Here is a 115,343-nt window from a genome sequence, read left to right on the forward strand (position 1 = left end):
CTCCAGCAGCCACTGGCCAATGTGCACCACGGTCACGTCCATGCCCCGTAGCTTGAGGCCGTTGGCGGCTTCCAGGCCCAGCAGGCCGCCGCCGATCACCACCGCGTGCTGGTGGGTCCTGGCGGCGGCGATCATGGCCTGGGTGTCGGCGATATCGCGGTGGCCGATCACACCCTGCCGGTCCTTGCCGGGGATCGGCGGGGTAAAGGGGGGGGGGGCGGGGGCGGGGGCAGGCGTTTCGGCGGCGGCAAGGGCTTGAGCCTGACGGCGATCGTGCTGATCGTCGGCATCGGCTGGGCCACCGGCCAGGACCCGCTGCAGATTCTCGGGCAATTGCTCGGCCAGAGCAGCCAGACCTCGGCGCCGGCCACCCCCCAGGCGCGCAAGGCACCCCCGGCCAACGATGAGCAGGCAGAGTTCGTGCGCGCCATCCTCGGTGATACCGAAGACACCTGGGGCCAGATCTTCCAGCAGGCCGGCCGCCAGTATCAGGCGCCCAAACTGATTCTGTTCCGGGGCCGGGTCAACTCCGCCTGTGGCGCGGCGACCTCCGCCAGCGGGCCGTTCTACTGCCCGGCCGATCGCCAGGTGTACCTGGACATGGACTTCTTCCGGGAAATGGCCCAGCGCTTTTCCGCCGCCGGCGACTTCGCCCAGGCCTATGTGATCGCCCATGAGGTCGGGCACCACGTGCAGACCCTGCTCGGGGTCTCGGCGAAGATCCAGGCCGCGCGTCAGCAAGGGCGGCAGATGGAGGGCGATGGCGGCTTGCTGGTGCGCCAGGAACTCCAGGCCGATTGCCTGGCCGGGGTCTGGGCCTACCACGCCCAGCAACGCCTGAACTGGCTGGAACCCGGGGATGTGGAAGAAGCCCTGAACGCCGCCAACGCCATTGGCGACGACCGCCTGCAGCAGCAAGGCCAGGGCCGGGTCGTGCCGGACTCCTTCACCCATGGCACCTCGGCGCAACGAGTGCGCTGGTTCAAGACCGGCTTCAGCCAGGGCCAGGTCGGCCAGTGCGATACCTTCGCCGCCAAGAGCCTGTAGATGCGCCGCCTGCTGGCACTCCTGCTGTGCCTGGGCAGCCTGAGCGCCCAGGCCGTGGAACAGGGGGTCAGGGTCATCAGCCCCGGGCGCCTGCCCCTGGAGGGCGGACAACTGGCCCTGGGCCTGAGCCAGGACTGGCAGCAGCCACTGCCCGACGTGCAGCGCGCGCTGATCATCGTTCACGGGCGGCTGCGCAACGCCCAGACTTACCTGCAGAGCGGCGAAAAGGCTGCCGGACAGGCCGGAGAAAGCACCGCGACCCTGGTGATCGCGCCGCAGTTTATTGCCCAGAGCGACGTCGCCCGCCATCGGCTACCGGACACCCTACTGCGCTGGAAAGGCAACGCCTGGATGGCCGGCGAGCCCGCCGCCGGCCCCGTTGCCATCAGCTCCTATGCGGTGCTTGATGCCATCCTCCAGCGCCTGCAGGACCGCACACTGTTTCCTGCCCTGAAGCACGTGGTGATTGCCGGCCATTCCGGAGGCGCCCAGGTGGTGCAGCGTTATGCCCTGACCACCGGCAACCATCCCGAACTGGAAAAAGCCGGGATCGGCCTGCGCTACGTGATCGCCAACCCATCGTCCTACGCCTACTTCGATGCCACGCGGCCGGTGACCTTCAACCCGCTCGACTGCCCAGGCTTCAACGACTGGAAATACGGCCTGAACCGGCTGCCGACCTACGCCGCCAGCCAGTCCCCGGCACAACTCGAACAGGGCTACGTGGCGCGCAACATCATCTACCTGCTGGGCCAGCAGGATATCGACCCCCAGCACCCGGCCCTGGACAAGAGCTGCGCGGCCGAAACCCAGGGCGCCTACCGGCTGATTCGCGGGCACAACTACTTCGACTACCTGATGCGGCGTCACCCGCAAGGCTTGTCACAACGGCTGGTGGAAGTGCCCGGAGTCGGGCATGACGGCGCCAAGATGCTCACCTCGCCTGAGGGGCAGGCGGCGCTGTTCAAATAGAAAGAGGCGCTGTCTGAAATGACGCTTTCGCCGGCAAGACCGCTCCTACGGGACTTGCCGGCGAACAGACCTTGACTCAGACCGCAAGCAGCTCGCGCAGTTGTGCGCAATCCCGGGCATGCCAGTCGGTCAGCTCCGGCCAGGGGTTGTCCGGCAGGTTCACCAGCACCGTGCGCGTCCCCGCGGCGCGCCCGCAGTCCAGGTCGAAGCGGTAGTCACCGACCATGACCATGCGCTGCGGCGCCACGTCCCAGGCCTCGGCCAACTTGAGCAAACCACCGGGGTGTGGCTTGGGCGGAGCCTCATCGCGCCCCAGTACATCCGCCTCGGCAAAGCAGTCCGCCAGGCCGATGGCTTCCAGGGTCACGTGGGCCAGCTCCCGGGCATTGCGCGTGAGGATGCCCAGGCGATAACCGCGTCCAGCCAGTTCCCGCACCAGTTCCACCGCCCCCGGCGCCGGGCGCGAACCCAGGGCCAGGTCACGCTCGTGCTCCAGCAGCCAGGCGTGCTTGGCCGCGGATTCGTCCGCCGGCAAGGCCGCCAGGTGCGTGAGGATGTCGTCCTGCGCCGGAATCGACAGTGCCTCGCGGATCGCCGCGAAATCATGCACGGCGATGGTCAGGGTGCCGTCCATGTCGAACACCCAATGTTTGATCTCTGAAAGACTCATGCCCAATCCTTGCGATGACGGATCAACCCTTCCTGAGTCACCGAGGCTACCAGCTGCCCGGCACGGTTGAACACGCTGCCCCGGGAAAAGCCCCGGGAATTGCCGGCCCAAGGGCTGTCCATGGCGTACAGCAGCCAATCATCGGCCCGCAGGTCGGCGTGGAACCACAGGGCGTGATCAAGGCTGGCGACCTGCATGTCCTTCTGCCACACCGACTTGCCGTGGGGCAGCATCGAGGTGGTCAGCAGGCCGAAGTCCGAGGCGTAGGCCAGCAGGTACTTGTGCAGCGCCGGGATGTCCGCCAGGGCGCCGTCGGCACGGAACCAGACGTACTTCACCGGATCCATCGGCTGCGGGTTGTAAGGGTCCTTCTCGGTCACCGGGCGCACTTCGATGGGCTTGGGGCACAGCAGTTTCTCGCGCATGTGTTCGGGAATCAGGTGCGCGCGCTGGGTGGTGATCTCCAGCTCCGAGGGCAGGTTTTCCGGCCCGACCACCTCGGGCATGCGGCTCTGGTGCTCGAAGCCTTCTTCGTCGTACTGGAAGGAAGCACTGCAAGTGAAGATCGGGTTGCCCTTCTGGATCGCCGTCACCCGCCGGGTGCTGAAGCTGCCGCCGTCGCGCACCCGATCCACCTGGTAGACCACCGGCAAGGCGGCGTCACCGGGGCGCAGGAAGTAGCCGTGCATGGAGTGTACGTGGCGCGCTTCCTCTACCGTCTGACTGGCCGCGGACAGCGACTGGCCGAGCACCTGACCACCAAACAGCTGGCGAAAACCCAGGTCCTGGCTGCGACCGCGAAACAGGTTTTCCTCGATGGCTTCCAGGGTCAACAGATCGACCAGATCATCCAGCACATGACTCATTCAGACTCTCCTCACACAGGGCAACACCGCGCAATCTCGGCTGCGGCGGTGATATCAATTGGGGCCAGGTATCTCGTCGGCACATTCTAAACGTGCGCGCCTGCTATCCATGCAAGGTTTCCAGCCATTGTTCGCGGGTGATGCGGTACAGCACATGCTCGCGCAGCGGGTGGTCGGCGGCGAGTTTCGGGTGGTCGAAATCCTCCTGGGCCGCGTGATGCATGCCAATGGCCTGCATGACCTTCTGCGACGGCAGGTTGTTGCGGGTGGTAAAGGCCACGACCTCGTCCAGGGCCAGGCGGTCGAAGCCGCAACGCAAGGCAGTCCAGGCCGCTTCGCTGGCATACCCCAGCCCCCAGTGTTCCCGGGCCAGGCGCCAGCCGATCTCCACCGCCGGGGTAAAGGGCGCTTCGAAGCCCACCTCAAGCAGCCCGGTAAAGCCGATAAAGGCGCCGCTGTCCTTACGTTCAAGTGCCCAGAGACCAAAGCCATGCTCGGCAAAATGCCCGCGTATCCGCCCGATCAGCGCAGCGCTTTCCAGACGACTCAAGGGCGCGGGAAAGTAACGCATGACCTGCGGATCGGCACACATCGCGGCAAATGCCGGCAAATCATCGTCACGCCACTGACGCAGCAACAGGCGTGCGCTTTCGAGTTGCAGTATTGGCTCCATCAGGGCCCTCCGTTTCCGTGGGTGCAAGTCTACATCGCTGGTAGGATCCTTCACGGGTTCCTCTAAGAAAATGCCATGTCATTGCCACTGATCTATCACGACGACTACAGCCCCGAGTTTCCGCCGGAACACCGCTTCCCCATGGACAAGTTCCGCCTGTTACGCGACCACCTGGTGGACAGCGGCCTGACCCGCGACGCCGACCTGCTGCGCCCCGAACTGTGCCCGGCGGAAATCCTCGCCCTGGCCCACGATCCGGCCTACATCGAACGCTACATGAGCGGCGAGCTGTCCCGGGAAGACCAGCGGCGCCTCGGCCTGCCCTGGAGCGAAGCCCTGGCCCGGCGCACGGTGCGAGCTGTCGGCGGTTCCCTGCTGACGGCCGAAAAGGCGCTGCAGCATGGCCTGGCCTGTCACCTGGCCGGCGGCACCCATCACGCCCACTACGACTACCCGGCGGGGTTCTGCATCTTCAACGACCTGGCGGTGATCAGCCATTACCTGCTGCAAAGCGGGCGCGTGGGGCGAGTGCTGATCTTCGACTGCGACGTGCACCAGGGCGATGGCACCGCGCGGATCCTGCAACATACCCCCGACGCGGTGACCGTCTCGCTGCACTGTGAAAAGAACTTCCCCGCACGCAAGGCCCAGAGCGACTGGGATATCCCGCTGCCCATGGGCATGGGCGACGCCGACTACCTCAAGGTGGTGGACGACACCCTCAATTACCTGCTGCCCCTGTACCAGCCCGATCTGGTGCTGTACGACGCCGGAGTCGACGTGCACCGGGACGATGCCCTGGGGTACCTCAAGCTCACCGATGCCGGTGTGGCCGAGCGCGACGAACGGGTCATGCGCCATTGCCTGGGCCGCGACATTCCGGTGCTCGGCGTGATCGGCGGCGGCTACAGCAAGGACCGCCAGGCCCTGGCCCGGCGCCACGGCATCCTCCATCACAGTGCACAGCGGGTCTGGGAGTCCTCAGGCTGCTACTGAACCCCGGCGGCCTTACCCACATCCGCTGTGGAGCCGCTTGTGGATAACCTGGGAGAAAGCCCCTCCAGCCCTTGCTGTCCGCGGGCTGCGAGTAATCGCCTGTTTTTTGATCAATGCCATCAGACGGTCACAGTGTTGTGGGTCGCTTACCCCCAATCCCTGTGGAGCCGCCTGTGGATAAGCTGCGTGAAACACGCTGCAGCCCGCTATCGGCGAGGCTTGCAGCACGGTGCTGCTTTTTTGATCAGCCGCATCGGGCGCTCGGCATCGCCCCAGCGCTTACCCCCAATCGCTGTGGAACCGCCTGTGGACAACCTGCGTGAAAGTCGCCACAGCCCACGCAATACAAGGCCCGCAGACAATCGACTAGTTTTTGATCAGCTTCATCAGGATGTCATCCTGGTGTGGGTCGCTTACCCCCAATCCCTGTGGAGCCGCCTGTGGACAACCTGCGCGAAAGTCGCGCCAGGCCAGGTAGCACAAGGCCTCCAGCCCAGTGCCTAGTTTTTGATCAGGCATCACCGATTCAGCAAGGCCCCTGCGCCTCGGGTAGAATGCCCGGCCTATTCCCTCAGCCCCGCCCCTGCCATGACTGCATCGCACTCCTCCACGCCCCACCACGTCGCGATCATCGGCGGCGGCCCCGCCGGCCTGATGGCCGCAGAAGTACTGAGCCAGGCCGGCGTTCGGGTCGACCTGTACGACGGCATGCCGTCAGTGGGCAGAAAGTTCCTCCTGGCCGGGGTCGGAGGCATGAACATCACCCACTCCGAAGCCTACCCGGCCTTTCTCTCGCGCTACGCCGAGCGGGCCCCGTACATCGCCCCGCTGCTGCGCGAATTCGGTGCCGAGGCCTTGTGCCAATGGATTCACGGCCTGGGTATCGACACCTTCGTCGGCAGCTCCGGGCGGGTGTTCCCCACCGACATGAAGGCCGCGCCACTGCTGCGCGCCTGGCTCAAGCGCCTGCGCGACGCCGGGGTGGTTATCCACACCCGGCACCGCTGGCTGGGCTGGAATGCCGACGGCAGCCTGCGCATTCAGCATCCCGAGGGCGAACGCACGGTAGAGGTCGATGCCACCCTGCTGGCATTGGGCGGTGGCAGTTGGTCGCGCCTGGGGTCCGATGGTGCCTGGCTGCCCCTGCTGCAACAGCGCGGCGTGCAGGTAGCACCCCTGCAACCAAGCAATTGCGGATTTGAAGTCAGTGCCTGGAGCGAGTTGCTGCGCAGCAAATTCGCCGGAGCGCCGCTGAAGAACGTGGCCATTGGCCTGAATGACGACATCCCCCGGCTGGGCGAATGCGTGATCACCGCCAGCGGCATCGAAGGCAGCCTGATCTATGCCCTGTCGGCGCCGATCCGCGACAGCATCCAGCAGCACGGGCAAGCGACCGTTCATATCGACCTGCTGCCGGGCAAACCCCGAGACAAGGTCCAGGCCGCCCTGGCCAAACCCCGCGGCTCGCGCTCCATGGCCAAGCACCTGCAGAGTCAGTTGGGGATCGAGGGGGTGAAAGCGGGGTTGCTGCGAGAGCTGACGGGCGCCGACACCTTCAACGACCCGGCGCGCCTGGCGGCGGCGATCAAGGCGCTGCCCCTGACGCTGGTGAAGCCCCGCCCACTGGACGAAGCCATCAGCAGCGCCGGCGGCGTGGTCTTCGAAGCGCTGGATGAACGACTGATGCTCAAGCAACTGCCCGGAGTGTTCTGCGCCGGGGAAATGCTCGACTGGGAAGCGCCCACCGGCGGTTATCTGCTGACCGCCTGCTTTGCCAGCGGCCATCGAGCCGGCCGAGGAATGCTCGAATGGCTGAAAAGCAGCGGCAAGCGTTAAGCCACAAGCTTCAAGCCGACCTGAACTTGCCGCTTGCCACTTGAGGCTTGCAACTTGCCGCTTGCAGCTTGCAGCTGCCTTTAGGGTTTGCGCTTGCGCGGTCCGGTGTTGAACGCCGGGACCTTGCGTACCGGTTTCACTGCGGGCGCTTCGGCCACGTCGCCACTGTCCACCCACTTGCCCAGGTTGCGCTTGCCGCCACCGCCGGAGGTTTTCGGTTTCTTGGGCTTCTTCGGCTTCTTCACCACCTGGCCGCTGGCGTCGGTTTCCGGCACTCGGTGCTCGGGCTCGAAATCCTGTTCTTCATGGCGCTTCAAGGTCTGGCGAGTGAGCACCTCGATCGCCGACAGCAGGTTGACCTCGTCGGCGCACACCAGGGAGATCGCCTCGCCGGTGGAACCGGCCCGGCCGGTACGACCGATGCGGTGGATGTAGTCCTCGGCGACGATCGGCAGGTCGAAGTTGACCACCAGCGGCAGGTCTTCGATGTCCAGGCCACGGGCCGCCACGTCGGTGGCCACCAGGATCTGGATCTCGCTGGCCTTGAACCGGTCCAGGGCGCGCTGGCGCGTGGCCTGGGGCTTGTCACCGTGGATGCCGTCGGCGTTCACGCCCTGGCCCTGAAGCTTCTCCACCAGCGCGTCCACGCCGTTGCGGGTCTTGGCGAACACCAGCACCTGCTTCCAGCGGTTCTTGCGCAGCAGATGGCTGAACAGCTCCGGCTTGCGCTTCTTGTCCACCGGCACCACCCATTGCTTGACGGTGTTGGCGGCGACGTTGCGCGGGCTGACCTCGATGCTCAACGGGTCCTTGAGCATCTGCCCGGCCAGCAGGCGGATGGCGTCGGAAAAGGTCGCGGAAAACAGCAGGGTCTGGCGCTTTTTCGGCAGCGCCGCGTAGATGTCCTTGAGCTCCTCGGAGAAGCCCAGGTCAAGCATGCGATCGGCTTCGTCCAGCACCAGGGTCTGCAACTGGCTGAACTTCACCGCGTTCTGCCGGTACAGGTCCAGCAGGCGCCCCGGCGTCGCCACCAGCAGGTCCACGCCTTTGCGCAGCTTCATCATCTGCGGGTTGATGCTGACCCCGCCATACACCGCATAAGTGCGTAGCGGCAGGTGCTCGGCGTACTGGCGCACGCTTTCGTGAACCTGTTCGGCCAGTTCCCGGGTCGGCACCAGGATCAGCGCACGCACCGAATTGCTGTCGACTTTCGGCCCTTCCATGGTCAGCAACTGCAGCAGCGGCAAGGCGAAACCGGCGGTCTTGCCGGTGCCGGTCTGGGCCGCTGCCATCAGATCACGCCCGCCCAGGACCGCCGGGATGGCTTGTGCCTGTACCGGGGTCGGGGTCTGGTAGCCGAGGGTTTCAAGGGCGCGCAGCAAGGGGTCGATCAGGCCAAGAGTGGCGAATGTCATTGGGGGGTACCGTAGGAAAAAGTCAGCACAGAGAGGCAATGGCGCGCAGTTTACCGCACTTTTGAGCGCTTGATTTCCCTGCCGCCGCTTGGCATCGCCGTACATCCACGGCGTCATACATGACCGAAAAGGCCTGGCGGACATGTACAAGCAACAGGTCGATTCATAAGATTCAGCGCGTCGGGACACCTCAATAAGCCAGCCCGGCAGAGCGAGGCTTCTGTTCCTTGAACTACCTGCCGCGGCAAAACAACGATGCTGCCGGCAACCTCAAGGGCTACGCGGCGTATGGCGGTGACAGCCCGATCAGCGCCTGGGGGCTGCTGGCCAAAGGCGAGTTCAGCGCCGACAACGAGGTCAGGTCCGTTGCCCTGAAGCCGGGCGCGCCATCCCGCCAACTGTCGCCATGATCAGCGGTCGCAGCCAGGCCCGCGCCGGTGACCCGGCGCCTAGGACCGGTACGAAAAGCCGCCTGCTCGATGTACGCCCCAAGCGCCCCTGCCTATGATGCCCTCCGCCGGCAAAACTCCTTATCCACCTCCTCAGCGCGGACGCTTCAGCGGTCCTGTCCACCAGGTTTCGCACCGCGCTGAGACCATCAGGAATAGTTATGTCGAGCTTCAGATTGAACGCCTTGTCCCGCGCTACCCGTCTTTGGGGCGCCAGCCTTAGCACGGCCCTGCTCTTGCCACTCAGCGGCATGGCGCAGGCCGACGCCAGCCAACACAGCCCCGATGCGACTCTCGAAGCAAAAGTGACCCAGGGGCACTTCATCAACCTGCAGTTACCCGGTGCCAGGGCGATGCCCCTGAGTGCTGCCGAAGCCGGGAGCGAACAGTTGCAACAGGTCACCGGGATGCGTATCCGCAACCTGATCCCGCGACAGGACGATACCTTCAAGGACCTGCGAGTCATGACCGGACAATTGGAAGGACGCGCCCGCACCCTCAGCGCCCCCGGGGAAATGACCCTGGCCGCGCGCCCCGACGGCAGCTTCATTGCCCTGTTGCCGGACGCCAATGCGATCATTCGCGGCGACGCCAACGGCCAGCAGTCGTTGATCCAACTCGAGCCCGGGATGGCCTTCGACCCGTCGAGCGTCGACTACATTGCCGGTGATGACAGCGAGATGCCGGCCCTGAAGGAGTCGCGCAGCGGCCAGCGCACATTCCAGGTCAACCGCAACATCCAGGGTGAAACCGTGATCGACCTGTTGGCCGGTTTCTCGCAAAAGGCCGCGGACTACATCGGTGACCACGAGGCCTTTGCCCTGGCCCAGGTGGCCTCGGTCAACCGTGCGCTGCAACAGTCCCTGGTCCAGGGCGTGCGCCTGCGCCTGGTGGGCACCCAGGTGGTGGCCCATGACGCTCCCATCACCGTTCCCAGCCTGAACCAGATCCGCAACGTCTTCGCCGAAGGCATGCGTCGCTACAGCCCCGACGTGGTCGCCAGCTTCGTCGTGGGCACCCCCGGCGTGGACACCGCCGTGGGCTGGGGCCACATGCCCGGGCGCTACACCCTCAACGCCATCACGTCGTCCACTGTGTTCCGCCACGAGCTGGGCCACAACATCGGCGGCGGCCACTGCTCCGATGGCAAGAGCTACACCTGGGGCTACAACAACGGCCGGGTCGGCACCATCCTCTGCGGCAACCATGTGGGCTATTTCTCCAACCCGGACGTCAAGGACAGCCGGGGCGTGCCGTTGGGCGATGCGGACACCGCCAACATGGCCCGGGTCTGGCGTGAAAGGGCGGCGCGGATGTCGGCCTACAGCCCTTCCGTCGTGCCCCTGGAAGAGGAACGGAGCACCTCGATCCTCAGCCAGAAGGTCAGCCTGAGCAGCGGCCAGACCCGTTACTTCCCGGTGGATGTTCCCGAAGGCACCCGACGCCTGGTGTTCAGCGTGGTGGACGGCGAGCTCACCGAGAAGGCCGGCCAGGTCCAACTGCTGCTCAAGCGCGGCGCCCAGCCCAGCGGCACCAGCTTCGACTACCGCTCGGTACGCAACCACAACGTATCCCTGGGGGTGAACGACCCGCAGCCGGGACGCTGGTACCTGGCGATCAACACCGACAACCGGGCCACCCAGGATCAGGTGCTTGAAGCTCACGCCTACGGCCTCACCCAGGACACGGCCCAGGGCCGCTACCTGAAGTTCGTCGCCACCTCCGCGGTGGACGGCAAGGACAACGCCAGCGTCGCCGAACTGCTGCTGGTGGATGCCAAGGGCAAGGCCCTGCCTCGCGAAAGCTGGAAGGTCATCTCCACCAGCAGCGCGGTGCCTGGCGCAGCGGTCGGCAACCACGCCATCGACGGCAACCCCAACTCCTACTGGAGCACGGCGGCGGGTGCGCGCTACCCCCACGAAATCCTCATCGACCTGGGGGCCGACAGCCGCTTCTCGCAACTGCACTACCTGCCGCGCCAGGACGGCGGCCTGAGCGGCAACATCAAGGGCTATCAGGTCTATGGCAGCAACAGTGCAAGCGGCGCCTGGACCCTGCTGGCCGATGGCGAATTCAACGCCGACAACGAGGTCAAGGCCACATCCCTCAAGCCGGTGAATGCCGGTGAACCTCCGGTGGCGGTGATCAGCGGCAAGACCGAAGCCAACGCCGGGGACAAGATCGTCCTCGATGCTTCGGCCTCCAGCGATCCCCAGGGCAATGCCCTGAGCTTCGCCTGGGAAGCCTCGCCACGCCTGGACTTCGACTTCGACGGCGCACGCATCAGCTTCACCGCGCCCGAGTTGCAGGCAGACACCCGCTACCGTTTCACCCTGACCCTGAGCAATGGCAAGCAGAGCAGTAGCCGGACCCACGAAGTGCTGATCAAGGGCAAGGCCACCAACGCCAGCTGCAAACCACAGTGGACGGTCACAGGCACTTACCTCGGCAACGATGAGGTGCAGTGGAAGGGGCGTCAGTACCAGGCCCGCTGGTGGACCTCCGGCGCCGAGCCGGGGCTGGCCAGCACCACCGGCCCAGACGGCGCCGGCAAGGTCTGGCGTGACCTGGGCCCCTGCCAGAATGGCGGCGAGAAGCCGGTCGAGCCGCCGGTGGAAGAAGTCAAGCCGCCGGTGGCGGTGATCAGCGGCACCAACCAGGCCAAGCCGGGCGAAACCGTCTACCTCAACGCCTCGGGGTCCAGCGACCCGGCGGGCCTGAAGCTCAGCTACAGCTGGAGCGTCAGCCCCGGCGTCGCCTTCGAGGCGGCTGGCAACCTGATGAAGTTCGTCGCCCCGAGGGTCGCCCAGGACGTGACCTACAACGTCAACCTGACGGTGAACAACGGCAAGCACAGCGCCACCCGCACCCATCAGGTCAAGGTGCTGGCCGAGACACCGGAAACGGTCAAGCCGCCGCTGGCAAACATCGCCGGCACCAGCCAGGCCAAGGGCGGTGAAACGGTGACCCTGGACGCCACGGGCTCCAGCGATCCAGCCGGCCTGGCGCTGAGCTACCGGTGGAGCGTGACGCCCAGCGTCGCCTTCCAGGCCACGGGGTCGAAACTGACCTTCGTTGCGCCCAAGAGCGACAAGGACATCAGCTATCGCTTCACCCTGAACCTGGGCAACGGCACCCACACGGTCAGCCGCGACCACAGCGTGACGGTACTGGCGGACAAGGTGGAAACCCCGGCCGGCTGCCAGGGCGCCTGGAGCCCGCAAGGCACCTACTGGGCCAATGACAAGGTCAGCCACAACGGCCGCTTCTACATCGCTCGCTGGTGGACCAAAGGCAATGAGCCTTCTGCCGCCACTGTCGGTGGCGAAGGCAGCGGCAAGGTCTGGCGCGACGCTGGGGCCTGTAACTGAGGCCAGGCGCGTGACCGCTTGCTCCGCAATCCGGTCACCCTTTCCCGGCTACTTCAGGTAAAAGGGTGGGCGGCGACTGCCATCAGTCGTCGCCCACCCTCTGCCGCTGGACGCCGCTGAATCCTCCAAGGCGCGCCCATCGGCAGAACACTGATGCTCTGCCAATGGAGATCCGAATGCGCAAATTTGCCCTGTCCGCATGGATGCTAGCGGGCCTTTCACTGTGCCTGCCCCAGGTGCATGCCGCCGAACTCATCGGCTTTCGCGAAGTGACGCTGGCCGATGCCAGTCAGCAGCGCTCCCTGCATGTCGCCCTGTGGTACCCCACCACGGCCTCCAGCCCCGCCCTGACCTCGGCTGAAAACCGGATTTTCCAGGGCCTGACCACAATCCAGGACGCCCCGCCCACCGGCAGCGCACACCCGTTGGTGGTGCTGTCCCATGGCTACCGCGGCAACTGGCGCAATCTCAGCTGGCTGATACCCGAGCTGGTCGACCAAGGCTATATAGTCGCGGCCCCCGACCACCCGGGCACCACCACGTTCGACCAGAGCGCCGCAGAAGCGGCAAAGCTCTGGGAGCGTCCGCGCGACCTGAGCCGGGTCATCGACAAACTCACCCGCGATAACACCCTGGCCGGCACGGTCGACCCACAACGCATCGCCGCCATCGGCCATTCTCTGGGCGGCTGGACGGTCACCGCGCTGGCCGGCGCCCGCTACAGCCCGCAACGCTACATCGAGGAATGCCGGCTGCATCCCAATCCGCGCCTTTGCCAAATAGCCCCGGAACTGGGGATCACCGCGCCCAATCAAGGCCCGCTGAGTGCCGATCTGCGGGACCCGCGAATCAAGGCCGTCGTCGCGCTGGACCTGGGGTTCGCCCGTGGCTTTACCCCCGAAAGCTTATCGACGCTGAAGACACCGATCCTGGTCCTGGGGGCCGGGGTGAACATCGCGGACATGCCGGTGGAAGAGGAGTCGGGCTATCTGAACGCCCATCTGGCTTCCCCGCCTTCGCGCTATCAGGTCCTGGCCGATGCCAGCCACTTCAGCTTCATGCAACTGTGCAAGCCGGACGCCGCCGCCCTGCTCAAGGAGCAGGCGCCCGGGGACGAGATCATCTGCCGGGATGGCGATGGCACTGATCGCCAGGCCCTGCACCGGCAGGCGTCACAACTGATCGGCGAATTTCTCCGCCAGAACCTTGTCGGCCAGGCACCAGCCGGCTGATCAGGCCACCTCTTGCTGCGCCGCGGCTTTCGGCTTGCGCCACTGGGGCAGGCCGATCAGCACCACCGCGCTAATGATCACCAGCATGGCCAGGGCCTCTTCAATGCCGATGGTTTCACCGACAAAGACGATCCCCAGCAGCACCGCCACCGCCGGATTGACATAGGCATAGCTGGTGGCCGCGGCCGGCCGCACGTGCTTGAGCAGGTACATGTAGGCGTTGAAGGCGATGATCGAACCGAAGCCGGCCAGATAGGCCAGGGCCAGCCAGCCTTCCAGGGGCGGCATGGCGTCCAGGTGCTCGCCGCTCAAGGTGCTGCCGATCATCAACACCACGCCACCGACGAGCATTTCCGCAGCGCTGGCCATGGCCCCCTGGGGCAGCGGCAGGTGCTTGCTCCACACCGAGCCGAAGGCCCAGGCCGCCGCGGCGAACAACAGCAGCGCGGCGCCCAGCGGGCTCGATTGCAGGTTGGAGCCGAGGTTGAGCATGCCGATGCCAATCATTCCGAGGATGATCCCGGCCCATTCCAAGCGTGTATTGCGCGCGCCCCAGAAGTAGCCGCACAGCAAAGTGAACAAAGGCACCGTGGCCACCGCCAAGGCCGCCACTCCAGAGGTCACCCCGGAGTGTTCGGCCAGCGTCACCGCGCCGTTGCCGCAACTGAGCAGCAACACGCCGATGATCCCGGCGGCCTTCCATTGCGCCCAGGTCGGTGCCGGAACCCCGCGCCAGCGCAGGAAGGCGTACATCAGGCTACCGGCGATGATGAAACGCACACCACCGAGCATCAGCGGCGGCCAGTACTCGACGCCAATGCGGATCACCAGGTAGGTCGACCCCCAGATCACGTACAAGGCGAAAAAAGCGCTGATCAACGGCAAGGAAAAACGGCTTTGGCCGGGCATGGGAGGCAACTCGGAGCAGGCAGGGGGAGCACTATTCTAGAAAGGCGACCTGCTGAACTTAAGTTACAAAACCTGTTTATAAGGGCAGTACACTTTCCAAAGCATGGAGTTCTGCGCTAAATACCGTGCTTTCGAAAGCCGGGCCAATGAGGAGCCTTCCATGGACAAATACGACCGCCTACTCCTGGCCAGCCTGCTGGAAAACGGCCGGGCGAGTTACGCCGAGCTGGCGCGCAAGGTCAACCTCTCGGCGCCGGCGGTGGCCGAGCGCGTCGCCAAGCTGGAGGCCAGCGGCGTGATCACCGGCTATCAGGCCAAGGTCGACATGGCCAAGGTCGGGCTGCCGATCCAGTGCGTGATCGAATTGCGCCTGGCCCAGCATGGCAACCAGAAGAACTACGACGAGTTGATCAAGATCCCCCAGCTCACCGAATGCCATCGGGTGACCGGCGATCCCTGCGTGATCATGCAGGCGGCAGTGGGTTCGATGCCGGAGCTGGAAGAACTGATCAACCGTGTGGCCCAGTTCGGTTTCAGCAAGACCTCCATCGTGCTGTCCAGCGCCATCGAACGGCGGGTGCCCCTGGGACAACTGGAAAGCAACGGCAAATGAAGCCGGCGCCTGGGCTCAGCCCCCGCGCTGACGCTTGAGGTGCTCGGGAACCTTGGCCGCCGGGATCTTCTGCAACTTGCAGAGAAAGTCGTGGGACAGCTCACGCACGCCATGGGTGTGACGCAGCTCGCCCGTCAGATGCGCGACCAGGTTGGCGGCCATTTCCGCGTCGGCCATGGCCCGGTGTGCCTGACCGGTGTGGGGCAGGCCGGCGTACTGGGTCAGGGTGCCCAGCTTGTGGTTGGGGGCTGCCGGCATCAGGCGCCGGGCCAGCAACAGCGAACAGGCAAAATTCTGCAAACGGGTGCGCTTGATCCGCCCCAGTTCGAAATCCCAGAACTTCTGGTCGAACGCCGCGTTGTGGGCCAGCAACGGCGTGGTGCCGACGAACTCGTTGACCTCGTTCATCACCTGCTCCGCCGACGGCGCGCTGCGCAACATGGCGTTGCTGATGCCGGTCAGCTGTTCGATGAAGCCCGGCACCCGCACCCCGGCGTTCATCAGGCTCTGGTAACGCTCGACGATGCGCCCCTGCTCAAGGATCACCACGGCGATTTCCGTGGCCCGGCAACTGCTGCTCGGGGAGATCCCGGTGGTTTCAAAGTCGATGACGGCAATACGTTCCAAACCTGTGCGGCTCCGTATGAAAAATGATCAGCTCTTGAGCAGCAAAGCGCCTTCGATCGGCACATAGCGCGTGGCGGCGCGAATCAGCGAATTGGCGGTCAGACCCGGCACGCCGTAAGCCACGGCGCTGACCCCGTGCTTGTGGATGATGCGTTCGAGCAGCAGGTCGAAGTCGCCGTCGCCGGAGGCCAGCACCACTTCGTCGACCTGAGCGGCGGCGTCCATGATGTCGATGGTGATGCCCACGTCCCAGTCGCCCTTGGCCGAGCCGTCACTGCGTTGAATGTAGGGTTTGAGTTTTACCGTGAAGCCCAGGTTGCGCAGGATCTGCTGGAACTGCTGCTGCTTGCTGTCACCACGATCGATGGCATAGGCATAGGCTTCGACGATCTGCCCCTGCTTGCTGATATCCGCCCACAGCGCCGCGTAGTTGAAGTGACAACCATAAGCCTGGCGAACGGTGTAGTAGAGGTTCTGGACATCGGCGAACACAGCGATTTTTTTCACCGCTAATCCTCATGGCGCAGCAGCGCGGGGGCTGGAACGGGGCTCAAGACCCGAAAAAAGTCGCCCAGTATGCCAGTCACAAGGAATGTTCCGCGAATAATCGGTCCGGGGCAGATGCCTGTCCCGGACCGACGGAGGGTCAGACGAAGGAATCGTCGTCGGAGAAGAACGAACTGTCGTCGTTGTCGTAGTCGGCGTTGCTGAAGCCGCCCTGGTCGTTGCCGCCCCAGGAATCATTGTTGGCCAGACGCTGATCGTCATTGCCCCAGCCGCTGTTGTCGCTGGCCGGCGCCGGTTCTTCCTTGATGACTTCGACGATTTCCTGGGGTTGCTGATTGCTGTGGAACAGGCTGCTGATGCCTTGTGCCAGCATCACCCCGCCCGCGACGCCAGCGGCGGTTTTCAGGGCACCACCGAGGAAACTGCTGCCTGCCGCCGGAGCCTGCTGCGGCGCATAGTTCTGCTGCGGGGCCGCGTAATTGGGCGGTGGCGCGCCAAAGTTCTGTTGTGGCGGTGTGCCAGAGGAAGAGCGCGCCGGTTCACGCCAGCCACCACCGGACGAAGGCGGCGCAGCGTTCTGCACGGGCGCCGGTTGAGGCTCACGGGAACCACCGAAGATGCTCGACAGGAAACCACCGCTGGCCGCCGGGGCCGGAGCGCTGGCCTGGGCCCGGGCCTGTTGCAGCTCGGCCTGCAATTGCTGGATTTGCTGGGTCAGTTGCTGGTTCTGCTCGTTGAGGCTCTTGAGGGCGGCCTCCTGCACCAGAATCGCCTGGGTCATGAAATACCCGGCCCCAGGTTGGCGGGTCAGATGCTCCTTGATCCGCGCCTCGGCCTGGGCATCGCGCGGGGCTGAATCCGTTTCGGCTTGCTGCAACCGTGAAAACAGTCCATCGATCAGGGTTTGCTCTTGGTTGTTCATGGCGACCTCTTTAGATTGCCGGTAGAAATCTGGTCCGCAACTCGGACAGAGCTGCGGTACGCACCAGTTATGGGGCTGGGACGACGACTTTCAATGGTCTTTACCCAAGGTTTACGTTTGCTCCCGGGGGGCCTGCATCGGTTAAAGTGTCAAACCGCTTGGTCAACTGCGATCCCCTTCAATGACTCCGTTAGATGTTCTGCGCGATTCTTTCTATTTCTTCCAGCGTAATCTCGGCCGCATCGCCCAGCTGTGCCTGCCTCTGGTGATTCTCGAGGCGCTGTTGCAACAGGGCGTGAGCAGCGCCCTGGGCGAGAATGCCTTCCCTGGCTCCAGCGTGGTGGTGGGCCTGTTGCTGTATCCCTTGTACACCGGCGCGCTGATCCTGTTTCTCGATGCCCGCACCCGGGGGCAGTCGCCGCGCAATCGCGACCTGTGGGCCATGGCCCTGAGCCTGTGGCCGCGCTTCGCCTTGCTGACCGCGGTCAGCACGCTGTTGATTCTGCTCGGGCTGTCGCTGTATTTCCTGCCGGGGCTGTGGCTGATGGTGGTGCTGGCCTTCGCCGAGTACCTGCTGGTGCTCAAGGGCCTGGCGCCCCTGGCGGCGATCAAGGAAAGCCTGCGCCTGAGCCGCGGGCACTTCCTGCGCATCCTGTTGTGCATCCTGGCGGTCATGGTGCCGTTGTGGCTGCTCAAGGGGGCGAGCGAGGCCGCCTATCCCGAACCGCACAACCCGATCCTGACCCTGGTACTCGACAGCGCCTACAGCTTCCTGCAGCTGTTCACCAGTGTGGTGCTGTTCCGCCTGTTCATGCTCATCAACGAGCAAGCGGACAACCGCTGATCCAGCTTGCGGCAGCTCTGGCTCTTGGGTGACGGCCGTGCACTCGGTTATGCTCCGGCCCATCCTGCAACGCCATAAGCCGAGCCGATGACCCGTCTACTGCGCATCACCCTGTTGAGCCTGCTACTGATCGGCCTGGTGCTGGCCAGCCTGATCTACAGCCTGACCTGGCGCCCTCTGCCTAAGGAAACCCTCGCGGTCAGTTGCAGCGCCCAGGCCGCTCCGCTGGTGCCGGGCCAGGCGCTCAAGGTGATGACCTGGAACCTGCAATACCTGGCCGGCAAGCGCTACGTGTTCTGGAACGATCAGGCCCGGGGCGAGGATGAACGCCCAACCCTGGAAGACATGGCCTTCAGCCTCGACGAGGTGGCCCGGGTGATCCGCGACGAACAGCCGGACCTGGTACTGCTGCAGGAAGTGGACAACGGCGCCAAGGCCAGCGCCTACCAGGATCAGCTCAAGCTGCTGCAGGAGCGGGTCACCGATCTCTATCCCTGCAGCACCCAGGCTTACGACTGGAAGGCCGATTTCGTGCCCTCCCTGCACATTTTTGGCAGCGTCGGCCGGCAACTGGCGACCCTCAGCCGCTACCGCATCGAACACGCCGAACGCCTGCAACTGCCGGTTGCCCCACAGCCGCTCATCAGCCGGCAATTCCAGCCCAAGGACGCCCTGCTCCTGAGCTACCTGCCCCTGAGCGACGGCGGCCAACTGGTGGTGCTCAATACCCACCTGGAACGTGCACAGCGAGTCGACGACACACACCAGAGGCAAGTGACGGCCATTGCCAAGGTGCTGGACAAGCTGGAAAGCCGCGGCACGCCCTGGCTGATTGGCGGCGACTTCAACCTGCTGCCCCTGGGCCAGTACCAACGCCTGAGCGAGTCACAGCGCGCGCCGTACCAGATCGACAGCCCGCTGCACCTGCTGTGGGACAAGTACCCGATGATCCCCAGCAACACCCAGGCCAGCGGCGTCGACCGTGCGCGGTGGCTGACCCACTACCCCAACGACCCGAACCTCGATGGCCCGGATCGTACGGTCGACTACCTGTTCTACAGCCCGCGCCTGAAGCGAGTCGAATCTAGGGTGCGTCAGGACGATACCCTGCGCATCTCCGATCACTTGCCGGTGCTGGCCCGCTTTCTGTTACCGGCCCAGTAAGCCGCGCCCGCTCTCTATTTGCGCGGTTTGACCCGGGCTGTCGCCTCGGCGATCAACGGGTCATCCGGCCAGTAGTGCTTGGGATAACGCCCCTTGAGATCCTTCTTGACCTCGGCATAGGTGCTGCGCCAGAAGTTGGCCAGGTCCTGGGTGACCTGCACCGGACGCCGCGCCGGCGACAACAGGTGCAACTTGACCACCTGGCGCCCACCGGCAATCCGCGGGGTGTCCGACAGACCGAACAGCTCCTGCAGGCGCACGGCCAGAATCGGCGGCTGCTCGCTGTAGTCCAGGCGGATCGAAGACCCCGAAGGCACCGTCAGATGGTGCGGCGCGAGTTCGTCCAGGCGCTGGGGCAGCGGCCAGGGCAGCAGGTTATGAACGATGCTGGCCAGCTCCAGATTGGCAAAATGACTGAGGCGCGACACCTTGCCCAGGTAGGGCTGAAGCCATTGCTCCAGACCTTCGAGCAAGGCGCCATCGCTGACATCCGGCCATTGGCTCTCGCCCTTGTCCGCCAGATCCAGTTGCCGCAACAAGCTCACCCGAGCCTGCCACTGGCGCAACTCCGGGGTCCAGGGCAGCAATTCCAGGCCCTTGCGCCGCACCAGATTGACCAGAGCCTGGCTCCGGGCTGACTCGTCCAGACCGGTCAACGGTTCGCGGCTCAGGACCAGTTCACCGACCTTGCGCTGGCGCTCGGCGCGCAGCACGCCTTCGCGCTCATCCCAGTCCAGTTGGTCGACCGTCCGTACCTGCTCCGCCAGCACGCTATCGAACAGCGCCGGATCGAAATCCGCCGCCAGGTAGATACGTTCTTCACGCTGGCCCTGACGACTGCCCAAATCGGCAATCACCAGCCAGGGCTGTTTCATCAAGTTGTCGGTTTCGCTGAACAGCGCCGCGCGACCATTGGCCAGACGATACTCGGCGCCACCGGGGCGCCGCTGCTGGGCCACGCGGTCGGGATAGGCCAGGGCCAGCAGGGCGCCGAGCCAGCGCGGATGCTCTGGATCGCTGACGGCGGACTCTGCCTGCCCACGCAGGTAGCCGCGGTATTGGCGCGACAGTTGCCGGGCTCGTTGTACGCCGCCCTGAGCACCGCGGGCCGCCCGTTCCTCTCCGGAAAGCAGCACCAGGCGACTGTGCAGATCGGCCCCGCCCCCCCGCAGAATATCCCGTTCACCCAACAGCGCCGCGACATCACAAGCCATCTGCGCCAGCCCCAGGGACTGGCCACGCAACAGCAAGTGGGCAATGCGCGGGTGGGCCGGCAGCTCGGCCATGGCCTGGCCGTGGCGAGTCAGCGTGCCATCGTCGTTGAGCGCTCCCAGGCGCTGCAACAGGTCTTGGGCCTGTGCATAAGCGGCGCTGGGCGGTGCATCCAGCCAAGCCAGCTGGGTCGGCGCCACGCCCCAGCGCGCCAGTTGCAGGGCCAGGCCGGCCAGGTCGGCCTGGAGAATCTCCGCACTGGCATAGGCGGCCAGTTGTTCCTGTTGATCGGCGGACCACAAGCGATAACACACGCCGGGTTCCAGGCGCCCCGCGCGGCCGGCGCGCTGGGTGGCGCTGGCGCGCGAGATGCGCTGGGTGTCGAGGCGGGTCATGCCGCTGCCGGGATCGAAGCGCGGGACCCGGGCCAGCCCCGCGTCCACCACCACCCGTACACCGTTGATGGTCAGGCTGGTTTCGGCAATGTTGGTGGCCAGCACCACTTTGCGCTGGCCCGCCGGTGCCGGGTCGATGGCGGCGCGCTGGGCCGCCAGGTCCAACTCGCCGTGCAAGGGGCACAGCAGGATATCGGCGCGTGGTCCCAGGGCTTCGGCCAGTTGCAGATGGACCCGGCGGATCTCCGCCTGCCCGGGGAGAAACACCAGCAGGCTGCCGCTTTCATCATTGAGGGCTTCCAGGATCGTCTGCACCACTCGCGGCTCGATGAACTCGCCGGGCTGGAATGGCCGGCCCCAGCGCTGGGTCACCGGGAACATGCGCCCTTCACTGCGCAGGATCGGCGCATCGCCCAGCAGCGCGGACAGCCGCTCGCCCTCCAGGGTCGCCGACATCAACAGGATCTTCAGCGGCTGCTGGTCACGGAACAGCTCGCGACCATTGAGACTCAGGGCCAGGGCCAGATCGGCGTCCAGGCTGCGCTCGTGAAATTCGTCGAAGATCAGCAACCCCACCCCTTCCAGGGCCGGGTCGTCCTGCAGGCGACGGGTGAGAATGCCTTCGGTGACCACTTCGATACGGGTGCGCGGGCCGACCTTGCTGTCCAGGCGGATGCGGTAGCCCACGGTTTCCCCGACCTTTTCCCCTAGCTCGCTGGCCAGGCGCTCGGCGGCGGCCCGGGCCGCCAGGCGCCGGGGTTCGAGCATGAGGATGGTCTGTCCTGCCAGCCAGTCCTGATCCAGGAGCGCCAGGGGCACACGGGTGGTCTTGCCGGCCCCGGGCGGGGCTTCCAGCACCGCTTCATGGCGCGCCGCCAGGGCCTCGCGCAGTGCAGGCAAAACTTCATCAATTGGCAAAGAATTCATGCTGGCTCCCAAACAGAGGCGCGAGTATAACGGCGAACTGCCTGGGGTTAATCATGGTCTGAGTGCTGATCGACGAGACTCAACACCCCGCTTCATCCTTCTTTGCTTTCGTGCTTGCTAGGAGATTTCCATGCGTATTCCCCACCGTGTCATTGGCGGCGTTCTGGTGACCACCCTGCTGACCCAACTTACTGCCTGCGGTTCGATCTTCTTTCCTGATCGGCGCGGCCAGATCGACGGCAAGATCGATCCGGTGGTCGTGGTACTGGATGCCGTGGGCCTGCTGTTCTATGTGATCCCGGGACTGATCGCCTTTGGCGTCGACTTCGCCACCGGGGCGATCTACCTCGAGCCCGGCAAGACCGCGCAGATCGCCCCGGAAAAACTCCAGCAGGCCATTGGCGCCGACGGTAAAGTCGACAACCGTAAACTGCAGGCCATTCTGGAAAGCGAACTGGGGGGCCACTTCCCCCTGGATGACCCGCGCCTGATCCAGCACAAGGGCAGCGTGCAGCAACTGGCCCTGTATGGCCTCCAGCCCGCCGCCTGACCACCCGACCCAAGGAACCCGCCGTCGATGATTGGCAACCCGCAACACGCTCGCCTACTGCGCCTGGCCACCCGCGCCTCGGTCACCGTCGCAGGCATCCTGATTGTGACCAAGGCGATCGCCTGGTGGCTTAGCGGCTCGGTGAGCATGCTGGCGGGTCTGACCGACTCGGTGCTCGACGGCTTCACCTCGCTGCTCAACCTGCTGGCGGTGCATTACGCCCTGCGCCCGGCCGATGACGATCATCGCTACGGCCACGGCAAGGCCGAGTCGCTGGCGGGCATGGCCCAGGCGCTGTTCATCGCCGGCAGTGCGGTACTGATTGCCTTTCAGGCGTTCGAGCGCCTGCAACACCCGGAACCGGTAGGCGCGCCCTGGCTGAGCATCGGGGTGATCGGGCTCTCACTGGTGCTGACCGTGGCGCTGCTGATCCTGCAGCATCGGGTGATCCGTGAAACCGGCTCCAACGCGGTTCGGGCCGATTCCCTGCACTACCGCTCCGACCTGCTGCTCAATGGCAGCATCCTCCTGGCCCTGGTACTGGCGGCCTTCGGCTGGCATCAGGTGGATGCCTGGTTCGGCCTGGGGATCGCCGTCTACATTCTCTGGAGCGCGATCCAGATCGCCCGGGAAAGCTTCTCGGTGCTGATGGATGAGGAGCTGCCCGCCGATGTCAGCCAGCACATGCTGGAGCTGGCCTGCGGTGTGCCCGGCGTGCTGGGTGCCCATGACTTGCGCACGCGGATTTCCGGCAGCCACTGGTTCGTCCAACTGCACCTGGAACTGCCTGGCGACCTGAGCCTGTCGGTGGCCCACGCCATCAGCGATCAGGCCGCCGAGGCGATCCACCAGGCCTATCCACGGGCTGAAGTGCTGGTACACGCCGATCCGCAGGAGGTGGTCGAGGCCGCCAGGGCTCAGTAAGTGACCTGATACCCCCGCGAGCTCAGGCAGTTGCCCTGGGCCTGACGGTAGGCCTGCACCACTTCCGGAGCGGGCTGATAGGTTGCGCCGGCCGGATCGAACCCGCTCTGCTGCACTGCCCAGCGATAGCAGTCGTAGCGATCCTGATCGATCTGCTGCGGCGACTGGCCGTTGACCGGGTAAGCCAGAACGTCATAGCCATTGCCAGCCTGCGGCTGATCCGGCGGTGGCACGCCCACGGGCGGTTCGACCACGACATACTGCTGGGTGTCCGCTTCGTAGCTGTAGTAGGCCCCGGCGGCGAGAAACAACAGCGCGCCGCCGATCCAGATTTCCCGCGCGTAATCGGGCAGGTACCCCACTCGGATGCCATAGGGTGGATGCACCACCACATAGCGGGAACCCTGCGGGCGATACCAGTAGCCACCCGAGAAGAAGTAGTCCTGGCCGCGGTACGGCACCCGGTAATTGCGCTCGGGGAAACGGTCGATCACGTAGCCCGGGCGGTACTGCGGCCCTGGCCCCCAACCGTTGCCATGCCCATCGGGACGTCCCGGCCAGCGATGATCATTGGGACGACCATAGTCCGGGCGCGAACCCGGTCCACCGGCCTGCAAGTGCGGGTTGTAGTCGTTGCGCCGGGGAATGTCCTGGTAGTAGCCACGCTGGGGCTCCTGGGTCTGGCGCACGGTATCGGGCCGCCCCTGGATCGGCAGGCTGGGCGCTGGCTGCGGCTGTGGTGGCGCAGGCCGACTTTGCTGATTGGGATCATGCTGGGGACGGTTCTGCCATTGCCCGCCAGGGTTCTGTCCATTGTGTTCGAACTGACGGCTGTTCTCGCCACGAATGATTTCATTCTGCGGACGCTGCTGCGGGGCAGGCTGCGCAGGTTGCGCGCGTTCCGGCGGGTTCTCCGGACGGCCCTGATGGCCTTCCCCTCGACCTTGCGCGGCACGCTCATGCTGCTCGCCGGAAGGGCCTCCCTGCTGTGGCGGTCGTCTTTCGTCTCGCTCATCGGCGAGCACTTGCGCGCTGACGCTCACGCACAACACACCAACACCTGCCAAACGCCAGATGCGCGACTTCATGCTATTCCTCACTGCGGATTGGGGCCTGTAGATAAGACTGATAAAGCCCAGGGCGGTTCTGCTAGAGATTATCAGTCACGAGACTTATTTCGCAGGCAATAAAAAAGGGCGGCCCGTCGGCCGCCCTTTGAGATTTTGTCCGTGCTCGACGCTTTTGACGCCGGCTCACCTCACTCCGTCTTCTGGACAGGGTGTAGCCCGGGGGCCGGCTCAACCCTGTGGGATTGGCGGCCGCGGCAGGCCTGATTCGGCGGGCCGCAGTGGACTCTAGGTCCGGGCAGTGATTCTGGTGATAAGAATAGGCCTGGGCCGACGACAGCGGATTGCGAAGATTGCTTGCAAAAACACCTCTTGCGCAATTTTTAACCCTAGATAGATAATTCAACGCAATACTTATGAGAAAGGCCTGATTGATGAGCAAACTCGACCGCTATGACCTGAGTATTTTGGCGGAATTGCAGCGCGACGCCCGCATCTCCAACCAGGAACTGGCCGAGCGCATCGGCCTGTCGCCCTCGCCGTGTTCGCGCCGGGTCAAGCAGTTGGAGGACGACGGCTACATTTCCCGCCAGGTCGCCTTGCTGGACCGCAAGATGCTCGGCCTGAGCCTCACCGCCTACGTACTGATCGGCATGGACCGGCACACCCCCGAACGCTTCGAGAATTTCGAAGCGGCAATCCGCAGCCTGCCCCAGGTACTGGAATGCAGCCTGGTGACCGGGGTCGATGCCGACTACCAGCTCAAGGTCGTGGTGCCGGACATGGACCACTACCAGAAACTCCTGCTCGGTCACCTGACTCGTATCGACGGCGTCACCAGCGTACGTTCCAGCTTCGTGCTCAACCAGGTACTCAACAGCACCGAGCTGCCCCTGACCCACCTGCGCAATTGACTGGCCAGCTGTCGGAGCCGGCTGGCGAGTGCAGGTATGCGGGCGCATCGCTGGCAAGCCAGCTCCTGCAGCCAGTCCGGCCGGACGCTGTGGCGACATAACGCATGCAGATCAATGCGAGGCCGGCGAGCCTTGGCGTATACTCGCCCGGCATTTTTACCCTGCCTGCACTGGAGATGATCGATGGACCCAGCCGTATTCGAAGAGTGGATGATGACCGGTCTGGTCAGCATCCTGATCATATTCATGGGTTTCATCGTCTGGGACCTGGCCAAGAAGTCCAAGGCCGGGCGCTTCGGCTCCTTTATCCTGTTCTTCGTGCTGGGCCTGGGCGTGGCCGCCTTCATCATCAAGAGCGTGGTGATCGGCCTGATCGAATCCGGAGCCTTATAAGCGCGCCGCGACTTCCTTCCACTGTCCCTGATCCAGGCCATCCAGGGTCCAGTCGCCAATCCTGACCCTTACCAGCCGCAAGGTCGGCAGGCCCACCGCCGCCGTCATGCGGCGTACCTGACGGTTACGCCCTTCACGAATCACCAGTTCCAGCCAACTGGTGGGCACGCTCTTGCGAAAGCGCACCGGCGGGTTGCGCGGCCACAGTTGAGGCTCCTCCAATTGCCGGGCTTGGGCTGGCAGGGTCATGCCATCGTTGAGTTCGACACCGTCACGCAGCCGTTGCAACTGCTCGGCACTGGGCTCGCCTTCGACCTGCACCCAGTAAGTCTTGGCCAGCTTGTGCTTGGGATCAGCAATCCGCGCCTGCAATTGCCCGTCATTGGTCAACAGCAGCAGCCCTTCGCTGTCGCGATCCAGGCGCCCGGCCGGATAGACGCCGGGAACCGCAATGAAGTCCTTGAGCGTCGCCCGGCCTTCGCCATCACTGAACTGGGTCAGGACATCGAAAGGCTTGTTGAACAGGATCAGTTTCGGCTCGGCCGGCGGCGCCTTGGGCACGCGCTTGCTGGAAGAAGGAGAAAACGGCTTGGCGCCTGGGCGACGGGAAGCGGGACGAGGTGCACGGGACATGGCAGCGGGGACATTCAGCGATCAGGACCGACAATGCTAGTGGCCTGATCGCCAAATGACCACGGATTAAACACCTAGCGGAAAGGCGGCTCGTCGAAGCTGCGCAGTTTGCGCGAGTGCAGGGAGTTGAGCTCGCTGCGCATCAGGTCCACGGCTTCGATACCAATCTTCAAGTGCTGGCTGACCGCCCGCTCATAGAAGGCGTTGGCCGCACCGGGCAACTTGATCTCGCTATGCAGGGGCTTGTCCGAAACACACAGCAAGGTGCCGTAAGGCACCCGCAGGCGATAACCCTGGGCAGCGATGGTGCCACTTTCCATATCCACCGCCACTGCCCGGGACAGATTGATGAATGGACGTTCCTCGGCCCAGCGCAGCTCCCAGTTCCGATCGTCGTAGGTCAGCACGGTGCCGGTCCGCAGGCGCTTCTTCAACTGCTCGCCCTTTTCCCCGGTGACATTGGCCGCAGCCTGCTGCAGCGCCAGCTGGACTTCGGCCAAGGCCGGGATCGGGATGTTCGGCGGCACCACGCGGTCCAGAATCCCGTCACGCCGCATATAGGCGTGAGCCAGTACGTAGTCGCCGATCGTCTGCGACTGCCGCAGACCGCCGCAGTGGCCGATCATCAGCCAGCAGTGAGGACGCAGTACCGCCAGGTGGTCGGTGATGTTCTTGGCATTGGACGGGCCGACGCCGATATTCACCAGGGTCACGCCGTGGCCATCGCTGGCTTGCAGGTGATAAGCCGGCATCTGGTAACGGTGCCAGACCACACCGGCAGCGATCGCCGAGGCCTCGCCGTGGTCCATGCCCTTGTCGATGATTACGTTGCCCGGCAGGACCATGCGCACGAAACGCGGGTCGCTGCGCAGTTGCTCCAGGCCATGGACGATGAACTGGTCGACATAGCGATGGTAGTTGGTCAGCAGGATCCACGGCTGCACATGCCGCCAGTCGCTACCGGTGTAGTGCACTAGGCGCCGCAGGGAGAAATCCACCCGCGCGGCATCGAACAGTGCCAGGGGCAGTGGGTGGGTGTTTTCCCAGTCGTAGAGGCCGTCGGCGATACCGTCGGTGGCAGCCGACAGGTCGGTGCTGGGGAATACCCGGGCCAGGGCCGCCGCGGTCACGCCGGAACCGGCCAGTTCGTCGCCCTGCTCCACCACGTAGGGATAGGGAATGTTCTGCTCGCTGACACCCACTTCAACCGTGACGGTAAAGTCGTGCATCAAAGGCACCAGTTGTTCGAGCAGGTAGTTACGGAAGGCCGCGGGATGAGTGACGGTGACGCTGTAGGTGCCCGGCAGTTGCACCTTGGCATAGGCCCGGGTGGTCTGTGGGACTTCACCGTGGCAGTGGTAGGTCAAGCGCAGTTCGGGGTAGCGAAACAGCGCACGCTGCTCGGCATCCGGTTCGACCCGATCCTTGAGGTAACGCTTGAGCGCCTGGCTCAGGGCCGTGGTGGCCCGCTCATGCAAAGCAGCAAGCCGATCCACGGCTTGCTCGGCGGTTTGAACGACAATAAAAGCTTCGGTCACGGTAAGCATCCTGTGTTCTGATCTTGCAGGCGTTTATCTTGCCTGCAACACCGTCCCACGGGAACAGCGGAGTTGCAGGAGCCGGCAAGCCGGTCCTGCAGCGGTTCAGAAGCCTTGGGGGGTGGAGCGGGCGAGGATGGCGGCCACATCCAGCCCGCGGGGCAGCGTGCCATAGACCCGCCCGCCCTGACCGCCCAGGCGGCTGGCGATGAAGGCCTCGCTGACCAGGTCATTCCCCGCCTCCAGCAACAGCTTGGCCTGCAGGCCCAGAGCAATGTCCTCGGTCAGTTGCCGGGCGCGGTATTGAATGTCGGCGGTGTCCCTGAAGCTGTCCTTGAGTGCGACGATATGCGCCGCCAGACGCCGGTCGCCATGTCCCTCTCCCAGCTCGGCAAACAGCGCATCCAGCACGCCGGGCTCTTTCGAGAGCGCCCGCAGCACATCCAGGCACTGCACGTTGCCGGAACCTTCCCAGGTCGAGTTCACCGGCGCTTCACGGTACAGCCGCGGCAGGATGCTGTCCTCGACATAACCGGCACCGCCCATGCACTCGGCGGCCTCGTTGATCATGGCTGGGGCCCGTTTGCAGATCCAGTACTTGCCCACGGCCGTCACCAAGCGGGAGAACTTGGCCTCCTGGGCGTCATCCTGATGGTCTAGGGCCCGCCCCATGCGCAGGCTCAGGGCCAGGGCCGCTTCGCTTTCCAGGGCCAGGTCGGCCAGTACGTTTTGCATCAGCGGCTGTTCGCTGAGCAGGCGTCCGCCCACGCGGCGATGGGCGCAATGATGGCTGGCCTGGGTCAGGGCCTGGCGCATCAGCGAACTGGAACCGACCATGCAATCGAAGCGGGTCATGGCCACCATCTCGATGATGGTGGGCACCCCGCGCCCCTCCTCGCCGATCATCCAGGCCAGAGCGCCGCGAAACTCCACTTCGCTGGAGGCGTTGGACAGGTTACCGAGCTTGTTCTTCAGGCGCTGGATATAGAACTGATTGCGGCTGTCATCCGGGCGATGACGGGGCAGGAGGAAACAGGTCAGGCCCTTGTCGGTCTGGGCCAGGGTCAGGAAGGCATCGCACATCGGTGCCGAGCAGAACCACTTGTGCCCCACCAGCTCATAGGCCTGCCCCGGCCCGGGAGCCCCCACCGGGTAGGCCCGGGTGGTGTTGGCCCGGACATCGGTCCCGCCCTGCTTCTCGGTCATGGCCATGCCGATGGTGAGCCCGGCCTTGTGCTGCATGCCGACGTTGCGCGGGTCGTACTCGGTGGCGAGGATCTTCGGCAGCAATTGCCGGGCAATATCCGGCTGCAGCTTCAGGGCCGGCACGCAGGCGAACGTCATGGTCAGCGGGCAACCGCTGCCGGCTTCGGCCTGACTGTGCAGGTAGGTCATGGCGGCACGCGCCACATGGGCTCCTGCTTGCGGGTGGGTCCAGGGCAGCGAGGTCAGCCCGCCCTCGATGGCCGCCTGCATCAGTTGATGGTAAGCCGGGTGGAACTCCACCAGATCGATGCGATGACCGAAGCGATCGTGACTGGCAAACACCGGCTTGTTCTGATTGGCCAGGAATCCCGCCTCCATCAACGGACCGCCCGCCAGTGCGCCATAGGCATCGACCCGGGACTCGGCCCAACCGGCATCGAAACGCTGCATCCATTGCTGCAACGGCAGATCGATCCGATAGAGATTGGCGCCGTCCAGAGGGGGCGGCTGGTTGGTGACTTCGTGGGTTTCAGCGAACTGGTGGAGGTTCATTGCCGGGCTCCTTCAGGGTGTGCCAAGGCCCCAAGTTAAGCACCGGCACTACCCTGAACAAAGTGGCATAGCCGCCTAAATGTCGGCGCTTTCGCCTTGTTCCACAGAGAGCACGCGCTTGGACAGCAGCAGTTGCAAGGCTTCAAACTTCACCGGCTTGCCAAGACAATCGGCGCCCACTACGGCCGCACAGCCCTCGGTGCCGGGAACACAGGCCAACAGGATAGGCAACTGGGCATAACCGGGCATCGCCTGAGCCTGCAGGCGAAACGCCCCTGACTGCGCAGTGCTGATCTGGCCGTCGATCAGCACCGCGCTGACCGGCTCGCGCCCCAGCAGTTGCAGGGCATCGGTTGGGCTGCCGACCGTGCGGACCCGGTAACCGAGCTTGAGCAACATGCCCCGCAGCACCAGTTGGTCGACGTCATTGTCGTCGATCAGCAGCACGGTGCAGTCCTGGGGCGTGCGCCGATGATTGGCTGCCGGCAGCCGGGCAATCGGTTCCTGGACCTCAAACTCCACCTGCAAACGGAAGCAGCTGCCCTGCCCGGGCGTGGATTCGTGGGTCAACTGCCCACCCAGCAGTTCCACCAACTGACGGCAGATCGCCAGGCCGATGCCCAATCCGCCATATTCGCGGGTCATGGAACCATCGAGCTGGAAGAAGCGCTGATACAGCATCGCCTCGTCCAGATTGACGAAACCTATGCCGCTGTCGATCACCTCGAAACTCAAGCTGACCCTTTCGACCGAGACGGCCCGGGTCACCACCCGCAAGACCACGCCGCCGGAGTGGGTGAACTTGACGGCGTTATCCAGCAGGCACTCCAGGCAATGGCTGAGCTTGCAGCGATCCCCCTGCAAGCGATCAGGCAATCCCGCACTCAGATCGACTTGAAACAACAGGGATTTGGCCGCCGCGCTGGCGGCGTACTGGGTTTGCAGCGCGCTCAGCAGCGAACGCAAGCTGAAGGGCTGGCGCTGGGCGCTGAGCTTGCCGGCCTGCAGTTCGGTCAGCGTGAGGATGCCGTTGACCATGCGCATCATGTCCCGCGCCGAACCGGCGGCGGTCTGCTGGTACTGCGCAAGCTCCGGATCCAGTTCCAGGGTCTGCATCAACTCCAGCGAACCGATGACACCGTTCATCGGCGTGCGCAGTTCATGGGTCAGGGTGGCCAGGAACTCATCCTTGAGCCGGTTGCTGTGGGCCAGTTGCTGGTTCAGCACCTCAAGCTTCTGCCCTGCCTCCAGCAGAGTCTGCGCCTGCTGTTCACGCATTGCATTGATCCGGTCGGCCAGCGCCAGGGACAGCAACGCCACCTCGATCGCCGAGCCGATCTGGCTGGCGTACATGGTCAGGAACACGTTGGGCAGGTAACCCAGCACCATCAAGGTGTTGACCACCCCACCGAACAGGAAAGCCGACCAGGCGATGATGAAATAGCGCGCCACCCGTAACCCACGCCACCAGGCGACGATTCCCGCGACATAGATCACCACGGTGAACAGCAGCGCCAGGGTAGTGGCCAGGCGCAGGGCCAGGGCATAACTGGTCATCAGCGACAGGGCCATGACCAGCGCACCAAAGCCCATCAGCGCCATCAATATGCGGTCAACCCAGGGACTGTGACCTGAAGTCTGCAAGAAACTGCGGGCGAACTGACTGCCAAACAGCCCCGCAGAACCGATGAAGAACGGCGTCGCGGCATTGGCCCACCAGGGGCTGTTGGGCCAGAAGTACTCCACTGCCGCACCGTTGACCGACAACTGGTAAAGACCGAACGAGGCGATATAGACGATGTAATAGAGGTAGCTGGTGTCGCGCACACTGAGGTAGATGAACAGGTTGTACACCAGCATGCCCAGCAACACCCCGTAGATCAGCCCCAGCACGTAGAGACGCAAGGGCTGGGCTTCAAGGTAGGCGGTGTTCGACCACAGGCTCACCGGCGCCTGGATCGAGCCTTCGCTGGCCAGCCGCAGATAGATCGTCTTGTGCTCATGGGGAGCGAAATTCAGGTTGAACAGGTAGTTGTTCTGGCGAATCTGCCGGCTGTCGAAGGGCAAGGCATCGCCGGTTCGCTCCGCCAGGCGATAGCCGCCGCTTTCGTCGGGGAGGTACAGATCCAGGTGATCCAGGGGCGGATAGGCCAGCTCCAGCAACCAGTTGCGCTGCGCCGCAGGATTGCCCGGGCGGTAATCGAGGTCGATCTTCAGCCAGAACGCCGAACGTGAATAACCGGCATTGAGGGTGTCTTTATCGTGAGGCTTGAAGTGCTCGGCCAATGGCCCCGAGCTGACATCGGCAATGGTCGCTTCACCACCGGCGTCTTCAAGGACCTGCATCACTCGGCCCAGGGGAAGGCGCTGAGTGAACTCGTCGAACTCGGCGGCACCCACCAGCATCGGCAAGCTCAACAGCAACAGCAGCAAATAGCGCATTAAAGACCCGGCGTGGCTTGTCCGGTGATGTCAGGAAGTCCCCCATTTCCCTTGAGCAGACGTATAACCGGCATGACCTGTTATTGGTTTGAATGCACTCTAGCATAGCCGCTGATGGCCAATGAACACCATTGTAAATTTTAGTCTAAAGGCTCTAGATCAAGCCTTTCAGCGCAATACCGCGAGCTAGAGCTGTTGCATCGGTCAAGACGTTCGCGCCCAGCGTGGCGACAATTTCCAGCAGACGCCAGGCGCCGCGAAAAAAAGCGTTTGGTGGTAAGCTCGCCGCCCATGAATATCTACAGCTCTCGCCCCGTTGTCCTCTGTCTCTCCGGCCACGACCCCAGTGGTGGCGCTGGCTTGCAGGCAGATATCGAAGCCCTGCTGGCTCAGGGTTGTCACGCAGCTCCGGCTGTCACCGCCCTGACCGTGCAAGACACGGTCAATGTCAGCGATTTCCGCGTTCTGGATCGCGAGTGGGTACTGGCCCAGGCCAATGCCGTGCTCAACGACTCCACGGTCGCCGCGGTCAAGCTGGGCATGCTCGGCTCACTGGAGATGGTCGACACCGTGGTCGAACTGCTCCAGGCGCACCCGCACCTGCCGCTGGTCTGCGATCCGGTGCTGCGCGCCGGCGGCGGTGGCCGGCTGGGCAAGGATGAAGTCGGCTACGCCATGCGCGAACGCCTCCTGCCCCTGGCCACCATTGCCACCCCCAACCTCCCTGAAGCTCGAATTCTTGCGGAACTGCCCGAAGGCAGCGCCGACCAATGCGCCGAAAAACTCCTGCCGTTCGTCAAGCACCTGCTGATCACCGGCGGCCATGGCGATGAACACGAAGTGCATAATCGCCTATACAGCCGCGACGGCCTGCGCGAAACCTACACCTGCCAGCGTCTGCCGGGCAGCTATCACGGCTCCGGCTGCACCCTGGCCAGCGCCCTGGCCGGACGCCTGGCACAAGGCGAACACTTGGCAAGCGCCGTGAAATCGGCCCTTGATTACACCTGGCGCACCCTGCGCGACGCCGAACAACTGGGTCGCGGCCAATTCGTCCCACGTCGCTTGCCGTTGGATTTCTGCTCGTAATGTCATGAGGCCCGCTCGATGAAACTACGTGGTCTGTACGCCATCACCGACAGCCAGCTGTTGGCCGGCAAGTTTCTGAAGTACGTGGAAGCGGCGCTGGAAGGCGGCGTCACCCTGTTGCAGTACCGCGATAAAAGCGACGATCAGGCCCGCCGCCTGCGGGAAGCCGAAACCCTGCTGACCCTGTGCGAGCGCTACAAGACCCGTTTGATCATCAACGATGACGCCGAACTGGCCGCGCGCATTGGTGCCGGCGTGCACCTGGGCCAGACCGACGGCCCACTGACGCCGGCCCGGGCCCTGCTGGGTCGCCAGGCGATCATCGGCTCTACCTGCCACGACCAATTGTCACTGGCCGAGCAGGCCGCCAAGGAAGGCGCCAGCTATGTCGCCTTCGGCCGCTTTTTCAATTCCACCACCAAACCCGGCGCGCCCACGGCCAGCCTGGAGTTGCTGGATCAGGCCCGGGCCTGCCTGCACCTGCCGATCTGCGTGATCGGCGGCATCACCCTGGATAACGCTGCGCCGCTGGTGAACCACGGCGCCGACCTGCTGGCAGTGGTCCACGGTCTGTTCGGCGCCGATAGCGCCGAAGAAGTGACCCGTCGCGCCCGCGCCTTCAATGCCCTATTCAACAGCTGACTTTTTGAGAGCCCGCTCATGTCCCGTTCCGAAACCCTGTTCGCCAATGCTCAGAAACACATCCCCGGCGGCGTCAACTCGCCCGTTCGCGCCTTCAAGAGCGTGGGCGGCACCCCGCTGTTCTTCAAACACGCGGAAGGCGCCTACGTCACCGACGAAGACGACAAGCGCTATGTCGATTATGTCGGCTCCTGGGGCCCGATGATCCTTGGCCACAGTCATCCGGACGTACTGGATGCGGTGCGCAAGCAGCTGGAACACGGCCTGTCCTACGGCGCACCGACCGCCATGGAAACCGAAATGGCCGATCTGGTGTGCTCCATCGTGCCGTCCATGGAAATGGTGCGCATGGTCAGCTCCGGCACCGAAGCCACCATGAGCGCCATTCGCCTGGCCCGGGGCTTTACCGGCCGCGACAGCATCATCAAGTTCGAGGGCTGCTACCACGGCCACTCCGACAGCCTGCTGGTCAAGGCCGGTTCCGGCGCCCTGACCCAAGGCGTTCCCAGCTCGGCCGGAGTACCGGCGGCCTTCGCCAAACACACCCTGACGCTGCCCTTCAACGACATCGCCGCCGTGGAGCAAATGCTTGCTGAAGTCGGCCAGGAAGTGGCCTGCATCATCGTCGAGCCAGTGGCCGGCAACATGAACTGCGTACCGCCGGCACCCGGCTTCCTCGAAGGCCTGCGCCGCCTCTGCGACCAGCACGGCGTGGTGCTGATTTTCGACGAAGTGATGACCGGCTTCCGCGTCGCCCTCGGCGGTGCCCAGGCTCACTACGGCGTGACACCGGACCTGTCGACCTTCGGCAAGATCATCGGCGGCGGCATGCCGGTGGGCTGCTTCGGCGGCAAGCGCAAGATCATGGAGCACATCGCGCCCCTGGGCCCGGTCTACCAGGCCGGCACGCTGTCCGGCAACCCGCTGGCCATGGCCGCTGGCCTGACCACCCTGCGCCTGATCAGTCGCCCGGGCTTCCATGCCGAACTGAGCGACTACACCAGCCGCCTGCTCGAAGGCTTGCAACAACGCGCGGATGCCGCGGGCATTCCGTTCGTCACCACCCAAGCCGGCGGCATGTTTGGCCTGTACTTCAGCGGCGCCGATGACATCGTCACCTTCGACGACGTGATGGCCAGCGACGCCAACCTGTTCAAGCGCTTCTTCCACCTGATGCTGGAAGGCGGCGTGTACCTGGCGCCGAGTGCCTTCGAGGCAGGTTTCACCTCGATCGCCCACGGCGAAGCCGAGTTGCAACTGACCCTGGATGCCGCCGAACGCGCATTTGCCGCCTTGAAATAAGTGCAAGCGGGCTGGCGTGGTGATCAACCGCGCCAGCGGGAGGCTTTACTCGAACTTTCCCTGCCAAGGGGACAAATGCCCAGCAAGGCGACGGATATCGCGGCCACGCAGCAGAAAAACGAGTAAAGACTTTGTAAGGTTGGCCCTGCTTATTTCATAATGCGCGCTTATTGGACCCCTTGCTGGGTCCGCGCGCCCCTCAGAGGTAAGTCGATTCCCATGAACCGCACCGGCCGCGCCCTGACACTGGGCTGCCTGTTGCTCCTTCAGCCCCTGCTCGCGCACGCACAAGCAGGCGGCAACTCGTTGTTGATCCCGGCGATGGGTCGCTGCACCCTCGATCCCCAGGCACAGGAACAGGCCGAGGCGCTGGCCGCGTGCCAGAAAGCCGCCGATGAAGGCGACGCCGAGGCGCAATACGAGTTGGGTGAGTTCTACTACGAAGGCAAAGGCGCGCCGCGTGACCTCAATCAAGCCCTGAGCTATTTCGAAAAAGCCTCCTTGCAAGGCCACGCTCAGGCGCAATTCAAACTCGGCACCATGTTCTTCCACGGTGAGGGCGTGCCGGCCAACAATGTCCAGGCCTATATCGTGCTGAAGATGGCTGCGGTCAACGGTGCCGAAGACGCGCTGGACACCGCCGATGAAGTCGCCGAGCACATGCAGCGCGACGAGCTGGAAGTCGCGACCCAGGTGCTGGGACAGATTTTCCGCAAATACCTGATGGAACTGCAAAGCGCCGATGGGCGCTCGCCTTTCTCGCCATTGCCGTAAAAGCCTGCATGCCCTTCGCTGGCAAGCCAGCGCCTACCGACACGAACCGGACCCTTGCGAAGAAGTGGCCAGCCAGGCTTATTTTTCGGGCATCGGCATCGGGAACGGCATGACGTTGCTCACACCACGGGCTTCGCTGATCTTCGGCGTGCCCAGGCGCTCCACTTCGTCGATGCGCACAATCGAATGCATCGGCACAAAGCTGCGCACCACGCCTTCGAATTGAGCCTTGAGCTTCTCTTCGCTCGGATCGACGACCACTTGCGTGCGCTCGCCAAAGACGAACTCTTCCACCTCCAGGAAACCCCACAGATCGCTCTGATAGATCTGCTTGGCGTACATTTCGAACACCTGGCCCTGGTTGAGGAAAATCACCTTGTAGATTGGGGCTTCACGTTTGGTCATGGTGGGCGGGCAACACATCGGGGGATAAAAATAGGGCGCGAACTATAGCATAGCTACCCGATGCACAACGCTAGGAACCTGTGGGCATGGCCCCTATAATGCGCGGTTCTTTGAATCACGTGAGACTGAGGTCCATGGCCAAGAAGCTTTACATCGAAACCCACGGTTGCCAGATGAACGAGTACGACAGCTCGCGCATGGTGGACCTCCTGGGTGAACATCAGGCCCTGGAAGTCACCGCACGTGCCGAAGACGCGGATGTCATCCTGCTCAATACCTGCTCGATTCGTGAGCGCGCCCAGGATCGGGTGTACTCCCAGCTGGGTCGCTGGCGCGAGCTGAAACTGGCCAATCCGGAGATGGTGATTGCCGTCGGCGGCTGCGTGGCCAGTCAGGAAGGCGCGGCCATCCGCGATCGCGCGCCCTATGTGGACGTGGTATTCGGCCCGCAGACCCTGCACCGCCTGCCGGAAATGATCGATGCCGCGCGCATCAGCAAGCTGCCGCAAGTGGATGTCTCGTTCCCGGAAATCGAAAAGTTCGACCATCTGCCCGAGCCGCGCATCGACGGCCCCAGTGCCTATGTCTCGGTCATGGAAGGCTGCAGCAAATACTGCACCTTCTGCGTCGTGCCCTACACCCGGGGCGAAGAGGTCAGCCGGCCATTTGACGACGTGATTGCCGAAATCATCCACCTGGCGGAAAACGGCGTGCGCGAAGTCACCCTCTTGGGCCAGAACGTCAATGGCTACCGGGGCCAGACCCATGACGGTCGCCTGGCCGACCTGGCCGAGCTGATCCGCGTAGTTGCCGCGGTGGATGGCATCGAGCGGATTCGCTACACCACCTCGCACCCATTGGAATTCTCCGACAGTTTGATCCAGGCCCACGCCGAAGTGCCGGAACTGGTCAAGCACCTGCACCTGCCCGTGCAATCGGGCTCGGATCGGATTCTGGCGGCGATGAAACGCAATCACACGGCCCTGGAGTACAAGTCCAAGCTGCGCAAACTGCGAGCGGCGGTACCGGGAATCTGCATCAGCTCGGACTTTATCGTCGGTTTTCCTGGCGAGACAGAAAAAGACTTCCAGCAGACCATGAAGTTGATCGAAGACGTCGGTTTCGACTTCTCCTACTCCTTCGTCTACAGCCAGCGCCCGGGCACTCCGGCCGCCGACCTGGCCGACGACACGCCGGAAGCACTGAAGAAGGAGCGCCTGAACGCGCTGCAACACCGCCTGAACCAGCAAGGGTTTGAAATCAGCCGACAAATGGTCGGGTCGACCCAGCGCATCCTGGTGACCGACTATTCCAAGAAAGATCCGGGCGAATTGCAGGGCCGCACCGAGAACAACCGGATCGTCAACTTCCGTTGCGACGATCCCACTCTGATTGGCCAATTCGCCGACGTGCATATCGACTCGGCGCAACCCCACTCACTGCGCGGCTCGCTGTTATCGTAAGAACTGACTTGTGCAGGAGCTGGCTTGTGTAGGAGCTGGCTTGCCAGCGAAAAGACCTTAAGACCGCCTTCGCCGACAAGCCGACTCCTACGAAGAAAGCATCACCGGCCCACGCTCCGCATAAGAGCTTTCGCACCCAGGCCGCTGGCGTTATCCTTGAATCCATCTTAATTGCCGTTGGGCGGCTAAAAAACGACCTTGAACGCACCCATAGAACCTCATCGTTTCATCCTCGAGCCCTTCGAGGCTCGCCGCTTCGCCAATCTGTGCGGGCAATTCGACGAGCATTTGCGCTTGATCGAGCAGCGCCTGACGATCGAGATCCGCAATCGCGGCAATCAGTTCGAACTGATCGGCGAACCCAAGCACACCACCTCCGCGGAAAATCTTCTGCGCCGCCTCTATCGGGAAACCAAGGGAACCGAGCTGTCGCCGGACCTGGTGCACCTGTTCCTTCAGGAGTCCGCTGTGGAAGAGCTGGATAACCCGTCGGTGGCTGACGCCGCCATCGCCCTGCGTACCAAGAAAGGCATGATTCGCCCACGCGGCCTGAATCAGCAACGCTACGTCAAGGAGATCCTGGGCAACGACATCAACTTCGGCATCGGTCCGGCCGGCACCGGCAAGACCTACCTGGCCGTCGCTTGCGCGGTGGACGCCCTGGAACGCGAGCAGGTGCGGCGCATCCTGCTGGTGCGTCCGGCGGTGGAAGCCGGCGAGAAGCTCGGTTTCCTGCCCGGTGACCTGGCGCAAAAAATCGACCCTTACCTGCGCCCACTGTATGACGCGCTGTATGAAATGCTCGGCTTCGAACAAGTGGCCAAGCTGATCGAGCGCCAGGTCATCGAGATCGCGCCCCTGGCCTACATGCGTGGCCGAACCCTGAACAACAGCTTCATCATCCTCGACGAAAGCCAGAACACCACCGTGGAACAAATGAAGATGTTCCTCACCCGGATCGGCTTCGGCTCCACCGCGGTGATCACCGGTGATATCACTCAGGTCGACCTGCCCAAGGGCACCAAGTCCGGCCTGGCCCAGGTGATCAAGGTGCTCCAGGATGTGCCCGGTATCAGCTTCACCCACTTCATGCCCAAGGACGTAGTGCGCCACCCGCTGGTGCAACGCATCGTCGAAGCCTACGAGCGCTTCGAGTTGCGAGCCGACGACGAGGCCGCCAAGGCTTCTGCCGACAGAGGCCAGCGCCACGATGCTTGAGCTCGATCTGCAGCGCGCCAGCCAACAGCCGGCCCCCAGCGACGAACAGTTCCGCCAGTGGTGCGAGCTGGCCCTGCGCCAGCGCACAGCCGACTCGGAAATGACCATCCGCCTGGTGGACGAAGCCGAAGGCCGCGAGCTGAATCACACCTGGCGTCACAAAGATTACGCCACCAATGTGTTGTCATTCCCTGCCGACGTGCCGGATGAGTTGCTGGATATCCCCTTGCTGGGGGATCTGGTGATCTGCATTCCAGTGGTCGAACGCGAGGCTGCCGAACAAGGCAAGGAACTTCAGGCCCACTGGGCCCATCTGGTGATTCACGGCTGCTTGCATCTGTTGGGTTACGACCATATAGATGATGACGAAGCCGAGGAAATGGAAGCACTGGAACGAACGTTGCTTGCAGAACTGGGTCATCCCGACCCGTATGCAGACGACGAAAGCTGATCAACAACCCCCTGTAACAACCAAGGATTCAGAGCAATCGCTATGAGCGAAGATCGATCGAGCAACGGGCAAAAGTCATGGCTGGGCAAACTGACCCAGGCTTTTGCCCATGAGCCGAAAAACCGCCAGGAGCTGCTGGAGCTGCTGCGCGAAGCCCATCAGAACAAATTGCTGGACAGCGAAGCGCTGGCCATCGTCGAAGGCGCCATCCAGGTGGCTGACCTGCAAGTCCGGGACATCATGGTGCCGCGCTCGCAGATGATCAGCATCAAGGCGACCCAGACACCCCGGGAGTTCCTGCCCGCGGTCATCGACTCCGCGCACTCGCGCTACCCGGTGATCGGCGAAAGCCATGACGACGTGATGGGCGTCCTGCTGGCCAAGGACCTGCTGCCGCTGATCCTCAAGGAGAACGGCGACAGCTTCAACATCAAGGACCTGCTGCGCCCGGCGACCTTCGTCCCCGAGTCCAAGCGCCTGAACGTGCTGCTGCGCGAGTTTCGCGCCAATCACAACCACATGGCCATCGTCATCGACGAGTACGGCGGCGTGGCCGGCCTGGTGACCATCGAAGACGTGCTGGAGCAGATCGTCGGCGATATCGAAGACGAGCATGATGTCGAGGAAGACAGCTACATCAAGCCCCTGCCCAGCGGCGACTTCCTGATCAAGGCGCTGACGCCGATCGAGAACTTCAACGAGTTCTTCGACAGCACCTTCTCCGATGACGAATTCGATACCGTCGGCGGACTGGTAATGAGTGCCTTCGGCCACTTGCCAAAACGCAACGAAATCACTGAAATCGGCGCCTATCGCTTCCGCGTGCTCAATGCCGACAGCCGGCGGATTCATCTGCTGCGCCTGACGCCCGTTTCCCGCTAGGGGCCAGGGGCATCAGCTCTCCTGCACACAGAATCGTCGCCCCGAAACCGGAACCCCGGGCTCGGGGCGACGGCTCTCGGGGACAGGCTACTGAGCCGCACGGCGCGATGCCCAGCTAAATCCAACCCACCCATCTCCTCGTGCCCTGCCCGGTGCGAAACAGGAAAGAGCTGATGAAACGCCTCTTGCAGCGCTCAACCCGACCCGGCTGGCCCGGCAACCTGCTGGCCGTGGCAGCCGGCGCCATCACCACCCTGGCGCTGGCACCCTACAACATATGGCCCCTGGCCCTGCTGGCGGTAGGGTTGTTCTATGCCGGCTTGCGAGAACTGACGCCACGCCAGGCCCTGGGCCGGGGCTGGTGCTTCGGCTTCGGCCTGTTCGGCGCCGGTACCAGCTGGATCTACGTCAGCATCCACACCTACGGCGGTGCATCGGCCTTGCTCGCCGGCCTGCTGATGCTGGCTTTCATTGCCGCCATTGCCTGGTTCTTTGCCCTGCCCGCCTGGCTCTGGGCCCGCTGGCTGCGGCGCAATGAAGCACCGCTGGCGGATGCTATGGCTTTCGCTGCCCTGTGGCTGGGCCAAGAGGCGTTTCGCGGCTGGTTCCTCACCGGTTTCCCCTGGCTTTACTCCGGCTACAGCCAGCTCGACGGCCCCCTGGCCGGACTCGCGCCAGTGGGCGGTATCTGGCTGATCTCCTTCTCCCTGGCCCTGACCGCCGCGCTGCTCTACAACCTGCCGCGCCTGATCAAGGCCGGGCGCAAAGGGTTCATTGTTGCCGGACTGCTACTGCTGGCCGCTCCCTGGGCCATCGGCATGGCGCTCAAAGACCATGCCTGGACCAGCCCGTCGGGAGAGCCCATGTCGGTCGCGGCCATCCAGGGCAACATCGAACAAAGCATGAAGTGGGACCCTGCCCAGCTCAACGCCCAACTGGCCCTGTACCGCGACATGAGCTTCAGCAGCAAGCGGGTGGACCTGCTGGTCTGGCCGGAAACCGCGGTTCCGGTGCTCAAGGAATCCGCCGAAGGCTACCTGACGATGATGGGCAACTTTGCCGCAGACCGTCATTCCGCGCTGATTACCGGGGTTCCGGTGCGCCAGCTGGTGCGCCATGAAAAGCGCTACTTCAATGGCATTACCGTGACCGGCGAAGGCGACGGCACCTACCTGAAACAAAAGCTGGTGCCCTTCGGCGAGTACGTGCCCCTGCAGGAAGTGCTGCGCGGCCTGATCGACTTCTTCAACCTGCCGATGTCGGACTTTGCCCGTGGCCCGGCGGACCAGCCGTTGCTGCAAGCCAAGGGCTATCAGATTGCACCGTTCATCTGCTACGAAGTGGTCTATCCCGAGTTCGCCGCCGGTCTTTCGGCACGCAGCGACCTGTTGCTGACCATCAGCAACGACACCTGGTTCGGCACCTCCATCGGCCCCCTGCAACATCTGCAGATGGCACAGATGCGGGCCCTGGAGGCAGGACGCTGGATGATCCGCGCCACCAACAACGGCGTCACCGGGCTGATCGACCCGTTCGGCAAGATCACCGTACAGATTCCACAGTTCGAGCGCGGCATCCTGTATGGCGAAGTGGTGCCCATGCACAATCTGACGCCTTACCTGAAGTGGCGCTCATGGCCGCTGGTGGTGCTCTGCACTCTGCTGTTCGGTTGGGCCCTGCTGGCCAGTCGCATTGCCAAGACCGTGTGAAGCCCTTCCCCGGCCAGCCGGCTCCTGCGTGAGCCGGCGCGCCACTCAGCGATAGAAGAGTCGGTACCCGAGCTGTCCCACCGCCTCGTTAAGCAACTGGCCGCTCTGCCAGATCGACTTGAACTCTGGCATCCAACCGCCCAGCGGACGGGCGTTGTCCACCCCGAGAAAGCCCACCGGAGCCGGCACTACGTCAAATCCAGCGTGCTCGAAACTCCAGACGGCGCGAGGCATGTGCCAGGCCTGGGTCACCACCACCACGCGCCTGATGCCCAAGGGTTGCAAGACTTCGGCGCTGAACTGTGCATTCTCCCAGGTGGTGCGACTGCGACCTTCCTGCCAGCGTACCGTCACGCCAAAGTCATTGAGCAACGACTCGGCCATCAGCGCCGCTTCGGTGGGCGGCGTGCCGTAATGCAAGCCGCCACTGGTCAGCAACGGCAGCCCGGAAGCCTTGGCCAAACGCGCGGCATAGCGCTCACGCTCCAGCCCCACGCCGGTGGGCTGATCAGAACCCCAGGCCGGATCGCCGCGCTCGCGGCCTGAACCCAGGACCACAATCGCATCCGCCTGCTGGGCCAGGCTTGCCCACTGACTCTGGGACAAGGGAGGCAACTGTTCCAACCCGCGAGCCCCCCACTCCACCATCACCGGCAAGCTCATCAGCCAGAAACCGCCCACCCCCAGGACAAAGCAGCAACGCGCCAGCCGCGGACGGGAGTGACGCAGGCACCAGGCGAACAAGAGCAACAGCAAAAGAATGCCGGGCGGCAACAGCAACTGCTTGATGAAATAACGAAAAGGCATCGGGCATCTCCAAAAGATGCCCGAAGCCTAAAGGGCAAAGCCCTGCCACAACAACCAACGCCGAGTACTTTTGCTCATGAACGCCTCGGCTACGACCGCATTCACCCCAGGCGGAGCCCGGGGCCTACTTGCACTGATGTGATCGGACTTTCACCGACTCCTTGACGGGGGCCTGATCCTTCAACCAAATGATCTTGGCTGAACGAGGCATTTCCTGCTGCTGCCGATCACCCGGCATGCTGATCTGCATTTCATGCTGGCTGCGAGCCAGATAGGCCCGGATCAGTTCGAACTCAGCACTGCTCAGCCCCCGCAACTCCAACTCGACAGGCCGCTCATCACGCAGTCGATCCGCAGTCTTCAGTGCATCCAGGGCCAGAGCCAGTCGATTCAGCAGCCTTTCATACACCTCTGGTTCTGTAACTTTTCGCTGCGACTCAAGCATCCGTTCACCTCATCGAAGAATAAGACTCACTCCCCTTTTTGAGCTTAGTCGGACGACCGCAAGCGTCGCGCCGCCGCGACCAACGGCCCGGCCGAGCAATCAAGGTTTCCCTCGGCAGAGTGCGGTCATGTATGCTACGGCGCTTCCTGTAACTCCACTTCCAGCTCCATCGGGCACTGAAAATCGCCGTATTTGGCGTCATCGCTCCCCGTGGTTGCATTGAAGAGGATTAGGCCACCCCTATTCAGTACAAAAGTAGCCATGCACGAACACTATCAGCCCCGTGAAATCGAAGCCGCCGCCCAGTCGTTCTGGGACGAGCAAAAGTCCTTTGAAGTCAGTGAACAGCCAGGCAAGGAAACCTACTATTGCCTATCCATGTTCCCTTACCCCAGCGGCAAGCTACACATGGGGCACGTGCGCAACTACACCATCGGCGACGTGATCTCCCGCTACCAGCGCATGCAAGGCAAGAACGTCCTGCAACCCATGGGTTGGGACGCCTTCGGCATGCCGGCGGAAAACGCCGCGATGAAGAACAACGTGGCTCCCGCCAAGTGGACCTACGAAAACATCGCCTACATGAAGACCCAGCTGCGCAGCCTGGGGTTGGCGGTGGACTGGTCCCGCGAGGTCACCACCTGCAAGCCGGACTACTACCGCTGGGAACAGTGGCTGTTCACCCGCCTGTTCGAAAAAGGCGTGATCTATCGCAAGAACGGCACCGTGAACTGGGACCCGGTCGACCAGACCGTACTGGCCAACGAACAAGTGATCGACGGTCGCGGCTGGCGCTCCGGCGCGCTGATCGAGAAGCGCGAAATCCCGATGTACTACTTCAAGATCACCGCCTACGCGGATGAGCTGCTGGAGAGTCTGGACGAGCTGACCGGCTGGCCCGAGCAGGTCAAGACCATGCAACGCAACTGGATCGGCAAGTCCCGTGGCATGGAAGTGCAGTTCCCCTACGATCAGGCATCGATCGGCGAAACCGGCACCCTGAAGGTGTTCACCACCCGTCCGGACACCCTGATGGGCGCGACCTATGTCGCCGTCGCCGCCGAGCACCCGCTGGCCACCCTGGCCGCACGGAACAACCCCGAGTTGCAGGCATTCATCGCCGAATGCAAAGGCGGCAGCGTCGCCGAAGCGGACATGGCGACCCAGGAGAAAAAAGGCCTGCCCACCTCGCTGTTCGTCGAACACCCGCTGACCGGTGAGAAGCTTCCGGTGTGGGTGGCCAACTACGTGCTGATGCACTACGGCGATGGCGCGGTCATGGCTGTCCCGGCTCACGACGAGCGCGATTTCGAATTCGCCAGCAAGTACGACCTGCCGATCAAGGCCGTGGTACGCACCAGCGCCGGCGATGAAACCCCGGCGCCATGGCAGGACGCTTACGGCGAGCACGGCGAGCTGATCAACTCCGGCGAATTCGACGGCCTGGATTTCCCTGGCGCGTTCGACGCTATCGAAGCGGCCCTGCTGAAGAAAAACCTCGGTCAATCACGCACCCAGTTCCGCCTGCGGGACTGGGGCATCAGCCGCCAGCGCTACTGGGGCTGCCCGATCCCGATCATCCACTGCGACAGCTGCGGCGATGTGCCGGTGCCGGAAGACCAATTGCCGGTCGTGTTGCCGGAAGATGTGGTGCCGGACGGCGCCGGTTCGCCCCTGGCACGCATGCCCGAGTTCTACGAGTGCAGTTGCCCGAAATGCGGCGCACCGGCCAAGCGTGAAACCGACACCATGGACACCTTCGTCGAATCGTCGTGGTACTACGCTCGCTACGCGTCGCCGCACTTTGAAGGCGGCCTGGTGGAAAAATCGGCAGCCGACCACTGGTTGCCGGTGGACCAGTACATCGGCGGTATCGAACACGCCATCCTGCACCTGCTCTACGCGCGTTTCTTCCACAAGCTGATGCGTGACGAAGGCCTGGTGAGCTCCAACGAGCCATTCAAGAACCTGCTGACCCAAGGCATGGTGATCGCCGAGACCTACTACCGTCGTGAAGCCAACGGTGCCTACACCTGGTTCAACCCGGCGGACGTCGAACTCGAGCGCGACAGCAAGGCCAAGGTCATCAGCGCCAAGCTGATCGCTGACGGCCTGCCGGTGGAAATCGGCGGCACCGAGAAAATGGCCAAGTCGAAGAACAACGGCGTCGACCCACAGTCGATGATTGACCAGTTCGGCGCAGACACCTGCCGCCTGTTCATGATGTTCGCCTCGCCACCTGACATGAGCGCCGAATGGTCGGACTCCGGCGTCGAAGGCTCGCACCGTTTCCTCAAGCGCGTCTGGCGTCTGGCTCAGGCACATGTCACACAAGGCCTGCCGGGCAAACTGGACATCGCCAGCCTGAACGACGAGCAGAAAGCCATTCGCCGCTCGATCCACCAAGCCATCAAGCAGGCCAGCCACGACGTGGGCCAGAACCACAAATTCAACACCGCAATCGCCCAGGTGATGACGCTGATGAATGTGCTGGAAAAATCCCCGCAAGCTACCGAGCAGGACCGCGCACTGGTTCAGGAAGGCTTGGAAACCGTAACCTTGCTGTTGGCGCCGATCACCCCGCACATCAGCCACGAACTTTGGAATCGCCTGGGTCACGCCGACCCGGTGATCGACGCAGGCTGGCCGGTATTGGACGAGAGCGCTCTGGTTCAAGACAGCCTGCAACTGGTCATCCAGGTCAACGGCAAATTGCGCGGCCAGATCGAGATGCCAGCCAGCGCCAGCCGTGAAGAAGTCGAAGCCGCGGCTCGCAGCAACGAGAACGTGCTGCGCTTCACCGAAGGCCTGACCATCCGCAAGGTCATCGTGGTGCCGGGCAAACTGGTCAACATCGTCGCCAGCTAATTGGATCAGGCGCCCGATCCGGGATCGGGCGCCGAACAAAACCTCCAGGGCCACGAGGTGGCCCATTTGGTTTCAAGGGGAGCAATACATGATCAAACGTAACCTGCTGGTGATGGGTCTGGCCGTGCTACTGAGCGCCTGTGGCTTCCAGTTGCGCGGAACGGGAACCCATGAGCTGAGCATCAAGGAACTCGACCTGAGCGCCCGGGATGCCTACGGCACCACCGTGAAAATGCTCCAGCAACAGTTGGAAAACAGCGGTGTGCGGGTCCATGCCGGCGCGCCTTACAAACTGGTGCTGCTGAACGAGGAAAACTCCCAGCGCACCCTCAGTTACACAGGCGGTGGCAACTCGGCCGAATACGAGATCGGCACCACGCTCAGGGACGAAATCCTGACCCATGACAACCTGCATCTGCTCGACGACAAACTGGAAGTGCAGAAAGTCTTCGTGCATGACGGCAACAACATCACCGGCTCCGATCAGGAGTCGTCTGAAACACGCAAGGAAATGCGCCGCGACCTGATCCAGCGCATGCTGATCCGCCTGCAATTGCTGACCCCGGACCAGCTTGCTCAACTGCAGGCCACCGCCGAAGCCAAAGCCAAGGCCGAAGCCCAGGCCCTGGAAGCCGCACGCAAAGCTGAGGCGGAAACTCCGCAACAGTCCCCCCTGGAACTGCCGAACCAGTAAGCCCTGTGGGGCGCTCACGCGCCCCCATTGGCCCCCGCCTATGAAACTCGCACCCGCCCAACTCGGCAAACACCTGCAAGGTCCTCTCGCGCCGGTCTACGTGATCAGCGGCGATGATCCCCTACTCTGCCAGGAAGCCGCCGATGCCATCCGCTCTGCCGTACGCCAGCAGGGTTTCGACGAGCGCCAGGTATTCAGTGCCGATGCCAGCTTCGACTGGGGCACCCTGCTGCAAGCCGGGGCCAGCATGTCGCTGTTTGCGGAAAAACGCCTGCTGGAACTGCGCCTGCCCTCGGGCAAGCCCGGAGACAAGGGCGCCGCAGCACTGATCGAATACTGTTCGCGTCCGGCCGAGGACACAGTGCTGCTGATCAGCCTGCCCAAGCTCGATGGCAGCGCACAGAAGACCAAGTGGGGCAAGGCCTTGGTGGAAGGTGCCCAGACCCAGTTCGTCCAGATCTGGCCGGTGGACGCCAACCAGCTTCCACAGTGGATTCGTCAGCGACTGTCCCAGGCCGGGCTGTCCGCTAGCCAGGACGCGGTGGAGCTGATCGCCGCTCGGGTCGAGGGCAATCTGCTGGCCGCCGCCCAGGAAATCGAAAAACTCAAGCTGATGGCCGAAGGTGGACAGATCACCGTCGAAACGGTCCAGGCCGCAGTGGCCGACAGTGCGCGTTTCGATGTGTTCGGGCTAGTGGATGCCGTTCTCAACGGTGAAGCCGCCCACGCCCTGCGCATGCTGGAAGGGTTGCGCGGTGAAGGCGTCGAACCTCCCGTGATTCTCTGGGCCCTGTCCCGAGAACTGCGGCTGCTGGCCAACCTGGCCCTGCAATTCAGCCAGGGCGTGCCATTGGACAAGGTGTTCAGCCAGGCCCGGCCTCCAGTCTGGGACAAACGCAAACCCCTGATGAGCAAGGCTCTGCAACGTTACTCTGCGCAGCGTTGGGGACAATTGCTGCTGGATGCCCAGCGCATCGACGCGCAAATCAAGGGGCAGGCTAGCGGTTCGCCCTGGAGCGGACTGAGCCGCCTGTCGCTGCTCATGGCCGGCCAACGCCTGGCACTGCCGGCCGAGTAAGTACGCCGCTCATCTCCCGCCAGGCCGCTGCATGCCCCGGAATGCTGGACAGCCGCCCCACTCTGGCCGATGATGCGCGCCGCAACCTCTCTACAAACCGCGAGTACAGAACCATGAGCAAGCCATCCAAGCATGGCCCCAACAAGGCCAAATCCATTGTCGCCCAGCCACTGTTCCGCAGCCGTCAGGAACGCCCGGCCAAGGGCAAAGGCAGCTACCGCCGCGAAGCCTTCCAGTCTAAAAGCTGGGAGGCTTCTTACTTTCTGGCCGCCTGAAGCCCTGAACCCCGTCGGCATGATAAGGTCTGCACCTGATAGTTATTCTCTCTGGACCTGTGCATGCCCTTTTGTCTTTCCCGTCGTTGGCACATGCGCCAACTGATCGCTGCCTCCAGCCTCGTTTTGCTCGTCGCCTGCGCGGAACAACCTACCGCCGCCGATGCCCAACCGCTGCCCACCCTCCAGGCAGCCCCCCTCGCCGCACCCGCTACTGCCGCACCACTGACCGCCGACAATCTGGACATCCAGCCCGCCCAGACCTTCGATGAATGGCTGAACGCATTCCGTACCGAAGCCCTGAACGCCGGCATTCGCGCCGACGTCTTCGACCGGGCCTTCGCCGGTATCACCCCGGACATGAGCGTCATCAAGGCTGACCGCAGCCAGCCGGAGTTCACCCGTCCGGTCTGGGAATACCTGGATGGAGCCCTGTCTCCGGTCAGGGTACGCAAGGGCCAGGCCCTGCTGCTCCAGTACAGCGACATCCTGCAACGCATCGAACAGCGCTATGGCGTGGATCGCCAGGCATTGGTAGCGGTCTGGGGCATGGAGAGCAATTTCGGCGACTTCCAGGGCAACAAGTCGGTGATCCGCTCCCTGGCCACCCTGGCTTATGAAGGACGCCGCCCGGCCTTCGCCAACAGCCAGTTGATTGCCGCCTTGCAGATCATCCAGCACGGCGACATCCAGCCAGAGAAGATGCTTGGCTCCTGGGCCGGCGCCATGGGCCAGACCCAGTTCATTCCGACCACCTACAACACCCATGCCGTGGACTTCGACGGCGACGGTCGCCGAGATATCTGGAACAGCCCGGCCGACGCCCTGGCCTCCACAGCCCATTACCTGCAGAGCTCAGGCTGGCAAAAAGGCCAGCCCTGGGGCGTTGAGGTCCAGCTCAAGAGCGGCTTCGACTACGCCTTGGCCGACGCCTCCACCCGCAAGACCGTGGGCGAGTGGCTGAGCCTGGGCATGACAACGAGCAACGGCAAGGCATTGCCATACGGTTCCGAGCAATTGTCCGCCTCATTGCTGTTGCCTGCGGGCTACCGAGGGCCGGCGTTCCTGATTCTGGATAACTTCCGGGCCGTGCTCAAATACAACAACTCATCGTCCTACGCCCTCGCAGTCAATCTGCTGTCCGAACGGTTTGGCGGCGCTGGCCAGATCGACGGCACTTGGCCCAAGGACGATCTGCCCCTGAGCCGCTCCGAACGCATCGAATTGCAGACCCTGCTCAGCACCCACCAATATGAAGCCGGCAACCCCGACGGCATCATCGGCGCCAATACCCGCAAGGCCATTCGCAGTGCCCAACAGGCACTGGGCTGGCCCGCAGATGGCTACCCGACCCACAAATTGCTGGAAAGCCTGCGCAGCCGCTAGATAGGCATTGGCGAAGGAGCTGGCTCCTTCGCACGCGCCTTACTTGAACACCACATCCTGAGCCAGGGTCAATTCCCTGGCCCCTGCATCCAGCTTGACCAGCGCCCCCATCGGCAAGGTCAGGTTCGGATCGCAATGACCACTGCGCCATCCCGCCAGCACCGGAATCCGCAAGGGCTCGAAGACCTGCTTGAGCAACGCGCACAACGCGGTGAAATCCACACCGGCCACATCCCCGACCAAGACCCCGCGCAACCCCTCCAGCTTGCCGGCCAGGCGCAGGTGATTGAGCAAGCGGTCGATGCGGTACAGCGGCTCGTTGACGTCTTCGATAAACAGAATCACGCCGCCGGTGTTGATTTCGTAAGGCGTGCCCAAGGTACTGGCAATCAGTGACAGGTTGCCACCCACCAGCGGCCCTTGGGCGATACCCGGCTCCACCGTGGTCAAGGGAAAAGCTACCGGATGGGGGAGCAGGCTGCCGCTCTTGACCTGTCCTCTGAGCATGTTGAAAAACGCCGCCTCGGTTGGCGCCTGCTTGCCGCCCAGCAGGTCGGCGTTGAGCATGGGTCCGTGAAAGCTGACAAAGCCCGCATAGCGATTGATCGCCAGGTGCAGGGCAGTGATGTCGCTGTAGCCGACAAACGGCTTGGGATTGCGTCGCAACAGCTCGAAGTCGATCTTGTCCAGCAAGCGCGGGCTGCCATAGCCCCCGCGTAAACACACAATGGCGTCGATTTCGCTATCGGCAAAAGCCCCGTGCAAGTCATCGAGACGGACCTGATCACTGCCTGCCAGGTAGCCATCCTGTTGACCTACGCCAGGGAAGATCCGCAGCGTATAGCCCCTGGAACGCATCCATTGGCAGGCTTTTTCGGTATCCAGAGCAGCAGGACCGGCGGGGGCGATAAGGCCAATGACGCCTTCCGCCGCCAATGCCGGCACCGGCAGATGAGCGTGAAGGGCAGCAGTGGGTTGGATGGGCATGCAGATTCTCCCTGTGTGAATTCACCCCAGCACAGTAGCCATGAATGCCACTAAACAGAAGAGGGGAAATCACCCACGGAGAATACAAGGAAGGCGCAGCGCAGAAAGCATGCCAAACAGCGGCAAAATTGCCCGCAAGGCCGGAACCTTGCGGGCGGGGGACATCAGGAAACCAGGCCTTCCTTGGCCAGCTTCGCTTGTTCGTCGGCGTGATACGAGGAACGTACCAGCGGGCCGGAAGCGACGTTCTTGAAGCCCATCTTGTAACCTTCCTCGGCGAACCAGGCGAAGGTGTCCGGGTGCACGAAGCGTTGCACCGGCAGGTGGTTGCGCGACGGCTGCAGGTACTGGCCGAGGGTCAGCATATCGATGTCGTGCTCGCGCATGCGCTTCATGACTTCGATGACTTCATCGTCGGTTTCGCCCAGGCCCAGCATCAAGCCGGACTTGGTCGGTACATGGGGTACCAGTTGCTTGAACTTCTGCAGCAGGGTCAGCGACCACTGGTAGTCCGAGCCTGGACGCGCCGCCTTGTACAGGCGCGGCACGGTTTCCAGGTTGTGATTGAACACATCCGGCGGCGTGGCGGCGGTAATTTCCAGGGCGATGTCCATGCGACCACGATAATCGGGAACCAGGGTTTCCAGCTGAACGTTAGGCGACAGTTTGCGAATCTCGCGAATGCAGTCGGCAAAGTGCTGGGCACCGCCATCACGCAGGTCATCACGGTCTACCGAGGTGATCACCACGTACTTCAGGCGCAGGTCGGCGATGGCCACCGCCAGGTTCATCGGCTCATCGACATCCAACGGTTTTGGACGGCCGTGGCCAACGTCACAGAAGGGGCAGCGACGGGTGCAGATGTCGCCCATGATCATGAAGGTCGCGGTACCGCCGGAGAAACATTCGCCCAGGTTCGGACAGGACGCCTCTTCGCAGACGCTGTGCAGCTTGTGCTTGCGCAGCAACTGCTTGATCCGGTCGACTTCCGGCGAGACTGGAATACGTACGCGAATCCAGTCCGGCTTCTTCGGCAGCTCGGTGGTCGGAATGATCTTCACCGGAATGCGCGCGACCTTTTCCGCACCGCGCAATTTGACGCCGGTTTCAACTTTCGGACGGGCCGCCCGCTCGGATACATCCAGCGTCGGGATCAGGGTTTCAACAGCGTCTTGCGCAGTAGTCATATCAGTCGATTCCGCCCGTTAGGGTCGTCTGCTCAGCATAGTCGAGGTGTTTGACGAGCTGCGCACGCAGCCGGGCACTTACCTCGGCAAATTCAATCGGCCCTGCATGGTCGCTCAGTTGGGTCATCGCCAACCCGGCATAGCCACAGGGGTTAATCCGTCGAAACGGCTGCAAGTCCATGTCCACGTTCAAGGCCAGGCCGTGAAAGGAGCATCCGTGGCGGATACGCAGACCCAGCGAGGCAATTTTCGCCCCGTCGACGTAGACCCCCGGTGCATCGGGCTTGGCCGCCGCCGGCACGCCATAGCTGGCCAGCAACTCCACCAGGCATTGCTCCATGCGGCTGACCAGATCACGCACGCCGAATCCCAGCCTGCGTACATCCAGCAGCAAGTAGGCCACCAACTGGCCTGGGCCGTGATACGTCACCTGCCCGCCGCGGTCGGCCTGCACCACCGGAATATCTCCCGGCAACAGCAGATGCTCGGCCTTGCCCGCCTGACCCTGGGTAAACACCGGAGGATGCTGCACCAGCCAGACTTCGTCCGGTGCGCTGGTGCCGCGTTCATTGGTAAAGCGCTGCATGGCCTGCCAGACCGGTTCGTAGGCCATCAGGCCAAGCTCACGAAAGCCCAGCGTCTGCGGCATCACAGCACCATGTGGACGACACCGGTAGCACGCAGGGCACTATTGATATCACGCAGTTGGTCTTCGCCGGTGGCGGTGATGTGCAGTTGTACCGTGGTGTACTTGCCGTTGCTGCTCTGACGCTCGGCCAGGGACTTGATGTCCAGAGTGGCGTACTTGGCAAGGATCTCGATCACGGTGTCCTTGAAGCCGACAACCGTGTCACCGATCACCTTGATCGGATAGTCATCGACGGGAAATTCAATCTTGTGCGACTTAACGTCAGTGTCTGTCATGGCAGTAACGGCCTCGTAAGCCGGACGACGGACATGGCCCTCGATCCACTTCGGAGCGAGGGCCATGCAGGTCGACAATATCAGTTGAACAAGCCGTAGAAGAATAGGCGGATGCTATCCCACATGCGGCGGAAGATACCACCTTCGTCGACCGCTTCCAGAGCGATCAGGTCGGCGCTGTGCACCACCTTATCGTCCAGCTTCACTTCGACTTTACCAATTACGTCACCCTTGGCGATCGGCGCGACCAGGTGCGGGTTCATGGTCATGCTGGCCGCCAGTTTTTTCAATTGGCCTTTAGGCATGGTCATGGTCAGATCTTCGGCCAGACCGGCCTTGACCTGATGAGTGGTGCCTTTCCAGACCTGGGCCTGGGCCAGCTCGGTGCCCTTCTGGTAGAAGGTCTGGGTTTCGAAGAAGCGGAAGCCATAGGTCAGCAGCTTCTGGGTTTCGGCGGCGCGGGCCTGTTCGCTGTTGGTGCCGAACACCACGGCGATCAGGCGCATGCCATCACGCACAGCAGAAGACACCATGCAGTAGCCAGCCTCGTCAGTGTGGCCGGTTTTCAGACCGTCGACGGTCTTGTCGCGCCACAGCAAGAGGTTGCGGTTGGGCTGCTTGATGCCGTTCCAGAAGAACTCTTTCTGCGAGTAGATGGCGTAGTGGGCCGGGTCTTCGTGGATGATCGCTCGCGCCAGCACCGCCATGTCGTGAGCCGACGAATAGTGCTCAGGATTCGGCAGACCGGTAGGGTTCATGAAGTGGCTGTTGCTCATGCCCAGGTCGGCCGCGGTCTTGTTCATCATGTCGGCAAAGGCGTCTTCGCTGCCGGCAATGTGCTCGGAAACCGCGACGCTGGCGTCGTTACCCGACTGGATGATGATCCCGTGCAGCAGGTCGCTGACGGTGACTTGCGAGCCCACCTTGATGAACATCCGCGAACCGCCGGTACGCCAGGCGTTCTCGCTGACGGTCACCGGATCGTTCTCGCCGATCTGACCGCGACGGATCTCCAGGGTCGCGATGTACGCGGTCATCAGCTTGGTCAGGCTGGCCGGTGGCAGGCGCTGGTCACCATTGTTCTCCACCAGCACGTTACCGCTGCTGGCGTCCATGAGCACATAGGATTTGGCGGCCAGTTGCGGTGGCGACGGCATCGCTTCGACCGCCCAGGCGGCGGGCGTGATGATCAGCGGGACAAGCAGGCACAGGCGTTTGGCAAAGGTGGTGATGTTCATCCGTCTCTCGAAGTTGCTAATGGAAACTTGCCCGGGAGGGCAAAACTATTTCAGACAGCCTTCTAAAGGGCTGTCGCGTGTGCAGTTGTTCACTCACTGACCCTTGCCGGGCTTTTGTTGTTCGTCGAGCCAACAACCAGGGCCCGCCCCCCAATACCGCAAGCGGACCTTCAATCTTCAATTTCCTACTCGGCAGTGACCACGCTGGGCTGCCCAAGGTTGGCCAAGCGCACGCTGTTCTGTGCTTGCTGGGCCTCACCCGGCGTGCCAAATGGCCCCAGGCGGACCCGATGCAGCGTCTGCTGGTTGCGCACGATCGAGCTGATGAACACCGGAGCGCTCACCATGCTGCTCAATTTCGACCGCAACAGCTCGGCAGCGTCCGGGTTCGCGAAGGCGCCCACCTGCAGATACTGCCCGGAGCCTGCTGGAGCGGTGTTCTTCACTTGTACCGGGACCACTGCGGCCGCGTGCTGCTGAGGCGGCGGCGTCCATTGCTCGACAGTGCCGGTCGAGGCGGTGACCACCGGCGCGCTATTTTGCGCCACTTGCGGCTCGTTGAGCATCAACGGCGCCGGACGGCCACGCTGAGCCCACCACTGCTGCGGATCGATGCCCTCGACCTTGACCCGGGCGGTGCCGGTTTCGGCATAACCGAGCTTTTTCGCCGCCGCGTAGGACAGGTCGATGATCCGGTCGGAATAGAACGGACCGCGGTCGTTGACCCGCAGGATCACGCTGCGGTTGTTGTCCAGATTGGTGACCTTGACGTAGCTGGGCAATGGCAGGGTCTTGTGTGCGGCACTCATGCCATACAGGTCATAGACCTCGCCATTGGCAGTGTTCTGGCCATGGAACTTGGTGCCGTACCAGGAGGCCGTGCCGGAAGCCACGTAGTTCTTCGACTCCTGGATGGGGAAGTAGGTCTTGCCCAGCACCGTGTACGGATTGGCCTTGTAAGGGCCGGTATGCAGGGTCGGGGTCGCATCGGGGATCCGCGAAACGTCTACATCCCACCAAGGCGCGCCATCCTTGTGGGCACGGTTGACGTCCAGCCCAGGCATGGAGCGCACGCCATTCGAGGATTTCTGCTGCGGCGAGCGGCTCGTCGAGCAACTGACCACCAGCAAGGACAACGCGGCAAAAGCCACCAGCTTCAGGGGTTTGCGGATTGGCATTGCCAGCATTACTTGACGCCCCGTGCTTGGACCAGCTGTTCAGACAACTGATGTACGGCCATGGCATACATCACGCTGCGGTTATAGCGAGTGATCGCGTAAAAATTCTTCAGGCCCATCCAATATTCCGGGCCATTGTCACCTTCCAGGCGGAAAGCGGTGACCGGCATATCATCGCGCAGCGCATCATGACTCGACCAGCCCAGGGCTCGCAACTCCCCCACCGTCTTGGTCGGTTCGATCCCCGTGGTCAGGCCTTCGTCCACGCGATCGCCACGCACATCGGCGCGACTGACCACCGGCTCGCCGGCGACCCAGCCATGGCGCTTGAAGTAACTGGCCACGCTGCCAATGGCATCGTCCGGGTTGGTCCAGATATTGATGTGCCCATCGCCGTCAAAATCCACCGCATAGGCGCGAAAACTGCTGGGCATGAACTGCGGCAGCCCCATGGCCCCGGCGTAGGACCCCTTGAGACTCAGCGGATCGAGCTGCTCTTCGCGGGCCAGCAGCAGGAATTCGCGCAACTCCTTGCGGAAAAACTCGGCCCGCGGCGGATAATCGAAGCCCAGGGTCGATAATGCGTCGATTACACGGTAATTCCCGGTATTTCGACCGAAAAAGGTTTCAACCCCAATGATCGACACTATGACCTGGGCCGGCACGCCGTATTCCTGTTCAGCGCGGGCCAGGACCGCCTCGTGCTGACGCCAGAAGTCCACTCCGCGGGCAATGCGCGCGTCGGTGATGAACATCGGCCGGTATTCCTTCCACTGCTTGACCCGCTCGGCAGGCCGCGAAATGGCGTCAAGAATCGACTGCTTGCGCTCGGCCTCGCGGAACACGCCCATCAGCTGTTCCCCGGCGAAACCATAGTCCCGAGTCATTTCGCCAACGAATTCGGCCACTTGCGGCGAACCTTCGTAATCACCGGCGAACGCGGTTTGCGCTGCACCCAGGATGCCTACCAGACCGACCCACGGCGCATACCGAGCGGCCCAGCCACGCATTGCTTGCATTGAATTCTTCACCTTAATCAAACCTGCGCGATCCACTTGCGATGGGTATGGATCGACATCAAAACCCCAAACGCTGACAGTAGTGTCACCAGCGAAGTTCCTCCGTAGCTAATGAACGGCAACGGCACGCCCACCACCGGCAACAAGCCACTGACCATACCGATGTTGACGAAAACGTAAACAAAAAACGTCATGGTCAGGCTGCCCGCGAGCAACTTGCCGAACAGTGTCTGCGCCTGGGCGGTGATCACCAGCCCACGCCCGATCAACAGCAGGTAGATCAGCAGCAGCGCACAGATGCCCACCAGGCCGAACTCCTCCCCCATGACCGCAATGATGAAGTCGGTGTGGCTCTCCGGCAGAAAGTCCAGGTGCGACTGGGTACCCAGCAACCAGCCCTTGCCGAAAACCCCACCGGAACCGATCGCCGCCTTGGACTGGATGATGTTCCAGCCAGTGCCCAGGGGGTCGCTTTCAGGGTCGAGGAACGTCAGGATCCGCTGCTTCTGGTAGTCATGCATGATGAAGAACCACATGGCGATCGCCACGGGCACCGCGGCCGCCAGCACGCTGAGGATCCAGCGCCAGCGCAGGCCGCCCATGAACAGTACGAAAGTGCCGCCGGCCAGGATCAGCAAGGCCGTCCCCAGGTCCGGTTGGCGCACGATCAGGATGAACGGAATGCCGATCAGGATCAGGCTGATCCCCACATGCTTGAGATGCGGCGGCAGCGTACGCTTGGACAGGTACCAGGCGATGGTCGCCGGCATGATGATCTTCATGAACTCCGACGGCTGGAAGCGGATCACCCCGGGAATGTTGATCCAGCGGGTCGCCCCCATGGCGTTGTGGCCCATGACGTCCACCACCACCAGCAACACCACGCCGAACACATAAGCCAGGGGCACCCAGCGCGCCATGAACCGCGGCTCGAACTGGGCGATGACAATCATCGACACCAGGCCGATACCAAAGGACGTGGCCTGCTTGGCCAAAAGATCCCAGCTCTTGCCGCTGGCCGAATACAGCACGAACAGGCTACCGGCGGCCAGCGTCAGCAGCAGCACCAGCAACGGGCCGTCGATATGCAGGCGCTGCAGCAGCGTCGCGCGGCGACGCATCACATCCTCACTGGAGAGGATGCGGTCAAAATTACTCTTCACGGGCCGTAGCCTCCGCGCTGATAGGGCTGGCGAACTCGGGCTTGAGCTGGCCATCCTGGCCGAGAAGCCAGGCGTCCATCACCTGACGCACCACCGGAGCGGCGACCCCAGAACCCGACTCACCGTTCTCGACCATGACCGAAACCACGATTTTCGGGTTTTCCGCCGGGGCGAAACCGACAAACAGGGCGTGGTCGCGGTGCCGTTCCTGAACCTTGGAGCGGTCATACTTCTCGCCCTGCTTGATGGCCACCACCTGGGCCGTACCACTCTTGCCGGCAATGCGATAAGGCGATCCGATTGCAGCCTTGCGCGCCGTGCCCCGGGCACCGTGCATCACCTGCTGCATACCGTGATTGACCTTCAGCCAATCCGACTGATCGCGCAGGACGATGTCCGGCATCGGATTGTGATCCACCGGCTTCTCGCCTTCGATGCTCTTGGCCAGGTGCGGCCGGTTCCACTTGCCCTTGCTGGCAACCAGCGCAGTGGCCTGGGCCAGTTGCAACGGCGTGGACTGCATGTAGCCCTGGCCGATCCCGAGGATCAGGGTTTCCCCCGGGAACCAGGCCTGGCGCCGGGTCGCGCGCTTCCATTCACGAGTCGGCATCAGCCCCGGGGACTCCTCGAACATGTCCAGGGAGACCTTCTGGCCGATCCCGAACTTGCTCAGGTAGGCCGAGAGCCGATCGATGCCCAGCTTGTGGGCCAGGTCGTAGAAATAGGTGTCATTGGACCGCATGATCGCGGTATCCAGGTCGACATAACCGTCACCGGTACGGTTCCAGTTACGGTACTTGTGGTCGTAGTTGGGCAACTGGTAGTAACCCGGGTCGTAGACGCGGGACGAGGCCGTCACCACCCCGGCATCCAGCCCGGCAATGGCTACCGCGGGCTTGATGGTCGAGCCCGGTGGATACAGGCCGCGCAGCACCCGGTTGAACAGTGGCCGGTCGATCGAGTCGCGCAACTCGGCATAGGCCTTGAAGCTGATGCCGGTGACGAACAGATTGGGATCGAAGCTCGGCTGGCTGACCATCGCCAGCACTTCACCGGTGTTCGGATCCAGCGCCACCACCGCGCCACGGCGCCCGCCCAGGGCCAGCTCCGCAGCTTCCTGCAGTTTGATGTCCAGGCTCAGGACAATATCCTTGCCGGGAATCGGATCGGTGCGCTTGAGCACTCGCAGCACCCGCCCACGAGCGTTGGTTTCCACCTCTTCATAGCCTACCTGGCCGTGCAGTTCCGGCTCGTAGAAGCGCTCGATGCCGGTCTTGCCGATGTGGTGGGTGCCGCTGTAGTTCACCGGGTCCAGGGACTTCAGCTCTTTCTCGTTGATCCGCCCCATGTAGCCCACGGAATGCGCAAAGTGCGCGCCCTGAGGGTAATGCCGGACCAACTGGGCCACCACTTCCACCCCGGGCAGACGGAACTGGTTCACCGCGATTCGGGCGATCTGCTCTTCGGTCAGCTCGAACAGGATCGGCACCGGCTCGAAGGGACGCCGCCCCTGCTTCATGCGCTTTTCGAACAGCACGCGATCTTCCGGAGTCAGCTCCAGCACCTCGACGATCACATCGAGGACCTGCTGCCAGTCACCGGAACGCTCCCGGGTCATGCTCAGACTGAAGCTGGGCCGGTTATCAGCCACCACCACGCCGTTGCGGTCGAAAATCAGCCCGCGAGTCGGAGGAATCGGCTGCACATGCACCCGATTGTTCTCTGAAAGCGTGGAGTGATAGTCGTACTGGATCACCTGCAGGTAATACAGCCGGGCAATCAGCACGCCAATCAGGCAGATCACCATAATGGCGCCGAACACGACCCGGCCACGCACCAGACGGGCGTCTTTTTCGTGGTCCTTGATACGGATCGGCTGGGACATGAGGGGCGCGGGCTACTTGTGGTAAGGGTGCCCGGACAGCACGGTCCAGGCGCGATACAGCTGTTCACCGATAAGAATCCGCACCAGCGGATGCGGCAGGGTCAGCGGCGAAAGCGACCAGCGCTGATCGGCTCGCGCACAAACTTCCGGCGCCAACCCTTCCGGGCCGCCGACCATGAAGTTCACCGTGCGCGAATCGAGGCGCCAGCGATCCAGTTCCACCGCCAGTTGCTCGGTGCTCCAGGGCTTGCCATGGACCTCAAGGGTGACGATGCGCTCGTTATGCCCGACCTTGGCCAGCATGGCCTCGCCTTCCTGACGAATGAAGCGAGCCACGTCGGCGTTCTTGCCCCGGGTATTGAGCGGAATTTCCACCAGTTCCAGCGCCAGTTCGGAGGGCAGACGCTTGGCATATTCGTGCCAACCCTCTTCCACCCACTTGGGCATGCGTGAACCGACAGCAATCAGACGCAGGCGCACAGCCGTCCCTTATTGCTGGTCTTTGTTGAGCTTGGTGAAGTGCTCGTGGCCATGCTCCGGGCTGTGGTGCTTGCCATCAGCCGCGCGGCTCTGCTCGGCGCCCTGCCACAGACGCTCCAGGTCGTAGAACTGACGAGCCGAGGCGGTCATCATGTGCACGATCACGTCGTCCAGGTCCAGCAGCACCCAGTCGCTATCGCCCTTGCCTTCTTCACCCAGTGGACGCACGCCCTGGGCCTTGACCATTTCGCGGACCTTTTCCAGCATCGCGCCGATCTGGCGGTTGGAAGTACCGGTGGCGATGATCATGTAGTCAGTGATGCTCTGCTTGTCGCGAACATCGATCACCAGGACGTCCTGGGCCTTGACGTCTTCCAGCGCGGCAACAGCCACCTTGACCAGATCTTCGCCTTTCATTACTTGGTTAGTCATATAAAACTCGTTCAGCTCGTATGTTTGGAACGCCGCTCAGCACAGGCCGGCAGCGTTCCTTCAGTTCGGCGCACGGTAAAGTCCGTGAGCATCGATATAGGCCAGGACCGCGTCAGGCACCAGGAAACGTACCGACTTACCGCTGGCCAGCAGTTGACGGATCTGGGTGGCGGACACCGCAAGCGGCGTCTGCCAGACGAATGCAATGTGTCCCCCCGGCCCTTGCAGGGCCAGTGGGTCGCTCACCGAGCGCGCGGCCAGAAGGTTGCGCAAGGCATCCGGAGGCTCGCTGTCGGCATCCGGGCGTTGCAGCACCAGGATGTGGCAATGCTGGAGTAATTCTTCCCAACGATGCCAGGTGGGCAGGCCGCAAAACGCGTCCCAGCCCAGTAACAGAAACAACTGGTCATCCGCGGCCAACTCGGCCCGCATCTGTTCCAGGGTGTCGATGGTGTAGGACGGTTTGTCCCGCTTCAGCTCACGGTCGTCCACCACCAAGGGGGAAACGCCCGCCACCGCACACTCGACCATCGCCAGACGATCGAGCGCCGACACCTGCGGTGTATCCCGATGCGGCGGCCTGGCACTGGGCGTCAGGCGCAGCTCATCGAGTTGCATGGATTCCGCCACCTCCAGCGCGCCACGCAAGTGGCCGATATGCACTGGATCGAAGGTGCCGCCCAGCAGACCGATACGTTTGCCCATCAAGTGCGCACGTGACCGTCGCCGAAAACTACGTATTTTTCACTGGTCAGGCCTTCCAGGCCCACTGGGCCACGGGCATGCAGCTTGTCGGTGGAGATACCGATCTCCGCGCCCAGGCCGTATTCAAAGCCGTCGGCAAAGCGCGTCGAGGCGTTGACCATGACCGAACTGGAATCCACTTCGTTGAGGAAGCGACGGGCATCACTGAAGTTCTCGGTGACGATCGAGTCGGTATGGTGCGAGCCATAGGTATTGATGTGCTCGATGGCCTGCTCCAGGTTGTCCAGCACCCGGATCGAGAGAATCGGCGCGGTGTACTCGGTGCGCCAGTCTTCTTCGGTGGCTTGTAGCACGTCGGCCCCCAGGATCGCGCGGGTTTGCGCGCAGCCGCGCAGTTCGACGCCCTTGTCGCGATAGATCGCGGCCAGCGGCGGCAATACACGTTCGGCAATAGCGGCGTGAACCAGCAGGGTTTCCATGGTGTTGCACGGGGCGTAGCGCTGGGTCTTGGCGTTGTCGGCAATGCGAATCGCCTTGTCCAGGTCCGCCGCCACATCGATATACACGTGGCAGACGCCGTCCAGGTGCTTGATCACCGGCACCTTGGCGTCACGGCTGACCCGCTCGATGAGACTCTTGCCGCCACGGGGCACGATCACGTCGACAAATTCGGGCATGGTGATCAGCGCACCCACCGCAGCGCGGTCGGTGGTTTCCACCACCTGCACCACGTGGGGCGGCAGGTCGGCCGCCGCCAGGCCTTGCTGAATGCAGGTGGCGATGGCACGGTTGGAATGGATCGCCTCGGAACCGCCACGCAGGATGGTGGCGTTGCCCGACTTCAGGCACAGGCTGGCAGCATCGATGGTCACGTTCGGACGCGATTCGTAGATGATGCCGATCACCCCCAGGGGCACGCGCATCTTGCCCACCTGAATGCCCGAAGGCAGGTAGCGCATATCGCGGATTTCACCGATGGGGTCAGGCAGCTTGGCCACCTGGCGCAAGCCTTCGATCATCTCGTCGATACGCACGGGCGTCAGCGCCAGACGATCCAGCAGAGCCGGCTCCAGACCATTGGCCCGGCCGTTGGCCAGGTCCTGCTCGTTGGCCGCAGTCAGCTCCGGTCGCGCCGCGTCCAAGGCATCGGCAGCCGCCAGCAGCGCACGATTCTTCTGCGCGGTGGTGGCACGGGCAATCACCCGGGAAGCTTGGCGGGCAGAGCGACCCAAACGGGTCATGTAGTCAAGAACGGACTCAGTCATGGTCTGGTGTGGTCTTGGCAAAGAGGAAAGCGGCTGATTATAGCTGTCGCGCCCGTTCACGGACAGCGGTCACGGGCGGATGGTCGAAATGGAGTGTAAATACTTGTGCTTCAGCCTGAATTAAGCCTGGAGTTGTTACCATTGCGTCACTTTTTTTCGCCATAACCCTCGCCGCCATGCCCATTCCGACCTCCGCGCAGCCGCCCAAAGCCTTGCCTGACGGCTTTTTCGACCGTGATGCACAGTTGCTCGCTCGTGAACTGCTGGGCAAAGTCATCCGCCACAAGGTTGGCGAACTCTGGTTGTCCGCGCGCATCATCGAAACCGAAGCCTATTACTGCGAGGAAAAAGGCAGTCACGCCTCCCTCGGCTACACAGAAAAGCGTAAGGCTTTGTTTCTGGATGGCGGCCACATCTATATGTACTACGCCCGCGGCGGCGACTCGCTGAACTTCAGCGCCCAGGGCCCCGGCAACGCGGTGCTGATCAAGTCCGGCTACCCCTGGGTCGACTCGCTCTCCGGCCCGGCCAGCCTGGCGCAGATGCAATTGAACAACCCGCACGCCAGCGGTCATCCACGCCCTGCGCAAAAGCTCTGCGCCGGCCAGACCCTGCTGTGCAAGGCCATGGGCCTCAAAGTCGCGAATTGGGATGCAAAACGTTTCGACCATGAAATCCTGTTCGTCGAGGACGTCGGCAGTAGAGTGCCGCACATCATCCAGACCACGCGCCTGGGCATTCCCCATGGCCGTGACGAACACCTGATGTACCGTTTCGTCGATGCCGCCTTCGCCCCCTACTGCACTCGGAACCCGCTGCGACGCGGTCAGGTCGAAGGGCGCGACTACCTGATCCTCGGCTGAAGAAACGACATCCGCCTCCCCACCGCCATCCACAATGGAGTTGAATTTATGGGCCCATGGCTCGACAGCGTGACTGCCTGGCTGACCACCCACCCGCAATGGCTGGCCGCCGCCGTGTTCATCGTCGCCTGCGTGGAATGCCTGGCCATTGCCGGCCTGATTGTCCCAGGCACGGTGCTGCTGTTCGCGATTGCCGTGCTGGCCGGCAACGGCGCGCTGTCACTGGGGGAAACCCTGCTGCTGGGCCTGCTTGGCGGCCTGTTCGGGGATCTGGTGTCCTACCTGCTGGGACGCCACTTTCACCAGAGCATTCGCCGCCTGCCGGGCCTGCGGCAGCATCCGGAATGGATCAGCGGCGCCGAGAACTACTTCCAGCGCTACGGCATCGCCAGTCTGTTGGTGGGACGCTTCATCGGTCCTCTGCGCCCCATGCTGCCCATGGTGGCGGGCATGTTCGACATGCCCTTCCCGCGTTTCATGGCCGTCAGCCTGCTGGCCGCGGCGGGCTGGTCGGTGGCATACCTGCTGCCGGGCTGGGCCACCGGTGCGGCGATCCGCCTGCCGCTGCCCGAAGGTTTCTGGCCACAAGCGGGTGTCGTCGCCGCCGGCCTGGCGCTGCTGATCGGCTTGAGCATCACCAGCAGCCTGCGCCGCCACCGCCGGGCGACACTGCTGATGTCCGGTGCCAGCCTGCTGGCTCTGGCCGGGCTGTTCATCGGCTATCCCTATCTCAGCGCATTCGACCAGGGGCTGATCGCGCTGGTGCAGGAACACCGGGACCCGACCCTGGACAAGCTCATGGTGATGATCACTCAGGTCGGCGAGTTTCGCGCCATGTTCATCACCAGCGCCGTGCTGACCCTGCTGCTTCTGGTCCTGCGGCAATGGCGCCACGCGGCATTCGCTGGTGTGACGCTGATGTGCACCGCCCTGGCCAATACCGGCAGCAAATGGTTTTTCGCCCGCCTGCGACCTGAAGTCCTGAGCGATCCGCTCACCAGCTACAGCATGCCCAGCGGCCACGCCTCGGGCTCCTTTGCGCTGTTCCTGACCTTGGCGGTGCTGGCCGGACGCGGCCAGCCGCCGAGGATGCGCCTGACCTGGCTACTGCTAGGTTGCCTGCCGGCGGCCTCGATAGCCCTGTCGCGGGTATACCTGGGGGCTCATTGGCCCAGCGACATCCTCGCTGGCGCGATGCTCGCGACCTGCGTCTGTGCCGCCAGCCTGACCCTGATTCAATGGCAGGCCCCGCTCAAGCCGATGCCGGCCAGGGCCTGGTGGATAGTGCTGCCGGTGATGCTGCTGATGTGCGGCTTCATGGCCACCCGGCATCTGCCTCACGCGCTGTTGCGCTACGCCTATTAACGAATCGGGGGGCCGCCTGCAGCGACCGCTCATGGTGCCAGCTCAGGCGAACAGCTCGCCCTGCAGTTCGTCTAGCAATTGCTGGATGGCATCGAGCCGCTGCTGCGGATCATCCAGTTGCAGCAGGTCGATCTTGTCCTGCTCGGAGAAGGGCAGCAGGTAGGCCAGTTGATTGGCCAGGGACAATTGCCCCTCGGCCTCGCTGCCCATGTCCAGCGCCTCCACCATCGGATGCTCGGCCAAGGCCTTGAGCAGGGCGATCAGGTCGGCGTCCTCCTCCTTCAGCGGCTGCTCGCTGGCCTCTTGCAGCCACTGGACCTGGGCCACGGTCAATTGATCCTTCTGCACTTCACTGCTGAGCACGCGAAAACGCCGGCCACCCTTGACCCTGATGCCCAGCAATCCATTGTCCTGCTGGTGGAAATCGGTGATCAGCGCCTCACAGCCCACCAGGGCATAGCCGGGCGCTGCTGGGCCGACCTCCTCGCCCTCGAGAATGCACACCACGCCGAAACCGCACCCCTGCTTCATGCAGCGGCCGATCATGTCCAGGTAGCGCGCCTCGAAAATCTGCAGATCGAGGATGCAGTCGGGAAACAACACGGTATTCAAGGGAAACAGTGCCAGGCTCATACACCCATCCTCAAACCAGCAAAGACACCGCCAACGGCAGCAGCACCGCCGTGGCCACGCCCATCAGACTCATCGCCAGCGCCGCAAAGGCGCCGCACTCCTCACTTTCCTGCAACGCCACCGAAGTGCCCACGGCGTGGGCGGTCATGCCCAGCGCCATGCCCCGCGCCTCGGGGCCATGCACCCCCAGGCGATCGAGAATGGCCGGACCGAAGATCGCCCCGATCACCCCGGTGATCAACACGAATACCGCCGCCAACGCCGCCACCCCACCGATCTGCTCGGCCACCAGCATGGCGATGGGCGAAGTCACCGACTTGGGCGCCATGGTCATGAGGATCATGTGCTCGGCGCCAAACCACCCTCCCAGCAGTACCCCCAGACTGGTAGCCAGCACCCCACCCACCACCAGCGTAGTGAAGATTGGCCAGAACAATTGACGAATGCGCCGCAGGTTGAGATACAGCGGCACCGCCAGGGCCACCGTGGCCGGGCCCAGCAGAATGCTCAGGATCTCGGTGCTCTTGCGGTATTCGGCGTAACTCAGGCCACAGCCGAGCAACACACCGATCACCAACAGCATGGATACCAGCACCGGCTGCAGGAACATCCAGCGGGTCTTTTCGAACGCTGCCAGCACCAGTTGATAGGCCGCCAGAGTGATGCCGATGCCGAACAACGGGTGATGGATCACCGCCGCCCAGGCACCTTGCCAATCGAAGATCATTGACTGTCCTCCCGGCGAGCCTGGCGCTTGACCAGACGCTGCATCAGCACGCCGACAAAGGCCATGGAAATGATCAGCGACAACACCAGCGCGCCACTGATGGCCCAGAAGTCCGCGGCGATATCCCGGGCATAGACCATCACGCCCACGGCAGGCGGCACCAGCAGCAGCGGCAGATAACGCAGCAGGCTGCTGGCTGCCTGGCTCAACGGCTCTCCCACTTCACCGCGCAGCACAAGGAAAACCAGGAGCAGCAACAGGCCGATGATCGGCCCGGGAAGCACGGGCAACAGCAGGTGATTGAGCGCCGTGCCGAGCAATTGGAACAGCACCAGCCATGTCAAACCGCGTAACAACATACCGCCTCTCCAGCCAGATCCCGTTGCGCATTATAAGCACGCAGCCGCTATGAACCGGCATTCGCCAAAAGCATGGATGTTTACCGGGAAGGATCGCCATGATGATCTAAAGTGGATATTCCGGAGCGCAAAGTACTGCGTCCAATACTCAAAAAACGTTGATCCAAGGAGAGTCTCAATGCCTTATGTTCCTGTTGCAGAGCTCAAAGATTATGTCGGGAAGGAACTCGGACGCTCCCAGTGGCTCACCATTGACCAGGAGCGAATCAACCTGTTTGCCGAAGCCACCGGCGACTTCCAGTTCATTCACGTCGATCCGGTCAAGGCGGCAAAGACCCCATTTGGCACCACCATTGCCCACGGTTTCCTGACCCTGTCGCTGATCCCCAAACTGATGGAAGACATCCTCGTGCTGCCCGAGGGCCTGAAGATGGTGGTCAACTATGGCCTGGACAGCGTGCGCTTCATCCAGCCGGTGAAAGTCGACTCCAAGGTACGGCTCAAGGTCGAACTGACCGAGGTCACCGAGAAAAAACCCGGCCAATGGCTGCTCAAGGCCACCGCCACCCTGGAGATCGACGGCGAGGAAAAACCCGCCTACATCGCCGAGCCCCTGTCGCTCTGCTTCGTCTGAAACGCTCCTGATGCGAAACAGCTCACGCTGTTTCGCTCAACCTCTCTATATATAAGTCACACCGCTGCGGCATACTCGGTCCCCTAATTATCCGGAACCCGATATGCGCCCACTTGTACCCCTGGTTTTGACCCTTTTGCTCAGCGCTTGCGGAGACGGCGAATCGCTATTGCCGCCCGACGCTCGACTGCCGGACGGCGGACGCTATCGTGGCGACCTGGTCAATGGATTGCTCCAGGGACAGGGACGCATCGACTACCCCAACGGCAGCTGGTACGCCGGCCAGTTCGACAAGGGCCAATGGCACGGCCAGGGGGAATGGCACGGCAGCAATGGCGAGGTCTATCGCGGCCAGTTCCAGCAGGGCCTGTTCCATGGTCAAGGCACCCTGACCACCAAGGACAGCAGCTACAGCGGCGGCTTCAAGCTCGGCCGCCGGGACGGCGAAGGCACCCTCAAAGAAAACGGCATGACCTATCGCGGCGAGTTCAAGGCCGACCTGTACTCGGGCCTGGGTCGCCTGGAGCTGGAAGACGGCAGCCAGTATCAGGGGCAGTTCGCCAAGGGCAAACCCAACGGTGAAGGCCAGCGCAGCGATGGCAACGGCAACCAGTTCACCGGCCACTTCGTCGACGGCCAACTGGAGGGCAACGGCACCTTCAACAGCGCCGAGGGCGACATCTACGTCGGCGGTTTCAAACACAATCAGCTCAACGGCAAGGGCCGTTACGAAAACTCCGACGGCGACGTGTGGATCGGCCAGTTCAAGGAAGGCGCCCTGGGCGGCAAGGGCGAGTTGATCGGTGCCGATGGCAGCCACTATATCGGCGGCTTCAGCGACTGGCGCTTCAGCGGCGAGGGGCGCCTCAACCTCAGTGACGGCAGCTTCTACATTGGCGGCTTCGACAGCGACAACTATCAAGGCCGTGGCGTGCTGGTGCTGCGCGATGGCAGCGTGCAAAGCGGCGTGTGGAACAACGGCCTGCGGGTTCGTGACGCCGACGGCAAGCTCTTGCCCGACCCACTGGAAAGCGCCCTGCTGGTCCAGGGTCACTTGCTGCAGAAAGCCCTGGACGAGGTGCCCGCCTCCACTCCAGGCATCAAGCTCTACAGCCTGACCCTGGCCGGCGACGGCAAGCAAAGCGTGTTCCTGCGTGAAGCCGATTACGTCAGCAACATGCTCGCCAGCCGCTTCGGTGCCTATGGCCAGATCCGCCTGGTGAACCACCGCGACCACATGACGAACCGGCCGATGGCCACTCGGGAAAACCTGCGCCGCGCCGCCCAGACCCTGGCAGAACGCAGCAGCCCCGACGACCTGGTGTTCATCTACCTCACCAGTCACGGCACCAGTGAACACGAACTGGTGCTGGATCAACCGCGCCTGGAGCTGGCGGACCTGCCCGCCGATGAGCTGGCCAGCGTCCTGGCTCCATTGAAAAATCGCGACAAGATCATCGTCATCTCGTCCTGCTATTCCGGCGGTTTCATCCCCGCGCTGAAAGATGAACGGACCCTGATCATGACCGCCTCCCAGGCCGACCGGGTATCCTTCGGCTGTTCGGAAGAAGCCGACTTCACCTATTTCGGCGACGCGCTGTTCGCCCAGGCTCTGAACCAGACGGACGATCTGGAGCATGCCTTCAAACTGGCCAGGGCCACCGTCGCCGAGCGCGAACAGGCAGATGGCTTCGAAGCGTCGGAACCACAAATCTGGGCCCCAAAGGGGGTCATTGCCCACTGGCAACAACTGCGTAGACAGCAGGCACGAAAAGCGCTGCAAAGTGTCTCTATAGGCAGCAAGGAAGCACAGAGCAACTAAGCTGGAATCGTATCAAGGGGGAATGACCATGTACTTGACGCCTCAGCACATCCTGCTCGCCGGCGCCTCAGGCCTGACCGGAGAGCAACTGCTCGATCGCCTGCTCAACGAGCCCACCATCATTCGTGTTCTGGCACCCAGTAGACGCCCGCTAAGCAAGCACCCACACCTGGAAAACCCGGTCGGCGATCCGCAGGTATTCCTGCCACAACTGAGCGGCAAGGTGGAAATTGCCTTCTGCTGCCTGGGCACCACCATCAAGCAGGCCGGCTCCGAAGCGGCCTTCCGCGCGGTGGATCTGGATCTGGTGGTGGCCTTCGGCAAGCGCGCCCGGGAACTCGGGGCACGACACCTGATAGTGATCAGTGCGCTGGGCGCCGATCCCAAGTCGTCGATTTTCTACAACCGGGTCAAAGGTGAAATGGAAGAAGCCCTGAAACAGCAGGGCTGGCCACAACTGACCATTTGCCGGCCGTCATTGCTGCTGGGTGATCGTATCGAGCCGCGCCTGGGCGAGCAGCTGGCCGGGCCACTGTCTCGACTGATCCCCGGGAAATACCGCGGCATCGAAGCCTGCCAGCTGGCCCGGGCCATGTGGCGCCTGGCGCTTGAAGAGCAGAACGGCACGCGAGTCGTCGAGTCCGACGAGCTGCGCAAACTGGGTAAATGAATCGTTCGCCGGCAAGCCGCTCCTGCGCGTACCTGTAGGAGCCGGCTTGCCGGCGAAGCACTACAACCCGCCCGTCGCCTGAAACCCCACCCCCAGTACCGTCAGTACCGACAGCGGCAACAGCAGGGTATCGAGCACAGCGCTAGCCGGCAGATCCACCCCTGGATAGCCTGGTGCCTCGGCGCCAAAGCGGTCCATGGCGCAGCAGCCTCCCTGCATCGCATACAGGTCCAGGCGCGTCCCCGAATACACCACCGGCGCGCCCGGTTGCGCGGCATTCAAGGTCCGCACCGTGGCGCATCCTGCCAGTTGCAGGACCGCCAGCAGGATCAACAGGGATTTATTCATCGCTGCTCAAATGATGCTCGCCCCAGCGCGGCAACATGTCCTGGGGGATATTCAGCAGATTGAGAATCCGCGCCACCACGAAATCCACCAGGTCATCGATGGTCTGCGGCTGGTGATAGAAGCCCGGCGACGCCGGCAGGATGGTCACCCCCATGTTGGACAGCTTGAGCATGTGCTCCAGATGAATACTGGAATACGGCGCCTCGCGCGGCACCAGGATCAACTGCCGGCGCTCCTTGAGGGTCACGTCCGCCGCGCGCTCGATCAGGTTGTTGCAGGCCCCGGTGGCAATCGCCGACAAGGTGCCGGTGGAACAGGGCACCACCACCATCGCTGCCGGCGAACCGGAACCCGAGGCCACCGGCGACATCCAGTCTTCCTTGCCGTAAACCCGGATCTGCCCCGCCGCCGCACCGGTGTACTCGGTGAGGAAAGCCTGCATCAACTGCGGCTTGGGTGGCAGGCTGACATCGGTTTCCGTGGCCATGACCAGTTGCGCGGCCTTGGAGATCAGGAAGTGCACTTCCCGATCCTCGCGCACCAGGCAATCGAGCAGGCGCAAACCGTACTGGGCGCCGGAGGCGCCGGTCATGGCCAGGGTGATGCGTTCCGGACCGTTGCTCATTGCAGGGCCTCGGCCAGTTTGCCGTGCAGCCCGCCGAAACCGCCGTTGCTCATGATCACCACCTGGGTGCCGGGTTTGGCCTGGCTCTTCACCCGTTCGATGATGCCCTCCAGGGAATCGCTGACGATCGACGGCACCGAACACAGGGCCGCCGTGGCCGCCAGGTCCCAGCCCAGGTTGGCCGGTGCGTACCAGATCACCTGATCGGCCTGGTTGACGCTTTCCGGCAGGCCATCACGATGTGCGCCGAGCTTCATGGAGTTGGAGCGCGGCTCGATAATGGCGATCACCGGGGCATCGCCGACCCGCTTGCGCAGGCCGTCCAGGGTGGTGGCAATGGCCGTCGGGTGGTGAGCGAAGTCGTCATAGATGGTCACACCGTGCACTTGCGCAACCTTCTCCATGCGCCGCTTCACACTCTTGAACGCACTCAATCCAGCAATCCCAATGGACGGCACCACGCCGACATGTCGCGCGGCGGCCAGGGTTGCCAGGGCGTTGGCCACGTTGTGCTGCCCAGTCAGTTCCCACTCCACCACGCCTTGGCTTACGCCTTCGAACATCACCTCAAAGGCCGAACCATCGGCACTGAGCAGTTTGACCTGCCATTGTCCGCCGGCACCGGTGGTCTGCACCGGGGTCCAGCAGCCCATCTCGATCACCCGCTGCAACGCCGGTTCGGTAGTGGGATGAATCACCAGACCTTCGCTGGGAATGGTCCGCACCAGGTGATGGAACTGCCGTTCGATGGCAGCCAGATCCGGAAAGATGTCCGCGTGATCGAACTCAAGGTTATTGAGGATCGCGGTGCGCGGGCGGTAATGGACGAACTTCGAGCGCTTGTCAAAGAAAGCGCTGTCGTATTCATCGGCTTCGATCACGAAGAACGGCGTACCGCCCAAGCGCGCCGACACCGCGAAGTTCTGCGGCACGCCGCCGATCAGGAAGCCCGGACTCATGCCCGCATGCTCCAGCACCCAGGCCAGCATGCTGCTGGTGGTGGTCTTGCCGTGGGTGCCAGCCACGGCCAGCACCCAACGCCCTTGCAGCACGTGATCGGCCAGCCACTGCGGACCGGACACATAGGGCAGGCCCTTGTTCAGTACATATTCCACCGCCGGATTGCCCCGGGACATGGCATTGCCGATCACCACCAAGTCCGGCGCAGGGTCCAGTTGGGCAGGATCGTAGCCTTGAGTCAGTTCGATGCCCTGGGCCTGCAACTGGGTGCTCATCGGCGGATAGACGTTGGCGTCGGAACCGGTGACGCGGTGGCCCAGCTCTTTGGCCAGAACCGCCATCGACCCCATGAAAGTGCCGCAGATACCGAGAATATGAATGTGCATAGTCGACCTCGAAAAACATCGGCGCAGGTTAGCCTAGAGGGCTGCAAATCGCACCCATTAGCTGAGCGGGTGGTTGTCGCCCCCTGCCGGCGCAGGCATCAAGGCCGTAGCCCTGTGCCAGCGACCAGGGGCCGGGCTTAGCGCACGATGCCGTGCTTGCGCAGCTTTCTATAAAGGGTGTTGCGGCTGACGCCCAACTGCTCGGCGGTGTGGGTCATGTGCCAGCGCTGCTGCTCCAGTGCCGCCAGCAACGCGACCCGCTCGGCATCCTCCAGGGGACGCTCCTGCACCTCGGCAACCGGCTCGCTCACCGGCGCCGGGCGGCTGTGGCGGATCAACGGCGGCAGGTCTTCCAGAGCAATGCGACCGTTTTCGCACAGGGCCGCCAAGGTCCGCAGCACGTTGCGCAACTGGCGCACGTTGCCTGGCCATGAATAGCCCAGCAGGGCCTGGCGCGCGCCGTCGTCCAGCACCACGGACTGCTCGCCCGCCTCCTCAGCCAGGAGAAAATCCAGCAACCGGGACTTGTCGCTGCGATCGCGCAGGGCCGGCAAGGCTATCTCCAGGCCATTGAGCCGGTAATACAGGTCCTCGCGAAAACTGCCGTCACGCACCCGCTCCAGCAGGTCCCGGTGGGTGGCGCTGATGATGCGCACGTTGACCGCCTGGGGCTCACCGCCAATGGGCACCACCAGACGATCCTCCAGCACCCGCAGCAAGCGGGTCTGCAAGGCCAGGGGCATATCGCCGATTTCATCCAGGAACAGGGTGCCGCCATCGGCCTGCTGCAACTTGCCGCGCATGCCCTCCTTGCGCGCCCCGGTAAAACTGCCGCCGCGATAGCCGAACAACTCGCTCTCGATCAGGCTCTCCGGGATCGCCGCGCAGTTGAGCGCGACAAACGCCTTGTCCGCCCGGGCGCTGCCCTGATGCACCGCCTTGGCGAAAGCCTCCTTGCCGGAGCCAGTCTCGCCGTTGATCAACAGCGGCACATCCCGTTCGAATACCCGCGAGGCCCGGCGAAAATCGTTCTGCAGCCCCTCATCACCCAGGCAAATGCCCGCTGGACGCGAAGGCGCAATGGCCACTGGCGCCCGCGATACCGATGGCGAGGCCGGCTGCGGCTGGCCGCGCAACAGGGCAAACAGGCGCCGCCCGTCCCGAGTGCGCAAGGGCCAACTGGCGCTGGCATTGATGCTGGCGCGACTGAGCAACTCATCCAGCGAGCAGTCAAAAAAGCTCTCCACCGGCTTGCCCAGCAGCCCCCCGCGAATATGCCCCAGCAGGTTCAGGGCGCTCTGGTTCACCGCACAGATCCGGCCTTCGCCATCGAACGCCAGCAGCCCTTCGCTGAACAGCCCCACCGACTCGGCCTGCAGATGAAAACGCAACAGCCACTGGTTCTCGAAATAGCGCAGGAAATAGCAGCTCTCGATCATCTTTGCCGAGAGATTGACCAGGGCCATGGTGTGGAACTGGCTCTGCCGGGAAACATCCTGGCGCGCCGAAGACACATCCAGCACCGCCAGCAACTCGCCATGGGGATCGAACACCGGGCTCGCCGAGCAGGTCAGGCCCGTGTGCCGGCCGCGGAAATGCTCACCCTGGTGAATAGTCAGCGACTGGCGTTCCACCAGGCAGGTGCCGATGCCATTGGTGCCTTCCCGGGCCTCGCTCCAATCGGCACCGAGCCAGAGACCGGCATGCTCGAAGATCTTGCGCTCGCTGGGGGCGGTAATGCAGTTGAGGATCACCCCGCGAGCGTCGGTCAGCAGCACCGCATGCCCGGCGCCGGACAACTGCTGATGCAGGTTGGTCATCTCGGTACCGGCAATCTGCAGCACATCCTGCAGGCGCTCGCGGCTCTCCAGCAGACGACCATGCTCCAGCACCGTGGGCGCCATGGCCTGGGCCGGGTCGAGATGATAGTCCTCAAGGCAGCGCAGCCAGGAACGGGCGATGGAAGGATCGCTGCCCGGCCCCTGCAGATGGGCCTTGCCCTGGGCCACGGTGAGCACCTGCTGGGCATGTCGGCTCAAGTGATTACTACTGTGCATTTCTTATTATTCTCCTGCTGCGCTGGCACGCTCAGACGAAATACCGTCGCCACTGCCGGGCCGCAATCGACCATGAAGGAGGAATGCTTATCAGATTTGTCCGACAAGATTCGACACGCGAACCAGCATCCTCCAGCCGCTGCTCCATTGCAATGCCGGCCTGACCCACAGGTCACAGGTTGTGCCAGCAAGGTTACAAACTGTCACTCAACCCTGTACCACTTCCGTCACAACGCCCCGCCACAGCCCACTCGAAACATCCGTAAACCCTTGATGCACATGGTCCCCACCACGCTGGCCCGACCTTTGCTCTACGCTTGATATGCGCTAAAGCGCGTCCTCCCCCATAAGCATAAGAAGCCAGGAGATACCCACCATGCGTTACGCACACCCCGGTACTGAAGGCGCCATCGTTTCGTTCAAGAGCAAGTACGGCAACTACATCAACGGCGAATTCGTCGCGCCGGTCAAAGGCCAGTACTTCACCAATACCTCGCCGGTCAATGGCCAGCCGATTGCCGAATTCCCCCGCTCCACCGCCGAAGACATCGACAAGGCGCTGGACGCCGCCCATGCCGCCGCCGATGCCTGGGGCGCCACCTCGGTGCAGGCTCGCTCGCTGATCCTGCTGAAGATCGCCGACCGCATCGAACAGAACCTGGAACTGCTGGCCATCACCGAAACCTGGGACAACGGCAAGGCCGTGCGCGAAACCCTCAACGCCGACATCCCCCTGGCCGCCGACCACTTCCGCTACTTCGCCGGTTGCCTGCGGGCCCAGGAAGGCAGCGCCGCGGAAATCGACGGCAACACCGTGGCCTATCACATCCATGAACCCCTGGGCGTGGTCGGACAGATCATCCCGTGGAACTTCCCGATCCTGATGGCCGCCTGGAAACTCGCCCCGGCCCTGGCCGCCGGCAACTGCGTGGTGCTCAAGCCCGCCGAGCAGACCCCGCTGGGCATCACCGTGCTGCTGGAAGTGATCGGCGACCTGCTGCCGCCGGGCGTGCTCAACGTGGTGCAAGGTTTTGGCCGCGAAGCCGGCGAAGCCCTGGCCACCAGCAAGCGCATCGCCAAGATCGCCTTCACCGGCTCGACTCCGGTGGGCTCGCACATCATGAAATGCGCCGCCGAGAACATCATTCCGTCCACCGTGGAACTGGGCGGCAAGTCGCCGAACATCTTCTTCGAAGACATCATGCAGGCCGAACCCAAGTTCATCGAAAAGGCCGCCGAAGGCCTGGTGCTGGCGTTCTTCAACCAGGGTGAAGTCTGCACCTGCCCGTCCCGCGCCCTGGTGCAGGAGTCGATCTACGACGAATTCATGCAAGTGGTGATGAAGAAGATCGAGCAGATCAAGCGCGGCGACCCACTGGACACCGACACCATGGTCGGCGCCCAGGCCTCCGAGCAGCAGTTCGACAAGATCCTCTCCTACCTCGACATCGCCAAGAACGAAGGCGCGCAGCTGCTCACCGGCGGCAAGGTGGAAAAACTCGCAGGCGACCTGTCCAGCGGCTACTACATCCAGCCGACCCTGCTCAAGGGCACCAACAAGATGCGCGTGTTCCAGGAAGAAATCTTTGGCCCGGTGGTCAGCGTCACCACCTTCAAGGACGAAGCCGAAGCCCTGGCAATCGCCAACGACACCGAGTTCGGCCTGGGCGCCGGGGTCTGGACCCGCGACATCAACCGCGCCTACCGCATGGGCCGCGGGATCAAGGCCGGTCGCGTATGGACCAACTGCTACCACCTGTACCCGGCCCACGCCGCGTTCGGTGGCTACAAGAAATCCGGCGTTGGCCGTGAAACCCACAAGATGATGCTCGACCATTACCAGCAGACCAAGAACCTGCTGGTGAGCTACGACATCAACCCACTGGGCTTCTTCTGATCGATCCTCCCGGCGACCCAGGTCGCCGGGAGGCCTTTTCGCGGCCCTGCCGCACCTGTTCACCTGCTCTGATCCGGTGCCGAAGGCTGGCCGGACGGGACACTGCTGTCGGAAGTTCTGCGCCAAACCAGTCGTGCACAGACCCTGCTTGAAAAACAATAACAAGGGACAAACGCAATGGATCAGATCGGCAACTACGTGCTCTACCTCATCATGCTCTGCGCCGTACTCGGCGCCTTCGCCGCCATCTACGACAGCGAGCGAGGCCTGGGCAAGGAATTCATGGAAGGCATCCACGCCACCGGCTACATCTTCGTGCCGGCGGCGGGAATCATGGCTTCCATCCCCTATCTCACCGTGGTCATCGAGACCGTCTTCGGCCCCTTCTTCAACTCCCTGGGCGCCGACCCGGCCCTGGCGGCGACCATGATCATCGCCTCGGACATGGGCGGCTATCAGCTGGCCTCGGCCCTGGCCGCGAGCAAGGAAGCCCTGGTGATGGCATTGATCACCGGCTTCATGGGCGGCGCCACCATCGTCTTCTCGATTCCCATGGGCCTGGCGATGCTCGACAAGCGCGACCACAAATACATGGCCCTGGGGATCATGTCCGGCATCCTCACCATCCCCGTCGGGGTGATGATCGCCAGCCTGATCCTGGCCTTCAGCAACCCGGTGGTACGCGAACTGGTCAGCACCAACGGCGAAGCCAGCTACCAACTGGCCATGGGCCTGGGCAGCATCTTCGCCAACCTGCTGCCAATCCTGATCTTCGTCGTGGCCCTGGCCCTGGGCCTGCGCTTCTTGCCGGACATGATGATCAAGGGCTTCATCATCTTCGGCCGGGCCATGGACGCGGCGATCAAGCTGGTGCTGGTGTTCTCCATCGTCGAGTACTTCACCGGAGCCTTCTCCGCGGTGTTCGGCAGCTGGGGGTTCCACCCGATCATCGCCGACGCCCAGGACCAGACCCGCGCCCTGGAAACCGCCGGCTACATCGGCATCATGCTGGCCGGCGCCTTCCCCATGGTCTACCTGCTGCGCAAATACCTGGGCAAGCCGTTGGAAAACCTCGGCGGCAAGATCGGCCTCAGCGCCGTGGGCAGTGCCGGCATGCTGGCGACCATCGCCAATATCCTCGCCATGTTCCGCCTGGTGCGCCTGATGCCGCCCAAGGACAAGGTGGTGAACATCGCCTTCGGGGTCTGCGCTGCCTTCCTGCTGGGGGACCATCTGTCGTTCACCGCCAACTTCCAGCCGACCATCATCCTGCCGGTGCTGATCGGCAAGATCAGCGCCGGTTTCGTCGCCGTCGGCCTGGCCTACTGGCTGTCGGTGCCCAAGGCGCTGCAACTGGAAGCCGAGGATCGGGCAGCGGGGATCATCGCTCCGGGCGAGTACCTGGGCGGCACCGCGCTGGACACTCCGGAACCCGCAGGCCAGAAGGCCACCGCCTGACTTCGGCGCGGCGAGGAACGCCAGCATGCAAGCCATCACGGGCGGCACATCGGTGTTGCTGCTGGGGCTGGACTTCGGCTCCACCACCAGCAGCGCGCTGATCGCCCAGGCCAGCCTGAGCAGCCATTGCGTCACCGGACGCATGGCCCTCAACGAACCCCGGGTGCTATTTCGCGGCGAGCCGGTGTTTACCCCGTTCAAGGACCGGATCATCGATGAAACGGCGATCCAGGGCCTGATCCAATGCTGGCTTGAGCAAGCCGGCGTGCGTCCGGAACAGCTGTTTTCCGCGGGAGTGATCATTACCGGCCTGGCGGCGCGGCGGCACAACGCCCAGGCCCTGACACGCCGGGTCGAGCAACTGATCGGCAATGTGCTGATCTCCCGCGCCGACGACGGTGGGCTGGAGTCCTGGCTGGCATTCATGGGCAGCTGTTCGACCCTGAGCCGCTTTTATCCACAGCAACCGCTGCTCAACCTGGATATCGGCGGCGGCACTACCAACGCCGCCTGGGGCCTGGATGGCAATGTCCTGGCCAGCGGCTGCCACTTCATCGGCGCCCGGCACTTGCAGTTCGAGACGGGCAGTTATCGCCTCAGTGCGCTGTCGGAATTCGGCCGGGCGCTGCTCGATCACCTGCAGATCCACAAGACTGTTGGCCAGCCGCTCGACAACCCGGAGCGGGATGCAGTAGTCAACTGGTACGTCGACGCCCTGGTCGCCATCGCCGAAGGTGATCGCACCTTTTTTACCGGCCCGCTGGGGCAACTGACCGAGCAACTGCCGTTGATCCTCCCCGAACACGCTGCCAACCCGGCCCTGACCTTTTCCGGTGGCGTGGGTGAGTTGCTCTATCGTCACCTGCAAGGCGAACCCATGCCTGGCACCACCTGTTACGGCGACCTGGGCATCGATCTGGCCCTGGCCATCGCCCGCCACCCACGACTGATTCGGGATGCCAGCCGCCTGGTGCCGGAAAACCGCGGCCGGGCCACGGTCTACGGCCTGACCCTGCACAACACCGAAATCTCCGGCAGCACCCTGTTCCTGCCCCGGCCCGAAGTGCTGCCACTCAAGGACCTGCCCATCGTCGCCCGCCTGCCCATGGACGCCTCGCGGCAACAGCTGGACGACGCCCTGGCCCTGGCCTTGAGCAGCCGCGACGGTGCTTGCCTGCAACTGCTCGACGGCGGCCAGGCGCCGGGCCTGGAGCAAATCCGTCAATTGGGCGCCCTGTTGTCCCGCGCCCTGAGCGCGGCACGCCCCGCCCCTCAATGGCCGCTGGTGCTGCTGCTGGAAAGCAACGTCGGCAAGGTCCTGGGCAACTACGCCACGGATTGGGGGCGCAGTTCTTGCAACCTGATCGTCATCGATGAAGTGCGCGAGCGTTCGGCGCATTTCATCAATCTGGGAACACCCCATCAGCACATCGTGCCCGTCGCCTTTTACGGCGTGCACTAGAAGCCGATGCCAGCCAAGGAGAGTCTTGCCATGTCACTCACCGAACTGCAGCACATCCGCCTTCCAGCCGCCCCGGCCGAGCGCGGCTACAGCACCCGGGTGCTGGATCGCGAGATCGCCTTCTGCAGCCTCAAGGCGGTGCTCGGCGCCGCCGACATCAGCAAGGCCGGCGACCGCGTGGCAGGGCTGGCCGCCGTGGACGAGATCACCCGCGAAGCGGCGCGCAAGGTGCTCTCGGAGCTGACCCTGGCGCACTATTTCGAGCACCCGCTGACCGATCGCCACGGGCGCATCGACAGCGTCATGCAGGTCAACTACGACATCGACCACCAAGTCTTCAGCGAGATTGCCGAACTGACGCTCGGCGCCCTGAAAGATCGCCTGCTGCGCAGCCACGGCACCGAAATACGCCGCATCGGCACGGCCATGACCGGAGTGATGGCCGCGGCCCTGGCCAAGCTGCTGGACGTGCATGAACTGATCCTGCTGTCGAAAAAGCTCAAGAGCGGCGCGGCGGCCAAGGCCCGCACCCTGGTAGGCCTGCCCGGCACCCTGTCGTCGCGCTTGCAGCCCAACCATCCCACCGACAACCTCAGCGGCATCACCCTGCTGGTCTACACCGGGCTGAGCATGGGCTCGGGGGATGCATTGATTGGCCTCAATCCGGCCATCGACACCGTGGAGAACATCAGCGCCACCCTGCACCACCTGGACAAATTGCGCCAGGAAACCGGGGCGCCGACGCAGATCTGCGTGCTCTCCCATATCAAGACCCAGCTGGCCTGCCTCGACCAGGGCGCGCCGGTGGAGATCATGTTCCAGAGCCTGGCTGGCACCGAGCGCACCCTGACCGATGAATTCGACGTCACCGTGCAGTTGCTCGACCAGGCCTGGCAGACCATGGCCGAGCGCGGCCCGCTGCGAGGCGTGGCGGAAAATTTCATGTACTTCGAGACCGGCCAGGGCAGCGAGCTGACCTACGGCAAGCACGAAGGCATCGACATGACCACCTGTGAGGCCCTGTGCTACGGGCTGGCCCGGCGTTATCGGCCGTACATGGTGAACAACGTCACCGGCTTCATCGGCCCGGAAACCCACCTCGACAACTTCGAGATGACCTACTCCTGCCTGCAGGACCAGTTCATGGGCAAGCTGCTGGGGCTGCCCATGGGCATGGCGCCCTGCTACACCCTGCACTCGCAAGTGACCCTGGAAGGCCAGCAGATGGCCACCGAACTGCTGACCGCCGCCGGCGCCAACTTCTTCATGGACGTGTACCTGAGCACCGACCGCATGCTCGCCTACTTCGACACCAGCGCCCACGACAACCAGACCCTGCGCGAAGTCCACGACCTGAAGCCGGCCCCGGAGTACCTGCGCTGGGCCCTGGGCAGGGGGATTTTCCAGGAGGATGCCCACGGCAACGTCGAGCGCGGGCCGAACTGGGGCAACCCGAGGATCTTCTGCAAGTCGGACATCGACTTCCAGCGCCTGCTGGAGTCCACCCCGGCCACCTACGGCTTCGACAACGCCGGACCGCGCCCGGCCAACAGGGTATCGCGCACGGTGCGGGCCAACCTGGCGGTGGCCCGGGAAGCGATCTACGTCGACCTGCGCCCTGCCGAAATCGCCGCCATTCCCCTGCGCGAGCTGCGCACCGCGGCCCCGGACAAGCTGGCGCATCTGCAAGACCCGGAGCTGGGGGCACGGCTGACCGAGGAGGTGCTGCGGCGCCTGCAAGCGGAATACAACGATGTGCAGATCGTGATTTCCGACGGCCTCAGCGCCGAAGCCATCCACCACAACATTCCCCAACTGCTACCGGTGCTGCTGGACGGCCTGCAAAGCCGCGAGCTGCGCATCGGCCAGCCGATCCTCGCCCCCTATGGCCGGGTCAAGCTGGCGGAGTCGGTGGGTGAAGCCCTGCAACCACAACTGATCATCGTGCTGATCGGCGAACGGCCCGGCGGCGATGCCCTGGCCTCGCGCAGCATGTCCGCCTACCTGGGCTACCGCCTGCCGGACGACCAGGCCCGCGCCGCCGCCGCGCAATTCAGCGGCAACCCGGACATTCGCTACGAATACACGGTGATCTCGAACATCTACAGCGGTGGCCTGCCACCGCTGGAAGGCGGCAGCCTGGTGGCGGAAAAGGCCTTTGCCATCCTCCAGCACAGGGCTGCCGGCAACCGCCTGGAAAACCTGCTGAAGAAGGTGGCATCCTGATGACCCGCCAGCACTCGGCAACGCCCCTATATCGTTGAAACGGAGACTGAGATGGCCCAATTTTCCCACAGCGTAGGTTCTCAGACCTATCGCTTCGACAGCCTCAAGGAAGTCATGGCCAAGGCCAGTCCGGCCCGCTCCGGCGACTTTCTGGCCGGGGTTGCCGCCCTCAACGACGGCGAGCGGGTCGCCGCCCAGATGACCCTGGCGGACATCCCCCTGAAGCACTTTCTCGAAGAGGTGCTGATTCCCTACGAAACCGACGAAGTCACCCGGCTGATCATCGACAGCCATGACAAACAGGCCTTCGCCACGGTCAGCCACCTGACCGTGGGCGGCTTTCGCGACTGGCTGCTCAGCGATGCCGCCGACGAGCAGAGCCTGCGGGCCCTGGCCCCGGGCCTGACTCCGGAAATGGCCGCCGCGGTGTCGAAGATCATGCGCGTGCAGGACCTGGTCCTGGTGGCGCAGAAGATTCGCGTGGTGACAAAGTTTCGCGGCACCCTGGGCCTGCGCGGGCGCCTGTCCACCCGCCTGCAACCCAACCACCCCACCGATGAGCCAGCGGGCATTGCCGCGAGCATTCTCGACGGCCTGTTGTACGGCAACGGCGACGCGATGATCGGCATCAACCCGGCCACCGACAGCATCGCCTCGATCTGCGCCATGCTGGAAATGCTCGACGCCATCATCCAGCGCTACGAAATCCCGACCCAGGCCTGCGTGCTGACCCACGTCACCACCTCCATCGAGGCGATCAACCGCGGCGTGCCCCTGGACCTGGTGTTCCAGTCGATTGCCGGCACCGAAGCGGCCAACGCCAGTTTCGGCATCAACCTCAATGTGCTCAAGGAAGGCTACGAAGCGGGCCTGAGCCTGAACCGGGGCACCCTCGGGCAGAACCTGATGTACTTCGAGACCGGTCAGGGCAGCGCCTTGTCGGCCAACGCCCACTTCGGCGTCGACCAGCAGACCTGCGAAACCCGCGCCTACGCCGTGGCCCGGCATTTCAAGCCGTTCCTGGTGAACACCGTGGTCGGCTTCATCGGCCCGGAATACCTGTACAACGGCAAGCAGATCATCCGCGCCGGTCTGGAAGACCACTTCTGCGGCAAGCTGCTGGGCGTGCCCATGGGTTGCGACATCTGCTACACCAACCACGCCGAGGCCGACCAGGACGACATGGACACCCTGCTGACCCTGCTGGGCGTGGCCGGGATCAACTTCATCATGGGTATCCCCGGTTCCGACGACATCATGCTCAACTACCAGACCACGTCGTTCCACGACGCGCTCTACGCCCGCCAGACCCTCGGCCTGAAACCCGCCCCCGAATTCGAGCAGTGGCTGGCCAGGACCGGCATCTTCACCCAGGCCGATGGCAAGGTGCATTTCGGCAACAACCTGCCGCCGGCGTTCCGCCAGGCATTGGCGCAGTTGGGATAAGGAACAGGCTCATGCAAAAACATCCGAGCGACTCGCAAAACCCCTGGCTGGAACTGCGCCGCCTGACCCCGGCCCGCATTGCCCTGGGCCGCACCGGCACCAGCCTGCCCACCGGTGCCCAGCTGGACTTCCAGTTCGCCCATGCCCAGGCCCGGGATGCGGTGCACCTGCCTTTCGACCACGCCGGCCTGAGCGCCCAATTGGCCGAGCGCGGCCGTGACAGCCTGCTGGTGCACAGCGCCGCCACGGATCGCCACAGTTACCTGCAACGCCCTGATCTGGGGCGTCGGCTCAGTGACGAATCGGCCCAGAGCCTGCGCGACTACGCCAGCGCCCATCCCGGCGGGGTCGACCTGGCGGTGGTGGTGGCGGACGGTCTGTCGGCGCTGGCGGTGCATCGCCACACCCTGCCATTCCTGGCGCGCATGGAGGAACAGACCGCCGCCGAAGGCTGGTCGCTGTCGCCAGTGATCCTGGTGGAACAGGGCCGGGTAGCGGTAGCCGACGAGATTGGCGAACTGCTGGGCGCGAAGATGACCGTGATCCTGATCGGTGAGCGTCCCGGGCTCAGTTCTCCCGATAGCCTGGGGTTGTACTTCACCTACCAGCCGAAAGTCGGGCTCACCGACGCCTATCGCAACTGCATCTCCAACGTGCGCCTGGAAGGCCTGAGCTATGGCATGGCCGCCCATCGCCTGCTGTACTTGATGCGTGAAGCCTGTCGCCGGCAATTGTCGGGGGTAAACCTCAAAGACGAAGCGCAAGTGCAGACCCTGGACAGCGACTCAACGGCAGACATGAAGGGCAACTTCCTTCTGGGGCCGCCCCAGGCGTGATTTTGCAAGACGATTGCGCTTTTTAAGCGCTTTGGGCAGCATCGGGACACGGCTGCCCGAGTCATCCAACCTGTGCCGTCACATCCACTTGAAGTTGAGAGCCACCCATGCGGATTACTCAAGCAACCCTCGAGCACCTGGATCTGTTGACCCCGCTTTTCGTCAAATACCGTGAGTTCTATGGCGCTCTGCCTTATCCGGACTCGTCCCGGGCCTTTCTGGAAAAGCGCCTGCGACGCAAGGAATCGGTGATCTACCTGGCCCTGGCCGATGATGACAGCAGCAAGTTGCTGGGCTTTTGCCAGCTATACCCGAGCTTTTCTTCGCTGTCCCTCAAGCGTGTGTGGATTCTCAACGACATCTACGTCGCCGAAGACGCCCGCCGCCAGCTGGTGGCCGACAACCTGATGCGCACCGCGAAGAAAATGGCCAAGGAATCCAATGCCGTGCGGCTGCGGGTTTCCACCAGCAGCAACAACGCCGTGGCACAGAAAACCTATGAGTCCATGGGGTTTCGCGAAGACACCGAATTCAAGAACTACATTTTGCCGCTGAGCGATGACTGACCCACAAAAAAGCGGCCTCAGGGCCGCTTTATCTACTCCGGCGAACATCAAATCCTCTGCGTTTGCTCCCCCTCGCAAACCGAAACGCCCGGCTACAATCTGAACGCGCATTTCACCTGTCAGTCTTTATAATGCCGAACTTTTCGGATCGTAAGAAAAGCTACATCCCCTTGTAGTCCCTTTCTTCGAGTCATCGCACAGGCCTGCAGAACCAGGCTGTCACCACAGGTGCCCCCCATGGATTTCAACCCGATCGACCTAATCCTTCATCTCGACGTTTATCTCGACATGCTGGTGACCAACTACGGGCCCTGGATCTACGCCATCCTGTTCCTGGTGATTTTCTGCGAAACCGGCCTGGTGGTGACGCCGTTCCTGCCTGGCGACTCCCTGCTGTTCATCGCCGGCGCAGTCGCGGCGGGCGGCGGCATGGACCCGGTGCTGCTGGGCGGCCTGCTGATGCTGGCGGCAATCCTTGGCGACAGCACCAACTACGTGATCGGGCGAACGGCGGGCGAACGCCTGTTCAGCAACCCCAACTCGAAGATCTTCCGCCGCGACTACCTGCAGAAAACCCACGACTTCTATGAGAAGCACGGCGGCAAGACCGTGACCCTGGCGCGCTTCCTGCCGATCATCCGCACCTTCGCGCCCTTCGTCGCCGGCGTGGCCCGCATGCCTTACCCGCGGTTCTTTGCCTTCAGCGTGGCCGGCACCATTCTCTGGGTCGGCGGCCTGGTGACCCTGGGCTACTTCTTCGGCAACGTGCCGTTCATCAAGAAAAACCTTTCGTTGCTGGTGGTCGCCATCATCCTCCTGTCCCTGGTGCCGATGATCATTGGCGTGCTGCGCAGCCGCTTGGCCCGCAGCGCTGAAAAAGTCGAAACCCGCTAAATCGCATGTGGTCCCTCAGCGCCTGGCGCCGCAAGCGCCGGCTGGCCAAGCATCCGGTCAGCGATGACACCTGGCAGCGGGTACGCCAGCAACTACCCTTCCTCGACGGCATCAGCGCCGCCGAGGACCAGTGGCTGCGGGAAGCCAGCGTGCTGTTCCTGGACGACAAGCACCTCACCACCCTGCCCGGGGTGGAACTGCATCAGGAGCAGCGCCTGCTGCTGGCAGCCCAGGCGCAACTGCCGCTGCTGCACCTGGGCGACCTGAACTGGTACCAAGGCTTCCACGAAATCATTCTCTACCCCGACGATTTCCTCAGCCCTCAGCGCCACCGCGATGCCAGCGGCATCGAGCATGAGTGGGATGGCGAACACAGTGGCGAAGCCTGGCAGCAGGGACCGATCATCCTCGCCTGGCCCGGAGTGCAAGCCAGCGGCGGCTGGGAAGCCTACAACCTGGTGATCCACGAACTCGCCCACAAGCTGGACATGCTCAACGGCGATGCCAACGGCCTGCCGCCGCTGCACAGCGACATGCGGGTCAGCGACTGGGCCCAGGTGATGCAAAGCGCCTACGACGACCTCAACCGTCAACTCGACCACGACCCGGACGCCGAAACCGCCATCGACCCCTACGCGGCGGAAAACCCGGCCGAGTTCTTCGCCGTCACCAGCGAATACTTCTTCAGTGCCCCGGACTTGCTGGCGGCGGCCTATCCGAAAGTCTATGCACAGTTGCAGCTGTTTTATCGGCAGAATCCATTGGCCCGGCTACAGCAACTTCAAGCTGAAGATCCGGTCTATCAAACGCATCACTAATGTCCTGTCGCGCCGATACGTTGTTCATCTGAAGGCCAGTTGAAAGAGCACTGCAGCGCCTACCGACCGATGGCAAAACCGTCGGTCGCACGGCTCGCCCGAATATGTCTGCGAGACAGTACAACCAAGGTTCTACGACCCTTGGCACGTAGCAACGGTTGCGGAGTGTGTCTATAATCGCCGCCACTTTTTGGTCAATCCGGCCAAGTCATTTGGTCAACTAACGGGGGCAACGCCCAATGAGCTACAGCAAGATTCCGGCGGGCAAAGACCTGCCGAACGACATCTACGTCGCTATCGAAATCCCGGCCAACCACGCGCCGATCAAGTACGAAATCGACAAAGACAGCGACTGCCTGTTCGTTGACCGTTTCATGGCCACCCCGATGTTCTACCCGGCCAACTACGGCTTCATCCCCAACACCCTGGCTGACGACGGCGACCCCCTCGACGTGCTGGTCGTGACCCCTTACCCAGTAGCGCCAGGCTCGGTGATCCGTGCCCGTCCAGTGGGCATCCTGAACATGACCGACGACGGCGGCGGCGATGCCAAAGTGATCGCGGTGCCTCACGACAAGCTGTCCCAGCTGTACGTCGACGTGAAGGAATACACCGACCTGCCAGCCCTGCTGCTGGAGCAGATCAAGCACTTCTTCGAAAACTACAAAGACCTGGAAAAAGGCAAGTGGGTGAAGATCGACGGTTGGGGCAACGCTGACGCGGCCCGCGCCGAGATCCTGAAGTCGGTTGCGGCCTATAAAGGCTGAGAAGCAGCTGCAAGCTTCTAGTGACAAGCTTCAAGAGAAAGCCCCGGTTATCCGGGGCTTTTTTGTACATGCCGCTTCTCTCAGGAACCGGCTTGCCGGCGAACATCACGCATCCGGCAACACATTTCCCGCACTTTCTGCAGCTTAAAGGCCTCTGGATCGCGCTTTGCACTGGGAATTACCGACGAATGTGCGTATGCTGCGCCCCACATTTGCGCATCGACCCTCCCTGCGGTCATATCGCCCGACGAAGCGGATGACTTTCCCGCCCAGTCCCACAGCCAGCCGCAAGAGCTGGGTGTACGTTTTGAAGGCTGGTGCGGTTTACCAAAAATGAACCAAACCAGTCCCCGAGAAGCCGGCCACAAGCCGGCTTTTTAATGCCTGCATTATTAAATCAATCTTGCAAATCGACTGCTACCTGTGCCAGCTGCGCTTTTCCAAATGATGATGTTCGACGGAGAAACTGCGGTACGAGTAAAAGAGCCTAGAAAAGAACGATAATAGGTGTCAAATTGCCGAACTTGATACTGATAAACGTGGAGGTCACTTCACATTAAATTGACAGGCCGTCGCAAAAAAGTAAGCCTGAGATAATGCTCTGTCGCGAGCATCAGAATCCGGCTAGCTGACACCAAACAGAGTCAATTGAGCATCGTTACAGCCCCTAATAACTCGCGATATTGAGCATGCGACGCAATAATCAACAATACAAAAAGATCAAGCTACAGAGCCCTGCGTTGCTACAAAATTCTAGTTACCAGGTAAAAATCAACTGACGAGCCCACATCCCGTGCGGCTCATGGTTTATTGAAGCCCCCCCGAAAAAACAGTGGCCAATATCCAGCGAGGAAAGTGTAGCGAATGCTGTTTTTAGTCAAATAGACCATGGAGAGGTCGTTTTAAAAAATGAGTCCCTCCCAGCCCATGCGAGCGAATAACGCTCCCCCCCCTTGGCCTCTCTACTGCTCAAGTGCTAGCGCCTCGTTCTACAGGGTAACGTCTTTACGCCCGCGCTGGTTCTGGTTAATCTCTAGATGCAATGCGAAAACGACACTCCAGAGGAGGTAATTGACATGGCTATAATCTTGACCGAACGGAAACATCGCAGCCTTGCGCTTAACTCTACGAAAAAGGAGAAACGTCACTCCATCACCTACCCCCTAAATCTACAGCGCATCTTCGCCCAGTCGATACACGAGTGCAGAATATCTCGCTGCAACACTAGCTCAACGGAAGGTTGCTAGCCAGACAACTACTAAAACGCCAAACTTTAATGGGTGATTATTCCAACCCCACTAAGACAACACACTATTTCGAATGGAACCCAAGTACATCATATATAATTTACACCAATTATTTTCCTCTAAACTGCGAGAGCTACGCAAATGCCAAATACAACCCAACAAACATACGACACACCCACCTCATGAGTCTTCCAACCCCCCCACCAAAACCACGAGTTTCTATTTTACTGGCAAGCTATAATGGTGAATGCTGGATAGACGAACAAGTACAGTCAATTCTTGAACAGCAAGATGTAGATATAAGCTTGTACATCAGCATCGATGAGGGGACGGACAAGACCCAAGAACTATGTGAAACCTATGCTACGAAATACCCCAATATAACACTGCTACCCCCCGGCCGATTCGGCAGCGCAGGGCGCAACTTTTTTAGACTACTGAGAGATGTTAATCTGACCGAAACAGATTACGTTGCATTCGCAGACCAAGACGATATATGGCTACCTGACAAGTTAAAAAGGTCCATTGAAAAACTCACAGAACACCATGCTAGCGCATACTCCAGCAACGTACTCGCATTTTGGCCCAACGGCCGCAATAAGTTAATTAATAAAGCACAACCACAAGTGCGCTGGGATCATTTTTTTGAGGCTGCCGGGCCAGGATGCTCATATGTCTTCTGCCAAAAATTCGCCCTAGCATTGCAAACATTCGTGCGGGAACACTGGCACAAGATACAAAGTGTGGCTCTCCACGATTGGTTCACCTATGCATATGCTCGGCAGACAGGCTGGACTTGGTTCATCGATCATAGACCCAGCCTACTATACCGACAACATGAAAAAAATGATTTTGGCGCCAATACCACATGGCGCTCCATATTTGCCCGCCTCACGCGAGTACGCAAAGGATGGTGGTTCGATCAAATAACCTTGATCACAGAACTTGTGGGCGGTGAATCAGCCCCCCCCTTGAACAGCAAGAACTTAGGCCGCCGTCAACTTGCATGGATGTTCAACAATGCTAACCAGTGCCGACGACGCCGACGCGACCAGTTACTTTTCGCCGCACTATGCGCTGCAGCGTGGCTCATTGGCAGTTCAAAGTGACCACCTATAGTGAGCAATACCAATAGCTTATCGAACGCGCCTGAGCCGAGCACCAGCGCCTCATACAATTATTATAGAGGCACCGCACACATTCGCGCTTGCAGCTCACTCCGCGCACTGACTTCCCGAGCATCACAATTACAAAATACAACTAAACACACTTTAGAAAAAAACAAAAATCAAAACAAACAAACCGCCAACAATCTAAAACAAGAACAAAAACTTGCGCTTTACCGCAACCATTAACGACACTTTAAACACAACCATCCTTCACAAACATAACGACAACCCTACAAGAGGACTTAAACCTTACCCCCCCCTACCACAAACAACACATAACATTCAAATACAGACAGATAGACAAAAACAACACTCACACGCCGTCAACTCTCAATCACCCCCATCCAGAAATGAAGCCCCCCCTAACAAACCGCCAATTAATAAAATTATAATACCCCCGCTTGGACTCACCAGACTTACACAACCACAAGACACCTGTCAGCCCAACCTATTTTAGCCTGCCCCAGACAGAAGAATAAAAACACACAAAGCCATCAACCGCATTGAAACATTTTCCATACTAGACCACCGAACCCCAGCACTACTGGTTACACCCCCTAAAAAATCAAGTTTACTAATTAAAATTATTAACCCCCATACAGCGAGACACCACCCCATGTATATCGCCCCCCTTACCCCGGATATACATCAAATGTCCTACGCACCCACTCATTTTAGCGTCAGTTTTTTCACCACCCAAGCCCAAGAGACTCGCTACTTTAACTGGCTAGTAATTCTGACCGCCGAAACTCGTGCATATGAGAGTATTATCTTCCCGAGCAATGAATACCTGCCCATTGCGACCACTAAAGATACTCCAACTTAAAAATGCACCAATTGCTCTAAGCCCTGCACTTGTCGAAGCGACCATCTTGCAGATACCTCTCTAACAGCGCTTTTAGCGGCACTTAACATAAGCATATCCAGCCCCCCCCCTTAAGATCTTGACCTCATAGACACACTTGCCGCCTGTCGACGACGGAAACCATGTCAAAATCCAAGCATAAAGCTGTCCAGACTACCTCGCTGGACTCTTGCCGCGAGCAGCAGCCCGCGAGCACGACTCATTCTTAAGCCCCGGCTTTACACAAAAAGGAATTCCCGACCAGACAGATCCAGCGACGGGCTCTATCCGTGACTACACTGCTAGGTCAGCTTTTTTGAAGGTGACATGGCAAAATAATCAACGGCTCGCAGAAAACAGGTGAAGTCCTCCACCAATTCCGCCAAAATACCTTGCTATTTTTTCTGAAGCGGTTACGAAGGCCAAAGGCAGCGAAAGGCTTGAAATGAATGGCCTCACAGACCACAGCATATTCACCTCGGCGAGGCAGATCTTGTTAACGACTAATGCCTCTTTGCCATCATTTATGCTGTATGGCAATTTGCCTCTAGAATCCGCCTCATATGCAACTAGAATGCCACATAGCTCAAGAATGCAGTACCAGTGCGCCTTAAGCAGCTCTGTTTAACTGTCACGAATATGAATTTTAATGTCAAATCCCCTGCGGCTAGCCTTAAACATCTCTCAGATGTTCTAGTTGTGGCAAATGCAAAAGCTTAGCTTGTCTAAATATATTTGAGTAAGGAGTGTCAAATGAATCGTCGTGAACGCAAGATGCTGGAGCTGCTCAAGCGCGGTAAAGCAGAATATGGCTATCTCGCTGTCAAGGCCGAGTTCGAAGCTGAAGGGACTCGTGTTGACGAGCTGCTACGCCTTATCGAACTCGCGCGCCGCGCTGATTTGGATATCGCCCTAAAAATCGGAGGCTGCGAGGCTATCCGTGATTTGCTGGAGAGCAAGCAAATCGGCGTTGAATACATCATCGCGCCGATGATCGAATCAGCTTATGCCGTTAAGAAGTTTATCGAAGCAAAGAACAAGGTCTACACCTCAGAAGAACAAGAAGACACCAAATTCCTCTTCAACCTTGAAACAATTACTGGCTTCAATAACCTGGACAGTTTGATTCAGGCCGCTTCGGTAGCAGGCGGCTTGGACGGAGTAGTGTTCGGCCGTGTCGACTTTTCGCTTTCGAACGGCTATAGCCGTGACGACATCAATCACCCTAAGGTTACCGAGTACGCCCTGCAGACAGGCAGCGCAGCTAAAGCTGCCGGGCTTGAACTGGTAGTCGGCGGCGGTGTGTCTAGTGATGCCATAGAAGAGCTGAAGAAGCTCGAAGCCAACCACCTAGCTCGTTTTGAGACCCGCAAAATTGTCTACGCAGCTGACTCGGTTCGCAACTGTGATATAGAAAAGGGTCTACTTAACGCCGTGCACTTCGAACTGCTGTGGCTGGAAAACAAACGGGAGTACTACGGCTTGATTGAGAAGGAAGACGATAAACGCATAGCGATGCTCGATGCCCGCTGGAAACTACTAGGGGGTCAATAAGACGTGGTCGACGCCAGGATCGCGCGGCCGCGCATAGCAATTTTTGGCTCCTCCGGCGCTATTGGCTCAGGGCTGGCGGAATGGTTTGCCGCCCGCGAGTGGGATGTAACCGCAATCGTTCGACAAGCGACTGCCAATACTATTGCCCATGAGCATGTGACTACTATTGTTTGGGACCCTCTTACCGATAGGCTCGCGCCCAGTTCGCTCAGCCGGCTTGACGCAGTGGTTTGGGCGCAAGGCGATAACTGCACAGACGATATTGCTAACTTTGATTACGAACGTCACATGCGTATGTACGAAGCCAATGTCGGCCATGTGCTGGTCTCGCTGAATGCTCTACTGAACGCTGACGCGCTGGTAGATGGTGGAGCACGTATGTGCATCATAAGTTCGATCTGGCAAAATATAGCGCGGCAAAACAAACTCTCCTATTGCACAACCAAGTCCGCTTTGCAGGGCTTGGTACGCTCAGTATCACTTGACCTAGCAAAAGCAGGTCATGTGATCAATGCAGTGCTACCTGGCGCGCTCGATACTCCCATGACGCGGGCAAATCTAAGCTCCGAACAGATCGCTCGACTAGAAGCGGCAACGCCTGGGTTAAAATTAGCAGGCATTACCGATGTTGCTGCCATGGTGGAGTTCTGCTGTTCGCCTACACATCGATCTATCACCGGCCAGTTTTTGACGGTTGACAAGGGTTTTACTCATGCGCGCATCATTTAATATAAACAGCTCGACGGGCGCGTATAACGTTTTGCTCGGCGAAGGCCTGATCCAAGAAGTAGTAGCTACACAAGCTCATCGAATTTTTTTGGTGGACCGTCGACTAGTATCGCAGGTGTCGTTCGTCAACGATCCAATTATCGCTGTCGACGCTACCGAAGAAAACAAGTCCCTAGAACGAATTGCCCCCATCATTGAGACACTAAAACACCATGGGGCAACTCGCGATACAGAGATTGTCGCGGTAGGTGGCGGAGTCATTCAGGACATCGCAACTTTCGTCGCCTCAATTTATATGCGCGGACTGCGCTGGCATTACTGCCCGACTACGCTACTGGGAATGGTCGACTCTTGTATTGGCGGCAAATCTTCAATCAATGTCGGCGCGCTGAAAAACCTGATAGGTAACTTTCACCCACCAGCTAGCATCCTGACCGACCTCGCATTCGTGCAAAGCTTGAGTATCGAGCAACAGACAAGCGGCCTGATGGAATCGGTTAAAATCTGCTACGCCCGGGGATCTGAAGCCTTTTCTACCTACCTGGATTTGCAGCCCGCACCGCCACTCAAATCGAAAACTGCCTTTGCCATTATTGAACAGAGCCTGACCACTAAAAAATGGTTTATAGAAATCGATGAGTTCGATCGTGCTGAGCGACTGCTATTGAACTTCGGCCACACCTTTGGCCATGCAGTAGAGTCCGCAACTAGCTTTGCAATACCTCATGGAATTGCTGTAGGCGTGGGAATCTTGATGGCCTGTCGATACGCCCAAGTAGCGGCGCTCTTGACGCCTGAGGGCGAAGCTCGCGCAACGCGCCTAACTGCTCATGTACAGAGTCTTCTGCAACCGATGCGCCATACACTCACACCATTGACTGGGATCAGTACCGACGAGTTGTTCAAGCACTTCGAGAGTGATAAAAAGCACTCTCAAAGCCACTATCGAATAATTGTTCCGGTCGGTGACGGTGATTTGCAACGATTGTCGATCGAACGCGCCCTTGGTGCTCAAACGCTGATCGGAGAAGCATTTATCCAAGGCGCAGAACTCGCAGTCCATGGCGTCGCCTGATGGACAGCTTTGATCAGTTCGACTTCGTGATCATTGGCGCTACAGGCTGGCTGGGTCAAGCAACCCTTGAATACTTGCTCCGCCGGCTCGCACCAATCGACAGCTCGCGCGTACATGCATTTGCGTCGACCTCACGCCCACTGGTGTTGCGCGACGGCACTGTTGTTCCAGTCCAAGCATTGCCTTCTCTAACAACGCTGCGTACATCTCGACCAACACTGGTGTTCCATTACGCCTTCCAGACCAAAGATCGCGTAATAGCCAATAATCATGAGGCATACACGCTCCTCAATCGCAACATTCGTGAAGCATTGCTGCAGTTTATAGACACGAACCCGGTCGTAGGTTTGTTTGTGCCGTCCAGTGGAGCAGCTTACGCAGGAATGAATGAGCATGACCAAAGCGATGGTGCAGTATATGGACGCTGCAAGCTCGATGATGAACGTGTATTTGAAACGATAGGCCAAGAGTATCGCTTTCCAGTTGTGAGCCCGCGAGTATTCAACGTTAGTGGCCCCTACATAAATAAACATAATCTTTATGCTCTAGCGTCGATCATTTCAGCGTGTCTGTCTAACAAGACAATTAGTTTGCGTGCCCCCCATCAGGTGATTCGCTCCTACTATAGTGTCACCGACTTGATCGAATTGTGTTACCGACTGATGCTCATCGAACAAAAAAAAGGATCTATGTTCCACGTATTCGATACCGTTGGTACTGAAATGGTGGAAGTTGGAGAGCTGGCACTTCGGTGCCAGGGACTACTTGCGCCGCACCTGACTATCGAACGCCCCCCACTATGTGAAAAACCAATAGACCGATATGTGGGTGATGCTACTGCGATTCGTGAACTAGAACGTAAACTCCAGATAATCCCTCTCGGACTGGATCAGCAAATCAAGCTGACCGCCGACTATATGAGCAGCCTTGCTGCAAGTGGCAGGTAATGACTGAGACTCGATCGATATTCATGCCCGAGCGGCGCAATCCTTATTATATTGTCACTGCCCGCTATACGCGGACATCTGCTGGAATCAAGGCGCTGCATTTTCTATGCCACGCACTCAACCGCATGGGCGAGCAAGCGTATCTGATCGTGCACCCTCACTTCCCCCCCTACCTGGCGGCGAATCCAGCATTGAATACGCCGATTTTGACCAAGCGCATCATGGATTACCATCATGCGCAAGGGCTAACACCAATCACCGTTTATCCTGAGAATATCAAGGGCAATCCCATGCAGGCGCCCTTTGTTGCTCGTTATGTATTGAATTATGCTGGCTTATTAGGCGGTGATGTGCAGTTTCCAGAAACTGAGTATTGCTTTTCTTACAGCGCAGCCATTGCAGCAACGCTGCCAGTTTCTAAACAAACTTTGTTCATTCCTGCCTCAGATCCTAACTTTTTCGTGCCGCCCGCCCCCGGAGCCAAGCGTCAGGGTGGATGCTTCTATGCAGGTAAATATAAGAATTACCATGGGGGCAAAACCTTTGCTGTAACCGATGGACTGGTCGAAATTGTCCGAGACAGTGATGGCCAGCAGACACCAGAGCAGATTCGAGACTTATTTCAACGGAGCGAGCGCTTCTACTGCTATGAAAACTCAGCATTGGCCATTGAGGCCATGCTGTGTGGTTGCCCCGTAGTGTTCCTGCCTAACAAATACTTTACTGAGTTGATCGGCAAGGGTGAACACGGAACGGAAGGCTATGTTTGGGGGGACGATGACGCGGCTGGATTCAAGCGCGCACAAGAAACCGTGGGGTTGGCTCGAGAGCGTTACCTAAGCTTATTCAAACTTGCAGAACGCGTACTGGCGGATTTTGTGACAGAAACTCAGGCACTAGTACAGACGATACCATATGACACTCCGATGGCTGATACTTATGTTGAGAAAATCACTCGCCTTTCCCGTTACTTCGGCTTTATCAAGATGATTGTTTTAATGGTTAGAGAGCGAGGCCTTGGTTATACCACCAGCTTGATCCTTGCCCGCCTGAAAACTGGCCGAATTCGACTTAGTGACGTCTAAAAACCTGCTAGGACAAAAATTATGAATAGTACTTTGCCTGACGGACCAGCATTGACTATCTGCATTCCCACTTATAACCGTGGTAAGCGGGTACATGCACTGGTACTTTTCCTGAAGCAAAATCTCCTTCCTTTAACTAAGGAAGTTGAAATCATTGTAGTTAACAACTGCTCGACCGATAAAACTCGGGAGATGATTGAACCATTGACAGGCGACTCGATTACATTGGTCAACCGGGCAGAATTCCTTGATACAGCCGAACTGAATATGTTTTGCTCTTTAGAACTATGCAATGGTGAGTTCGTCTGGTATCACGGGGATGATGATATTCCTGCTATTGATACTATTTTGAGCGTCATTGCTATGATTCGACAGGATGCTGCGGATCTTTACGTATTCAACTCTCCGGTAATAGACGACGAAGGTGTCATTCTTAGCCGACATATGGCGAACATGAGAACATCTCATTTAGATGTATCCGGCAACTCATTGCTTGAGACCGCCGGTTTTGTATTCATGCTAGCAGGAATTTCTAACGTAATATTTCGCCGAAAGAGTGCAAATATAGAAACCGCATGGGAAGCAAATTCAATCCAACCACTATATGGACACGTGTGCTGGTTCCTCGCATGTTTTGGACAACTAAGATCTAGAATCGTCAATAGACCTTTAGTTTATTATCGCAACTCAGAGCCATCTCAACAAGTAGCACACTTCAAGAAAGTAGCTCATCATAAAAATGTTGGCGACCACCACTTCTGGGGTATTGGGGTAGCACTGCAGCTTAAGTGGCTAGTGGATCGCAGCGTGATTTCTGCATCAACTCTACCAAGAATATTTGAGGGGCGCCGTGACGGTACGCGCTTCAAGTTACTAAATGAAGTAATTCATAAAATCTACACCCAAACCATTGATTCGATCGTGCAAAATGAGGAGCGCTTTTGCATTAACCAGCAAACGTTCAATGAGGTTCGAAACTTCCTCGTCTCGTGCGACCTTTTTGCTTACGACCTATTTGAGCCCATTGAAAAGCTAAACGAGATTGCAATGGGACAACGCTCCCGCCAAGAACTCGAGAGTCTGAAAAGAAATTTCGAACGATTACTCAGCCTGCATAGTTTAGATATTTATCGTAATAATTGGCAGGGCGAGCGAAGCGGCTATCAAATTTACCGCATGGCCTGTCACTGGGTAGCTGTCAGGCCTGAAATAGAGGGCGGAATAATTAATGCACTATCTATTATCGACCTTGAAGAGCAGGCGCCGTTACTACTCATAGACGATGACTTTGAAACATTGGTATCTCGGGCTGCTGCACACGCAAAAGAATATATTCCCACTCCTCCCCCTCAAGCTAGTCAGTCATTTGCCGGACTGGAGCGATTGGGCCAGCAGCACATTGACCTGATGCACCGTGTTGCCCACGAGTATGCACATTCAGTCCAAATTCATCGTCAAGCGACATTGCTGGGCCGCAAAATATCTCGGCTATTTAGCTATACCATTGAAAAACTCGTAAGCTTCGGTAGACGCCTACTCGCAATGTAACTTATCTACTTACCGGGCTGTGCTACGACACAAACACCCGAAAAATTTTAATTGAAATGACGCAGGAGCAAACAATGAAGGCAGTGATTTTAGCCGGAGGGCTAGGCAGCCGTTTGAGTGAGGAGACGAGCTCGCGACCAAAGCCTATGGTTGAGGTGGGAGGCCGTCCAATCCTTTGGCACATAATGAAAATTTACTCTCATTATGGAGTGAATGACTTCGTGATTTGCCTAGGTTACAAGGGTTACGTTATCAAAGAGTACTTTGCCAATTACTTCTTGCATATGTCGGATGTCACTTTCGACATGACGAAAAACAAGATGGAAGTTCATCAGAACAACGCCGAGCCATGGCGTGTAACCCTCGTCGATACAGGCGCTGAATCCCAGACGGGTGGTAGACTACGTCGTGTGCGTAAGTATTTGGAGCCGGGCGAGGACTTCTGTTTTACCTATGGCGACGGCGTTGCCGATGTCGACATAAGCAAACTCGTGGCCTTCCACAAAGCCCACGGTAAAAAAGCAACGGTAACTGCGACTCAGCCTCCAGGCCGTTTCGGTGCACTGAACATCAAAAATCACCATGTAGAAAGTTTTCGTGAGAAGCCACACGGTGATGATTCATGGATCAATGGCGGTTACTTCGTGCTCAAACCGGAAGTCATCGACCTGATCGAGTCCGACGGCACCATTTGGGAACGAGAGCCACTAGAAGCACTGGCTCGCGATCACCAACTACTGGCTTATGAGCACGGCGGCTTCTGGCAACCGATGGATACCCTACGAGAGAAACAACAGCTGGAGGACTTGTGGGAACGCAAGGTAGCCCCGTGGAAAGTATGGTGATAGATCAAACATTCTGGCAGGGAAAACGCGTATTTCTGACTGGGCATACCGGTTTCAAGGGCAGTTGGTTATCGTTGTGGCTGCAGGACATGGGCTCGATCGTTACGGGATTCGCCCTCGAACCGCAAACCAATCCGAGCTTGTTCGAAGTCGCATCAGTCGGCGAGCGCATGACCTCGATTATCGGAGACATTCGTGATGGCGCTGCGCTGGCTGCAGCAGTTGCCCAAGCGCAGCCGGAAATAATCCTGCACCTAGCGGCTCAGCCACTAGTACGTTATTCCTACGACGCGCCGGTTGAAACATTCAGTACCAATGTTATGGGCACTGTGCACCTACTGGAAGCCGTCCGTGCTTGCCCCAGCGTACGCTCCTGTGTTGTGGTCAGCTCCGACAAATGCTACGAGAATCGCGAATGGCCCTGGGGGTACCGTGAAAACGAAGCAATGGGCGGCTATGACCCTTACAGCGCAAGCAAGGGCTGCACTGAACTTGTGACGTCATCTTATCGCAGCTCATATTTCAACCCAGCCCACCATGCTAAACACAGCGTGGGGCTGGGTAGTGGTCGTGCGGGCAATGTTATTGGTGGCGGTGACTGGGCAGCCGACCGATTGGTCCCTGACTTACTGAGGGCATTCGAAAACAAAGAAGTTGCTATCATTCGAAACCCGGGAGCAATTCGTCCCTGGCAGCATGTGCTGGAGCCATTGTCCGGTTACCTGCTACTAGCCCAGCATCTATACGAGGATGGTGCACAGTTCGCCGAAGGCTGGAACTTCGGTCCTGTAGACTCCGATGCCCAACCAGTAAGCTGGATTGCCGATCATATAACCCAGTGCTGGGCCGACGGCGCTCAGTTCCGTATCGAGTCAAACGCTACAGCCCCGCACGAGGCAAATTACCTCAAGCTCGATTGCTCCAAGGCTCGCGCACGATTGTCTTGGACACCACGCTGGTCCCTCGCTCGAGCACTGGAAGAAGTCGTGGGCTGGCACCGAGAGTTTTTGGCCGGCAGCGACATGCGACAAGTATGTATTGATCAAATTTCGAGCTTTTCTCAAGCCCGACCATAATGAACACGGATTATCTGATGACCACCCAAGACGACCTCAGAAAACAGATTGACGATCTAGCCCAACAGTACTCAAAGACTGCCTTTGCGCGTCGTGAATTCATACCGGGCGTGACCGCCATTCCACCTGCTGGCAAGGTGATCGATGGCGCTGAAGTCGGCCTGATGATCCAAGCCTCACTGGATGGTTGGTTGACCACAGGTCGCTTCAATACTGAATTCGAAAAGCGCCTCAGTAAATTTCTCGGCGTCAAGCATGTTCTGACCACAAACTCTGGCTCGTCAGCCAACTTGCTTGCCTTCACCGCACTGACCTCTCCGACCCTAGGTAATCGCGCGATCAAGCCGGGTGACGAAGTAATCGGCGTAGCGGCGGGCTTTCCCACCACTGTCAACCCAATTATCCAGAATGGTGCAATTCCGGTATTCGTCGATGTCGATCTAGCTACCTACAATATCGATCCGGATCGGATCGAAGCGGCCATATCACCGAAGACCAAGGCGATTATGCTCGCCCACACACTTGGCAACCCTTACAATCTTCGTAAGATCCGCGAGCTCTGCGACAAGTACAAGCTGTGGTTAGTTGAAGATTGCTGTGATGCCTTGGGTTCTACCTACGATGGCAAGCTAGTTGGCACTTTTGGCGACATAGGTACGTTGAGCTTCTACCCTGCTCACCACATCACCATGGGAGAAGGCGGCGCAGTATTCACAAATAAGTCCAAGCTGCGACTTGCTGTCGAGTCAATCCGTGACTGGGGGCGCTCGTGCTTCTGTCCACCAGGCGAAGACAACACATGCAAGAAGCGTTTTTGCTGGCAACTAGGTGATTTGCCTTATGGTTACGATCACAAATACACCTACTCCCATCTCGGCTACAACCTCAAGATTACCGACATGCAGGCTGCTTGTGCTCTGGCCCAGATGGACAAATTGCCTTCTTTTATCGAGGCTCGCAAACAAAACTTCGCCTACCTGAAAGAGCGGCTTGCAAGCTGCGCAGAGTTTCTGATTCTTCCGGAGGCTACTGAGGGAGCTGAACCATCCTGGTTTGGATTCCCGATTACCTTGAAGGACGCAATTCCCTATCAACGTCTTGATCTATTGACCTACCTAGACGAGCACAAAATTGGGACACGTCTTCTATTCGCCGGGAATCTCCTACGCCAACCGTATATGATTGGCCGCGAATATCGAGTGTCAGGCACTCTAGAAAACACTGACCGGATCATGAGCAAGACTTTCTGGATTGGCGTCTGGCCTGGACTGACCACTGAAATGCTTGACTACGTCGTGAATCGTATTGAAACGTTTTTCGGCATCAACAAATAATAGGACGCACCTTGAGTAAGCGCTTTTCTAAACGAGTAAGTGAAGCCTGGGTTGATTTGCGCAGCGCATTGATTGCGACTGAGACCTGGATCTTTCTGGGAAGCCATGACATTAAGCAGCGGTATCGGCGGTCCGTATTAGGACCGCTGTGGATCACCCTGAGTACCGCCGTGTTGATCGGTGGTCTGGGCGTGATGTATGCAGGGCTATTCAAAATGGATGTCAATGACTACATCCCTTACCTTGCTGCTGGCATGATTACTTGGAGCTTCATGACACTTGTGGTCACCGAGAGTTGCTTCGTGTTCACAGGTGCGGAGGGCAGTATCAAGGCGGCCCGGATCCCGTTGTCGTCCTATGTACTAAGGCTGGTGTGGCGCAACATCCTTGTGTTTCTGCACAACGCGGTAGTATTGGTTGGAGTGGTGCTATGGTTCCTCCCATTCAACGCCATGAATTTGCTAATGGCTCTGGTCGGGTTGGCCGTGATCGGCGTGTTCCTATTCTGGCTTTCGCTGCTCGTAGGATTACTATGCGCGCGTTTCCGCGATATCCCGTTGATTGTTTCCAACGTGATGCAAGTAGTGTTCTTCATGACACCGATTATGTGGAAAGCTGATGTGCTGAACTCCAGAATGTGGATTGCCGAGCTGAATCCGTTCTATTACATGCTTGAATTGGTTCGTAACCCGTTACTGGGTCAACCATTGACATGGAGCATCTGGAGCAGTGTGGGTTTGGTTGTGCTCGCTACCGCCATTGTATCCTTTCTTTTTTTTGCGCGTTTTCGTACGCGCATTGTTTATTGGTTGTAACCCATGGCCCACATCATTGCTAAGGACCTGGTAGTCGAATTTCCGATTTACCAGGGGGCGCAGCGGTCGATGCGCAAAACGTTCCTCAAAGCGGCAACAGGCGGTAAGCTCGCTGGCGACGACTCACGCGTTACCGTACGTGCAGTCGACGGCGCCACTTTCTCGATCAACGACGGCGAACGAGTGGGTCTGCTGGGACACAATGGTTCAGGCAAGACTACATTGCTGCGTGCCTTGAGTGGTGTGTATGAGCCTGCCAGCGGCACTCTCGACATGGTCGGCTCAATTACCTCACTGCTGGATATATCCCAAGGCTTCGATCTCGATTCCAGCGGTCTCGAAAATATTACGCTTCGTGCAATTACCATGGGGCACTCGCCAAAACGGATCAAACCGCACATTGATGAAATATGCGATTTCTCTGGATTGGGCGATTATTTGAAACTGCCTGTTCGTACTTATTCGAGCGGGATGATGATGCGCTTGGCGTTTGCTATCTCAACCTCAGTCGACTCTGACATTTTGTTGATGGACGAATGGCTAAGTGTTGGCGACGATGACTTCAAGGAGCGAGCCACAGAACGACTCACCCATCTCTTCAACCGCGCAGCGATTGTCGTTATTGCCTCACATGACACTGCGCTACTTACGCGCACTTGTACGCGAATTCTGCACGTGGGGCACGGCAAGATCCTTCGCGAACAAACCGCTAAAGAGTTCACCGGGAGTGATAATGCAGAAAAAGTACAGTGATTGGATCAGCACTTGGCTGGCGGAAGCAGGCTACACCCACTGTTTCTTCGTGGCTGGCGGCAATATCATGCATCTGCTGGAAAGTATCAGCCATAACCTTACCTGTATCCCTGTGGTGCACGAAGTTGCGGCAGGTATCGCTGCGGAGTACTTCAACGCCACCAACTCTCAAGGCCATAAAGCCTTAGCGCTTGTAACAGCAGGGCCTGGTCTAACCAACATCGTCACAGCCTTGGCCGGGGCTTTTCTCGAAAGCCGTGAACTACTAGTCCTCGGCGGCCAAGTTAAGACAGCTGATTTAAGTCATGGTAAATTGCGCCAGCGCGGTATCCAAGAGATCGACGGTATTGCCATTGCCCGTCCTATTACGGTCGCAGCAGAGCGCCTGGATTCCCAAGTTTCCCGCGAGGCCTTTCTGGCGCTATGTGCAGCAACAGAACGCGGTCGTCCTGGCCCGGTCTTTATTGAACTGCCACTGGACGTGCAAGGCCGATTGATGAGCGCCGAAGAACTGCCAACTACGCCGGCATCCGCCATTATTGGTAAGCCAATACCTTTATCAGCTGGGGTTCGCACTGCCGACACCTCGCTCGACGAAGTTTTAGCTTTGCTGCGCGGCGCCCAGCGCCCAGCAGTGTTGATCGGTGGAGGCGTGAGCCGAGAAGCCGCCGCTATGTTGACAGCGGTAGCCGAACAACACTCACTACCTTTGTTCACCACCTGGAATGGCCTAGACCGTATCGCTGCAGACCATCCATGCTATTTCGGCCGGCCAAACACTTGGGGCCAGCGCTATTCCAATATTCTGCTCCAACAGGCCGATGTGATCCTGGCGTTGGGCACCCGGCTTGGCCTGCAGCAAACCGGTTTCAACTGGCAAGAGTTCGGACGTGGCGGCAAAGTTGTGCAGGTGGATTGCGATATTGCTGAGCTAACAAAGGGCCATCCCCGTGTCGATGTCCCGATCTGTGCCGATGTTAATCCCTGGCTCAAGGGTCTGGTTCCCAAGCTAGAGGGTCACTGGGACTCTTGGCATAACTATTGTCGCCAAGTTCAGGCTGCTTTGCCGCTGGTCGAAGAAAACAACACCCGCCAAGGCTATCAGTCTCCCTTCAAACTCGTGGAGCATCTATCGACTTTGCTCAACGCGGACGATGTAGTTGTGCCTTGCAGTAGCGGTGGAGCTTTCACTGTCATGATGCAAGTGTTTGCACAAAAGGCCGGCCAGCGGGTGGTTACCAACAAGGGCCTAGCCTCAATGGGCTATGGTTTAAGCGGCGCCATTGGCGCTGCATTTGCCAATCCTGGACAGCGCGTGGTGCTGGTCGAAGGTGACGGCGGTTTCGCTCAAAACCTTCAGGAAATCGGAACCATTGGCGTTAACCGCTTAAACGTGAAAATCTTCATCTTCGACGACTCGGGTTATGCATCTATTCGCTCCACTCAACGAAGCTACTTTGGTGGCCGCTATGTAGGTTGTGACATCGAAACAGGTTTGGGCTTGCCAAACTGGACAGCGTTGTTCACTGCTTACGGCATTCCGGTAGTGCATGTAGAGCCTGGCTTCGAAAACTCCCAAAACTTTATCTCGCAACTCGAGAGCGTCGGCCCAGGCGCCTTCATTGTAAAGGTAGATCCTGAACAGACCTATTTTCCAAAAATCACCAGCCGAGTCACTCCAACAGGTATGGCTTCCAACCCGTTGCATCAGATGTCACCTGAGCTGAATGAATCTTTAGCTAAGCAGGTTACGCGCTTTCTGTAAGAAACTTTTGGTTAACGGCGCTGCTACGTCGCTAGCGCCTTTATCCAAAGTCCGACGCACGGTCAGCAGTTTTGCGCCCCCTCACACAGTTTTTTTGGGGGGGGCAAGCAGTTAAGCATCAAAAATTCCGCTGTATACATATTCGTTGCAGACCCTCTGGCATTGCATCGCACCTCAACTACTAATGAAGTCCAGCCATAATTGGCAAACAGAATAAGATCTATATCGGTACTTTGGTGGCCTCTGTTCGCTAAAAAAATGGCGACTCAAATGTGTTTTAATGAAAATACTTATAATCACCAATGAAGTGAAACTTAGCGAGCGTTCATAGTTTTCTATAAGAGATCAGCAAGGTACAAGCAGAGAATTTATGGTCAGCGAACACACGAATACAATATGAAAAATAAAATCTGGCGACCAAATCTCGCACTACAGTAGGCAGTAAAATTTAAGAAGCCGGCCATAAGCCGTACCTAAAAGCTAGGTCGTGTACATCCCTACATCAGATGCAGACTCCACAGCGAGAGTCGTGAGCTTCCACGCACAGGCGATTTACAGATAGTGCCAGAACCCCTGTCATCACCATGATGTAAAAGACCTCCTCTGAATGCTATTGATACGAAAGTCCCTCCCCCCCTGAAGCTACCAGTTTGCTAGTACTACAGCCCCACAACCGCATACGGCTACGACATAAACGAATAATGAGCACTGTTGCACTCAAGCCAGACGATGAGCTCAAAGCTCTATGCCTGACGCCCCTTCATGTTCCTGGGCCTGATCATGCACGACTATCAGGGCAACGCGGTCTGTAGACCGTTTCAGTCCCTCTTTGAGCAACAGTACGCTTATTGCATGAGCGTCCAACAGGATTCAAAAGTTCTCGCTACAATCCGCCCCTTGATGGCAATTCGCCAACCTTGCGGCTACAGGCTTTGACGCCTCGCCCTAGAGACGACGTTAACCAAATCCCAGGACATGGCCCTGCACATCCCTACCCTGCTCGTAGTCTCGGTCTTCATTTTCTTTCTGATGAGCCTGCTGACCTTTCATGCCTGGCTGCGGGAAACCCGCGAGCGCCCGTTGGCCTATCTGGGCGGCATGATGCTCCTGGCCGCTGTGGGCATGGTGTTGGTGAGCTTGCGCGACCAGGGAGCGGATTACGTGCCCAAGGTGCTCGGCAACATGACCCTGTTGCTCAGCGCAGCCTTCAACTGGACGGCAATGCGCGTCTTCGCCGGGCGTTCGCCCTACCTGCCGGGCATGCTCGCCGGGGCCACGGTCTGGTTGGGCTTGTGCCTGGTTCCGTCCTTCTATCAATCAATGACGGTGCGAGTCTCGGTCTATTCGCTGCTGGTAGTCAGCTATGGCCTGCTGACAATGCTGGAGTTCTGGCGCAGCCGCCGCCACCTGGAAGTCGCCTATCTGCCCGCCCTGGCCCTGACCCTGTTGCACACCGGTTTCTACAGCATGCGCGCGGTTATTGATCAGGGCCTGGCCCTGGATCAGGCACTCCAAGGCTACGGCGCCGGGGTGCCGTTTTTCCCCTTCATGCTGTTCGAGTCGATGCTGTATGTGATCGGCATTGCCTACGTGACCTTGTCCATGGTCAAGGAGCAGGTCGAACTGCGCCTCAAGGCCGCGGCCTATTGTGACGCTCTGACCGGTATCGGCAATCGCCGGGCATTCATGGCCAAGGGTGAACGGATGCTGATCGAGTGCCGCCGTCGCGGCGAATCGGTGGCCTTGTTGTTGTGCGACCTGGATCACTTCAAGCGTTTGAACGATGCCTTCGGTCATCAGACCGGTGATCAGGCGCTGATCGCTTTCAGCCAGGTGCTGACGCAGACCCTGCGCAAGCAGGACGTGTTCGCTCGGATAGGCGGCGAAGAGTTCGCCTGCCTCCTGGCAACAGCCGATGAACAGACTGCCGTCCAAGTGGCCGAGCGAATCCGCGGGGGCTTTGCCCACCTGCCGCTCTTGGCACCGGGCCTGCTCAGCGTAAGCATTGGCGTGGTGAGCAGCCAAACCGCAGGGTATGAGTTGTCGCGCCTGCTCTCCCAGGCAGACGAGGCCTTGTATGGCGCCAAGGACCAAGGGCGCAATCGGGTACAGACAGTCAGGCGGGAGTTGCCAGAACAGCAGCTGAGCTGAGCAGTGTGAAGCACAGGCAAAGCGGCCGCTGCCGGACGAACATGAGCAAGCCCCCAGGAACCGGCGGCGTAACTGTGATCCACAGCCCAAAGCCCACTCACAAGGCACTTAGCCAGTATTTCCGCCAATGCCACGGCAAGAATAAAATCGCCGCTCTCAAGGACTCTCGGATGACAAGGAATGTGGAATAAACAAACCGCTATCAATCACCTGAACGCGCATGCCCACGCTGGCAGTACCGGCCGTTGCGCGGCCTACACCCGCCAGGCGATCGAAGCCGGTGGCGGAGGGGTGATTTTGCACAGGAAGCACTCGGCCAAGGATTTCGGCTCATCATTGACCTCTGCCGGCTTTATCGAGCAACCAGCCGGTCAGACGCCCGCAGCAGGCGATGTGGTGATCATCCAGCCGATTCCCGGGCACCCCCACGGCCATATGGCGATGTTCAACGGCTCACTCTGGGTGTCAGACTTCAAGCAGTTGCACGGTTTCTACCCAGGGCATTCCTATCGGGTGCAGAAGCCTGCCTACAAAATCTATCGCCATCCGTAAGGGGTCTTCCATGAGAATGCTGTTCCGCTCGCTGCTGGCCGCGGCCGCCGTCGCCCTGCATCAGCCACTGGCCCTGGCCGACTGCGCCAGCTCGCCCAAGCCTGTCACCCAGGCGTTCTACAGCTGGTACCTGCAAACCTTCAGCGAAGACAAGGACCCGATCACCGACAGCGTCCCGGAGATGAAGAAGTACGTCTCCGACTCGCTGATCGCCAAGATCAAGAAGCAGATGGCCAGCCCCGATGGCCTGGAAGAGGACTACTTCCTCAAGGCCCAGGACTACATGGATGAGTGGCTGACCCAGATCAAGGTCAGCGAGCCACAGATCCAGGGCTCCAGCGCCAAGGAGCAAGTGACCTTGGGCAGCACACCAGACACCACGCAGATCGTCGACGTGCGCATGATCAAGGACAAGGGCTGCTGGAAGATCGATGAAGTGCTTTCCACCACCGATCAGAGCGACTGAACGGCGACCTCTCCCCCCGCGGCAACACTGACAGCGGCGAATGCGCAGGTCGTCGAGGGAAGCGACCTGCCATGTTAAGCTGCGCGCCGTTTCGGCCCCCCGCCCGAGGCGTCTTCCACTGAAAAAGGACTCTCAGTCATGTCGTTGCCGGCCGCTGTACGCCTGCCGCTGTCGTTCCTCTGCCTATTTACCGCCCTCGGCCTCACCAGCGTCCGCGTCCACGCCGATGACCAGCAGGATGTCGCCAAAGGCCGCTGGCAAGGCCTTGCGGCCATGGCCAATCTGTACCTGGACGACGCCACGCCGGCTGATTTCATCGAAGCCGGCGACAACGAAAAGAGCCAGCACGACAACTACGCCGGCGCCCTTGCCTACTACCTGACCGCTGCACGTCTCGACCCGAAGAATGCCTACGCCTCTTACCAGGCGGCAGGCAGCCTGGCCGCCATGGACAAGAACCGGCGCGCCGCCGAGTTCCTCGATCAAGCCCGCGAGCGTGGCTTCTGGCAGTGGGTAATCCTCAAGGAAGACGACGAACTGCAATCCCTGCAACAGACCCCGGCCTACCAGAAGCTGCTGCAGGCCGCCGAGAAGAACTACCCGGCCAAGGCCAAGGACGCGGGCCTTGCAGCCTTCAGCATTCCCCAGGGCAAGGCCCCAAGCGAGGGCTGGCCGGTGGTGGTCTGGCTGTCGGGATTCGGCACCGAGGGCAGCGACGGCATCGATATGCGCGCCGACCTTGTGGGAGAGCAGGCCGTGCTGGTGGGTATCAACGGTACCCTCAAGCGCAACGAGCACCAGTTCATGTGGCACCAGCATTCGGTTGCTCCGACCCAGGAGGCGGTCAACGCGGCGTTGAAGACACTGGAAAAGCAGACCCGCATCGATCGCTCGCGCATCGTCCTGATGGGCTTTTCCCAAGGCGCCGAGCACGCCTCGCACCTGATCGCCGAATACCCGCAGCACTACAGCGGTGCCTTGCTGCTATCCCCCGGCGGCTACCGGATTCCTTTCGGCGAAACCCAGGCCCGGGACAAGCGCATCGTCATCGTCCATGGCGCCCAGGAGCACGAGAGCAACCAGAAACTCACTGCCACCACGCAGCAGGCCCTGGCCCCCGGCAACCAGGTCCAGAGCCATGAACATGCTGAAGGCCATACCTTCCAGGACGACTGGCGCCAGGCGTACCCGAGCTACCTGAAATTCGCCCTGAACCTCTGATGCTGCGGCCGGAACCCCGCCGCCACGGCGCGGCCCGAGGTCAAGGCTTGGCCGGAACAATGGGCCCCGGGGCTTTTACCTGTGTCATCAGGTCATCATCCCAGGTGCCTTCGACCTTGACCTGGGCCAGCGCCCCCAGCTCCATGGCCTCGATCAGGTTGTGGTTGAGGTACACGTAGGTGCCAGGCTGCTTGAAGGTGTAGAGCGCGGCCAGCGCCGAACCGCCGGGGATAAACCAGGTTTCCAGATTGCGCATCGGGGCATTGGCGAACTTGCCGGTGGTCCAGACCCAGTCGCCATGGCCGCCAATCAGGTGCGGACGACTGTCGCGGTTAGCCTGGGAATGGATGAACAGCACGCTTTCCCCGACCTTGGCGGTCAGCGCATTGGCTCCGGTCAGGGCTCCCACCCGGCCGTTGAACACCACATGGCTCGGAGTCAGCTTGCGCATCACTTCACGGGTGTCCTGGTAGCTGGAGGCCAGGTCCGGGTAGTCCTTGTAATGCCCGTCCTTATCCTTGGGGATGTACAGGTCGAACTCGCCGATGGTGTAGGCCCGGTCATAGCGCAAAGGCTTGCCGGCAGGGTCTTTCAAACCGTCGCGAGGCAGCACCATCAGGGTTCCGCTCATGCCCGAGACGACGTGCCAGGGCACCATTCCCGACGGCGCGCAGTGATAGACAAAGGTGCCGCTACGATCGGCCTTGAAACGCAGCACCACCTCCTGGCCCGGCACCACCTGGGTCAGCGCGGCCCCGCCCAGGGCACCGGTGGCGGCATGGAAGTCGATGTTGTGCGGCATGCTGTTGCTGGCCGGGTTGCTCAAGGTCAGTTCGACGTAGTCGCCCTCGTGCACCACCAGCGTCGGGCCGGGCATGGAGCCGTTGAAGGTCATGGCCTGCAGGGTGGTGCCCTGGTCGTCCACCACCATCTTTTTCTCTTCCACACTCATGCGGAACTGCACGACCTTGGGCGGTCCGCTGACCACCTGTTCATGGGCATGCACCTGGGGCGGCGCCACCAGATCCACCTTGACCCGCTGCAAGCCGTCGGCGCCCGCGGCCAACACCAGGCCGCAGGCACAGCTGCCGGCCACCACACAGCACTTCAACCACGATTGAAAAGCACCCATGTTGCGCATTTCCCTGCCTATGAATGGTGCTTCATTGCAAGGCAAACGCTGGGCGCTCGTATTGTCTCAGGGCAATGAAGCCATGCCCGGGCAGGCGCAGGGGTTGAGCTCGATCATGGATAGCTGAAACTGCGCACCAGGGTCAGTTCCCCGGGTGCCCGCATCGGCACGATGAAGGATTCGCTCTTCTCATCCGGCGTGCCTTCCTCGGTGATCACCGTGACCTGGGCCGTGGTCAGCGGCTGCACGGCGTTTTCCTGGCCGCCATCTTCGTCGTCATCACTGCGATAACCGCCACCGTAGTAGTTCACGTAGACCAGGTACTGGCCCTTGAGCGGCGCCGGCATGGAGAAAATCTCCGGGCCGTAGCCGGTGGTCACGTCCACGTCCAGGGTCGCGCCGTTGGGGGCCACGCGATCGCCATACCAGATGTGCGCGCCATCGGGGGTCACCAGGTGCAGGTCGAGGTCGGTGTTGTCGCTGTCCCAGGACAGCAGCACCCGCAACTTGGGCGGGGTCACGCCCCCACCGGTATTGAGAAACTGCACGCGCTTGCGTTGCTGACCGTCGGGGCTGCGCACCTCCACGCTGTTGCTGCCATTGGGAAATGAGTAAGGCCGGTCGAAGCCTCCTTGCTCGTCGAACTTGAGCGGCATGCTGACGCCGTTGACGATCAGCTTGCCCGGCTCTTTGCTCGCCTTGGGCGCGCCCTTGATCTGTCCGCGAATCCGCGCGCTATCGGCCTGGCCCTGGGGCGTGTTCACCGAGGAGGCCGGGTAGTTGACCTCCTGGATGTATTGCTCGCCATCGACGGCGCGGGTCCGCCAGCCACCTTTGGGGGTGTCGAGCCGAATGCCGCTATCGGCCAGGGCCATGGGCAGGCTGAACATTCCACAAAGGAACAGGAGGACCGGGGGAGCAGGAAGTTTCATGGCCTATTCCAATAAAAGATGACGGGCGAGCCCTTCGATGTAGGTTTCATCCTGGCCGTTGGGATGAGCTTCAAAGGCCAGGTGCAGGTATTCGTGAGTCAGGTCGAGGCGGTCTTGCAGCGAGAGCACGCCACGCACGTAGATGCGTTGCCGTTCACGGTCGACGTAGGGCCGGCCGAAGCTCAGGCGGCACACCGCGAACTGGCTGATTTCGTTGTAGCCAATCTCTTGCTCCAGCGGCTGGCGCCAGCGCCGACGCTGCTTCAGCAGCCAATCCTGGGCCGCCGGCAAGGGTTCGCAGGAGGCCACCGGGTTGTCCCAGCGGCTGAGGCTGGCGCGCGGATAGGCATGCAGCAGGATGGCGTCATAACGCTGGCCGGAGTTCGCTTGTTCCACGGCCTGCTGCCAGGACAGCTTGTCCGGCGCAATCAGGTCCGAGTGGTAGGTGACTTGCGTGCCAGCCAGCACCAGGTCACTGGTCCAGGCGGCGATGGCCCGCGCCTCGGCGGTGGCCGGACGCGGGGCGACCCGCTGGCGGTTGCTGCTGTCGTCGATGCTCAGGCATTCGCCACTGCGCCCGGCGTTCTGCAGCAGATAGGTACGGATCGCCACGGCCAGGGCCTTGGCGGCTTCCCGGGGTTCGCTGGAAGCCTCGCGCTGCAGCACCCGGGCCACGTATTCCTCGCGGTCCAGACGGGCCACCAGTTGCAGGGCCGAGGCGCCAGCTTGCAGGAAAAGCTCGCCGCCACTGTGGATATCCAATTGATTGCCATTGGCGAATTCCACCCGGTAATCCCCTTGCAGAGCGCCCGGCCTGGCCAACAGGCCGTTCTGGCTGACGCTTTTCAGCGGGTAGCGGGAAAACAGGCTGACTTCGACACAGCGGCCTTTATCCACAGGCGCTTTGTCCGGCAGCACCTGGTCCAGAACCTCGGCGTAATCCTTCAACACCCGCTGACTGGTGCCTCGTCCACCCACCCACAGCGGCGTGCCGTCCACCAGCCAACCGGCAAAACCGCCCTGGCGCGACTGCGGGTCCTGATCCGCCAGCCAGCTCCAGGTCTTGACCCGCAGGCGCCCACCCAAGGCTCCCAGCACGGTGCCATCGGAGGCGTTGAGCACCACATCCAGCAACACCCGGCGGGCCGTCTCCTGGGCCGGCAACTGCGCCAGCACCTGCAGCAGCTCCACCACCGGCACCCGGGTCTGCGGCTGCAGGCGGTCGAGATCGCGCAACCACTCCGGCGCATGGCGGGCTTGCCAGTACCGGCGCCAGTCAGCGCTGGACAGCTGCAAGCGCTGCGGCTCGAAGTACAACCCACAGGAACGGACCAGGGCCTGATCCCGGGCGATGCTGCCACCGGCCGTGCAGCAATAGACCTCATCCCTGGACTTGCCCTGGCAGGCATAGGCCGGCTCTTGCGCGCCGGTATCCACCAACCAGGCGTAGACAAAGAGCTTCCAGACACTGCCCAGGGGGGCCTGCAAATCCTGCGGCAACGGCTCGCGAGCCAGCACCTGGGTCTTGCTCAGGCTCACCAGCTCGCTGTCCGGGGCGGTTTTCCAGGCCAGGCGCAGAGGCTCGTCCTGGGCTGTCACCAGCCCAGGGAGTAGACACAGGCACAACCAGGCCCAACACCGCGTCATGTTATTTGACCGTGACCTGACCCAGTGCCGGTGTGCGTTCCCGAGCCTGATGCTCCGGTGCATAGACCTGGTAGAAACGTGCCGCAGGCAGGTTGAACTGGCCCTTCTGGGAGAAGCGGATCAAGTGCCGCAGACGCACTTCGCTGCTGTCGTTCAAGGCATCCAACGGCACCGCGTAGCTCATCTGCCCGGGTTCGAAGCGGGCCTTTTCCAGAGACGCCGCTTCCGTGCCCGCAGGACCGGCCAGCTTGATCCCCCAGGTGGTGCGCTCGACATCGGCACCCGGTGGCAACGGCACTTCCAGCATGCCGTACAGCAGCGGCCGCTTGCTCTGGTTGGCGATGATCACTTCGTCCAGATACAGGCCATCACTGGCGATCGGCTTGTTGCCCACCGGCTCCAGCTTGAAGGTGAAAGCCTCGTCGCCCGGCACCAGGCGCAACAGACGACGGGTGATGTTCACCGGCAATGGCGTGCCCGCCTCCTGCTGGCTCTGGTAGCTGAGAGAAGCGCGCAACGGCCGCTCCGGCAACGGATCCAGGGTCAACACCGCAGGCACCTGCGGGCCCTGCCACAGCCAGTAGCGTTCACCGCTGGCGCCCTGTTGCGCTTGCCAGCCCTGCCCCGGGTTCAGGGCCACGGCCGGTGCTGCCTGAGCCACGCTACGCTGCAGCCAGGTCAGGGCCAGGGCTCGGTCCAGAGTCGGTTGCGATGGCAGCAGGCGTTGCAGCAGGGTACGCGCCGTCGCTTGATCGAAGGGCTTCAAGGACAGGTTGATGGCCTGGGCGAACGGCTGCGAACTGAGGTCGAGCTGTTGCTGGGCCGCGTCCAACTGCGCCACGAAAGCCGCTGGCGGGGTGACCTTGGCATCCCGCGCCAGGGCCGCGGTCAACACCCGGGCACCAGCCAGACCAAGGGCCGAATCCGGATCCGCCATCACCAGGCTGTCGCTGCTGCCAGCGTCCACGCTGTCAGCCGGACCGCTGCCGACCTTGGCCAGATCGTCCATCAGGCCCCTGACCAGCGTGGCGATCGGCAGGTTCATCTCACGAGCAAAGGACAGGATCAGCGCCCGTTGCAGCAACGGCGTATTGCCAGCCTGCTTGGCATAGACCTCCAGCACCCGCTGCCAGTGCTCCGGCGGCAGGTTCAGGTCCATGACCTTGCTGGCATGCCAATCGGCGTAATAGGCGTAAGCGGTGAGGAAGGCATCGGCATCGGCGTCTTCGCCCCACCAGGTGAACGCGGCTTCCGGTCCGGCCATGTGCACCAGGCGCAGGCGGCTGTTCTGCATCATCAGGCGCAAGCGGTCGCGAACCTGCGGATTGCTGGCCAGCGCCGGGTAGGCAACGCTCAACGGCAGCAACTGGCTGGCGGTCTGTTCGACGCCGCCGTAAGGGTATTCCAGCAGGTCGTCCAGGGCCGAACGGAACAGCGCTTGCGGGCTGTCGTCCAGGCGCAGGCGGATCTCTGCGGCATCGGCTGGCAGGCCCAACGGTGTGCTGGTGCCGGCCACGTCCAGGCTCTGGGCCTGCACCGTCTGCCAACCGGCGGCGCTGCTCAGCAGGCGCACGGCCAGGGCATCCACGGTCTTGCCGCCTTGCACCAGCTCGGCGCTCCACTCACCGTTGCCCGGGGCAATGGCCGGCAGCGCCACGTAGTTGATGCCGCTGTTGAGAGTCAACGGCAAACGCTGGGACTCCCCGGCATAGCGCACCACCAGCTCGGCCTTGGCCGTCTGCTCGGACTGGCTGAAGACAAACAGCCCCAGGTCCGGCTTGTCGCCACTGCGGAAACGGGTCGGGCCGCTCCACTTCAGGTACAGGGGCTTTTCCGAGCGCACGAACTGCTTCTTCTGCCCCACCTGGCCGTCATCGGCGATGGCCCGGGCAGTGATGCGCCAGCGGGTCAGGGAGTCGGGCATGCGGAAGGTGAAACGCGCCTTGCCGCTGCCATCGGTCAACAGTTCCGGCTGCCAGGCAGCGGTATCGACGTCTTCGCGCCGTGGTCGCTCCAGTACCTTGACCCCGCGTTCACTGCGGTTGGCCTTGCCCGGTGCGGTGGGGCTGCCCGGCAGGGCCACGTCGTAGCTGATGAACGACAGGCTGGCGCTGGTGCGCACGTTGTTGCGCCGTGGGTGATAGAAGAACTGGTCGATGCTTGGCGCCACTTCCGGTTGCAGGGCGTAGACCATTTCGTCCACCACGCTGACCGTCAGGTGCGCCGGCACCGGTTTGCCGGCGAACTGGGTGGACAGGTCAACGGTGACCAGGTCACCCGGCTGGTACTTGTCCTTGTCGGTGTGGATGGCCACATCGATCTGCGGCGTCAGCACCTTGATCCCGGCGTTCTGGAAGCTGTACTCGCCGCCCTTGGTGTAGAGCACGGAGAAGGTCAGGTTCGGCGCAAAGTTGTCCTTCACCGGCACCCGGACGCGGTATTGAGTGGGGCTGAGCTTTTCCACCTTCAGCCAGTCAGCGCCCTTGGACAGCAGCGCCGTGGCCTCGACCTTGTCGCGCTCCAGCGACAGCAGCGCGTCGTTGATCGGCTCGGGGAAGGTGATCAGCGCCAGGGCTTCGTCACCGGCCTGGTATTCGGGCTTGTCGAGAACGATTTCCACGGTGCCCGGCACCGCTTTCACCCCTTCGCCGGTGACCGAGTGGCTGGTGCCGCCCAGGACCCGATCATGTTCGTCCTTCAGGGTCAGGTTGTAGGTGCCGGGACGCTCGAAGGCCAGGGCAAAGCCCTTGTCAGCTTCACCCAGCTTGCCTTCGCCGGTGGACTGGTCTTCCAGGCGCACCCAACTGTAGCGGCTGGGGGAAACCTTCTTGCCCTGCTCGCCGGTGTTCTGGTTGAGGTAGCTGAACTGCACCTTGTCGCCGGCGGCGCTGAAACGCTGCGGCGCACTCAGGCTGAAGCTTGCCGCGCCACGCTCGATGAGGATTTCCTTGGTGGTCTTGACCCGATAGGCCGCGCCGTCACTGGCGAACACGGTGAGCATATAGCGGCTCGGCTTGCTGGCCGCTGGCAGATCGAGGGTGGCATTGCCCTTGGCGTCGGTGGTCAGTTCGGCGCTGGTCAGTTCCACCGGGAACTGGCCCATGTACTGCAGCTCGTTGTCCACCATCGACAGTTGCTGGGCCCGCAGGCTCAGCTGCAGACGCGCATTGGCCACCGGCTTGCCGTCCGGATAGAGCAGCACCAGATTGCCCTTCACCGGCTCACCGGTCTTGAAATCCGCCTTGGCCAGGCTCAGGGAAATCTCGAAATGCGGCTTGATGTATTCGGCCACGCGGAAGGCACTGCTGTAGACCTGGTCCTTGTAGCCAAAACGCAATTCATAGCCACCGGCCACGGCGTTTTCCGGCAGTTGGAAGCGGCCTTGGGTGCCGGACTTGGCATCCAGGTTCAGGGTCAGGTTCTGCAGCGCGGTGCCAGCGGCATCCAGCACACTGACATTTACCGTCCCGGCCCCCGGCTGCACCGAATCCCGAGCGTTCTTGAATTCGCGACCGACGATCTTCAGCGATACCCAGTCGCCCGGGCGATACAGCGGCCGGTCGGTGAAGGCATAGAGCTTGGTGTCGTAGATCTCGCTGTCGTAATAGAAGTTCTCGGAGACGAACACCCCGCCTTCCTGGTCCTCGCCAATCACATAGGAGCGCTCGGGGCTGACGTGTTTCAGGCGCACCAGGCCCTGTTCATCGGTGGCGCCGCTGTTCATAACGCCGAGGCCGTCGGTCCACAGTACGTTGACCTTGGGCACGGAGTTGCCTTCATGCTTGCCCGCGGCCCAGACCAGCAACTCGTCGCCGGCGATCTTGCTCACCGCCACGGTGTTGGAAACAAAGACCATGGTGGTGGCGCGGTACTTGCCCACCAGGGCTTCCACCAGGTACAGGCCTGGCTTGAGTTGCCCCAGCGGGATATAGACGTTGCCCGGCGCAACATTGATGAACTGGCTGGAGGAACCGGACAGGTCAACCCCGGCCGGCGGCTGGATCGGCTTGGCCTGCCACAGCGGATAACGGAACTGGGTCACCAGCGGCAGCCCCGGGATCAGGGCGAACTGCGGCTGGGCGTCATAGGGGGTAGGCGCCAGCATGGAGTTGCCGACCTTCAATTCCGGCACCTCCTCGGTCACCTGCTTGCGCGACTCGTAGGAGAACGCCCGCTGCATCACCCGACGGGATTTGCGATACCAGTTGTCCCACAGGTAGGCCAGGGTGTTGGACAGGCCCTCGCCCTTGAACTGGCCGTCGCTGACCACCCGGTGCAGGTTTTTCTGCCGCTTGAGGAAGTCCAGCGGCTGGTTGATCCGGTACACCCGGATGTCGGCACCGCCGTAGGGTTCCATGCGAAAGCGCCGGTAATCCCGGCCCGGGGCCTCAAGGCGCACCATGGCCTGCTCGTCGCTGGCAAAGCTGCTGTCGGCCAGCAGGAAGAAACTCTCGCCGGAGACCGCCGCGTAATCGCTGGACGGCACCGAGTCTTCGGCATTGACCAGGCTCGCGGGGGCCACGAGGGTCAGAACAACAGTCAGTCGAAACAGAAAACGCCACATACGCGATTCGCTCATTGGGTGAGGAAGTTCAGTCGATAGATGCCGATGAAGTTGGGGTTGGCGGGGTCGGGTATCCATCGGGTGTCCTTCCATGTCATCAGTTGCTGCACGCTGGCCGAGCGCATGCCGTTGTCGGTGGGGGTGGTGGTGCCGGTGTGATAGGCGATGTTGCGGCCCATCCAGATCATCAGGTGCTGGTCGTCGCCCTGGTCGAAGAACAGCAGGTCGCCGGGGCGCGCCTGGCCCAGGTCACGAC

The 115,343-nt window shown here is 61.3% G+C and carries 102 protein-coding genes and 1 pseudogene (1 of these 103 running past the window's edge); 60 read left to right on the forward strand and 43 right to left on the reverse strand.

Going from position 1 to position 115,343, the window contains the following annotated elements; genetic code table 11:
- Window positions 1-210, reverse strand: a pseudogene (locus DNK59_RS26985) (FAD-dependent oxidoreductase); the annotation flags it as partial.
- Between DNK59_RS26985 and DNK59_RS26990 the strand changes: the two are divergent.
- On the forward strand, window positions 160-1,047 hold the full coding sequence (locus DNK59_RS26990; protein ID WP_110725273.1) for a neutral zinc metallopeptidase: 888 nt from the start codon (window positions 160-162) through the stop codon (window positions 1,045-1,047). The pseudogene DNK59_RS26985 and the gene DNK59_RS26990 sit on opposite strands and share 51 nt — an antisense overlap.
- Window positions 1,048-2,019, forward strand: coding sequence for an alpha/beta hydrolase (locus tag DNK59_RS26995; protein ID WP_110725189.1), 972 nt, complete (start codon window positions 1,048-1,050; stop codon window positions 2,017-2,019).
- A 76-nt stretch (window positions 2,020-2,095) separates the two neighbouring features.
- Here DNK59_RS26995 and DNK59_RS27000 read toward each other — a convergent pair whose 3' ends face one another.
- From DNK59_RS27000 to DNK59_RS27010, 3 genes are all read right to left on the reverse strand, one after another.
- The gene (locus DNK59_RS27000) at window positions 2,096-2,689 is read right to left on the reverse strand and encodes an HAD family hydrolase (protein WP_092309759.1); all 594 of its coding nucleotides are present in this window, start codon (window positions 2,687-2,689) and stop codon (window positions 2,096-2,098) included.
- Entirely contained in the window at window positions 2,686-3,555 is an 870-nt protein-coding gene (tesB, locus tag DNK59_RS27005) for an acyl-CoA thioesterase II (RefSeq protein ID WP_016963843.1), read from the reverse strand. The genes DNK59_RS27000 and tesB overlap by 4 nt, the downstream gene beginning before the upstream one ends.
- A gap of 103 nt (window positions 3,556-3,658) precedes the next feature.
- Window positions 3,659-4,228, reverse strand: coding sequence for a GNAT family N-acetyltransferase (locus DNK59_RS27010; protein WP_110725190.1), 570 nt, complete (start codon window positions 4,226-4,228; stop codon window positions 3,659-3,661).
- Between the two features lie 75 nt (window positions 4,229-4,303).
- Between DNK59_RS27010 and DNK59_RS27015 the strand changes: the two genes are divergently transcribed.
- Window positions 4,304-5,224: a histone deacetylase gene (locus DNK59_RS27015; protein WP_110725191.1), complete on the forward strand. Its 921-nt coding sequence runs from the start codon at window positions 4,304-4,306 to the stop codon at window positions 5,222-5,224.
- A 588-nt stretch (window positions 5,225-5,812) separates the two neighbouring features.
- A complete protein-coding gene (locus DNK59_RS27020) occupies window positions 5,813-7,060 on the forward strand; it encodes a TIGR03862 family flavoprotein (protein WP_110725192.1) in 1,248 nt (415 codons plus the stop codon).
- A gap of 80 nt (window positions 7,061-7,140) precedes the next feature.
- On the opposite strand, the gene DNK59_RS27025 is transcribed toward DNK59_RS27020, so the two are convergent.
- The gene (locus DNK59_RS27025; RefSeq protein WP_110725193.1) at window positions 7,141-8,475 is read right to left on the reverse strand and encodes a DEAD/DEAH box helicase; all 1,335 of its coding nucleotides are present in this window, start codon (window positions 8,473-8,475) and stop codon (window positions 7,141-7,143) included.
- A 227-nt stretch (window positions 8,476-8,702) separates the two neighbouring features.
- Here DNK59_RS27025 and DNK59_RS27030 point away from each other — a divergent pair, with 227 nt between their 5' ends.
- The 3 genes from DNK59_RS27030 to DNK59_RS27040 all read left to right on the forward strand — a co-directional run bounded on the left by DNK59_RS27030 (window position 8,703) and on the right by DNK59_RS27040 (window position 13,527).
- A complete protein-coding gene (locus DNK59_RS27030; protein WP_110725194.1) occupies window positions 8,703-8,885 on the forward strand; it encodes a hypothetical protein in 183 nt (60 codons plus the stop codon).
- Between the two features lie 200 nt (window positions 8,886-9,085).
- Window positions 9,086-12,295 carry a PKD domain-containing protein gene (locus tag DNK59_RS27035; protein WP_256596706.1) on the forward strand — a complete coding sequence of 1,070 codons (3,210 nt, stop codon included), beginning with the start codon at window positions 9,086-9,088 and terminating at the stop codon, window positions 12,293-12,295.
- A 176-nt stretch (window positions 12,296-12,471) separates the two neighbouring features.
- Window positions 12,472-13,527 (forward strand): alpha/beta fold hydrolase, encoded by a 1,056-nt coding sequence (locus DNK59_RS27040; protein ID WP_110725195.1) that lies wholly within the window; start codon window positions 12,472-12,474, stop codon window positions 13,525-13,527.
- Here the strand turns inward: DNK59_RS27040 and yedA are convergent, their stop codons facing one another.
- Window positions 13,528-14,436 carry a drug/metabolite exporter YedA gene (gene yedA, locus DNK59_RS27045; protein ID WP_110725196.1) on the reverse strand — a complete coding sequence of 303 codons (909 nt, stop codon included), beginning with the start codon at window positions 14,434-14,436 and terminating at the stop codon, window positions 13,528-13,530. It lies immediately after the preceding gene.
- 160 nt (window positions 14,437-14,596) lie between these two features.
- Between yedA and DNK59_RS27050 the strand changes: the two genes are divergently transcribed.
- The gene (locus tag DNK59_RS27050; RefSeq protein ID WP_060841229.1) at window positions 14,597-15,049 is read left to right on the forward strand and encodes an Lrp/AsnC family transcriptional regulator; all 453 of its coding nucleotides are present in this window, start codon (window positions 14,597-14,599) and stop codon (window positions 15,047-15,049) included.
- A gap of 15 nt (window positions 15,050-15,064) precedes the next feature.
- Here DNK59_RS27050 and DNK59_RS27055 read toward each other — a convergent pair whose 3' ends face one another.
- The 3 genes from DNK59_RS27055 to DNK59_RS27065 all read right to left on the reverse strand — a co-directional run bounded on the left by DNK59_RS27055 (window position 15,065) and on the right by DNK59_RS27065 (window position 17,105).
- A complete protein-coding gene (locus tag DNK59_RS27055; protein WP_092309731.1) occupies window positions 15,065-15,676 on the reverse strand; it encodes a PolC-type DNA polymerase III in 612 nt (203 codons plus the stop codon).
- 27 nt (window positions 15,677-15,703) lie between these two features.
- A complete protein-coding gene (locus DNK59_RS27060) occupies window positions 15,704-16,183 on the reverse strand; it encodes an NYN domain-containing protein (protein WP_060841231.1) in 480 nt (159 codons plus the stop codon).
- 139 nt (window positions 16,184-16,322) lie between these two features.
- Window positions 16,323-17,105, reverse strand: coding sequence for a DUF2076 domain-containing protein (locus tag DNK59_RS27065; protein WP_092309728.1), 783 nt, complete (start codon window positions 17,103-17,105; stop codon window positions 16,323-16,325).
- 181 nt (window positions 17,106-17,286) lie between these two features.
- Between DNK59_RS27065 and DNK59_RS27070 the strand changes: the two genes are divergently transcribed.
- Together DNK59_RS27070 and DNK59_RS27075 are read left to right on the forward strand one after the other, a co-directional pair.
- Window positions 17,287-17,949 carry a YciC family protein gene (locus DNK59_RS27070; protein ID WP_092309726.1) on the forward strand — a complete coding sequence of 221 codons (663 nt, stop codon included), beginning with the start codon at window positions 17,287-17,289 and terminating at the stop codon, window positions 17,947-17,949.
- An 87-nt stretch (window positions 17,950-18,036) separates the two neighbouring features.
- Entirely contained in the window at window positions 18,037-19,113 is a 1,077-nt protein-coding gene (locus DNK59_RS27075; RefSeq protein ID WP_110725197.1) for an endonuclease/exonuclease/phosphatase family protein, read from the forward strand.
- A 14-nt stretch (window positions 19,114-19,127) separates the two neighbouring features.
- Here the strand turns inward: DNK59_RS27075 and hrpB are convergent, their stop codons facing one another.
- Entirely contained in the window at window positions 19,128-21,647 is a 2,520-nt protein-coding gene (gene hrpB, locus DNK59_RS27080; RefSeq protein ID WP_110725198.1) for an ATP-dependent helicase HrpB, read from the reverse strand.
- A gap of 130 nt (window positions 21,648-21,777) precedes the next feature.
- Here hrpB and DNK59_RS27085 point away from each other — a divergent pair, with 130 nt between their 5' ends.
- A complete protein-coding gene (locus DNK59_RS27085; RefSeq protein ID WP_092309719.1) occupies window positions 21,778-22,197 on the forward strand; it encodes a polyribonucleotide nucleotidyltransferase in 420 nt (139 codons plus the stop codon).
- Between the two features lie 27 nt (window positions 22,198-22,224).
- Window positions 22,225-23,121, forward strand: coding sequence for a cation diffusion facilitator family transporter (locus DNK59_RS27090; protein WP_110725199.1), 897 nt, complete (start codon window positions 22,225-22,227; stop codon window positions 23,119-23,121).
- On the opposite strand, the gene DNK59_RS27095 is transcribed toward DNK59_RS27090, so the two are convergent.
- A complete protein-coding gene (locus DNK59_RS27095; RefSeq protein ID WP_110725200.1) occupies window positions 23,115-24,209 on the reverse strand; it encodes a DUF6515 family protein in 1,095 nt (364 codons plus the stop codon). The genes DNK59_RS27090 and DNK59_RS27095 overlap by 7 nt on opposite strands.
- Window positions 24,210-24,622: 413 nt before the next feature.
- Here DNK59_RS27095 and DNK59_RS27100 point away from each other — a divergent pair, with 413 nt between their 5' ends.
- Together DNK59_RS27100 and DNK59_RS27105 are read left to right on the forward strand one after the other, a co-directional pair.
- Window positions 24,623-25,102, forward strand: a complete 480-nt coding sequence (locus DNK59_RS27100; RefSeq protein ID WP_016963825.1) for an Lrp/AsnC family transcriptional regulator — start codon at window positions 24,623-24,625, stop codon at window positions 25,100-25,102.
- A 183-nt stretch (window positions 25,103-25,285) separates the two neighbouring features.
- On the forward strand, window positions 25,286-25,495 hold the full coding sequence (locus DNK59_RS27105) for a DUF2788 domain-containing protein (RefSeq protein WP_003228500.1): 210 nt from the start codon (window positions 25,286-25,288) through the stop codon (window positions 25,493-25,495).
- On the opposite strand, the gene DNK59_RS27110 is transcribed toward DNK59_RS27105, so the two are convergent.
- From DNK59_RS27110 to DNK59_RS27125, 4 genes are all read right to left on the reverse strand, one after another.
- Window positions 25,490-26,056: a pseudouridine synthase gene (locus DNK59_RS27110; RefSeq protein WP_167365683.1), complete on the reverse strand. Its 567-nt coding sequence runs from the start codon at window positions 26,054-26,056 to the stop codon at window positions 25,490-25,492. The two genes, DNK59_RS27105 and DNK59_RS27110, sit on opposite strands and share 6 nt — an antisense overlap.
- Before the next feature lie 146 nt (window positions 26,057-26,202).
- A complete protein-coding gene (gene amn / locus DNK59_RS27115; RefSeq protein WP_161799194.1) occupies window positions 26,203-27,675 on the reverse strand; it encodes an AMP nucleosidase in 1,473 nt (490 codons plus the stop codon).
- A gap of 96 nt (window positions 27,676-27,771) precedes the next feature.
- Window positions 27,772-29,424 (reverse strand): acyl-CoA dehydrogenase family protein, encoded by a 1,653-nt coding sequence (locus DNK59_RS27120; RefSeq protein ID WP_110725201.1) that lies wholly within the window; start codon window positions 29,422-29,424, stop codon window positions 27,772-27,774.
- Between the two features lie 75 nt (window positions 29,425-29,499).
- A complete protein-coding gene (locus tag DNK59_RS27125; protein WP_110725202.1) occupies window positions 29,500-31,866 on the reverse strand; it encodes a hybrid sensor histidine kinase/response regulator in 2,367 nt (788 codons plus the stop codon).
- Window positions 31,867-32,157: 291 nt separating this feature from the next.
- Here DNK59_RS27125 and DNK59_RS27130 point away from each other — a divergent pair, with 291 nt between their 5' ends.
- The 4 genes from DNK59_RS27130 to DNK59_RS27145 all read left to right on the forward strand — a co-directional run bounded on the left by DNK59_RS27130 (window position 32,158) and on the right by DNK59_RS27145 (window position 35,673).
- Window positions 32,158-32,955 (forward strand): hydroxymethylpyrimidine/phosphomethylpyrimidine kinase, encoded by a 798-nt coding sequence (locus DNK59_RS27130; protein WP_042941299.1) that lies wholly within the window; start codon window positions 32,158-32,160, stop codon window positions 32,953-32,955.
- A gap of 18 nt (window positions 32,956-32,973) precedes the next feature.
- Entirely contained in the window at window positions 32,974-33,597 is a 624-nt protein-coding gene (gene thiE, locus DNK59_RS27135; RefSeq protein WP_092309698.1) for a thiamine phosphate synthase, read from the forward strand.
- Between the two features lie 18 nt (window positions 33,598-33,615).
- Entirely contained in the window at window positions 33,616-34,899 is a 1,284-nt protein-coding gene (gene hemL, locus DNK59_RS27140) for a glutamate-1-semialdehyde 2,1-aminomutase (protein WP_092309695.1), read from the forward strand.
- 219 nt (window positions 34,900-35,118) lie between these two features.
- On the forward strand, window positions 35,119-35,673 hold the full coding sequence (locus DNK59_RS27145) for a tetratricopeptide repeat protein (RefSeq protein WP_016965755.1): 555 nt from the start codon (window positions 35,119-35,121) through the stop codon (window positions 35,671-35,673).
- Window positions 35,674-35,751: 78 nt separating this feature from the next.
- On the opposite strand, the gene DNK59_RS27150 is transcribed toward DNK59_RS27145, so the two are convergent.
- Window positions 35,752-36,078: a DUF1820 family protein gene (locus DNK59_RS27150; RefSeq protein WP_007927079.1), complete on the reverse strand. Its 327-nt coding sequence runs from the start codon at window positions 36,076-36,078 to the stop codon at window positions 35,752-35,754.
- Window positions 36,079-36,212: 134 nt separating this feature from the next.
- On the opposite strand from DNK59_RS27150, the gene miaB reads away from it, so the two are divergent.
- The 5 genes from miaB to lnt all read left to right on the forward strand — a co-directional run bounded on the left by miaB (window position 36,213) and on the right by lnt (window position 41,801).
- A complete protein-coding gene (gene miaB / locus DNK59_RS27155; RefSeq protein WP_167365620.1) occupies window positions 36,213-37,541 on the forward strand; it encodes a tRNA (N6-isopentenyl adenosine(37)-C2)-methylthiotransferase MiaB in 1,329 nt (442 codons plus the stop codon).
- A gap of 198 nt (window positions 37,542-37,739) precedes the next feature.
- Window positions 37,740-38,759 carry a PhoH family protein gene (locus DNK59_RS27160; RefSeq protein ID WP_110725204.1) on the forward strand — a complete coding sequence of 340 codons (1,020 nt, stop codon included), beginning with the start codon at window positions 37,740-37,742 and terminating at the stop codon, window positions 38,757-38,759.
- On the forward strand, window positions 38,752-39,210 hold the full coding sequence (gene ybeY, locus DNK59_RS27165; RefSeq protein WP_060844718.1) for an rRNA maturation RNase YbeY: 459 nt from the start codon (window positions 38,752-38,754) through the stop codon (window positions 39,208-39,210). Before DNK59_RS27160 ends, ybeY begins: the two co-directional genes overlap by 8 nt.
- Before the next feature lie 42 nt (window positions 39,211-39,252).
- The gene (locus tag DNK59_RS27170; protein WP_016965481.1) at window positions 39,253-40,092 is read left to right on the forward strand and encodes an HlyC/CorC family transporter; all 840 of its coding nucleotides are present in this window, start codon (window positions 39,253-39,255) and stop codon (window positions 40,090-40,092) included.
- Window positions 40,093-40,277: 185 nt separating this feature from the next.
- Complete coding sequence (gene lnt, locus DNK59_RS27175; RefSeq protein WP_110725274.1) at window positions 40,278-41,801, forward strand: apolipoprotein N-acyltransferase; 1,524 nt, start codon at window positions 40,278-40,280, stop codon at window positions 41,799-41,801.
- A gap of 45 nt (window positions 41,802-41,846) precedes the next feature.
- On the opposite strand, the gene DNK59_RS27180 is transcribed toward lnt, so the two are convergent.
- Both DNK59_RS27180 and DNK59_RS27185 read right to left on the reverse strand, forming a co-directional pair.
- On the reverse strand, window positions 41,847-42,608 hold the full coding sequence (locus DNK59_RS27180) for a YdcF family protein (RefSeq protein WP_110725205.1): 762 nt from the start codon (window positions 42,606-42,608) through the stop codon (window positions 41,847-41,849).
- 124 nt (window positions 42,609-42,732) lie between these two features.
- Window positions 42,733-43,053 (reverse strand): hypothetical protein, encoded by a 321-nt coding sequence (locus DNK59_RS27185; RefSeq protein ID WP_092309680.1) that lies wholly within the window; start codon window positions 43,051-43,053, stop codon window positions 42,733-42,735.
- A gap of 261 nt (window positions 43,054-43,314) precedes the next feature.
- Between DNK59_RS27185 and leuS the strand changes: the two genes are divergently transcribed.
- The 5 genes from leuS (at window position 43,315) to DNK59_RS27210 (ending at window position 49,354) form a co-directional block, all read left to right on the forward strand.
- Window positions 43,315-45,921 (forward strand): leucine--tRNA ligase, encoded by a 2,607-nt coding sequence (gene leuS / locus DNK59_RS27190; protein WP_092309677.1) that lies wholly within the window; start codon window positions 43,315-43,317, stop codon window positions 45,919-45,921.
- A gap of 88 nt (window positions 45,922-46,009) precedes the next feature.
- Entirely contained in the window at window positions 46,010-46,615 is a 606-nt protein-coding gene (gene lptE / locus DNK59_RS27195) for an LPS assembly lipoprotein LptE (RefSeq protein ID WP_110725206.1), read from the forward strand.
- A 40-nt stretch (window positions 46,616-46,655) separates the two neighbouring features.
- Window positions 46,656-47,693, forward strand: coding sequence for a DNA polymerase III subunit delta (holA, locus tag DNK59_RS27200; protein WP_092309671.1), 1,038 nt, complete (start codon window positions 46,656-46,658; stop codon window positions 47,691-47,693).
- A 113-nt stretch (window positions 47,694-47,806) separates the two neighbouring features.
- A complete protein-coding gene (gene arfA, locus DNK59_RS27205; RefSeq protein ID WP_015637164.1) occupies window positions 47,807-47,968 on the forward strand; it encodes an alternative ribosome rescue factor ArfA in 162 nt (53 codons plus the stop codon).
- Window positions 47,969-48,031: 63 nt separating this feature from the next.
- On the forward strand, window positions 48,032-49,354 hold the full coding sequence (locus DNK59_RS27210; protein ID WP_110725207.1) for a lytic murein transglycosylase: 1,323 nt from the start codon (window positions 48,032-48,034) through the stop codon (window positions 49,352-49,354).
- A gap of 39 nt (window positions 49,355-49,393) precedes the next feature.
- Here the strand turns inward: DNK59_RS27210 and DNK59_RS27215 are convergent, their stop codons facing one another.
- The 13 genes from DNK59_RS27215 to DNK59_RS27275 all read right to left on the reverse strand — a co-directional run bounded on the left by DNK59_RS27215 (window position 49,394) and on the right by DNK59_RS27275 (window position 61,817).
- Window positions 49,394-50,341: an LD-carboxypeptidase gene (locus DNK59_RS27215; protein ID WP_110725208.1), complete on the reverse strand. Its 948-nt coding sequence runs from the start codon at window positions 50,339-50,341 to the stop codon at window positions 49,394-49,396.
- Window positions 50,342-50,505: 164 nt separating this feature from the next.
- On the reverse strand, window positions 50,506-51,528 hold the full coding sequence (lipA, locus tag DNK59_RS27220) for a lipoyl synthase (protein ID WP_092309664.1): 1,023 nt from the start codon (window positions 51,526-51,528) through the stop codon (window positions 50,506-50,508).
- Window position 51,529: 1 nt separating this feature from the next.
- On the reverse strand, window positions 51,530-52,177 hold the full coding sequence (gene lipB / locus DNK59_RS27225) for a lipoyl(octanoyl) transferase LipB (protein ID WP_047306229.1): 648 nt from the start codon (window positions 52,175-52,177) through the stop codon (window positions 51,530-51,532).
- Window positions 52,177-52,452, reverse strand: a complete 276-nt coding sequence (locus DNK59_RS27230) for a DUF493 domain-containing protein (protein ID WP_025129297.1) — start codon at window positions 52,450-52,452, stop codon at window positions 52,177-52,179. Before DNK59_RS27230 ends, lipB begins: the two co-directional genes overlap by 1 nt.
- A gap of 80 nt (window positions 52,453-52,532) precedes the next feature.
- Window positions 52,533-53,690 (reverse strand): D-alanyl-D-alanine carboxypeptidase family protein, encoded by a 1,158-nt coding sequence (locus DNK59_RS27235; RefSeq protein WP_092309661.1) that lies wholly within the window; start codon window positions 53,688-53,690, stop codon window positions 52,533-52,535.
- 185 nt (window positions 53,691-53,875) lie between these two features.
- A complete protein-coding gene (locus DNK59_RS27240) occupies window positions 53,876-54,877 on the reverse strand; it encodes a septal ring lytic transglycosylase RlpA family protein (protein ID WP_110725209.1) in 1,002 nt (333 codons plus the stop codon).
- On the reverse strand, window positions 54,877-55,899 hold the full coding sequence (gene mltB, locus DNK59_RS27245) for a lytic murein transglycosylase B (protein ID WP_177431312.1): 1,023 nt from the start codon (window positions 55,897-55,899) through the stop codon (window positions 54,877-54,879). The genes DNK59_RS27240 and mltB overlap by 1 nt, the downstream gene beginning before the upstream one ends.
- A 5-nt stretch (window positions 55,900-55,904) precedes the next feature.
- Window positions 55,905-57,008 (reverse strand): rod shape-determining protein RodA, encoded by a 1,104-nt coding sequence (gene rodA / locus DNK59_RS27250; RefSeq protein WP_047306242.1) that lies wholly within the window; start codon window positions 57,006-57,008, stop codon window positions 55,905-55,907.
- Between the two features lie 31 nt (window positions 57,009-57,039).
- Window positions 57,040-58,935: a penicillin-binding protein 2 gene (mrdA, locus tag DNK59_RS27255; RefSeq protein ID WP_092309652.1), complete on the reverse strand. Its 1,896-nt coding sequence runs from the start codon at window positions 58,933-58,935 to the stop codon at window positions 57,040-57,042.
- A gap of 12 nt (window positions 58,936-58,947) precedes the next feature.
- On the reverse strand, window positions 58,948-59,415 hold the full coding sequence (rlmH, locus tag DNK59_RS27260) for a 23S rRNA (pseudouridine(1915)-N(3))-methyltransferase RlmH (RefSeq protein ID WP_011063671.1): 468 nt from the start codon (window positions 59,413-59,415) through the stop codon (window positions 58,948-58,950).
- 9 nt (window positions 59,416-59,424) lie between these two features.
- The gene (gene rsfS, locus DNK59_RS27265) at window positions 59,425-59,847 is read right to left on the reverse strand and encodes a ribosome silencing factor (RefSeq protein WP_015637171.1); all 423 of its coding nucleotides are present in this window, start codon (window positions 59,845-59,847) and stop codon (window positions 59,425-59,427) included.
- A gap of 60 nt (window positions 59,848-59,907) precedes the next feature.
- Entirely contained in the window at window positions 59,908-60,552 is a 645-nt protein-coding gene (gene nadD, locus DNK59_RS27270; protein ID WP_092309649.1) for a nicotinate-nucleotide adenylyltransferase, read from the reverse strand.
- Complete coding sequence (locus DNK59_RS27275; protein ID WP_092309646.1) at window positions 60,552-61,817, reverse strand: glutamate-5-semialdehyde dehydrogenase; 1,266 nt, start codon at window positions 61,815-61,817, stop codon at window positions 60,552-60,554. The genes nadD and DNK59_RS27275 overlap by 1 nt, the downstream gene beginning before the upstream one ends.
- Before the next feature lie 176 nt (window positions 61,818-61,993).
- On the opposite strand from DNK59_RS27275, the gene DNK59_RS27280 reads away from it, so the two are divergent.
- Together DNK59_RS27280 and DNK59_RS27285 are read left to right on the forward strand one after the other, a co-directional pair.
- A complete protein-coding gene (locus tag DNK59_RS27280; protein WP_110725210.1) occupies window positions 61,994-62,680 on the forward strand; it encodes a DNA-3-methyladenine glycosylase in 687 nt (228 codons plus the stop codon).
- Between the two features lie 48 nt (window positions 62,681-62,728).
- On the forward strand, window positions 62,729-64,045 hold the full coding sequence (locus DNK59_RS27285; RefSeq protein ID WP_110725211.1) for a bifunctional DedA family/phosphatase PAP2 family protein: 1,317 nt from the start codon (window positions 62,729-62,731) through the stop codon (window positions 64,043-64,045).
- 42 nt (window positions 64,046-64,087) lie between these two features.
- On the opposite strand, the gene DNK59_RS27290 is transcribed toward DNK59_RS27285, so the two are convergent.
- From DNK59_RS27290 to DNK59_RS27300, 3 genes are read right to left on the reverse strand one after another with little or no spacing between them, the layout of a single operon-like run.
- On the reverse strand, window positions 64,088-64,678 hold the full coding sequence (locus DNK59_RS27290; RefSeq protein ID WP_060841263.1) for an LON peptidase substrate-binding domain-containing protein: 591 nt from the start codon (window positions 64,676-64,678) through the stop codon (window positions 64,088-64,090).
- Window positions 64,679-64,688: 10 nt separating this feature from the next.
- Window positions 64,689-65,405 (reverse strand): LrgB family protein, encoded by a 717-nt coding sequence (locus DNK59_RS27295; protein ID WP_110725212.1) that lies wholly within the window; start codon window positions 65,403-65,405, stop codon window positions 64,689-64,691.
- On the reverse strand, window positions 65,402-65,764 hold the full coding sequence (locus tag DNK59_RS27300) for a CidA/LrgA family protein (protein ID WP_092309633.1): 363 nt from the start codon (window positions 65,762-65,764) through the stop codon (window positions 65,402-65,404). Before DNK59_RS27300 ends, DNK59_RS27295 begins: the two co-directional genes overlap by 4 nt.
- Before the next feature lie 178 nt (window positions 65,765-65,942).
- On the opposite strand from DNK59_RS27300, the gene DNK59_RS27305 reads away from it, so the two are divergent.
- The 3 genes from DNK59_RS27305 (at window position 65,943) to DNK59_RS27315 (ending at window position 68,890) form a co-directional block, all read left to right on the forward strand.
- The gene (locus tag DNK59_RS27305) at window positions 65,943-66,398 is read left to right on the forward strand and encodes a MaoC family dehydratase (protein WP_092309630.1); all 456 of its coding nucleotides are present in this window, start codon (window positions 65,943-65,945) and stop codon (window positions 66,396-66,398) included.
- A 103-nt stretch (window positions 66,399-66,501) separates the two neighbouring features.
- A complete protein-coding gene (locus tag DNK59_RS27310; RefSeq protein ID WP_092309626.1) occupies window positions 66,502-68,220 on the forward strand; it encodes a C13 family peptidase in 1,719 nt (572 codons plus the stop codon).
- A 28-nt stretch (window positions 68,221-68,248) separates the two neighbouring features.
- Window positions 68,249-68,890 (forward strand): oxidoreductase, encoded by a 642-nt coding sequence (locus tag DNK59_RS27315; protein WP_110725275.1) that lies wholly within the window; start codon window positions 68,249-68,251, stop codon window positions 68,888-68,890.
- Window positions 68,891-68,950: 60 nt separating this feature from the next.
- Here DNK59_RS27315 and DNK59_RS27320 read toward each other — a convergent pair whose 3' ends face one another.
- The 4 genes from DNK59_RS27320 to DNK59_RS27335 all read right to left on the reverse strand — a co-directional run bounded on the left by DNK59_RS27320 (window position 68,951) and on the right by DNK59_RS27335 (window position 73,266).
- The gene (locus tag DNK59_RS27320; protein WP_110725213.1) at window positions 68,951-69,238 is read right to left on the reverse strand and encodes a YceK/YidQ family lipoprotein; all 288 of its coding nucleotides are present in this window, start codon (window positions 69,236-69,238) and stop codon (window positions 68,951-68,953) included.
- Entirely contained in the window at window positions 69,231-69,863 is a 633-nt protein-coding gene (gene ubiX / locus DNK59_RS27325; RefSeq protein WP_016966094.1) for a flavin prenyltransferase UbiX, read from the reverse strand. The genes DNK59_RS27320 and ubiX overlap by 8 nt, the downstream gene beginning before the upstream one ends.
- A complete protein-coding gene (mpl, locus tag DNK59_RS27330) occupies window positions 69,860-71,209 on the reverse strand; it encodes a UDP-N-acetylmuramate:L-alanyl-gamma-D-glutamyl-meso-diaminopimelate ligase (protein WP_110725214.1) in 1,350 nt (449 codons plus the stop codon). The genes ubiX and mpl overlap by 4 nt, the downstream gene beginning before the upstream one ends.
- 137 nt (window positions 71,210-71,346) lie before the next feature.
- The gene (locus DNK59_RS27335) at window positions 71,347-73,266 is read right to left on the reverse strand and encodes a sigma-54-dependent Fis family transcriptional regulator (RefSeq protein WP_110725215.1); all 1,920 of its coding nucleotides are present in this window, start codon (window positions 73,264-73,266) and stop codon (window positions 71,347-71,349) included.
- A 376-nt stretch (window positions 73,267-73,642) separates the two neighbouring features.
- Between DNK59_RS27335 and DNK59_RS27340 the strand changes: the two genes are divergently transcribed.
- The 27 genes from DNK59_RS27340 to DNK59_RS27470 all read left to right on the forward strand — a co-directional run bounded on the left by DNK59_RS27340 (window position 73,643) and on the right by DNK59_RS27470 (window position 106,812).
- The gene (locus tag DNK59_RS27340; protein WP_110725216.1) at window positions 73,643-75,163 is read left to right on the forward strand and encodes an aldehyde dehydrogenase family protein; all 1,521 of its coding nucleotides are present in this window, start codon (window positions 73,643-73,645) and stop codon (window positions 75,161-75,163) included.
- 177 nt (window positions 75,164-75,340) lie between these two features.
- Window positions 75,341-76,621: an ethanolamine utilization protein EutH gene (eutH, locus tag DNK59_RS27345; protein ID WP_092309611.1), complete on the forward strand. Its 1,281-nt coding sequence runs from the start codon at window positions 75,341-75,343 to the stop codon at window positions 76,619-76,621.
- Window positions 76,622-76,646: 25 nt separating this feature from the next.
- Entirely contained in the window at window positions 76,647-78,083 is a 1,437-nt protein-coding gene (locus tag DNK59_RS27350) for an ethanolamine ammonia-lyase reactivating factor EutA (RefSeq protein ID WP_110725217.1), read from the forward strand.
- 30 nt (window positions 78,084-78,113) lie between these two features.
- On the forward strand, window positions 78,114-80,309 hold the full coding sequence (locus tag DNK59_RS27355) for an ethanolamine ammonia-lyase (RefSeq protein WP_110725218.1): 2,196 nt from the start codon (window positions 78,114-78,116) through the stop codon (window positions 80,307-80,309).
- Window positions 80,310-80,360: 51 nt separating this feature from the next.
- Complete coding sequence (locus tag DNK59_RS27360) at window positions 80,361-81,755, forward strand: ethanolamine ammonia-lyase subunit EutB (protein ID WP_092309602.1); 1,395 nt, start codon at window positions 80,361-80,363, stop codon at window positions 81,753-81,755.
- 11 nt (window positions 81,756-81,766) lie between these two features.
- Window positions 81,767-82,591 (forward strand): ethanolamine ammonia-lyase subunit EutC, encoded by an 825-nt coding sequence (eutC, locus tag DNK59_RS27365; RefSeq protein ID WP_110725219.1) that lies wholly within the window; start codon window positions 81,767-81,769, stop codon window positions 82,589-82,591.
- A gap of 107 nt (window positions 82,592-82,698) precedes the next feature.
- Window positions 82,699-83,157 (forward strand): N-acetyltransferase, encoded by a 459-nt coding sequence (locus tag DNK59_RS27370; RefSeq protein ID WP_016966085.1) that lies wholly within the window; start codon window positions 82,699-82,701, stop codon window positions 83,155-83,157.
- 237 nt (window positions 83,158-83,394) lie between these two features.
- Window positions 83,395-84,051: a DedA family protein gene (locus DNK59_RS27375; RefSeq protein ID WP_060841277.1), complete on the forward strand. Its 657-nt coding sequence runs from the start codon at window positions 83,395-83,397 to the stop codon at window positions 84,049-84,051.
- Between the two features lie 5 nt (window positions 84,052-84,056).
- Complete coding sequence (locus DNK59_RS27380) at window positions 84,057-84,869, forward strand: zinc-dependent peptidase (protein ID WP_092309593.1); 813 nt, start codon at window positions 84,057-84,059, stop codon at window positions 84,867-84,869.
- 239 nt (window positions 84,870-85,108) lie between these two features.
- A complete protein-coding gene (gene ppa, locus DNK59_RS27385; protein WP_011063696.1) occupies window positions 85,109-85,636 on the forward strand; it encodes an inorganic diphosphatase in 528 nt (175 codons plus the stop codon).
- Between the two features lie 1,429 nt (window positions 85,637-87,065).
- On the forward strand, window positions 87,066-87,992 hold the full coding sequence (locus DNK59_RS27390) for a glycosyltransferase (RefSeq protein WP_110725220.1): 927 nt from the start codon (window positions 87,066-87,068) through the stop codon (window positions 87,990-87,992).
- Window positions 87,993-89,649: 1,657 nt separating this feature from the next.
- On the forward strand, window positions 89,650-90,450 hold the full coding sequence (locus tag DNK59_RS27395) for an aldolase/citrate lyase family protein (protein WP_110725221.1): 801 nt from the start codon (window positions 89,650-89,652) through the stop codon (window positions 90,448-90,450).
- Window positions 90,451-90,453: 3 nt separating this feature from the next.
- On the forward strand, window positions 90,454-91,179 hold the full coding sequence (locus DNK59_RS27400) for an SDR family NAD(P)-dependent oxidoreductase (protein ID WP_218281281.1): 726 nt from the start codon (window positions 90,454-90,456) through the stop codon (window positions 91,177-91,179).
- On the forward strand, window positions 91,163-92,254 hold the full coding sequence (locus DNK59_RS27405) for a 3-dehydroquinate synthase family protein (protein WP_110725222.1): 1,092 nt from the start codon (window positions 91,163-91,165) through the stop codon (window positions 92,252-92,254). Before DNK59_RS27400 ends, DNK59_RS27405 begins: the two co-directional genes overlap by 17 nt.
- Window positions 92,254-93,201, forward strand: coding sequence for an NAD(P)-dependent oxidoreductase (locus tag DNK59_RS27410; protein ID WP_110725223.1), 948 nt, complete (start codon window positions 92,254-92,256; stop codon window positions 93,199-93,201). Before DNK59_RS27405 ends, DNK59_RS27410 begins: the two co-directional genes overlap by 1 nt.
- Window positions 93,201-94,286 (forward strand): glycosyltransferase family 4 protein, encoded by a 1,086-nt coding sequence (locus DNK59_RS27415; protein WP_146249945.1) that lies wholly within the window; start codon window positions 93,201-93,203, stop codon window positions 94,284-94,286. Before DNK59_RS27410 ends, DNK59_RS27415 begins: the two co-directional genes overlap by 1 nt.
- A 21-nt stretch (window positions 94,287-94,307) precedes the next feature.
- Complete coding sequence (locus DNK59_RS27420) at window positions 94,308-95,834, forward strand: glycosyltransferase family 2 protein (protein WP_110725225.1); 1,527 nt, start codon at window positions 94,308-94,310, stop codon at window positions 95,832-95,834.
- 74 nt (window positions 95,835-95,908) lie between these two features.
- Window positions 95,909-96,679: a glucose-1-phosphate cytidylyltransferase gene (gene rfbF, locus DNK59_RS27425; protein WP_110725226.1), complete on the forward strand. Its 771-nt coding sequence runs from the start codon at window positions 95,909-95,911 to the stop codon at window positions 96,677-96,679.
- Window positions 96,673-97,755, forward strand: a complete 1,083-nt coding sequence (gene rfbG, locus DNK59_RS27430) for a CDP-glucose 4,6-dehydratase (RefSeq protein WP_146249946.1) — start codon at window positions 96,673-96,675, stop codon at window positions 97,753-97,755. The genes rfbF and rfbG overlap by 7 nt, the downstream gene beginning before the upstream one ends.
- Before the next feature lie 17 nt (window positions 97,756-97,772).
- Window positions 97,773-99,089, forward strand: a complete 1,317-nt coding sequence (gene rfbH / locus DNK59_RS27435) for a lipopolysaccharide biosynthesis protein RfbH (protein WP_110725278.1) — start codon at window positions 97,773-97,775, stop codon at window positions 99,087-99,089.
- Window positions 99,090-99,100: 11 nt separating this feature from the next.
- Complete coding sequence (locus DNK59_RS27440) at window positions 99,101-99,904, forward strand: ABC transporter permease (protein WP_158288766.1); 804 nt, start codon at window positions 99,101-99,103, stop codon at window positions 99,902-99,904.
- 3 nt (window positions 99,905-99,907) lie between these two features.
- The gene (locus DNK59_RS27445; RefSeq protein ID WP_110725228.1) at window positions 99,908-100,657 is read left to right on the forward strand and encodes an ABC transporter ATP-binding protein; all 750 of its coding nucleotides are present in this window, start codon (window positions 99,908-99,910) and stop codon (window positions 100,655-100,657) included.
- A complete protein-coding gene (locus DNK59_RS27450) occupies window positions 100,638-102,422 on the forward strand; it encodes a thiamine pyrophosphate-binding protein (protein WP_110725229.1) in 1,785 nt (594 codons plus the stop codon). The genes DNK59_RS27445 and DNK59_RS27450 overlap by 20 nt, the downstream gene beginning before the upstream one ends.
- A gap of 975 nt (window positions 102,423-103,397) precedes the next feature.
- On the forward strand, window positions 103,398-104,573 hold the full coding sequence (locus DNK59_RS27455) for a diguanylate cyclase (protein ID WP_110725230.1): 1,176 nt from the start codon (window positions 103,398-103,400) through the stop codon (window positions 104,571-104,573).
- 180 nt (window positions 104,574-104,753) lie between these two features.
- Window positions 104,754-105,125: a CHAP domain-containing protein gene (locus DNK59_RS27460; protein ID WP_110725231.1), complete on the forward strand. Its 372-nt coding sequence runs from the start codon at window positions 104,754-104,756 to the stop codon at window positions 105,123-105,125.
- 10 nt (window positions 105,126-105,135) lie between these two features.
- The gene (locus DNK59_RS27465) at window positions 105,136-105,591 is read left to right on the forward strand and encodes a DUF3828 domain-containing protein (protein WP_110725232.1); all 456 of its coding nucleotides are present in this window, start codon (window positions 105,136-105,138) and stop codon (window positions 105,589-105,591) included.
- A 138-nt stretch (window positions 105,592-105,729) separates the two neighbouring features.
- Entirely contained in the window at window positions 105,730-106,812 is a 1,083-nt protein-coding gene (locus DNK59_RS27470; protein WP_110725233.1) for an alpha/beta hydrolase, read from the forward strand.
- Between the two features lie 40 nt (window positions 106,813-106,852).
- Here the strand turns inward: DNK59_RS27470 and nirK are convergent, their stop codons facing one another.
- From nirK to DNK59_RS27495, 5 genes are all read right to left on the reverse strand, one after another.
- The gene (gene nirK / locus DNK59_RS27475) at window positions 106,853-107,944 is read right to left on the reverse strand and encodes a copper-containing nitrite reductase (RefSeq protein ID WP_110725279.1); all 1,092 of its coding nucleotides are present in this window, start codon (window positions 107,942-107,944) and stop codon (window positions 106,853-106,855) included.
- Window positions 107,945-108,057: 113 nt separating this feature from the next.
- Window positions 108,058-108,876 carry a YfaP family protein gene (locus tag DNK59_RS27480; RefSeq protein WP_110725234.1) on the reverse strand — a complete coding sequence of 273 codons (819 nt, stop codon included), beginning with the start codon at window positions 108,874-108,876 and terminating at the stop codon, window positions 108,058-108,060.
- Between the two features lie 3 nt (window positions 108,877-108,879).
- On the reverse strand, window positions 108,880-110,523 hold the full coding sequence (locus DNK59_RS27485) for a DUF2300 domain-containing protein (protein ID WP_110725235.1): 1,644 nt from the start codon (window positions 110,521-110,523) through the stop codon (window positions 108,880-108,882).
- Window position 110,524: 1 nt separating this feature from the next.
- Window positions 110,525-115,102 (reverse strand): alpha-2-macroglobulin, encoded by a 4,578-nt coding sequence (locus tag DNK59_RS27490; protein ID WP_110725236.1) that lies wholly within the window; start codon window positions 115,100-115,102, stop codon window positions 110,525-110,527.
- Window positions 115,099-115,343, reverse strand: the final stretch of a protein-coding gene (locus DNK59_RS27495; protein WP_110725237.1) for a DUF1175 domain-containing protein. 415 nt of this gene lie beyond the right edge of the window; the window shows 245 of its 660 coding nt (coding positions 416-660); the start codon falls outside the window, past its right edge; the stop codon is at window positions 115,099-115,101. The genes DNK59_RS27490 and DNK59_RS27495 overlap by 4 nt, the downstream gene beginning before the upstream one ends.

The sequence above is a fragment of the Pseudomonas sp. TKO26 genome (assembly GCF_003225665.1).
Lineage (GTDB): Bacteria > Pseudomonadota > Gammaproteobacteria > Pseudomonadales > Pseudomonadaceae > Aquipseudomonas > Aquipseudomonas saponiphila.

Coding starts and splice junctions, on each gene's coding strand:
- DNK59_RS27335 (WP_110725215.1), bottom strand. CDS start 73,266: ATGCACAGTAGTAATCACTTGAGCCGACATGCCCAGCAGGTGCTCACC.
- DNK59_RS27040 (WP_110725195.1), top strand. CDS start 12,472: ATGCGCAAATTTGCCCTGTCCGCATGGATGCTAGCGGGCCTTTCACTG.
- DNK59_RS27320 (WP_110725213.1), bottom strand. CDS start 69,238: ATGAATAAATCCCTGTTGATCCTGCTGGCGGTCCTGCAACTGGCAGGA.
- DNK59_RS27455 (WP_110725230.1), top strand. CDS start 103,398: ATGGCCCTGCACATCCCTACCCTGCTCGTAGTCTCGGTCTTCATTTTC.
- DNK59_RS27370 (WP_016966085.1), top strand. CDS start 82,699: ATGCGGATTACTCAAGCAACCCTCGAGCACCTGGATCTGTTGACCCCG.
- DNK59_RS27290 (WP_060841263.1), bottom strand. CDS start 64,678: ATGAGCCTGGCACTGTTTCCCTTGAATACCGTGTTGTTTCCCGACTGC.
- mrdA (WP_092309652.1), bottom strand. CDS start 58,935: ATGTCCCAGCCGATCCGTATCAAGGACCACGAAAAAGACGCCCGTCTG.
- DNK59_RS27390 (WP_110725220.1), top strand. CDS start 87,066: ATGAGTCTTCCAACCCCCCCACCAAAACCACGAGTTTCTATTTTACTG.
- DNK59_RS27000 (WP_092309759.1), bottom strand. CDS start 2,689: ATGAGTCTTTCAGAGATCAAACATTGGGTGTTCGACATGGACGGCACC.
- DNK59_RS27070 (WP_092309726.1), top strand. CDS start 17,287: ATGACTCCGTTAGATGTTCTGCGCGATTCTTTCTATTTCTTCCAGCGT.
- DNK59_RS27185 (WP_092309680.1), bottom strand. CDS start 43,053: ATGCTTGAGTCGCAGCGAAAAGTTACAGAACCAGAGGTGTATGAAAGG.
- DNK59_RS27485 (WP_110725235.1), bottom strand. CDS start 110,523: ATGACGCGGTGTTGGGCCTGGTTGTGCCTGTGTCTACTCCCTGGGCTG.
- ubiX (WP_016966094.1), bottom strand. CDS start 69,863: ATGAGCAACGGTCCGGAACGCATCACCCTGGCCATGACCGGCGCCTCC.
- DNK59_RS27050 (WP_060841229.1), top strand. CDS start 14,597: ATGGACAAATACGACCGCCTACTCCTGGCCAGCCTGCTGGAAAACGGC.
- DNK59_RS27305 (WP_092309630.1), top strand. CDS start 65,943: ATGCCTTATGTTCCTGTTGCAGAGCTCAAAGATTATGTCGGGAAGGAA.
- DNK59_RS27240 (WP_110725209.1), bottom strand. CDS start 54,877: ATGCTGGCAATGCCAATCCGCAAACCCCTGAAGCTGGTGGCTTTTGCC.
- holA (WP_092309671.1), top strand. CDS start 46,656: ATGAAACTCGCACCCGCCCAACTCGGCAAACACCTGCAAGGTCCTCTC.
- DNK59_RS27395 (WP_110725221.1), top strand. CDS start 89,650: ATGAATCGTCGTGAACGCAAGATGCTGGAGCTGCTCAAGCGCGGTAAA.
- DNK59_RS27075 (WP_110725197.1), top strand. CDS start 18,037: ATGACCCGTCTACTGCGCATCACCCTGTTGAGCCTGCTACTGATCGGC.
- DNK59_RS27415 (WP_146249945.1), top strand. CDS start 93,201: ATGACTGAGACTCGATCGATATTCATGCCCGAGCGGCGCAATCCTTAT.
- DNK59_RS27095 (WP_110725200.1), bottom strand. CDS start 24,209: ATGAAGTCGCGCATCTGGCGTTTGGCAGGTGTTGGTGTGTTGTGCGTG.
- nadD (WP_092309649.1), bottom strand. CDS start 60,552: ATGGGCAAACGTATCGGTCTGCTGGGCGGCACCTTCGATCCAGTGCAT.
- DNK59_RS27275 (WP_092309646.1), bottom strand. CDS start 61,817: ATGACTGAGTCCGTTCTTGACTACATGACCCGTTTGGGTCGCTCTGCC.
- eutH (WP_092309611.1), top strand. CDS start 75,341: ATGGATCAGATCGGCAACTACGTGCTCTACCTCATCATGCTCTGCGCC.
- DNK59_RS27215 (WP_110725208.1), bottom strand. CDS start 50,341: ATGCCCATCCAACCCACTGCTGCCCTTCACGCTCATCTGCCGGTGCCG.
- DNK59_RS27420 (WP_110725225.1), top strand. CDS start 94,308: ATGAATAGTACTTTGCCTGACGGACCAGCATTGACTATCTGCATTCCC.
- DNK59_RS27170 (WP_016965481.1), top strand. CDS start 39,253: ATGAGCGAAGATCGATCGAGCAACGGGCAAAAGTCATGGCTGGGCAAA.
- DNK59_RS27340 (WP_110725216.1), top strand. CDS start 73,643: ATGCGTTACGCACACCCCGGTACTGAAGGCGCCATCGTTTCGTTCAAG.
- DNK59_RS27480 (WP_110725234.1), bottom strand. CDS start 108,876: ATGAAACTTCCTGCTCCCCCGGTCCTCCTGTTCCTTTGTGGAATGTTC.
- DNK59_RS27105 (WP_003228500.1), top strand. CDS start 25,286: ATGGACCCAGCCGTATTCGAAGAGTGGATGATGACCGGTCTGGTCAGC.
- DNK59_RS27150 (WP_007927079.1), bottom strand. CDS start 36,078: ATGACCAAACGTGAAGCCCCAATCTACAAGGTGATTTTCCTCAACCAG.
- rodA (WP_047306242.1), bottom strand. CDS start 57,008: ATGCGTCGCCGCGCGACGCTGCTGCAGCGCCTGCATATCGACGGCCCG.
- amn (WP_161799194.1), bottom strand. CDS start 27,675: ATGCTTACCGTGACCGAAGCTTTTATTGTCGTTCAAACCGCCGAGCAA.
- DNK59_RS27295 (WP_110725212.1), bottom strand. CDS start 65,405: ATGATCTTCGATTGGCAAGGTGCCTGGGCGGCGGTGATCCATCACCCG.
- DNK59_RS27490 (WP_110725236.1), bottom strand. CDS start 115,102: ATGAGCGAATCGCGTATGTGGCGTTTTCTGTTTCGACTGACTGTTGTT.
- DNK59_RS27025 (WP_110725193.1), bottom strand. CDS start 8,475: ATGACATTCGCCACTCTTGGCCTGATCGACCCCTTGCTGCGCGCCCTT.
- DNK59_RS27465 (WP_110725232.1), top strand. CDS start 105,136: ATGAGAATGCTGTTCCGCTCGCTGCTGGCCGCGGCCGCCGTCGCCCTG.
- DNK59_RS27180 (WP_110725205.1), bottom strand. CDS start 42,608: ATGCCTTTTCGTTATTTCATCAAGCAGTTGCTGTTGCCGCCCGGCATT.
- DNK59_RS27460 (WP_110725231.1), top strand. CDS start 104,754: ATGTGGAATAAACAAACCGCTATCAATCACCTGAACGCGCATGCCCAC.
- DNK59_RS27145 (WP_016965755.1), top strand. CDS start 35,119: ATGAACCGCACCGGCCGCGCCCTGACACTGGGCTGCCTGTTGCTCCTT.
- ybeY (WP_060844718.1), top strand. CDS start 38,752: ATGCTTGAGCTCGATCTGCAGCGCGCCAGCCAACAGCCGGCCCCCAGC.
- rfbH (WP_110725278.1), top strand. CDS start 97,773: ATGACCACCCAAGACGACCTCAGAAAACAGATTGACGATCTAGCCCAA.
- DNK59_RS27085 (WP_092309719.1), top strand. CDS start 21,778: ATGCGTATTCCCCACCGTGTCATTGGCGGCGTTCTGGTGACCACCCTG.
- DNK59_RS27010 (WP_110725190.1), bottom strand. CDS start 4,228: ATGGAGCCAATACTGCAACTCGAAAGCGCACGCCTGTTGCTGCGTCAG.
- DNK59_RS27405 (WP_110725222.1), top strand. CDS start 91,163: ATGCGCGCATCATTTAATATAAACAGCTCGACGGGCGCGTATAACGTT.
- DNK59_RS27450 (WP_110725229.1), top strand. CDS start 100,638: ATGCAGAAAAAGTACAGTGATTGGATCAGCACTTGGCTGGCGGAAGCA.
- thiE (WP_092309698.1), top strand. CDS start 32,974: ATGAAACTACGTGGTCTGTACGCCATCACCGACAGCCAGCTGTTGGCC.
- DNK59_RS27355 (WP_110725218.1), top strand. CDS start 78,114: ATGTCACTCACCGAACTGCAGCACATCCGCCTTCCAGCCGCCCCGGCC.
- DNK59_RS27065 (WP_092309728.1), bottom strand. CDS start 17,105: ATGAACAACCAAGAGCAAACCCTGATCGATGGACTGTTTTCACGGTTG.
- nirK (WP_110725279.1), bottom strand. CDS start 107,944: ATGGGTGCTTTTCAATCGTGGTTGAAGTGCTGTGTGGTGGCCGGCAGC.
- tesB (WP_016963843.1), bottom strand. CDS start 3,555: ATGAGTCATGTGCTGGATGATCTGGTCGATCTGTTGACCCTGGAAGCC.
- DNK59_RS27300 (WP_092309633.1), bottom strand. CDS start 65,764: ATGTTGTTACGCGGTTTGACATGGCTGGTGCTGTTCCAATTGCTCGGC.
- DNK59_RS27120 (WP_110725201.1), bottom strand. CDS start 29,424: ATGAACCTCCACCAGTTCGCTGAAACCCACGAAGTCACCAACCAGCCG.
- DNK59_RS27285 (WP_110725211.1), top strand. CDS start 62,729: ATGGGCCCATGGCTCGACAGCGTGACTGCCTGGCTGACCACCCACCCG.
- DNK59_RS27375 (WP_060841277.1), top strand. CDS start 83,395: ATGGATTTCAACCCGATCGACCTAATCCTTCATCTCGACGTTTATCTC.
- DNK59_RS27125 (WP_110725202.1), bottom strand. CDS start 31,866: ATGCGCTATTTGCTGCTGTTGCTGTTGAGCTTGCCGATGCTGGTGGGT.
- rfbF (WP_110725226.1), top strand. CDS start 95,909: ATGAAGGCAGTGATTTTAGCCGGAGGGCTAGGCAGCCGTTTGAGTGAG.
- hemL (WP_092309695.1), top strand. CDS start 33,616: ATGTCCCGTTCCGAAACCCTGTTCGCCAATGCTCAGAAACACATCCCC.
- leuS (WP_092309677.1), top strand. CDS start 43,315: ATGCACGAACACTATCAGCCCCGTGAAATCGAAGCCGCCGCCCAGTCG.
- eutC (WP_110725219.1), top strand. CDS start 81,767: ATGCAAAAACATCCGAGCGACTCGCAAAACCCCTGGCTGGAACTGCGC.
- DNK59_RS27410 (WP_110725223.1), top strand. CDS start 92,254: ATGGACAGCTTTGATCAGTTCGACTTCGTGATCATTGGCGCTACAGGC.
- DNK59_RS27470 (WP_110725233.1), top strand. CDS start 105,730: ATGTCGTTGCCGGCCGCTGTACGCCTGCCGCTGTCGTTCCTCTGCCTA.
- DNK59_RS27280 (WP_110725210.1), top strand. CDS start 61,994: ATGCCCATTCCGACCTCCGCGCAGCCGCCCAAAGCCTTGCCTGACGGC.
- DNK59_RS27035 (WP_256596706.1), top strand. CDS start 9,086: ATGTCGAGCTTCAGATTGAACGCCTTGTCCCGCGCTACCCGTCTTTGG.
- DNK59_RS27445 (WP_110725228.1), top strand. CDS start 99,908: ATGGCCCACATCATTGCTAAGGACCTGGTAGTCGAATTTCCGATTTAC.
- DNK59_RS27230 (WP_025129297.1), bottom strand. CDS start 52,452: ATGACAGACACTGACGTTAAGTCGCACAAGATTGAATTTCCCGTCGAT.
- DNK59_RS27130 (WP_042941299.1), top strand. CDS start 32,158: ATGAATATCTACAGCTCTCGCCCCGTTGTCCTCTGTCTCTCCGGCCAC.
- mpl (WP_110725214.1), bottom strand. CDS start 71,209: ATGCACATTCATATTCTCGGTATCTGCGGCACTTTCATGGGGTCGATG.
- DNK59_RS27360 (WP_092309602.1), top strand. CDS start 80,361: ATGGCCCAATTTTCCCACAGCGTAGGTTCTCAGACCTATCGCTTCGAC.
- lipB (WP_047306229.1), bottom strand. CDS start 52,177: ATGCCGCAGACGCTGGGCTTTCGTGAGCTTGGCCTGATGGCCTACGAA.
- lipA (WP_092309664.1), bottom strand. CDS start 51,528: ATGACTACTGCGCAAGACGCTGTTGAAACCCTGATCCCGACGCTGGAT.
- ppa (WP_011063696.1), top strand. CDS start 85,109: ATGAGCTACAGCAAGATTCCGGCGGGCAAAGACCTGCCGAACGACATC.
- DNK59_RS27310 (WP_092309626.1), top strand. CDS start 66,502: ATGCGCCCACTTGTACCCCTGGTTTTGACCCTTTTGCTCAGCGCTTGC.
- DNK59_RS27315 (WP_110725275.1), top strand. CDS start 68,249: ATGTACTTGACGCCTCAGCACATCCTGCTCGCCGGCGCCTCAGGCCTG.
- arfA (WP_015637164.1), top strand. CDS start 47,807: ATGAGCAAGCCATCCAAGCATGGCCCCAACAAGGCCAAATCCATTGTC.
- lptE (WP_110725206.1), top strand. CDS start 46,010: ATGATCAAACGTAACCTGCTGGTGATGGGTCTGGCCGTGCTACTGAGC.
- DNK59_RS27090 (WP_110725199.1), top strand. CDS start 22,225: ATGATTGGCAACCCGCAACACGCTCGCCTACTGCGCCTGGCCACCCGC.
- DNK59_RS27210 (WP_110725207.1), top strand. CDS start 48,032: ATGCCCTTTTGTCTTTCCCGTCGTTGGCACATGCGCCAACTGATCGCT.
- DNK59_RS27100 (WP_016963825.1), top strand. CDS start 24,623: ATGAGCAAACTCGACCGCTATGACCTGAGTATTTTGGCGGAATTGCAG.
- DNK59_RS27235 (WP_092309661.1), bottom strand. CDS start 53,690: ATGAACATCACCACCTTTGCCAAACGCCTGTGCCTGCTTGTCCCGCTG.
- yedA (WP_110725196.1), bottom strand. CDS start 14,436: ATGCCCGGCCAAAGCCGTTTTTCCTTGCCGTTGATCAGCGCTTTTTTC.
- miaB (WP_167365620.1), top strand. CDS start 36,213: ATGGCCAAGAAGCTTTACATCGAAACCCACGGTTGCCAGATGAACGAG.
- DNK59_RS27015 (WP_110725191.1), top strand. CDS start 4,304: ATGTCATTGCCACTGATCTATCACGACGACTACAGCCCCGAGTTTCCG.
- rsfS (WP_015637171.1), bottom strand. CDS start 59,847: ATGACTAACCAAGTAATGAAAGGCGAAGATCTGGTCAAGGTGGCTGTT.
- DNK59_RS27380 (WP_092309593.1), top strand. CDS start 84,057: ATGTGGTCCCTCAGCGCCTGGCGCCGCAAGCGCCGGCTGGCCAAGCAT.
- rfbG (WP_146249946.1), top strand. CDS start 96,673: ATGGTGATAGATCAAACATTCTGGCAGGGAAAACGCGTATTTCTGACT.
- hrpB (WP_110725198.1), bottom strand. CDS start 21,647: ATGAATTCTTTGCCAATTGATGAAGTTTTGCCTGCACTGCGCGAGGCC.
- DNK59_RS27020 (WP_110725192.1), top strand. CDS start 5,813: ATGACTGCATCGCACTCCTCCACGCCCCACCACGTCGCGATCATCGGC.
- DNK59_RS26995 (WP_110725189.1), top strand. CDS start 1,048: ATGCGCCGCCTGCTGGCACTCCTGCTGTGCCTGGGCAGCCTGAGCGCC.
- DNK59_RS27350 (WP_110725217.1), top strand. CDS start 76,647: ATGCAAGCCATCACGGGCGGCACATCGGTGTTGCTGCTGGGGCTGGAC.